The 115,343-nt window shown below is 63.8% G+C and carries 97 protein-coding genes, 1 tRNA gene and 1 pseudogene (2 of these 99 only partly in view); 32 read left to right on the forward strand and 67 right to left on the reverse strand.

Going from position 1 to position 115,343, the window contains the following annotated elements; all coding sequences use genetic code 11:
* On the reverse strand, positions 1 to 678 hold the start of the coding sequence (gene cysS / locus BX591_RS02030; RefSeq protein ID WP_111929059.1) for a cysteine--tRNA ligase. Its footprint begins 720 nt before the window's first position; only the first 678 of its 1,398 coding nucleotides appear in the window; its start codon is at positions 676 to 678; its stop codon lies beyond the left edge, outside the window.
* A gap of 231 nt (positions 679 to 909) precedes the next feature.
* Here cysS and BX591_RS02035 point away from each other — a divergent pair, with 231 nt between their 5' ends.
* The 4 genes from BX591_RS02035 (at position 910) to BX591_RS02050 (ending at position 3,824) form a co-directional block, all read left to right on the forward strand.
* Positions 910 to 1,713: a tetratricopeptide repeat protein gene (locus BX591_RS02035; protein ID WP_111929060.1), complete on the forward strand. Its 804-nt coding sequence runs from the start codon at positions 910 to 912 to the stop codon at positions 1,711 to 1,713.
* 48 nt (positions 1,714 to 1,761) lie between these two features.
* On the forward strand, positions 1,762 to 2,343 hold the full coding sequence (locus BX591_RS02040; RefSeq protein ID WP_111929061.1) for a peptidylprolyl isomerase: 582 nt from the start codon (positions 1,762 to 1,764) through the stop codon (positions 2,341 to 2,343).
* A gap of 119 nt (positions 2,344 to 2,462) precedes the next feature.
* Positions 2,463 to 2,957, forward strand: a complete 495-nt coding sequence (locus tag BX591_RS02045) for a peptidylprolyl isomerase (protein WP_111929062.1) — start codon at positions 2,463 to 2,465, stop codon at positions 2,955 to 2,957.
* A 69-nt stretch (positions 2,958 to 3,026) separates the two neighbouring features.
* The gene (locus tag BX591_RS02050; RefSeq protein WP_111929063.1) at positions 3,027 to 3,824 is read left to right on the forward strand and encodes a UDP-2,3-diacylglucosamine diphosphatase; all 798 of its coding nucleotides are present in this window, start codon (positions 3,027 to 3,029) and stop codon (positions 3,822 to 3,824) included.
* Between the two features lie 145 nt (positions 3,825 to 3,969).
* Here the strand turns inward: BX591_RS02050 and cysE are convergent, their stop codons facing one another.
* Complete coding sequence (gene cysE / locus BX591_RS02055) at positions 3,970 to 4,827, reverse strand: serine O-acetyltransferase (RefSeq protein WP_111929064.1); 858 nt, start codon at positions 4,825 to 4,827, stop codon at positions 3,970 to 3,972.
* Between the two features lie 179 nt (positions 4,828 to 5,006).
* Positions 5,007 to 5,846: an RNA methyltransferase gene (locus tag BX591_RS02060; protein ID WP_111929353.1), complete on the reverse strand. Its 840-nt coding sequence runs from the start codon at positions 5,844 to 5,846 to the stop codon at positions 5,007 to 5,009.
* A 343-nt stretch (positions 5,847 to 6,189) separates the two neighbouring features.
* Here BX591_RS02060 and BX591_RS02065 point away from each other — a divergent pair, with 343 nt between their 5' ends.
* Both BX591_RS02065 and lplT read left to right on the forward strand, forming a co-directional pair.
* Positions 6,190 to 6,993, forward strand: coding sequence for an inositol monophosphatase family protein (locus BX591_RS02065; protein WP_111929065.1), 804 nt, complete (start codon positions 6,190 to 6,192; stop codon positions 6,991 to 6,993).
* 303 nt (positions 6,994 to 7,296) lie between these two features.
* Entirely contained in the window at positions 7,297 to 8,595 is a 1,299-nt protein-coding gene (lplT, locus tag BX591_RS02070) for a lysophospholipid transporter LplT (protein ID WP_111929354.1), read from the forward strand.
* A gap of 91 nt (positions 8,596 to 8,686) precedes the next feature.
* Here lplT and BX591_RS02075 read toward each other — a convergent pair whose 3' ends face one another.
* A complete protein-coding gene (locus BX591_RS02075; protein WP_111929066.1) occupies positions 8,687 to 9,094 on the reverse strand; it encodes a RidA family protein in 408 nt (135 codons plus the stop codon).
* A 630-nt stretch (positions 9,095 to 9,724) separates the two neighbouring features.
* Between BX591_RS02075 and mutS the strand changes: the two genes are divergently transcribed.
* Together mutS and BX591_RS02085 are read left to right on the forward strand one after the other, a co-directional pair.
* Positions 9,725 to 12,424, forward strand: a complete 2,700-nt coding sequence (gene mutS / locus BX591_RS02080) for a DNA mismatch repair protein MutS (protein ID WP_111929067.1) — start codon at positions 9,725 to 9,727, stop codon at positions 12,422 to 12,424.
* Entirely contained in the window at positions 12,411 to 13,790 is a 1,380-nt protein-coding gene (locus tag BX591_RS02085; protein WP_111929068.1) for a hypothetical protein, read from the forward strand. Before mutS ends, BX591_RS02085 begins: the two co-directional genes overlap by 14 nt.
* Here BX591_RS02085 and BX591_RS02090 read toward each other — a convergent pair.
* Complete coding sequence (locus BX591_RS02090) at positions 13,770 to 14,309, reverse strand: FKBP-type peptidyl-prolyl cis-trans isomerase (protein WP_035546403.1); 540 nt, start codon at positions 14,307 to 14,309, stop codon at positions 13,770 to 13,772. The two genes, BX591_RS02085 and BX591_RS02090, sit on opposite strands and share 21 nt — an antisense overlap.
* A 32-nt stretch (positions 14,310 to 14,341) precedes the next feature.
* Here BX591_RS02090 and BX591_RS02095 point away from each other — a divergent pair, with 32 nt between their 5' ends.
* Together BX591_RS02095 and BX591_RS36840 are read left to right on the forward strand one after the other, a co-directional pair.
* The gene (locus BX591_RS02095; protein ID WP_111929069.1) at positions 14,342 to 15,583 is read left to right on the forward strand and encodes a cupin domain-containing protein; all 1,242 of its coding nucleotides are present in this window, start codon (positions 14,342 to 14,344) and stop codon (positions 15,581 to 15,583) included.
* Positions 15,584 to 15,828: 245 nt separating this feature from the next.
* A complete protein-coding gene (locus tag BX591_RS36840; protein ID WP_111929070.1) occupies positions 15,829 to 16,104 on the forward strand; it encodes a hypothetical protein in 276 nt (91 codons plus the stop codon).
* A 159-nt stretch (positions 16,105 to 16,263) separates the two neighbouring features.
* On the opposite strand, the gene BX591_RS02110 is transcribed toward BX591_RS36840, so the two are convergent.
* The 3 genes from BX591_RS02110 to BX591_RS02120 form a co-directional block, all read right to left on the reverse strand.
* Positions 16,264 to 18,528, reverse strand: coding sequence for a DNA repair helicase YoaA (locus BX591_RS02110; protein ID WP_111929071.1), 2,265 nt, complete (start codon positions 18,526 to 18,528; stop codon positions 16,264 to 16,266).
* A 66-nt stretch (positions 18,529 to 18,594) separates the two neighbouring features.
* Positions 18,595 to 18,813, reverse strand: coding sequence for a DUF465 domain-containing protein (locus tag BX591_RS02115; RefSeq protein WP_035546409.1), 219 nt, complete (start codon positions 18,811 to 18,813; stop codon positions 18,595 to 18,597).
* A 167-nt stretch (positions 18,814 to 18,980) separates the two neighbouring features.
* Positions 18,981 to 19,934: a hypothetical protein gene (locus BX591_RS02120; protein ID WP_420849318.1), complete on the reverse strand. Its 954-nt coding sequence runs from the start codon at positions 19,932 to 19,934 to the stop codon at positions 18,981 to 18,983.
* Between the two features lie 370 nt (positions 19,935 to 20,304).
* Between BX591_RS02120 and BX591_RS02125 the strand changes: the two genes are divergently transcribed.
* Entirely contained in the window at positions 20,305 to 22,653 is a 2,349-nt protein-coding gene (locus tag BX591_RS02125; protein ID WP_111929072.1) for a Tex family protein, read from the forward strand.
* 132 nt (positions 22,654 to 22,785) lie between these two features.
* Here the strand turns inward: BX591_RS02125 and BX591_RS02130 are convergent, their stop codons facing one another.
* The 17 genes from BX591_RS02130 to ndk all read right to left on the reverse strand — a co-directional run bounded on the left by BX591_RS02130 (position 22,786) and on the right by ndk (position 42,369).
* On the reverse strand, positions 22,786 to 24,672 hold the full coding sequence (locus tag BX591_RS02130) for a potassium transporter Kup (protein WP_111929356.1): 1,887 nt from the start codon (positions 24,670 to 24,672) through the stop codon (positions 22,786 to 22,788).
* A gap of 318 nt (positions 24,673 to 24,990) precedes the next feature.
* A complete protein-coding gene (locus tag BX591_RS02135) occupies positions 24,991 to 25,581 on the reverse strand; it encodes a phosphoribosyltransferase (protein ID WP_111929073.1) in 591 nt (196 codons plus the stop codon).
* A gap of 3 nt (positions 25,582 to 25,584) precedes the next feature.
* Positions 25,585 to 26,931, reverse strand: coding sequence for an adenylosuccinate synthase (locus BX591_RS02140; protein WP_111929074.1), 1,347 nt, complete (start codon positions 26,929 to 26,931; stop codon positions 25,585 to 25,587).
* A 225-nt stretch (positions 26,932 to 27,156) separates the two neighbouring features.
* On the reverse strand, positions 27,157 to 28,308 hold the full coding sequence (locus tag BX591_RS02145; RefSeq protein WP_111929075.1) for an ATP phosphoribosyltransferase regulatory subunit: 1,152 nt from the start codon (positions 28,306 to 28,308) through the stop codon (positions 27,157 to 27,159).
* A 243-nt stretch (positions 28,309 to 28,551) separates the two neighbouring features.
* Positions 28,552 to 28,743 (reverse strand): DUF2065 domain-containing protein, encoded by a 192-nt coding sequence (locus tag BX591_RS02150; protein ID WP_035546416.1) that lies wholly within the window; start codon positions 28,741 to 28,743, stop codon positions 28,552 to 28,554.
* A gap of 44 nt (positions 28,744 to 28,787) precedes the next feature.
* Positions 28,788 to 29,690 (reverse strand): protease modulator HflC, encoded by a 903-nt coding sequence (gene hflC, locus BX591_RS02155; protein ID WP_111929076.1) that lies wholly within the window; start codon positions 29,688 to 29,690, stop codon positions 28,788 to 28,790.
* 12 nt (positions 29,691 to 29,702) lie between these two features.
* A complete protein-coding gene (gene hflK / locus BX591_RS02160) occupies positions 29,703 to 31,118 on the reverse strand; it encodes an FtsH protease activity modulator HflK (RefSeq protein ID WP_111929077.1) in 1,416 nt (471 codons plus the stop codon).
* Positions 31,119 to 31,167: 49 nt separating this feature from the next.
* The gene (hflX, locus tag BX591_RS02165) at positions 31,168 to 32,340 is read right to left on the reverse strand and encodes a GTPase HflX (RefSeq protein ID WP_111929078.1); all 1,173 of its coding nucleotides are present in this window, start codon (positions 32,338 to 32,340) and stop codon (positions 31,168 to 31,170) included.
* 75 nt (positions 32,341 to 32,415) lie between these two features.
* Complete coding sequence (hfq, locus tag BX591_RS02170) at positions 32,416 to 32,652, reverse strand: RNA chaperone Hfq (RefSeq protein ID WP_006051315.1); 237 nt, start codon at positions 32,650 to 32,652, stop codon at positions 32,416 to 32,418.
* A gap of 153 nt (positions 32,653 to 32,805) precedes the next feature.
* Positions 32,806 to 34,143, reverse strand: coding sequence for a ribosome biogenesis GTPase Der (gene der, locus BX591_RS02175; protein WP_111929079.1), 1,338 nt, complete (start codon positions 34,141 to 34,143; stop codon positions 32,806 to 32,808).
* Between the two features lie 475 nt (positions 34,144 to 34,618).
* Positions 34,619 to 35,764, reverse strand: coding sequence for an outer membrane protein assembly factor BamB (gene bamB / locus BX591_RS02180; protein WP_111929080.1), 1,146 nt, complete (start codon positions 35,762 to 35,764; stop codon positions 34,619 to 34,621).
* A gap of 63 nt (positions 35,765 to 35,827) precedes the next feature.
* Positions 35,828 to 36,457, reverse strand: a complete 630-nt coding sequence (locus BX591_RS02185) for a YfgM family protein (RefSeq protein WP_111929081.1) — start codon at positions 36,455 to 36,457, stop codon at positions 35,828 to 35,830.
* 77 nt (positions 36,458 to 36,534) lie between these two features.
* Positions 36,535 to 37,884, reverse strand: coding sequence for a histidine--tRNA ligase (gene hisS / locus BX591_RS02190; protein WP_111929082.1), 1,350 nt, complete (start codon positions 37,882 to 37,884; stop codon positions 36,535 to 36,537).
* A 21-nt stretch (positions 37,885 to 37,905) separates the two neighbouring features.
* On the reverse strand, positions 37,906 to 39,237 hold the full coding sequence (ispG, locus tag BX591_RS02195) for a flavodoxin-dependent (E)-4-hydroxy-3-methylbut-2-enyl-diphosphate synthase (protein ID WP_111929083.1): 1,332 nt from the start codon (positions 39,235 to 39,237) through the stop codon (positions 37,906 to 37,908).
* A gap of 86 nt (positions 39,238 to 39,323) precedes the next feature.
* Positions 39,324 to 40,412 (reverse strand): helix-turn-helix domain-containing protein, encoded by a 1,089-nt coding sequence (locus BX591_RS02200; RefSeq protein ID WP_111929084.1) that lies wholly within the window; start codon positions 40,410 to 40,412, stop codon positions 39,324 to 39,326.
* A 218-nt stretch (positions 40,413 to 40,630) separates the two neighbouring features.
* Positions 40,631 to 41,782: a dual-specificity RNA methyltransferase RlmN gene (rlmN, locus tag BX591_RS02205; RefSeq protein WP_035546434.1), complete on the reverse strand. Its 1,152-nt coding sequence runs from the start codon at positions 41,780 to 41,782 to the stop codon at positions 40,631 to 40,633.
* Positions 41,783 to 41,943: 161 nt separating this feature from the next.
* Positions 41,944 to 42,369 carry a nucleoside-diphosphate kinase gene (ndk, locus tag BX591_RS02210; RefSeq protein WP_111929085.1) on the reverse strand — a complete coding sequence of 142 codons (426 nt, stop codon included), beginning with the start codon at positions 42,367 to 42,369 and terminating at the stop codon, positions 41,944 to 41,946.
* A gap of 315 nt (positions 42,370 to 42,684) precedes the next feature.
* On the opposite strand from ndk, the gene BX591_RS02215 reads away from it, so the two are divergent.
* Entirely contained in the window at positions 42,685 to 43,383 is a 699-nt protein-coding gene (locus BX591_RS02215; RefSeq protein WP_011488947.1) for a Bax inhibitor-1/YccA family protein, read from the forward strand.
* Between the two features lie 122 nt (positions 43,384 to 43,505).
* On the opposite strand, the gene BX591_RS02220 is transcribed toward BX591_RS02215, so the two are convergent.
* The 10 genes and pseudogenes from BX591_RS02220 to BX591_RS02265 form a co-directional block, all read right to left on the reverse strand.
* The gene (locus BX591_RS02220; protein WP_111929086.1) at positions 43,506 to 44,279 is read right to left on the reverse strand and encodes an MBL fold metallo-hydrolase; all 774 of its coding nucleotides are present in this window, start codon (positions 44,277 to 44,279) and stop codon (positions 43,506 to 43,508) included.
* 7 nt (positions 44,280 to 44,286) lie between these two features.
* Positions 44,287 to 45,426, reverse strand: coding sequence for an outer membrane protein assembly factor BamC (gene bamC, locus BX591_RS02225; RefSeq protein WP_111929087.1), 1,140 nt, complete (start codon positions 45,424 to 45,426; stop codon positions 44,287 to 44,289).
* A 129-nt stretch (positions 45,427 to 45,555) separates the two neighbouring features.
* A complete protein-coding gene (dapA, locus tag BX591_RS02230; RefSeq protein WP_035546441.1) occupies positions 45,556 to 46,482 on the reverse strand; it encodes a 4-hydroxy-tetrahydrodipicolinate synthase in 927 nt (308 codons plus the stop codon).
* A gap of 43 nt (positions 46,483 to 46,525) precedes the next feature.
* A complete protein-coding gene (locus BX591_RS02235; RefSeq protein WP_111929088.1) occupies positions 46,526 to 47,125 on the reverse strand; it encodes a class I SAM-dependent methyltransferase in 600 nt (199 codons plus the stop codon).
* A gap of 15 nt (positions 47,126 to 47,140) precedes the next feature.
* Positions 47,141 to 48,343 (reverse strand): tryptophan--tRNA ligase, encoded by a 1,203-nt coding sequence (locus BX591_RS02240; RefSeq protein WP_111929089.1) that lies wholly within the window; start codon positions 48,341 to 48,343, stop codon positions 47,141 to 47,143.
* A 6-nt stretch (positions 48,344 to 48,349) separates the two neighbouring features.
* Entirely contained in the window at positions 48,350 to 49,012 is a 663-nt protein-coding gene (locus tag BX591_RS02245; RefSeq protein WP_111929090.1) for a site-2 protease family protein, read from the reverse strand.
* A 47-nt stretch (positions 49,013 to 49,059) separates the two neighbouring features.
* Complete coding sequence (locus BX591_RS02250) at positions 49,060 to 49,695, reverse strand: L-threonylcarbamoyladenylate synthase (protein ID WP_111929091.1); 636 nt, start codon at positions 49,693 to 49,695, stop codon at positions 49,060 to 49,062.
* Between the two features lie 232 nt (positions 49,696 to 49,927).
* The gene (locus tag BX591_RS02255; RefSeq protein WP_111929092.1) at positions 49,928 to 50,758 is read right to left on the reverse strand and encodes a 3',5'-nucleoside bisphosphate phosphatase; all 831 of its coding nucleotides are present in this window, start codon (positions 50,756 to 50,758) and stop codon (positions 49,928 to 49,930) included.
* A gap of 148 nt (positions 50,759 to 50,906) precedes the next feature.
* Complete coding sequence (locus tag BX591_RS02260) at positions 50,907 to 51,791, reverse strand: alpha/beta fold hydrolase (RefSeq protein WP_111929093.1); 885 nt, start codon at positions 51,789 to 51,791, stop codon at positions 50,907 to 50,909.
* A 207-nt stretch (positions 51,792 to 51,998) separates the two neighbouring features.
* Positions 51,999 to 53,018: pseudogene (locus BX591_RS02265) on the reverse strand (ferritin-like domain-containing protein).
* 297 nt (positions 53,019 to 53,315) lie between these two features.
* Here BX591_RS02265 and BX591_RS02270 point away from each other — a divergent pair.
* From BX591_RS02270 to BX591_RS02280, 3 genes are all read left to right on the forward strand, one after another.
* A complete protein-coding gene (locus tag BX591_RS02270) occupies positions 53,316 to 53,840 on the forward strand; it encodes a gamma carbonic anhydrase family protein (protein ID WP_111929094.1) in 525 nt (174 codons plus the stop codon).
* A 64-nt stretch (positions 53,841 to 53,904) separates the two neighbouring features.
* Entirely contained in the window at positions 53,905 to 54,855 is a 951-nt protein-coding gene (gene hslO, locus BX591_RS02275; protein ID WP_111929095.1) for an Hsp33 family molecular chaperone HslO, read from the forward strand.
* Positions 54,856 to 55,059: 204 nt separating this feature from the next.
* The gene (locus tag BX591_RS02280) at positions 55,060 to 55,446 is read left to right on the forward strand and encodes a hypothetical protein (protein ID WP_111929096.1); all 387 of its coding nucleotides are present in this window, start codon (positions 55,060 to 55,062) and stop codon (positions 55,444 to 55,446) included.
* A 127-nt stretch (positions 55,447 to 55,573) separates the two neighbouring features.
* Here BX591_RS02280 and ftsB read toward each other — a convergent pair whose 3' ends face one another.
* The 10 genes from ftsB to BX591_RS02330 form a co-directional block, all read right to left on the reverse strand.
* A complete protein-coding gene (gene ftsB / locus BX591_RS02285) occupies positions 55,574 to 56,008 on the reverse strand; it encodes a cell division protein FtsB (RefSeq protein ID WP_111929097.1) in 435 nt (144 codons plus the stop codon).
* A 108-nt stretch (positions 56,009 to 56,116) separates the two neighbouring features.
* Entirely contained in the window at positions 56,117 to 57,400 is a 1,284-nt protein-coding gene (eno, locus tag BX591_RS02290; protein ID WP_105506912.1) for a phosphopyruvate hydratase, read from the reverse strand.
* Between the two features lie 182 nt (positions 57,401 to 57,582).
* Positions 57,583 to 58,437, reverse strand: a complete 855-nt coding sequence (kdsA, locus tag BX591_RS02295; RefSeq protein ID WP_111929098.1) for a 3-deoxy-8-phosphooctulonate synthase — start codon at positions 58,435 to 58,437, stop codon at positions 57,583 to 57,585.
* Positions 58,434 to 60,107: a CTP synthase gene (locus tag BX591_RS02300; protein WP_111929099.1), complete on the reverse strand. Its 1,674-nt coding sequence runs from the start codon at positions 60,105 to 60,107 to the stop codon at positions 58,434 to 58,436. The genes kdsA and BX591_RS02300 overlap by 4 nt, the downstream gene beginning before the upstream one ends.
* 171 nt (positions 60,108 to 60,278) lie before the next feature.
* Positions 60,279 to 61,076, reverse strand: coding sequence for an alpha/beta fold hydrolase (locus BX591_RS02305; RefSeq protein ID WP_111929100.1), 798 nt, complete (start codon positions 61,074 to 61,076; stop codon positions 60,279 to 60,281).
* A gap of 88 nt (positions 61,077 to 61,164) precedes the next feature.
* On the reverse strand, positions 61,165 to 64,035 hold the full coding sequence (locus BX591_RS02310; RefSeq protein ID WP_111929101.1) for a ComEC/Rec2 family competence protein: 2,871 nt from the start codon (positions 64,033 to 64,035) through the stop codon (positions 61,165 to 61,167).
* Between the two features lie 124 nt (positions 64,036 to 64,159).
* Positions 64,160 to 64,948 (reverse strand): TatD family hydrolase, encoded by a 789-nt coding sequence (locus BX591_RS02315; RefSeq protein ID WP_111929102.1) that lies wholly within the window; start codon positions 64,946 to 64,948, stop codon positions 64,160 to 64,162.
* 75 nt (positions 64,949 to 65,023) lie between these two features.
* The gene (gene lolD / locus BX591_RS02320) at positions 65,024 to 65,767 is read right to left on the reverse strand and encodes a lipoprotein-releasing ABC transporter ATP-binding protein LolD (RefSeq protein ID WP_176343035.1); all 744 of its coding nucleotides are present in this window, start codon (positions 65,765 to 65,767) and stop codon (positions 65,024 to 65,026) included.
* Positions 65,760 to 67,013 (reverse strand): lipoprotein-releasing ABC transporter permease subunit, encoded by a 1,254-nt coding sequence (locus tag BX591_RS02325; protein ID WP_111929357.1) that lies wholly within the window; start codon positions 67,011 to 67,013, stop codon positions 65,760 to 65,762. Before BX591_RS02325 ends, lolD begins: the two co-directional genes overlap by 8 nt.
* A gap of 280 nt (positions 67,014 to 67,293) precedes the next feature.
* Complete coding sequence (locus tag BX591_RS02330) at positions 67,294 to 67,557, reverse strand: hypothetical protein (protein WP_167444486.1); 264 nt, start codon at positions 67,555 to 67,557, stop codon at positions 67,294 to 67,296.
* Between the two features lie 146 nt (positions 67,558 to 67,703).
* Here BX591_RS02330 and BX591_RS02335 point away from each other — a divergent pair, with 146 nt between their 5' ends.
* The 5 genes from BX591_RS02335 (at position 67,704) to BX591_RS02355 (ending at position 74,680) form a co-directional block, all read left to right on the forward strand.
* A complete protein-coding gene (locus tag BX591_RS02335; RefSeq protein ID WP_111929105.1) occupies positions 67,704 to 68,918 on the forward strand; it encodes a regulator in 1,215 nt (404 codons plus the stop codon).
* A 42-nt stretch (positions 68,919 to 68,960) separates the two neighbouring features.
* On the forward strand, positions 68,961 to 70,667 hold the full coding sequence (gene recJ, locus BX591_RS02340) for a single-stranded-DNA-specific exonuclease RecJ (RefSeq protein ID WP_111929106.1): 1,707 nt from the start codon (positions 68,961 to 68,963) through the stop codon (positions 70,665 to 70,667).
* Between the two features lie 163 nt (positions 70,668 to 70,830).
* Positions 70,831 to 71,935, forward strand: a protein-coding gene (gene prfB, locus BX591_RS02345; protein WP_111929107.1) for a peptide chain release factor 2 whose coding sequence is annotated in 2 segments (ribosomal slippage) — positions 70,831 to 70,911 and positions 70,913 to 71,935 — 1,104 coding nt in all. Because the reading frame shifts where the segments join, the coding sequence is not laid out codon by codon here.
* Between the two features lie 135 nt (positions 71,936 to 72,070).
* Positions 72,071 to 73,597, forward strand: coding sequence for a lysine--tRNA ligase (gene lysS, locus BX591_RS02350; RefSeq protein WP_111929108.1), 1,527 nt, complete (start codon positions 72,071 to 72,073; stop codon positions 73,595 to 73,597).
* A gap of 363 nt (positions 73,598 to 73,960) precedes the next feature.
* Entirely contained in the window at positions 73,961 to 74,680 is a 720-nt protein-coding gene (locus tag BX591_RS02355; RefSeq protein ID WP_111929109.1) for a glycine zipper 2TM domain-containing protein, read from the forward strand.
* A 117-nt stretch (positions 74,681 to 74,797) separates the two neighbouring features.
* Here the strand turns inward: BX591_RS02355 and iscX are convergent, their stop codons facing one another.
* The 10 genes from iscX to BX591_RS02405 form a co-directional block, all read right to left on the reverse strand.
* Positions 74,798 to 74,995, reverse strand: a complete 198-nt coding sequence (iscX, locus tag BX591_RS02360) for a Fe-S cluster assembly protein IscX (protein WP_035546481.1) — start codon at positions 74,993 to 74,995, stop codon at positions 74,798 to 74,800.
* Positions 74,996 to 75,010: 15 nt separating this feature from the next.
* Entirely contained in the window at positions 75,011 to 75,352 is a 342-nt protein-coding gene (gene fdx, locus BX591_RS02365; protein ID WP_097389705.1) for an ISC system 2Fe-2S type ferredoxin, read from the reverse strand.
* A gap of 152 nt (positions 75,353 to 75,504) precedes the next feature.
* A complete protein-coding gene (gene hscA, locus BX591_RS02370) occupies positions 75,505 to 77,376 on the reverse strand; it encodes a Fe-S protein assembly chaperone HscA (protein WP_111929110.1) in 1,872 nt (623 codons plus the stop codon).
* 145 nt (positions 77,377 to 77,521) lie between these two features.
* Complete coding sequence (hscB, locus tag BX591_RS02375) at positions 77,522 to 78,049, reverse strand: Fe-S protein assembly co-chaperone HscB (RefSeq protein ID WP_111929111.1); 528 nt, start codon at positions 78,047 to 78,049, stop codon at positions 77,522 to 77,524.
* Positions 78,050 to 78,216: 167 nt separating this feature from the next.
* Complete coding sequence (gene iscA, locus BX591_RS02380) at positions 78,217 to 78,540, reverse strand: iron-sulfur cluster assembly protein IscA (protein WP_028199494.1); 324 nt, start codon at positions 78,538 to 78,540, stop codon at positions 78,217 to 78,219.
* Between the two features lie 192 nt (positions 78,541 to 78,732).
* Complete coding sequence (iscU, locus tag BX591_RS02385) at positions 78,733 to 79,146, reverse strand: Fe-S cluster assembly scaffold IscU (RefSeq protein WP_035546491.1); 414 nt, start codon at positions 79,144 to 79,146, stop codon at positions 78,733 to 78,735.
* A 72-nt stretch (positions 79,147 to 79,218) separates the two neighbouring features.
* Complete coding sequence (locus BX591_RS02390) at positions 79,219 to 80,442, reverse strand: IscS subfamily cysteine desulfurase (RefSeq protein WP_111929112.1); 1,224 nt, start codon at positions 80,440 to 80,442, stop codon at positions 79,219 to 79,221.
* An 86-nt stretch (positions 80,443 to 80,528) separates the two neighbouring features.
* On the reverse strand, positions 80,529 to 81,059 hold the full coding sequence (iscR, locus tag BX591_RS02395; protein WP_094783140.1) for a Fe-S cluster assembly transcriptional regulator IscR: 531 nt from the start codon (positions 81,057 to 81,059) through the stop codon (positions 80,529 to 80,531).
* A gap of 154 nt (positions 81,060 to 81,213) precedes the next feature.
* Entirely contained in the window at positions 81,214 to 81,711 is a 498-nt protein-coding gene (locus BX591_RS02400) for a low molecular weight protein-tyrosine-phosphatase (RefSeq protein WP_111929113.1), read from the reverse strand.
* Between the two features lie 186 nt (positions 81,712 to 81,897).
* Entirely contained in the window at positions 81,898 to 82,137 is a 240-nt protein-coding gene (locus BX591_RS02405; protein ID WP_111929114.1) for a hypothetical protein, read from the reverse strand.
* 267 nt (positions 82,138 to 82,404) lie between these two features.
* Between BX591_RS02405 and BX591_RS02410 the strand changes: the two genes are divergently transcribed.
* Positions 82,405 to 82,968 carry a hypothetical protein gene (locus BX591_RS02410; protein WP_244146896.1) on the forward strand — a complete coding sequence of 188 codons (564 nt, stop codon included), beginning with the start codon at positions 82,405 to 82,407 and terminating at the stop codon, positions 82,966 to 82,968.
* Positions 82,969 to 83,101: 133 nt separating this feature from the next.
* On the opposite strand, the gene BX591_RS02415 is transcribed toward BX591_RS02410, so the two are convergent.
* A complete protein-coding gene (locus tag BX591_RS02415) occupies positions 83,102 to 84,517 on the reverse strand; it encodes a lactate utilization protein B (protein ID WP_111929115.1) in 1,416 nt (471 codons plus the stop codon).
* Between the two features lie 141 nt (positions 84,518 to 84,658).
* Complete coding sequence (locus tag BX591_RS02420) at positions 84,659 to 85,381, reverse strand: (Fe-S)-binding protein (RefSeq protein WP_111929116.1); 723 nt, start codon at positions 85,379 to 85,381, stop codon at positions 84,659 to 84,661.
* A 179-nt stretch (positions 85,382 to 85,560) separates the two neighbouring features.
* Here BX591_RS02420 and BX591_RS02425 point away from each other — a divergent pair, with 179 nt between their 5' ends.
* Positions 85,561 to 86,367 carry an IclR family transcriptional regulator gene (locus BX591_RS02425; protein ID WP_111929117.1) on the forward strand — a complete coding sequence of 269 codons (807 nt, stop codon included), beginning with the start codon at positions 85,561 to 85,563 and terminating at the stop codon, positions 86,365 to 86,367.
* A 119-nt stretch (positions 86,368 to 86,486) separates the two neighbouring features.
* Here the strand turns inward: BX591_RS02425 and pbpG are convergent, their stop codons facing one another.
* Positions 86,487 to 87,674: a D-alanyl-D-alanine endopeptidase gene (gene pbpG, locus BX591_RS02430; RefSeq protein ID WP_111929118.1), complete on the reverse strand. Its 1,188-nt coding sequence runs from the start codon at positions 87,672 to 87,674 to the stop codon at positions 86,487 to 86,489.
* 778 nt (positions 87,675 to 88,452) lie between these two features.
* On the opposite strand from pbpG, the gene BX591_RS02435 reads away from it, so the two are divergent.
* Positions 88,453 to 89,025, forward strand: a complete 573-nt coding sequence (locus BX591_RS02435) for a phasin family protein (RefSeq protein ID WP_105506890.1) — start codon at positions 88,453 to 88,455, stop codon at positions 89,023 to 89,025.
* 366 nt (positions 89,026 to 89,391) lie between these two features.
* On the opposite strand, the gene lpdA is transcribed toward BX591_RS02435, so the two are convergent.
* The 3 genes from lpdA to aceE form a co-directional block, all read right to left on the reverse strand.
* The gene (gene lpdA, locus BX591_RS02440) at positions 89,392 to 91,194 is read right to left on the reverse strand and encodes a dihydrolipoyl dehydrogenase (RefSeq protein WP_111929119.1); all 1,803 of its coding nucleotides are present in this window, start codon (positions 91,192 to 91,194) and stop codon (positions 89,392 to 89,394) included.
* Positions 91,195 to 91,503: 309 nt separating this feature from the next.
* On the reverse strand, positions 91,504 to 93,147 hold the full coding sequence (gene aceF, locus BX591_RS02445; protein ID WP_111929120.1) for a dihydrolipoyllysine-residue acetyltransferase: 1,644 nt from the start codon (positions 93,145 to 93,147) through the stop codon (positions 91,504 to 91,506).
* Between the two features lie 86 nt (positions 93,148 to 93,233).
* Positions 93,234 to 95,930 (reverse strand): pyruvate dehydrogenase (acetyl-transferring), homodimeric type, encoded by a 2,697-nt coding sequence (aceE, locus tag BX591_RS02450; RefSeq protein ID WP_111929121.1) that lies wholly within the window; start codon positions 95,928 to 95,930, stop codon positions 93,234 to 93,236.
* A gap of 275 nt (positions 95,931 to 96,205) precedes the next feature.
* Between aceE and fixL the strand changes: the two genes are divergently transcribed.
* The 5 genes from fixL (at position 96,206) to folD (ending at position 103,446) form a co-directional block, all read left to right on the forward strand.
* Positions 96,206 to 98,722 carry an oxygen sensor histidine kinase FixL gene (fixL, locus tag BX591_RS02455; protein ID WP_111929122.1) on the forward strand — a complete coding sequence of 839 codons (2,517 nt, stop codon included), beginning with the start codon at positions 96,206 to 96,208 and terminating at the stop codon, positions 98,720 to 98,722.
* The gene (fixJ, locus tag BX591_RS02460; protein ID WP_111929123.1) at positions 98,719 to 99,363 is read left to right on the forward strand and encodes an oxygen response regulator transcription factor FixJ; all 645 of its coding nucleotides are present in this window, start codon (positions 98,719 to 98,721) and stop codon (positions 99,361 to 99,363) included. The genes fixL and fixJ overlap by 4 nt, the downstream gene beginning before the upstream one ends.
* Positions 99,364 to 100,021: 658 nt before the next feature.
* A complete protein-coding gene (locus BX591_RS02465; protein WP_111929124.1) occupies positions 100,022 to 101,335 on the forward strand; it encodes a DUF3300 domain-containing protein in 1,314 nt (437 codons plus the stop codon).
* Between the two features lie 20 nt (positions 101,336 to 101,355).
* Positions 101,356 to 102,300, forward strand: coding sequence for a DUF2950 domain-containing protein (locus BX591_RS02470; RefSeq protein ID WP_111929125.1), 945 nt, complete (start codon positions 101,356 to 101,358; stop codon positions 102,298 to 102,300).
* Between the two features lie 285 nt (positions 102,301 to 102,585).
* Positions 102,586 to 103,446 carry a bifunctional methylenetetrahydrofolate dehydrogenase/methenyltetrahydrofolate cyclohydrolase FolD gene (folD, locus tag BX591_RS02475; protein WP_111929126.1) on the forward strand — a complete coding sequence of 287 codons (861 nt, stop codon included), beginning with the start codon at positions 102,586 to 102,588 and terminating at the stop codon, positions 103,444 to 103,446.
* 221 nt (positions 103,447 to 103,667) lie between these two features.
* Here the strand turns inward: folD and BX591_RS02480 are convergent, their stop codons facing one another.
* Complete coding sequence (locus BX591_RS02480) at positions 103,668 to 104,780, reverse strand: acyltransferase family protein (RefSeq protein ID WP_111929127.1); 1,113 nt, start codon at positions 104,778 to 104,780, stop codon at positions 103,668 to 103,670.
* A 295-nt stretch (positions 104,781 to 105,075) separates the two neighbouring features.
* Between BX591_RS02480 and BX591_RS02485 the strand changes: the two genes are divergently transcribed.
* Positions 105,076 to 107,184 carry a M3 family metallopeptidase gene (locus BX591_RS02485; protein WP_111929128.1) on the forward strand — a complete coding sequence of 703 codons (2,109 nt, stop codon included), beginning with the start codon at positions 105,076 to 105,078 and terminating at the stop codon, positions 107,182 to 107,184.
* A gap of 149 nt (positions 107,185 to 107,333) precedes the next feature.
* Here BX591_RS02485 and BX591_RS02490 read toward each other — a convergent pair whose 3' ends face one another.
* Positions 107,334 to 108,626, reverse strand: coding sequence for an amidohydrolase family protein (locus BX591_RS02490; RefSeq protein WP_111929129.1), 1,293 nt, complete (start codon positions 108,624 to 108,626; stop codon positions 107,334 to 107,336).
* A gap of 419 nt (positions 108,627 to 109,045) precedes the next feature.
* Between BX591_RS02490 and BX591_RS02495 the strand changes: the two genes are divergently transcribed.
* Complete coding sequence (locus BX591_RS02495; RefSeq protein WP_111929130.1) at positions 109,046 to 109,744, forward strand: aspartate/glutamate racemase family protein; 699 nt, start codon at positions 109,046 to 109,048, stop codon at positions 109,742 to 109,744.
* 136 nt (positions 109,745 to 109,880) lie between these two features.
* Here the strand turns inward: BX591_RS02495 and BX591_RS02500 are convergent.
* Both BX591_RS02500 and BX591_RS02505 read right to left on the reverse strand, forming a co-directional pair.
* Positions 109,881 to 109,957, reverse strand: a tRNA-Met gene (locus BX591_RS02500).
* 103 nt (positions 109,958 to 110,060) lie between these two features.
* The gene (locus BX591_RS02505) at positions 110,061 to 110,348 is read right to left on the reverse strand and encodes a hypothetical protein (protein ID WP_111929131.1); all 288 of its coding nucleotides are present in this window, start codon (positions 110,346 to 110,348) and stop codon (positions 110,061 to 110,063) included.
* A 184-nt stretch (positions 110,349 to 110,532) separates the two neighbouring features.
* On the opposite strand from BX591_RS02505, the gene xth reads away from it, so the two are divergent.
* Positions 110,533 to 111,309: an exodeoxyribonuclease III gene (gene xth / locus BX591_RS02510; RefSeq protein WP_111929132.1), complete on the forward strand. Its 777-nt coding sequence runs from the start codon at positions 110,533 to 110,535 to the stop codon at positions 111,307 to 111,309.
* Between the two features lie 118 nt (positions 111,310 to 111,427).
* Here xth and BX591_RS02515 read toward each other — a convergent pair whose 3' ends face one another.
* A complete protein-coding gene (locus BX591_RS02515; RefSeq protein WP_111929133.1) occupies positions 111,428 to 113,536 on the reverse strand; it encodes a prolyl oligopeptidase family serine peptidase in 2,109 nt (702 codons plus the stop codon).
* Positions 113,537 to 113,703: 167 nt separating this feature from the next.
* Between BX591_RS02515 and BX591_RS02520 the strand changes: the two genes are divergently transcribed.
* Positions 113,704 to 114,177: a hypothetical protein gene (locus BX591_RS02520; protein ID WP_146749715.1), complete on the forward strand. Its 474-nt coding sequence runs from the start codon at positions 113,704 to 113,706 to the stop codon at positions 114,175 to 114,177.
* Between the two features lie 69 nt (positions 114,178 to 114,246).
* Here the strand turns inward: BX591_RS02520 and ntrC are convergent, their stop codons facing one another.
* Positions 114,247 to 115,343, reverse strand: the 3' portion of a protein-coding gene (ntrC, locus tag BX591_RS02525) for a nitrogen regulation protein NR(I) (RefSeq protein ID WP_111929135.1). Its footprint extends 418 nt past the window's final position; 1,097 of the gene's 1,515 nt are visible here — the last part of the coding sequence; the start codon falls outside the window, past its right edge; the stop codon is at positions 114,247 to 114,249.

Raw genomic sequence — 115,343 nt, forward strand, 5'->3', positions numbered from 1 at the left:
GAAACGATCGCCGAGCAACGAGCAGCCCATCGCAGAGCATTCGATATGCCAGCCCGGACGGCCGCGGCCGAATGTCGAGTCCCAGCCGGTGTCGGCCGGCTCTTCCGGTTTCGCTTTTTTCCACAGCACGAAGTCGAGCGGGTCCTGCTTCGCGTCGTTCGCTGCGACGCGTTCGCCCGCGCGCAGATCTTCGATCGATTTACCCGACAGCTTGCCGTAGCCCGCGAACTTGCGCACCGCGTAGTTCACGTCGCCGTCGCTCGCCTGATAGGCGCAACCGTTCGACTGGAGCTTCTCGATCATGCCGAGCATCTGCGGAATGAAATCGGTGGCGCGCGGCTCGATGTCGGGCCGTGCGATGCCGAGCGCGTCCGCGTCTTCGTGCAACGCGGCGATGAAGCGGTCGGTCAACGACTTGATCGTCTCGCCGTTCTCGACCGCGCGCCGGATGATCTTGTCGTCGATATCCGTGATGTTGCGCACGTAGGTCACCTCGTAACCGAGCGTGCGCAGCCAGCGCTGCACGATGTCGAACACGACCATGACCCGCGCATGACCGACGTGACAATAGTCGTACACGGTCATCCCGCAGACATACATCCGCACGACGCCGGGCTGCAGCGGCACGAAGTTTTGCTTGTCACGCGCGAGCGTGTTGTAGATGCGCAGTGATTCCATAGAGAACGGTGCGTGGGCCGAAAGAAATCCGCAATGTGTTTCATGCGCGCCGTGCCCCGCGAACTGACGGCGGGTGCGTCGCGTACAGCAAAACCGGTGCAGCGGATGCGGCGGTCAGGCTGCGATCAAGGCGGAGACGACCACGAGTGGCGAAAAGACAGTTTGCGGTTCGACGGAACGCGCAGACCTTTTGTTAGAATGGGTCGGAGTATAACATCCAGACCTGAGCCTATGAAACCTTCCAGCGGCCGCGCGCGCAGCGCTGCGACCCACGCCGCGACAGCCTTTGATGGCGTCGTGCGCGGCGTGTCCCGTGGCGTTGTTCGTGACTCCACGCGTGCCCTCGCCTTGCGCGTCGCCCTCGCTGCCGCGCTCGCGGTTGCGCCCGGCGCAGCCGCGTTTGCGCAGAAGGCGTCGACCTTGCCGCAAGGCCCCGCGGTGCGCGACAACACGCCGGAAATCGACACCACGATCGCGCAGAAAAACTGGCAGGCCGCGCTGACCCAGCTCGACGCGCGCATCGCGTCGAACCCGCGCGACGCCCAGGCCAAATTCAAGCGCGCCACCGTGCTGGCGCACCTGAATCGCGACGACGAGGCGATCACCGCCTTCACCGAACTCACGCAGTTGTACCCCGAGCTGCCCGAGCCGTATAACAACCTGGCGGCGCTCTACGCGAAAGAAGGCCGTTATACGGAAGCACGCGGCGCGCTCGAAACGGCAACCAAGGTGAATCCCGGCTACGGTCTCGCCTACGAGAACCTCGGCGACCTCTATCTGCGCATGGCCAATGAGGCCTACCGTCGCGCGCAAAGCCTGGGCAAGGCCAGCGCCACGACCACGCAGCGCCTCGCGGACATTCAGAAGATCGTCTCGCCGCCGCAGACCAAAACGCCGGCCGTGAAAAAGGCGGCCGTCGCGCCGGACGATTACACGGCCCGCGCCACCTCGAACATGACCGACTCGTCCAGCTTCCAGTTCGGCGGCTCGAACGGCTCGCTCGCCATGCCGCCCTACATGGCGCCGTCGAAGTAACGCCGCGCTGTTTCCGGCACATCGTTTTTTCCAACCCTGAGGATCTTCATGAAATGGTTGATGTTGGCGCTCGGCAGCGCCGCCCTGATCGCAAACGCTCCCGCCTTTGCCCAGTCCGGTTCGCAAGCCACGCATCCGTCCGTCCTCTTCAAGACGTCGGAAGGCGACATCCGCGTCGAGTTGTATCCTGAGAAAGCACAGAAGACGGTCGCCAACTTCCTCGACTACGTGAAGTCCGGCCAGTACAGCGGCACGATTTTCCACCGCGTGATTCGCGGCTTCATGATTCAGGGTGGCGGCTACACGCAGAGCTTCGCCGAGAAGCCGACCCGCGCGCCGATTCCGCTCGAAAGCCGTAACGGTCTGAAGAACGCCGCCGGCACGCTCGCCATGGCGCGCACCAGCGACCCGAATTCGGCCACCGCGCAATTCTTCATCAACACGGTGGACAACGCCGGCCTCGACTATCCGAATCCGGACGGCAACGGCTACGCGGTGTTCGGCAAGGTCACGAGCGGCATGGACGTCGTGAAGAAGATCGAAGGCACACCCACCACCACGCGCGGCCCGATGAGCGACGTGCCGGCCAAGGCCGTCGTGATCGAGTCGGCTACGGTGGTCGGCAAGTAACAGACAGACAGCAGCAAGCGGCAGGCGCTCAATCCACGCCCCGGCGCGGACCGCCGTCATCGCTTCATATGAGGGGCGGCCGCGCTTTTTACCCACCTCGTTCATCAAAGGATTCCATCATGGTTGAACTGCATACGAACCACGGCGTCATCAAACTCGAACTGGACGCTGAGAAGGCGCCGAAGTCGGTTGAGAATTTCCTCAACTACGTGAAGGCCGGTCACTACGACAACACGGTGTTCCACCGCGTGATCGACGGCTTCATGATCCAGGGTGGCGGTTTCGAACCCGGCATGAAGCAGAAGCCGACGGCTGAAGCGATCGACAACGAAGCCAACAACGGTCTGAAGAACGTCAACGGCTCGGTCGCAATGGCACGCACAAACGACCCGCACTCGGCGACCGCGCAATTCTTCATCAACGTGAACGACAACGACTTCCTGAATCACTCGTCGCCGACGCCGCAGGGCTGGGGCTACGCCGTGTTCGGCAAGGTCGTCGACGGTCTGGACATCGTCGAGAAGATCAAGAAGGTCAAGACGGGTTCGAAGGGCTTCCATCAGGACGTGCCGGTCGACGACGTCGTGATCGAAAAGGCCGTGATCGTCGATTAAGCGGCAACGGCGCGCCCAACGCGCGCCCTGCACGCGTCGACTCGTTCGAACTGATATCAGGCACCTTCAATGCTGCAAGAAACGCCGCTGCGAAGCGTCGCCGCGGGCGTGCCTGGCGAGGGCAAACGCCCGCACGCCGCACGCCCGTTTTTTTTCCTCTCCGACATTCACTTGAGCGAGGCGATTCCGCACACGGTCGCCGCGTTCGAGCATTTCATTCGCGTCACCGCCGAGCAGGCGGATTCGGTTTTCATTCTCGGCGACCTGTTCGAGTACTGGATCGGCGACGACATGCTGGTCGAGCCGTTTGCCGGCCGTATCGCGGCGCTGCTGCACACGTTGTCGGAGCGCGGCATCGCGCTCTACATCATGCATGGCAATCGCGATTTTTTGCTGGGCAAGCGCTTCATGAAAGCGGCCGGCGCGATCTGGCTGCCCGATCCGTTCGTGATCACCGCGTTCGGCACGCGTGTGGTGCTGGCACATGGCGACGGGCTGTGTACCGCCGACCGTGGTTATCAGGCGTTCCGCCGCTTTGCGCGCAGCCGCTTCGCGCAGTTGCTGTTTCTGGCGTGGCCGTTCCGCTGGCGTCAGTCGCTCGCGGAGAACATGCGCACGAAGAGCGAGCAAGGGCGCGCACGGCCCGTCTCGCCGAAGTACGACGTGACCTCGAAAGCCGTTGCCGCATTGTTCAAAGCGTCGAACACCGCAACCCTCATTCATGGTCATACGCACCGGCCGGCGCGGCACCGCGAGCCCGCGGGCACGCGCTGGGTGCTGCCGGATTGGGATCTCGACCACGGCGAGCGCCGTGGCGGTTATCTGCGGATCGATGCCGAAGGAATTCGGGCGTTACCGCTGGATTGACGTCGGCGTGGCCGAGCGTACCGAGCGTGGTGTACGGCCGTCATACGACGCAAGGCCAGCACCGGCACGCTAATCGATGCCAGCCGGATTCGATGGCGCAACGACGGGCTCGCATCGGCCCTTGCCTGTCGCTCGCTATCGCGGACTAACGCTCCGCTGCCACGTCTTCCACTTTTCCTGCGATCGCGGCTGACAAACGTCGTAAATCGAGCAACGCCGCATCGGCGCCTTGCAGCCCTTCCAGACTCGTGCCCAGCCGCTCCAGCGCGCCGACGATTTCGTCGATGCGCCGTGACTGCGTGGCCGCGTGATCGATCAGCCCGTGAATGGCGAGCGACACAGGATCGTCCGCATTCGGCGTGATGCCGTAGGCACAGAACGCACTGCTCGCGCCGGCGCGTTTCGCTTGCCGCGCCGCGTCGGCGGTCGCTTCGCCTTGCGGCGCGCCTGCCGCAACTGCGGCGCCTGCCGAAGCCACCGCCGAAGCCGCCGGCACGATGATCCGCGCCGGATTGCCCACCGCCGTGCCGCCGGCGGGCACCGGCTTGGTAACCACCGCGTTCGAACCGATCTTCGCTTCCGCGCCGATCGTGAAGCCGCCCAGCACCTTCGCGCCCGCGCCGACGATCACGCCGCGCTCGAGCGTCGGATGCCGTTTCGCGCCGCGCGTGAGCGAGGTTCCGCCGAGCGTCACGCCCTGGTAAATCGTGCAGTCGTCGCCGATCTGCGCGGTTTCGCCGATCACCACGCCCATGCCGTGATCAATGAACACACGCCGCCCCACCGTCGCGCCCGGATGGATTTCGATGCCGGTCATGAAACGCGCCATCTGCGACACGAAGCGCGCAAGCCAACGGCGCTCTGCCCGCCAGCACGCATGCGCAAGCCGGTGCAGCACGAGTGCGTGCAGGCCCGGATAACACGTGATGACTTCCCAGGCGCTGCGGGCGGCGGGATCGCGCTCGCGGATCGTGGCAATGTCTTCGCGAAGTCTCGTGAACATGGCAGGAATGGTGTCGTGGGAGAAGGAACGCCGGTGCGAAATACCGCACCCGACGGCATGCTTGCCGCATAGCAGCCCGGCAGCTTTGCTTAGAACGTTTCGAGCGATTGTAGGGGGATTGCGCGGAACCTGCCGGAAGCCCACGCTGCCGGCAAGGTCGTCGATGGCGACGCGGGGCGTCAGGCGCCGTCGCCGTCCGGGTGGCGGGTTTTCAGCAGAATGTGCTTGGCGATGCCGCGCACGATATTCACTTCCTCGCGCTCCAGACCGGAACGCGCGAATAGCCGCCGCAAGCGCGACATCAGCTTCTTCGGATTGGCCGGATCGAGAAATTCGAGCGCGACCAGCGCGCTTTCCAGATGCGTGAACATGCTTTCGATTTCGTCGCTGGCCGCGCGGGGTTCGGCGGTGTCGCCCTGCGCCGTGGACGCTTGCCCGGCCGCCTGCATGACCGAGGACGCCGCGCTGTCGGTCGACAGAAACGAGGTGCGTAATTCATACGCCAGCACCTGCACCGCCTGCGCGAGATTGAGCGAGCTGTAGGCCGGATTGGCCGGAATATGCACCAGCGCGCCGCACCGTTCGACATCTTCGTTCGACAGGCCGGTGCGCTCGTTGCCGAACACCAGCGCGATCTCGCCGTGCGCCGCCTGGTCACGCGCGACGCCGGCCGCGACGCGCGGCGTGCCTTGCGGCGGTCCGTATTCGCGCAGCCGCGCCGTCAACGCGACCGACCAGTGCACCCCGCTCAGCGCGTCGGCGAGCGTATGCACGACGTGCACGGACGCCAGCACGTCGTCCGCGCCGGCCGCCATGGCGATCGCTTCCGGATCGTTTTGCACGTTCGGCACGCGCGGCGAGACCAGCACGAGGCGCGAGAAGCCCATGGTCTTCAGCGCGCGCGCCGCCGCGCCGACGTTACCGGGATGACTCGGCTCGACGAGCACGAAACGGGTCGAGGTGAAGCCGCCGCGAAACTCGGCCACGGCGGGATCGGAGGAATGGTGGGTGTGGTCCACGATGGCGTTCTGCAAGACTAAAGACGCGTATGGTAGCGCCAAGCCTCTAAGCGGTCCGGTTTTCCTGTAAATACGGGCAAACCATGCCTTGGCGACCGGACTCGAGGAAAACTCAGGTAAAATATTGAGATTCGCGTCCGGTTTTCGTCTGTCCACGAAAGACACCGAAAGGTCCGGCGCCTCGTTCTTATCCAATTCGTCTCCGTCGGCGGAATGCGCACCGGGCCTGTACCGGGCGAGCGTTCCGTGCTGTTTTCGCGCCTCGCAGGCGCCCTGTCAGCGCAGGTTTAGCGCTTATTTACCGGCCAGCAGCCGTGCTGCCCCGGCACAAGGATCCAGTCTCATGCATCCCATGCTCAACATCGCCGTGAAGGCCGCGCGCCGCGCCGCCCAGATCATCACCCGCGCGTCGCTCGACCTCGATCTGATCCAAGTCAGCAAGAAACAGCACAACGATTTCGTCACGGAGGTCGACAAAGCGTCTGAAGCGGCGATCATCGACACGCTGAAGACCGCCTACCCCGATCACGCCATCCTCGCCGAAGAATCCGGCAAGTCGGATAACGAATCCGAATATCAGTGGATCATCGATCCGCTCGACGGCACCACCAATTTCATTCACGGCTTCCCGTACTACTGCGTATCGATCGCGCTTGCTCACAAGGGCATCGTGACCCAGGCCGTGGTCTACGATCCGACCCGCAACGACCTGTTCACCGCCTCGCGCGGCCGTGGCGCGTTCCTGAACGACCGCCGTATCCGCGTCGCCAAGCGCGACCGTCTGGCCGACGGCCTGATCGGCACGGGCTTCCCGTTCCGTGAAACCGACGGCCTCGCCGCCTACGGCCGCCAGTTCGCCGAAATGACCGAGGCCTGTGCCGGCCTGCGCCGTCCGGGTGCGGCTGCGCTCGATCTGGCGAACGTCGCCGCCGGCCGCATGGACGGTTTCTTCGAGCAAGGCCTGAATCCGTGGGACGTCGCCGCGGGCAGCCTGCTGATCACGGAAGCGGGCGGTCTGGTGGGCAATTACACCGGCGACTCGGACTTCCTGCACATCGGTGAAATCGTCGCGGGCAACCCGAAGATTTACGCGCAGATGATCCCGATCCTGTCGCGCTACAGCCGGACCCGCCAGCAAGCGGATTAAGCGGCACACGGCTGCGATTCTGGTGGAACGGTTCAAACCGGAACCGCCAGATTCACGAGATTCACAAGCCAGGTCCGCGTCATTGCGCGACCGACCGGTCTTGAGTGTCAGCTCAGGCCACGCCCACAGAAACACCACAAGCGGCTTCGGCCGCTTTTTCGTTTGGCTCGCCTGCATCGCGCAAGCGTTCGTGCTACAAAGCGGGATGCCGCACCGGCCCGCCCGATCGCCGGTTGCGTTTTGCGCGTCTTTCGCTGCGCCCTGCCGTGCGCCAACTTCGGCGCACCGCTTTCGATCCGCTTCATGAAAAAAGGCTTCTACACAATCATTGCGGCGCAGTTTATTTCGTCGCTCGCGGACAATGCCCTGCTGATCGCCGCCATCGCGCTGCTCTCCGTGATTCGCTCGGCCGCCTGGGTCACTCCGCTGCTGCAAATTTTCTTCACCGTCTCGTACGTGTTGCTCGCGCCGTTCGTCGGCGCCTTCGCCGACGCGATGCAGAAGCGGCACGTGATGTTCGCCTCCAACGCGCTGAAGGCGAGCGGTTGCCTGATGATGATCGCCGGCGTGCATCCGATGATCGCCTATGGCGTGGTCGGCTTCGGCGCCGCCGCGTATTCGCCCGCCAAATACGGCATCCTCACCGAGCTGCTGCCCGCCGACCGACTCGTCAAGGCGAACGCATGGCTCGAATCGGCGACGGTACTGTCGACCATTGTCGGCACGATGGTCGGCGGCGCGCTGATCAGCACGGTCGCCGACAAATTCGTCGCGCACGCGCATTGGCCGCTGATCCGCTCGTCCGCCGATCTGGCGATGTTCGCGACCATGGTCACCTACGCGATCGCCGCCGCGATCAACATTTTCATTCCCGACACCGGCGCGCGCTATCCGAACCGCCTCACCGAACCGAAGAAGCTGGTGGGCGATTTCTATCACTGCTTCAACGTGCTGTGGGCCGACAAGCTCGCGCAGATCGCGCTGTGGGTCACGACCTTGATGTGGGGCGGCGCGGTGACGTTGCAATTGCTGGTGCTCAAATGGGCCAACGTCAATCTCGGGCTGTCGCTGTCGAAGGCGGCGGTCATGCAAGGGGTCACGGGGCTCGGCATCGCGGTCGGCGCGGCGGCCGCGGCGGCGCTGATTCCATTGCGCCAGTCGTTGCGGGTGCTACCAGTGGGGATTCTCACCGGCGCGGTGGCGATCGCGGTGGCGTTCTACAACAAGGATCTGTTCCCGGCGGGCTCGGGCATCCGGATCGGCACGTACGTGCTGCCGTTTTACATTCTGTTCGCCTATCCGCTAATGATCCTGCTCGGCGCCTTGTCGGGCTTTTTCATCGTGCCGATGAACGCGATTCTGCAGCACCGCGGCGCCACGCTGCTGTCGGCGGGGCATTCGATCGCGGTGCAGAACTTCAATCAGAATCTGGCCGTGCTGCTGATGCTCGGGGTCTATGCGTTACTGCTGACCGCGAAGCTGCCGGCGCAGTGGATCATCGTCGTGTTCGGCAGCTTCATCACGTTCATGATGTGGCTCGCGAAACGGCGCAGCGCGGTGAATGAGCGCAAGGTGGATATGCGGGCGATGGTGGAGGAGTGAGTGTGCGTGGGCGTTTGTGTGGCGGTTTGAGCCGTGGCACGTTACCGGCTCAGCGCGACGCGCCGCCGCGCTCAATCCCTTCGCGCAGGGCTCAAGCCTTGACCGCGTTCCGTTGTACCGCCACGCACCTGATTTCGGCCAGCAAGCCCGGATGCGCGAGTTCCGATACGCCAATCGCCGTCCACGCACATGTACCGCGCGGAAAAACCCGGTTCTTCACTTCGCGGAAGACTGCCATGTGTACGCTCATCTGGACGTGGTAAGTCGTCATCTCGACGACGTCTTCAAACGTGCAGCCTGCCGCCTCGAGAAGTATCTTCAGATTTTCCCAGCACGCGAGGAACTGCGCCTCGGGATCGTGGATGACTTCGAGCTCACGTGTACGCCCGACTTGTCCGGCGCAAAATACCGTTGTTCCTACCTTGACGGCGGGCGCATAGCCCGCGCGCTCAACGATCTGTTCCATTCCATCGGGAACGATGATTTCTCGGTCGGTCATGCAGGGATTCCTTCGCGATGGTGAGAGGCGTTAGTGAGTAGCGATAGCGGGTTCGGATCGACGCAACTATATCGCCGGCTGCGTCGAATTCGAACCAACGCGGCCATCGGTCGCATCCGATAGTTAGCCGATCGTTACCCTAGTCCGGGAGCGCAACGAACACCTTGCACCGGCCGCCAGACGCAAAAACGACCTTCTGGCGATGCTCGGCCATGCTGGAAGTGCAACGAGGAGTTCGGCATGCCGAAGAAAATTAACTCTGGCGTCGCGATGACACCGGGCCACGCGACGTAGGCACTGCGCGCCGTTCTTACGTTCGGCAACCGGAGCCTGTTCGACATGCCCCTCGACCGAATGGCGGCACCGGATTCCCACTGCGTAATTCGACTGCTGCGGTACCATATCGCCGTTTGGTGCGTTAGTCGGTTACCGCTTGTGCGTGACCGGCTCTTGCCCCTCTTCGCGCGCGCATCAAGTACATAAAATTCAGCGTAGGTTTTGCCGGCAAATAGAGATGTTCCGGCCAGAAACCTGCGCTAACCGCTCAAGCTTTGCACTGTGAAAGCATGCACGAGCATGCCTGGACAGAAACATGCAAAAAGGCCATGCGCCTTGCTGGATATAGGATAGATGGAAGAAACGACCGCAAAACCTGACGTGAAAAGCATCGACTTAAGCAATCACACGCCCATGATGCAGCAATACCTGCGCATCAAAGCGGATCATCCGGGCACGCTGGTGTTCTACCGGATGGGCGATTTCTACGAACTCTTTTTCGACGACGCCGAAAAGGCCGCCCGTCTGCTCGATCTGACGCTCACGCAGCGCGGCGCGTCAGGCGGCAATCCGATCAAAATGGCCGGCGTGCCGCATCACGCGGTCGAACAATATCTGGCCAAGCTGGTGAAGCTCGGCGAATCCGTCGCGATCTGCGAACAGATCGGCGACCCGGCGACGTCGAAGGGCCCCGTCGAACGTAAAGTGGTACGCGTGGTGACGCCAGGCACCCTCACGGACGCCGCGTTGTTGTCGGACAAGAACGACGTCTATCTCATGGCGCTGTGCGTCGCGCACAACCGCCGCGGCGTCGCGACCAGCGTCGGGCTGGCGTGGCTGAATCTGGCGAGCGGCGCGTTGCGCCTCGCGGAAGTCGCGCCCGACCAGGTGGCGGCCGCGCTCGAACGCATTCGTCCCGCGGAAATTCTGGTGGCCGATTCCACCGCGGATTCCGCTAGCTGGACGCCGCCCGTCAATGCCGGCGCCCTCACCCGCGTGCCGGTGTGGCACTTCGATATCGCGTCGGGCACGCAGCGTCTCTGCGATCAACTGGAAGTGGCGGGCCTCGACGGCTTCGGCGCCCATTCGCTGACGGCCGCATGCGGCGCGGCCGGCGCGTTGCTGCTGTACGCGGCGGCCACGCAAGGCCAGCAATTGCGCCACGTGCGCAGCCTGAAGGTGGAATACGAGTCCGAATATATCGGCCTCGACCCGGCCACCCGCCGCAACCTCGAACTCACCGAAACGCTACGCGGTACCGAGTCGCCCACGCTGTGCTCGCTGCTCGACACCTGCTGCACGACCATGGGTAGCCGGCTGCTGCGTCACTGGCTGCATCACCCGCCGCGCGAAGCCGCGGTGGCGCAGGCACGGCAGCAAGCCATCGGCGCGCTGCTCGACGCGCCGTTCGGCACGAGCGTCGACTCGCTGCGCGGCGCGCTGCGGCAAATCTCGGATATCGAACGGATCACCGGGCGTCTCGCGCTGTTGTCCGCGCGGCCTCGCGATCTGTCGAGCCTGCGCGACACGTTCATCGCGTTGCCCGACCTGCGCATGCAGCTCGCGGCGGTGTCGTCCAACGCGGATTCGCTCGCGCGTATCGACGCGTCGCTCGTGCCGCCGCAAGACTGCGTCGAACTGCTCAGGCGCGCGGTCGCGCAGGAGCCGTCGGCGATGGTGCGCGACGGCGGCGTGATCGCACGCGGTTATGACGCGGACCTCGACGAGTTGCGCGATATTTCGGAGAACTGCGGGCAGTTCCTGATCGACCTCGAAACACGCGAGCGCGCCCGCACGGGCATCGGCAATCTGCGCGTCGAGTACAACAAGGTGCACGGCTTCTATATCGAAGTCACACGCGGTCAGACCGACAAGGTACCCGACGACTATCGGCGCCGCCAGACCCTGAAGAACGCCGAGCGCTACATCACACCGGAGCTGAAAACTTTCGAGGACAAAGCGCTGTCGGCGCAGGAACGCGCACTGGCACGCGAACGCGCGCTATACGATGCGCTGCTGCAGGCGCTGCTGCCCTTCATCCCCGACTGCCAGCGGGTCGCTTCGGCGCTCGCCGAACTCGATCTGCTGGCGGCCTTCGCCGAACGCGCCCGCGCGCTCGACTGGGTCGCGCCGAGCTTCTCGCCGAATACCGGTATCGAAATCGAACAGGGGCGTCACCCGGTGGTCGAGGCGCAGGTCGAGCAGTTCATCGCCAACGACTGCACGCTGACACCCGAGCGCAAACTGCTGCTGATCACCGGCCCGAACATGGGCGGTAAATCGACCTTCATGCGGCAGACCGCGCTGATCGCGCTGCTGGCTTACGTGGGCAGCTACGTGCCGGCCCGGCGCGCGGCGTTCGGGCCGATCGACCGCATCTTCACGCGGATCGGCGCGGCCGACGACCTGGCCGGCGGCCGCTCGACCTTCATGGTGGAAATGACCGAAGCCGCCGCGATCCTTAACGACGCGACACCGCAAAGTCTCGTGCTGATGGATGAAATCGGCCGCGGCACGTCGACCTTCGACGGGCTCGCGCTGGCCTGGGCGATCGCACGACATCTGCTGTCGCACAACGGCTGCCATACGCTGTTTGCCACGCATTACTTTGAACTCACTCAGTTGCCGGCCGAGTTTCCGCACGCGGCCAACGTGCATCTGTCGGCGGTCGAGCATGGGCACGGCATCGTGTTCCTGCACGCGGTCAACGAAGGGCCGGCGAATCAGAGCTACGGTCTGCAGGTCGCGCAGCTCGCGGGCGTGCCGAACGCGGTGATTCGCGCGGCGCGCAAGCATCTCGCGCATCTCGAGCAGCAATCGGCGGCGCAACCCGCGCCGCAACTCGATCTGTTCGCCGCCCCCATGCCGATGCAGCTCGAAGACACGGACGACGAACGCTACGACGAGCCGCAGGCCGCCGCATTGCCGCCCGCCATGCAGGCGCTCGCCGAACGTCTGCGCGCAATCGACCCGAACGACTTGCGCCCGCGCGAAGCGCTCGACCTGCTGTACGAACTGCACGAGCTGGCTACCGCGCCAGATGCGGATCATTGACGCTCCCAGACCCCGGCAGCGACCGCGCACGTTTCGCGCGGCGCTGAACTTCGCCCCGCTTCTCACGGGCGGCTTTGTGCCGCTCGTGGGTCTGCTCATGGGTCTACTCACCGGCCTGCTCATATGCGCCCAGTCGGCGCACGCCGAGGCGCAGCGCTACGCGTTCGCGGTCATCGCCAACACGCTGCAAAACACCGCCGACGAAGCCGCCACGCAGCGCCTGATCGACGCGATCGGGCGGGAGCGAGACATCGCGTTCGTCGTCTATAACGGCAATCTGAAGGGTGCGAAAGAAGCCTGCCGCGACGCGCTCTACGAGCGCCGTCACGCGTTGCTCGAAACCTCGCGGCCCGCGCTGTTCTTCATTCCGGGCCAGCATGACTGGGCCGATTGCGGCACCGCCGAAGCCGGCGGCTTCGACCCGACCGAACGGCTTGACCAGTTACGCCAGACCCTGTTCGCCGATTCGACGTCGATGGGCCAGAACCCCATCGCGCTGACGCGCGAAAGCGAAGTCTCGCGCTTTCGTCCGTTTCGCGAAAACGTGCGCTGGCAAGTGGGCGACACCGTGTTCATCGGTCTGAACGCGCCGGGCCCGAACAATCACTATCTGAGCGCGGGCGGCCGCAACGGTGAATTCGAAGACCGGGCAATCGCCAATGCATTCTGGCTCGAGCATGCCGGTGAATATGCGAAACGCCGCGATGCGCGTGCGATCGTCGTGTTCATTCAAGGCGACCCCGACCCGGAGCGTTATGAACGGCCCGACCGTTTCGCCTGGCTGCGTTTTGCACGCACCACGCGCCGCGACGGTTTTCTGGAATTCAAGCGCAGTATGGTCAAACTCGCGCAGACGTTCCGCGGACCGGTGCTGGTGATTCATTGCGACGACGAACGCGCGAGCGGCGGCTTCCTGATCGATCAGCCGTTACGCAATGACAAGGGCGCGCTCGTGACGAATCTCACGCGGATCGCGCTGGCGCCGCATGATCGTCTTAACCAATGGATTCGAATTGAAGCGGACCCCGGCAGGAAACCGCCCTTCCGCGTGAGTGTGCGCGACGTACCTAAGCAGATGCCTTTGCCCGTGCCGCCCCCTTTGCCGCCGCACGAAGAGCCCGCCGCGTCGATGCCGGCAGTGCCCTCGCTCGGTCCCGCTTCGGAATTGCCACCGCTGTTGCCGACGCCCGGGGAGTCGCAACTGGATCAGCAGCCGCGCATTCCGGCCGACCAGGGTGGCGGCGGCTACGGGCCGGCGACCTCGGTGCCACCCGCCTCCGCTACCTCGACGCACATGCCGGGCGCCGCTTCAGGTACGAACCTGAACGGCGGCGTGCCGGCCAGCTCAGTGCAGCGTGGGCCCTGACTTGTCGTCGTCAGCTTCGTCGTCTTCGTCGAGAACTTCGAGGCCGTCGGCGCCATGCGCGTGTTCGTGCTGAATTTCGTCTTCAGTCGCGGGACGCACGTCCTTGACCGTCAACGCGAAACGCAGCGCCATGCCGGCGAGCGGATGGTTGCCGTCGAGCACGACTTTGTCTTCCGCGACGTCCGTGACCACGTAGACGAGCGAATCGAGATCTTCGTCGCCCTCTTCCGGCGTGCCTTCGAATTGCATGCCGACTTCGAGCGGTTCGGGAAAACGATCGCGCGGCTCGATCTTCACCAGGTCGGGGTCGTACTCACCGAACGCGTCGGCCGGTTCAAGCTGGATCTGGGCCTCGAAGCCGGCCTCGTGGCCGTCGAGCTCTTCCTCGATCTTGGGGAACGTGCCATCATAGCCGCCGTGCAGATAGACCATCGGCTCGTCGCTTTCTTCAATCAGATTGCCCTGCGCATCCGACAGCTTGTAAGCGACCGACACGACGGTGTTCTTTGCGATTTTCATTCGACTCTCCAGAATACAACTCACATTATACGATGCCCAAGCGGCCCACTGACCACCCGGCCGACCTCGCTTCGGCACGAAATTCTTCATCGGCGGCGAAGCCGGTTCTGCCACCCTCGCCCGACACGCCGACACCGCTGCTCGGCGGTCTGACGCCCTCGCAATTCATGCGCCGCTACTGGCAAAAAAAGCCGCTGCTGATCCGTCAGGCGATCCCGAACGTCGAGGCGCCGCTCTCGCGCGAGGAATTTTTCGAGCTGGCCGATCAGGACGAAGTCGAAGCCCGTCTGATCACCCATTTTCGCAACAAGTGGCAACTCGAGCACGGCCCCTTTGCGCCTGACGAACTGCCGTCGGCGAAGCAGCGCGCATGGACTTTACTCGTGCAAGGCGTCGACCTTCATAACGACCGTGCGCGCGCCTTGCTGGACCGCTTCCGTTTCGTGCCGGACGCGCGGCTCGACGACCTGATGATCTCGTACGCAAGTGACGGCGGCGGTGTCGGCCCGCACTTCGATTCCTACGACGTGTTTCTTTTGCAAGTAAAAGGCAAGCGGCGCTGGCGCATCAGCGCGCAGAAAGACCTCACCTTGCAGGACGGCCTGCCTTTGAAAGTTTTACAGAATTTCCAGGCCGAAGAGGAATGGGTGCTCGAGCCGGGCGACATGCTCTACCTGCCGCCGCATATCGCCCATGACGGCATCGCCGAAGGCGAATGCATGACCTGTTCGATCGGTTTCCGCGCGCCCTCGGCGAGCGAGTTGACTGCGCAATTCCTCTACCATCTGGCCGAGCGCGGCGAGTCGGCGACCCAACCGGGCGCGTTGTATCGCGACCCGCAGCAACCCGCTGTCGAACGTCCGGCCGAGTTGCCGGCAGCGCTGGTCGAAAGGGTTGGATCGATCCTTGCTGGCATCAAGTGGAAAGAGCAGGATATTGCGTCGTTCCTTGGCACGTACCTCAGCGAACCTAAGCCGAGTGTCGTGTTTGATCCGCCGCAAAGGCCGCTTAATGAAGCCCGTTTCATCAGTCGCGCATCAAAGTCAGGCATTCGGCTGAACCGCAAGACTAATTTGTTGTACAACCGCCGTTTTTTCTTCGTAAATGGAGAGGAAACGTCATTTGATGGCGCAAAAAAGTGGTTGATTGATCTCGCTGACCACCGGTGTATGAGTGCGAAACGCTTTGTAACACTCTCACACGATTCGTCGGTGACAGCATTGCTGCACGAGTGGTATTGTGCGGGCTGGATAGAAGTGGGCGAGCTCGCGTAACAGTTTGCGCAATGCTTGCTCACCTGCTATACCGTACTTTCAAATTTTGTATGAGAAAGACAACGTATTGACCCCGGATTTATGGATTGTCAGTACGAAAGTGCATATAATTTCCGCCCAAGCCGTAGGGAAGATTCCAGCTCGTTCAAAGAGCTTCTCCACCAACGGCCCAGGTCGGTGTTGGAGCACATTACCGGTTTTATTTTGCGCTGTTGCTTACCTTTAAACCATAAAAGGACGTGATCATGAAGAAATCCCTCCTCGTAGCATCCCTGTTGGCAGCTGTGGCACTGGCTGCATGCAACAAGAGCAACGATCAAGCCGCTGCCCCGGCTAGCGACGCAGCTGCTGCTTCGGCACCGGCTGCTGCAGCTTCGGATTCGGCTATGGCTGCTTCGGGTGCTGCTGCTGCTGCGAGCGACGCTGCTGCTTCGGCTACGGCGGCTGCTTCGGACGCAACCGCTGCTGCTTCGGACGCTGCTGCTTCGGCTGCTGCTCCGGCTTCGGGCGCAAGCCAGTAAGCTGTCGCGTAGGGTTCGCCTCTGGGCGAAAACTGCCTCGGGAAGTCCCCTCGATTTCCCGGGCAGTAAAGCAAAACGCCACGGATTCACATCCGTGGCGTTTTGTCGTTTGGGCGGCGCTTTTTACAACAGCGCCGACTTAATACCAACTTGCGTGTGTTATTCGGCGGATGTCGCGCTCTCTTCAAAAAACTCACGCACCACTTCGATTTCACGTGTGCGCTTGAAGGGCGGCAGGCTCTGCCATATACGGCGCCCATACGGTTTGTCGACGAGACGTGTGTCGCAGATCATCAGTACGCCGCGATCGGTCTCGGCGCGAATCAGACGGCCTGCACCCTGCTTCAACGTGATCACTGCCTGCGGCAATTGATGCACGGCAAACGGGCTCAAGCCTTTCTTCGTCAACGCGTCGAGACGCGCGGACAATACCGGGTCGTCAGGCGGCGCGAACGGCAGCTTGTCGATCACCACCAGCGACAGCGCATCGCCGCGCACATCGACACCTTCCCAGAAACTCTGACTGCCCACCAGGATCGCATTACCGTATGAGCGGAAACGGTCCAGCAATTCAGTACGGCTCGCGTCGCCCTGCACCAGCAGCGGGTAGTCCCAGCCACGCGTTTCGATCGTGTCGCGCAATTTGGTCGAAATGCGGTCCACTGCGCGCAATGTCGTACACAACATGAAGACGCCGCCGCCCGACGCTTCGATCGCCGGCAACGCGGCGTCGAACACGGCGTCGGTGAACGCCTGCGAGGAAGGCTGCGGCAGATTGCGCGGCACGTACAGCAGCCCTTGCGTCGGATAGTCGAAAGGACTGGGCAGCGTCATTGAGCGTTTGGCGTTCAGGCCCATTTGCGCGGCGTAGTGCGTGAAGTCGCCGCGCACAGACAACGTGGCCGACGTGAAAATCCACGCGCGCGGCACGCCGGCGCGCTGCTTCGCGAAGATCGGCGCGACCGACAGAGGCGTTTCATGCAACTGCACGGTATGCGAGAAGACCTCGATCCAGCGCACCTTTTCGTTGGGGTCGGCGCGCTCGTTTTTACCGTCGGCCGAAGCGCCTTGAGCCGCGCTGTCAGCCGCTGCCCGTTCGGTTTCGGTAGGCGGCGTGGTCCAGCCGGCGAGCACGCCTTGCAGCTCGCGTGCGCGGCGCAGACACGCACCGATCGACTCGGCGCGCTCGGCCTGGCTCGCGAGCGCCGACGCCAATGCATCGAGTTCGGTCTCGAGCGTTTCGAGCGCGGCAAACAGCGGATGATCGTCGGGCAATTGCCCGATCGACAGACGCACCGAGTCTTCCTTGAACGCGAGCCGTACGTCACGCGCCGCACGTTCGAGCGTCGAGCCGAGCTTCACCCAATCGACGGTTTCACGCGCGTGCCCCAGGCCTTCGGCGACCGAGTCGCGGGCCAGCTCGAGAAACTGCGTGGTGGACAGCGTCTCGCCGAAAAACAGCGTGGCGGTTTCCGGCAACTGATGCGCTTCGTCGAAGATGACCGTGTTGGCGGTGGGCAGCAACTCAGCCATGCCGGTATCGCGCAACATGATGTCGGCAAAAAACAGATGGTGATTCACCACCACGATATCCGCCTGCTGCGCCTCGCGGCGCGCCTGCATGACGAAGCAATCCTTGTAGTGCGGACACTCCTGGCCGAGACAGTTTTCGCGCGTCGACGTCACCATCGACCACACCGCCGCCGTTTCCGGCACGCTCGCGAGTTCGGCCTTGTCGCCGGTCCGCGTGATCTTCGCGAAGCGCACGATGTCCTGCAGATACGAGGTTTCCTGGCGCGACGGCAGACGGCCGTTGTCCGCGGTGCGCTGCAGATAGTAATGGCACAGGTAGTTCGCGCGCCCCTTCAGCATGGCGACCGACACCGGCACCGCGAGCGCGTCGCGCACGGTCGGAATGTCGCGCTGGAACAGCTGGTCCTGCAAGTGCTTGGTGCCGGTGGAGACGATCACCTTGCCGCCCCACAGCATGGCCGGCACGAGGTAAGCATAGGTCTTGCCGGTGCCGGTGCCCGCTTCGACGATCAGCGTGTTTTCGCTGCCGTCGAGGCTGTTCGCTGCGTCGCTTTCGACCGTGGCCGCCTCGGTGCCCGAGGGCGCGCCGAGCCGCCGCGCTGGGCGCTTCTGCGCTTCGAACATGGCGGGTTCGGGCATGGCGCGACCGGATGCTTCCATCGCGGCGGCCACCGCACGCGACATCTCGATCTGCGACGCACGCGACCGATAGCCGTCGATCTGCCGGGCCAGCAGACCGTTGTCGGCGAAAATCTCGTCCAGTTCAGCGGCCCGGCGCGGATTCAGCGACGCGCTCAGTGCGGACGCGGCCGCCCGCGGCGCCGGTGTGCCGGCGCCCGATGCGGCGTCGCCCGAGGCGGCGCGGGGTGATGGTTCAAGCGATGAATTCAAGGCAAGCGTTCCTGCAAAGTCCGGCTCGCGCGGCGCGCGCCCGGCGCTTCTTGCCAGGCCGCGAACTCAGGCGCGTGTGTCCGGTTCGAGCTGCAATTGCAGCAAGATGATGGTGTCCTTGACTTTGAGTTTGCGCTTTTTCAGGCGCTGCAACTCGAAGTCGTCGATGCCGGGCTCATCCGACATTCGGTCGATCAAACGATCGAGCCCACTGTGCTCCGATTCCAGTTGCAGAATACGGTCGCGAAGTGTGTTCGCGTCGATGACGTGATGTTGATCGCGCATGCTCGCCTCCTCTCGTCGACGGCACGAACCGCTGTGCGGCCCGATGCCTGAGGTTGCTGTCCGGCTTAAAACGCGTTACGGCGACTGCGGGGCCGGCTTCGGTCAGCGACTGCGAACCGGCCCGCGCCCATTACAGCAAGCAAACGCTGCGCTCAACTACAGCACACTTACTGTTGCTCCTGTTGCAGTTTCTGCTGTTGTTCGAGTTCCTGCTGCTGCTTCAACTGATCCTGACGTTTCTGCTCGGCTTTGTCGGCCGCCTGCTTCTGGCGCGACTCGACGTCGGCTTTGTGCTGCGCCGCGTCAGCCTGCTTCTTCTCGAAGCTCTGCTGTTTCTCGACGCGCTCCTGCGCCTTTTGCGCGCCTTGCGCACGGGCCTGCTCGAGCTTGCGCTGGAAGTCGCTTTGCTTCTGATCGTACGCCTGCTGATTAGCGGCTGCCTGCGACGGACTCACCCCGCGCTGCGCCTGATCCAGTGCGTGCTGGCGCTGCTTGTCCTGATACGCCTGCGCATTGGCGCTGCGCTGCGGCGCCTCGGCCGTGCGCTGCGCCTGGTCGAGCTGATGCTGACGCTGCTTGTCTTCGTACGCCTGGGTATTGCGTGCGTCGTCGGCGGCGCGCTGCGGGGCGCTCGCTTCGTCTTGCGCGCGTTTGATCGCGGCCTGCTCGTCACGCTCGCGGGCGCGCTGGGCGCGCTGCTCGCCGTCGAGCGCCAACTGTTCCTTGCGGATATCGGCCTGCACGACGCGCATGCTGTCGCGCGCCTTGTTCAGGCAATAGTTGACGAAGAACCTGCTGTAGCAGTCGTGCTCGGCAACCCCGTAGCGGTAGTTGTTTTCGTCGCTGCGCTGATCCAGCACCTTCTGGCGCGCGTCGAACGCATTGTCTTGCGCCGCGTTGCCGGCGGTGGTGTCTGCGTTGCCGGTGTTCATGGCGCCGCGGGTATCCACCGACCGGGCATCCGACCCAGCCGCCTTCGCGCTGCTGCCCATCATGGGCGCCGTAGCCTGCCCGGCGGTCTGCGCCATGACCGGCGCGGACAGCCCCAACGCAACGGCCAGCACACCCGCTGCGCACGACGCGGCGAACACTCCGTTGGGAACGGGCACGGACTTGAACACGGAGCGCGTTACCCGCGTGAACGACACGCGCGGCGAACGCGAAAACAGCGGCGATTGTGGCAAGCGAGAGACCAAGCGGGAGCCCAGGCAGTTGAGGAACAAGGAGATCGGCAACGTCGTAGGAGGTCAACGGAACATGCCCGAAATTCTATCACCCTGCGGTTGAGCCCTTTGGCATTTATGGCAAAATGCCCCGCTCTAGCAACCTGGTCGCAGCGCGCACGCCCGGCGTGCTTCATAGCGTGCTACACGGCATGCTTCGCGGCGTGCCCCACCACCGTGCAGCACGTGCCCGAGGTGGCTCACCCCGTGCCCCAACGGGTCATCAGCGCGCGGCCTTAGACTGAGTCCGCAGGAACACCAAGACCTTATGACGGAAAACGTAGCACTCAAGATCGTACAGCGCATCGCCGCCGAACTGTCCGTCCAGCCGCGCCAGGTCGCGGCCGCGGTGGAACTTCTCGACGAAGGAGCGACTGTTCCGTTCATCGCCCGCTACCGTAAGGAAGTGACCGACAATCTCGACGACACGCAACTGCGCAATCTCGAGGAACGTCTGCTGTATCTGCGCGAGCTGGAAGACCGGCGCGCGGCGATCATCGCCAGCATCGACGAACAGGGCAAGCTCACCGACGAGCTGCGTGGCGCGATCGAAGGCGCGGACAGCAAGCAGGTGCTGGAAGACCTGTATCTCCCGTATAAGCCCAAGCGCCGCACGCGCGCGCAGATCGCTCGCGAAGCCGGCTTGCAGCCGCTCGCCGACGCGCTGCTGGCCAATCCCCTGCTCGACCCGCAAACCGAAGCCGCGGGCTACGTGGACGCCGAGAAAGGCGTCGCGGACGTCAAGGCCGCGCTCGACGGCGCGCGCGACATTCTGTCGGAGCAGTTCGGCGAAACCGCCGATCTGCTCGGCAAGCTGCGCGACTACCTGTTCAACCAGGGCGTGGTGTCGTCGAAAGTGGTCGAGGGCAAGGAAAACGCGGAGGAAGAAAAATTCCGCGATTACTACGACTACGCGGAAACCCTCCGGACCGTGCCGTCGCATCGCGCGCTGGCGCTGTTCCGCGGCCGCAATGCGGGCGTGCTGATGGTCAAGCTGGGCCTCGGCGAAGAACTCGACGCGCAGGTGCCGCATCCGGGCGAAGCGCTGGTCGCGCGCCACTTCGGCATTGCCAATCAGAACCGGCCGGCCGACAAGTGGCTCTCCGACGTGTGCCGCTGGTGCTGGCGCGTGAAGGTGCAACCGCACATCGAAAACGAACTGCTGACCAACCTGCGCGACGAAGCCGAACACGAAGCGATCCGCGTGTTCGCGCGCAATCTGAAGGACCTGCTGCTGGCCGCGCCCGCGGGCCCGAAGGCCGTGATCGGTCTCGATCCGGGCATGCGCACCGGCGTGAAGGTGGCCGTGGTCGACCGGACCGGCAAGGTGCTCGCCACCGACGTGATCTATCCGCACGAGCCGCGCCGCGACTGGGACGGCTCGATCGCCAAACTCGCGCGTCTGTGCGCCCAGACGCAGGCCGAGCTGATCAGTATCGGCAACGGCACGGCGTCGCGTGAAACGGACAAGCTCGCGAGCGAACTGATCGCGCGGCATCCGGAGTTCAAGCTGCAGAAGATCGTCGTGTCGGAAGCCGGCGCGTCGGTGTACTCGGCGTCCGAGATCGCGGCGAAGGAATTCCCGGACATGGACGTGACGCTGCGCGGCGCGGTATCGATTGCGCGCCGTCTGCAGGATCCGCTCGCGGAACTCGTGAAGATCGAGCCGAAGGCGATCGGCGTCGGCCAGTATCAGCACGACGTGAATCAGCGCGAGCTGGCGCGTTCGCTGGACGCGGTCGTCGAAGACTGCGTGAACGCGGTCGGCGTGGACGCGAATACGGCGTCGGTCGCGCTGCTCGCGCGCGTGTCGGGATTGAACGCCACGCTGGCGCGCAATATCGTCGACTACCGCGATGCGAACGGTCCGTTCCCGTCGCGCGAACATCTGCGCAAGGTGCCGCGTCTGGGCGACAAGACGTTCGAGCAGGCCGCCGGCTTCCTGCGTATCAACAACGGTGAGAATCCGCTCGATCGCTCGTCGGTTCACCCGGAAGCGTATCCGGTCGTCGAACGGATACTGGCGAAGATCAGCAAGCATGTCGGCGATGTGCTGGGTAATCGCGACGCGTTGCGCGGCCTGTCGCCGGCTGAATTCGTCGACGATCGTTTCGGCTTGCCGACCGTGCGCGACATTCTGCTCGAACTCGAAAAACCGGGCCGCGATCCGCGTCCGGAGTTCAAGACCGCGACGTTCCGCGAAGGCGTCGAGAAGGTCAGCGATCTGCTGCCGGGCATGGTGCTCGAAGGCGTCGTGACGAACGTGGCGGCGTTCGGCGCGTTCATCGACGTCGGCGTGCATCAGGACGGTCTGGTGCACGTGTCGGCCCTGTCGACGAAGTTCATCAAGGACCCGCATGAAGTCGTCAAGGCCGGCCAGATCGTCAAGGTGAAGGTGCTGGAAGTGGACGTGAAGCGTCAGCGTATCGCGCTGACCATGCGTCTCGACGACGAGTTCGGTGCAGCAGCGGCGCGTAGCGGCGGCGGTGCGCAGCAGGATCGCGGTGGCGCGGCGCGCTCGGGCGGTGGTGGACGCGGCGCGCAGCAGCAGCGCTCGCGTGAACCGGAAGCCGGCGGCGCAATGGCTGCGGCGTTCGCGAAGCTGAAGCAGAAGTAACACCGACATTGAAACACCCGCCGCGCAATCCGCGGCGCCCAACAAAAAGCCCACGCAAAATTGCGTGGGCTTTTTGTTTTCCCGCGTGCCCCGCTCATTCGGGCGAAGCACGCGACAACGCACGGGGCGTTGTCAAATCTCGATCTTGGTCCCCAACTCCACCACCCGGTTGGCTGGAATGCTGAAGAAGTCCGTCGGCTTCGCGGCGTTCTGATGCATCCACGCGAAGACCCGTTCGCGCCACACCGACATGCCCGGCAATTGCGTCGGCACCACCGTCTCGCGCGCGAGGAAGAACGACGTGTCCATCAGTTCGAACGTCATGTCGTTGGTACGACCGACCTCATGCAGCACCGCCTTCACGTCCGGCGTTTCATTGAACCCGTAGGCCGCCTTGACGAGATACAGACCGCCGTCGATATCCTTGACCGTCACACGTTCCGCTTCGTTCACGTACGGAATGTCGCGCGTCACGAAGGTCAGGAAGATGGTGCGCTCATGCAGCACCTTGTTGTGCTTCAGGTTGTGCAGCAGGCTCACCGGCACCAGCGAATCGCTGCCGGTCAGATAGATCGCCGTACCCGACACGCGATGCGGCGGATGCGCGAGCAGTCCCTGCAGGAACGGCATCAGCGGAATACCGTCGGCAGCCGTGCGCTCCTTGACGATCATTCTGCCCTTGAACCAGGTCATCAGCAGGAAAAACAGCAGCGCGCCGATGCCGAGCGGCAACCAGCCGCCCTCCGCGACCTTCAGCAGATTCGCGCCGAAAAAGCCCAGATCGACCGCCATGAATACGCCGATGATCATGGCCACCAGTAGCTTGTTCCAGTTCCACACCTTGACCATCACGACGCAGGCGAGGATGGTGGTGATCACCATCGTGGCCGTCACCGCGATACCGTACGCGGCGGCGAGATTGTCCGAGCTCTTGAAGGCGATCACGATGCACAGAATGATGAACAGCAGCATCCAGTTCACCACCGGCACGTAGATCTGGCCGATCGCCAGGTCCGACGTGTGCAGGATCTTCATGCGCGGCACATAGCCCAGCTGGATCGCCTGGCTCGTCAACGAATAGGCGCCCGAAATCACGGCCTGCGAAGCGATCACGGTCGCGACCGTCGACAGCACGACGAGCGGCAACAGCGCCCAGTCCGGCGCGAGCAGGAAGAACGGATTTTCGATCGCTTTCGGGTCGTGCATCAGCAGCGCGCCCTGCCCGAAGTAGTTCAACACGAGCGACGGCATCACCAGTACGTACCACGCCATGCGGATCGGCTTGGCACCGAAGTGGCCCATGTCGGCGTACAGCGCCTCGGCGCCAGTCAGCACCAGCACGACCGAGCCGAGCACCACGTAGGCCTGCAGCACGTGCGCGGCCATGAAGGTGTACGCGTAGTACGGGTTGAGCGCGCGAATCACGTTCGGCGATTGCACGATGTGCCACAGGCCGAGGGCGGCGAGCACCAGAAACCACAACACCATGATCGGCCCGAACAGGCGGCCGACCGTGGCGGTGCCGTGCCGCTGAATCCAGAACAGCAGCACCAGAATCACTATGGTGAGCGGCAGCACCAGATGCGACAGATTGGGCGCGGCGATCTCCAGACCTTCGACCGCCGAGATCACCGAGATGGCCGGAGTGATCACCGCGTCGCCATAAAACATGCAGGCGCCGAAGATGCCGAGCATCATCAGTACGCCGGCCATTTTCGACTTTTGATCGATAGAGCGCAGCGCCAGCGCCATCAGCGCGAGCACGCCGCCTTCGCCGTTATTGTCCGCGCGCATCACGAACAAAACGTACTTGATGCCGACCACGATCACGATCGCCCAGAACAGCAGCGAGATCACACCGAGGATGGATTGGTCGGTCAGCGGAATGCCATGCGAGGGGCTGAAAGCCTCTTTCAGCGAGTACAACGGGCTCGTGCCGATATCACCGAACACCACCCCGATCGCGGCAATGGCGAGGGACGGCAGAGGCTGTTTGTGCACGTGATTGTTATCTGTCATAAACGCGAGGAAATCCGTTCCCTGAGCGGAAAAAACGACCGCCATTCTAAACTGCCGGCATGGCGCCACCCGGCTTGTTGTGGATACACCACGTGGCGGGTCCGCGCAGTGTAGCACTGCGGTATGGGCGCGTCTGCGGTGCAAGGTGTTTCGTTCGAAGCGCGAGTTCGCGCTTCGCCGGACGCCGGGCCGACGGTGCGATCGGGGTCGCGTAAACGAAAAAACGGAGTCCGTTGGGACTCCGTTTTGCGGTATTACATGGCACTGCACAGGACAAAGCGCCGGCTCCGACGCCTCTGCCCGGCGCCGAAGCGGGCATCACTGCTCCGACGATTCCTGCGCTTGCGCCATGCCGCGTTTGATCCACGCACCGAGGTTATGCGGACGCACCGTGTCCCATTCCTCGAACGGCTGATGAATCCACGGATTGGTCGGCAGGTACTGCACGCTGTAATCGGGTTTCACCTTCGAGCAGCCCTTGTACCAGAGCACCGCCGAGCGCACCGCAGTGATCGCCGGATAGCGTTCCTTCAGATGCTGCTGAACCCGCGCCAGCGTCACGCCCGAGTCGACCAGGTCGTCGACCAGCAGCACGTTGCCATGCAACTCGCCGCGCGTCATGGTGATGTATTGCGCGATGTCGAGATCGCCCTGCTCCGTGCCGGCCGCTTCGCGATACGAACTCGTGGCGAGAATCGCCAGCGGCAGATCGTAAATGCGCGAGAGTTGGTCGCCCACGCGCAAACCGCCGCGTGCAAGGCACAGGATCTTGTCGAATTTCCAGCCCGACTCATGCACCTGCAGCGCGAGCAATTCGATCAGCCGGTGATATTCGTCCCAGCCGACCCACAGGTTTTTGTCGTCGTTGCGCGGGTCTTTCATCGCAATCATGGGCACACCTTGAACCATGGCTTAAACCTTGAACGGATGACGCAACAGAATGGTCTCGTCGCGATCCGGACCGGTCGACACCATGTCGATCGGAATACCCGCGACTTCCTGCACACGCGACAGATACGCGCGCGCATTCGCCGGCAGCTTGTCCCATTCCTTGATGCCAACCGTGCTTTCCTTCCAGCCCGCGAAGGTTTCGTACACCGGCTCGCAACGCGCGACTTCCGACGCACCGCGCGGCAGCAGGTCGACCGACTGACCGTCGACCGTGTAGCCGACGCACAGCTTCACTTCGTCGAGACCGTCGAGCACGTCGAGCTTGGTCATGCACAGACCCGACACGCCGTTGATCTGGATCGAGCGGCGCAGCGCGGCGACGTCGAGCCAGCCGGTGCGGCGCGGTCGGCCGGTGACCGAGCCGAATTCCTTGCCGACCGTGGCCAGTTCGAGGCCGATCGCTTCCTGGCGGGCGGCGTTGTCGGCGTCGTACAGTTCGCTCGGGAACGGGCCCGAACCGACGCGCGTGCAATACGCCTTGGTGATGCCGAGAATGTAGTTCAGCTTTTGCGGACCCACACCGGCGCCCGCCGTGGCCGCACCCGCCACGCAGTTGCTCGACGTGACGTACGGATACGTGCCGTGGTCGATGTCGAGCAGCGTGCCTTGCGCGCCTTCGAACAGCAGATTGCTGCCGGCGGCGTTCGCGTCGTACAGACGGCGCGAGACATCCGTGACCATCGGCTTCAGACGGTCTGCATAGCTCAGCATCGTGTCGAGCGTTTGCTGGAAGTCGACCGCGGCAACACCCAGGTATTGCGTCAACACGAAGTTGTGATAATCGAGGTTTTCGCGCAGACGTTCGGCGAAGATTTCCGGCTCGAACAGGTCCTGCACGCGCAAGCCGCGACGTGCCACCTTGTCTTCGTAAGCCGGGCCGATGCCGCGGCCGGTGGTGCCGATCTTGCTCGCGCCACGGCGCGCTTCGCGGCCCTGGTCGATGGCAATGTGGTACGGCAGGATCAGGGTGGTGGCTTCGGAAATGAAGAGGCGATTCTGAACGTCGACCCCGGCGGCTTCGAGCTCGCCGATTTCCTTGAACAGAGCTTCCGGCGACAACACGACGCCATTGCCGATGTAGCACGCGACGCCGGGATGCATGATGCCCGACGGAATCAGACGCAAGATGGTTTTCTTGCCGCCGATGATAAGCGTGTGACCGGCATTGTGACCGCCCTGGAAGCGAACGACGCCTTGAGCGTGGTCCGTCAGCCAGTCGACGATCTTGCCCTTGCCTTCATCACCCCATTGGGTTCCCACGACGACGACGTTACGCCCGGGGTTCACATTCACTGCGCTGGCAGACATGTTGTTTCGTAAGCTGGTTAAAAACGTATTCTACCTATGTTCGCGGAACCTTCCGAATTTTTCCGTTTCCGCTCAACGGTATGCACGTTATGGTGGGTATATCGAAAACAGCGCGGCGGACGGCCGCGCCGGGGGGCCGGCGACACTTTGGACGCCTTCTGAGTTGCGCTGAGGGGAGACCTCAGGCGGGTCCGGCGAAGCGCGCGTAAGCGCGCCGCAATGCGCTCACGCGCGCGGTTCGACGACCCATGCGCCGTTGCGCTCGACCAACACGCGGTCGAAAGCGAATTCGTCCAGATCGTGTTCATGACCCGGCAGCGCCTGGATCACGACTTCGCCGGCATCGCGCAACGCGGCGACGCTCACGCGCAGCGCGTCGTCGTGCTGCCACGGCGCGAGGATCGCGCTGCTGCGTGCTTCGACCGGCGAGATCCGTGCCACTTCGCGCAAATCGAGCGAGAAGCCGGTTGCCGCGCGCGCGCGGCCGTAGGCCTGGCCGACGTGGTCGTAACGGCCGCCGCGCGCCACCGCGTTCGGGACGCCGTCCACGTACGCGGAGAACATCACGCCGCTGTGGTACGCATAGCCGCGCAGATCCGCCAGATCGATCATGACTTCGGCGCCCTCGACCTGGCTCGCAAGGAACGCGAGGTCGTCGAGCGCGCGCGAAATAGCCGGCGCGTTCGGCAGACGCGCGCGCGCTTCCGCGAGCACCGACGCGTCGCCGTACAGCGCGGGCAGCGCACGCAACGCGTCGCGTGTAACCGGTGTGAGATTCGCGGTCAGCTCGACGAGGCGCGGCACGTCTTTGCCGGCGAGCGCGTCGTAGAGCGACTGGCCCAACTCCGCCGCGGCCGGTTCCGCTTCGATCAGCGCGGCCAGCACGCCGGCGTGGCAAAGGTCGAGCCGCACTTTCGCGAGGCCGGCCAGACGCAGCGCGTCGAGCATCAGCTGCTGGATTTCGAGGTCGGCTTCGAGACCGGCGTGACCATAGATTTCCGCGCCGATCTGGATCTGCTCACGCGTTGCGTGCAGGCCGCGCGGCCGCGTATGCGCGACGTTGCCCGCATAGCACAGACGCGTCACGCCCTGCCGGTTCAGCAAGTGCGCGTCGATACGCGCGACCTGCGGCGTGATGTCGGCGCGCAGACCGAGCGTGCGCCCGGACAACTGATCGACCAGCTTGAAGGTGCGCAGATTCAGATCTTGCCCGCCGCCGGTCAGCAGCGACTCGATGTATTCGAGCAGCGGCGGCATGACCATCTCGTAGCCGTACGAGCGGAAACGGTCCAGCAGACGGCGCCGCAGTTCTTCGATCTTGCGGGCTTCCGACGGCAGCACGTCGGCAATATTCTCGGGAAGTAACCAGGTCGACATCGATACAGTCCTACGACGTTGAACACGGCGGCTGGGTGCGCCGGTAAGTGAATGTGAATGGCGGGCGGCGGCTCGATTCTGGCGGCTGTCGCAGGCGTGGGTGCAGCCCGAGACAGGCGTTTTCGGCCAGCGTACCGACTGATCGAGTCGGCAGACCCGCGTCCGCGAGGCAAAGGCGCGGTCACGACACGGCGAGCGCACAGCGGCCTAAGTTTCTGCGCCCGCTTCGCCGGACGGACCGTTTCAGGTCACGATAAACAGCAGGATCAGCCCAAGCGCCATCACGATCAGCCCGCCGACGCGAATCTGATGCGGCGGGCGTTCCGCTATTTTACGGAACGTGTCACGCCAGGCGCTCGGAAAAACGAAGGGAAACATGCCCTCGATAATCAGCATCAACGCAATCGCGAGCAGTAACGAGCCGGCTATATCCATGCGAATCAAGAGGCCGCGATGCGGATGCCGCGGCCTTCCGGTTATCAGTGTTTGCGCGGGACCGCGGGAGCGTCCGGGGCGGTGCCGCCGGTCGGGCTACGCATGAAGCGGAAGAACTCGCTGCTCGGGTCGACCACGATCACGTCGCCCGGTTTGAAGGTGTTCTTGTACGCCTGCATGCTTTGATAGAACTGGTAGAACTGCGGGTCGGCGCCATACGCTTCGGCAGCGATTTCCGCAGCCTTCGCATCGCCCTCGCCCTTGATGGTCTGGGCCTGACGGTAGCCGTCCGCGAGAATCGCCTGCTGCTGGCCCACCGCATCCACCTTGATCTGGTCTGCTTCGGCGGCGCCCCTGGCGCGCTCGTCGGCGGCGATCTGCTCGCGGGCCGCGATCATCCGCTTGTAGATCGAGTCGGCCATGGCCGCCGGGAAATCGACGCGCGTGAGTTGAACATCGACGACCGACACGCCCAGCGATGCCGCGGCCTTGTCCATCGCGCCACGGGCTTCGTCGGCGATGGCCTGCTGTTTGGCCAGCGCATCCGGCAGCGCGACCTTGCCGAACGCGTCGCCGAGCGCGCTGCGCGACAGCAGTGCCAGACGGTCCGGCAGGCTTTGCACGTCGCCCCTGGTTTCGGCGATCAGCTTCAGCGGATCGGTGATCCGGTATTTGACGACAGGGTTGGCCAGCAGATCGGTTTTGTCGGACGTGACGTAGCGGTCTTCGTCCGGCGCGTCGAGCGACTGGATGCGGTTATCGACCAGCGTGACGGTTTGCAGCGGCGGCGGCAGTTTGACGTGCAGGCCTGGGCCAAGCAGCGTCGGCGCAGAGTCGCCATGCGACGACAACACCGCCATATGCCGCTGATCGACGACGAATACGGTTGACGACGCCGCGAACAGCACGATGACGACGGCCACGACGAGCGCAATGATCTTGTTCATGTTGTGCGCTCCTTATTGAACGTCGTCTTCGCGCATACGGCTGCGGAAGGCGTCGCGTGAACGCAGCGCGTCGCTGCTGGCCGCGGCCTGGCTAGCGGGCGTTGCGGCGGCTGCGGCGGGTGCGGCGGGTGCGGAGGCTACGCTGCCCGGCGTGGCCGCCGACGGAGCAACCGCCGGCGCCACCGACGACGAAGCGGCACTGCCCGCCCCTTGCGATGCGGCAGCAGCCGAAACGCCCGACGCAGCGACTGCGGCGTCGGCTACACGCTGGCGGGTCTGCTCGACCAGCTTGTCGAGCGGCAGATACAGCACGTTGTTGCCGCTCTTGCTGTCCACAAACACCTTGGTCGTATTCGAATAGATCTGCTGCATGGTTTCCAGGTACATGCGCTCGCGAATCACGGCGGGCGCTTTCGAGTACTGCGCGTAGACCTGCTTGAAGCGCTCGGCGTCGCCTTGCGCCTGGGCGACGGTTTTGTCGCTATAGGCCTTCGCCTCGTCGATCTGACGCGCCACATCGGCTTGCGCGCGCGGCAGCAGGTCTGCGGCCGCGGCCTGCGCATCGCGTTTGGCGCGATCGTTTTCCTGACGCACCTTGGCGGCGTCGTCGAAGGCGGCCTGCACCTGGTCGGGCACCTGCACGCCCTGAATCGTCACGCCGGTCACCGCGAGGCCTGACTGATATTCATCCAGGGATTGCTGGATCGACGCCATCAGCTGCTGGCGAATCGTTTCGCGATCCTGATCGAGAATCTCGCTGGTGCTGCGCGCACCGACGATGCTGCGCACCGCCGCCTGGGCGGCCTGCATCACGCTCTGATCGGGATCGGCGCTGCGGAACAGATAGTCGGTCGGCTTGCGCACCTGGTACTGGACCGCGAAGCGCACGTCGACGATATCCGCGTCGTGCGTGAGCATCGAAGCATCTTTCACGTTGGCGAGACGCACCACGTTGTTGCGACCGATTTCCACCTGACGGATCTGGCCGATATTGACGAGCTCATGCGCTTCGAACGGATACGGCAGACGCCAATGCACACCCTGCCCGGCGGTATAGCGATACTTGCCGAACTGCATCACGACGCCGGCCTGTCCGTCCTGCACGACGAATACGCCGCTGCCGAGATAAACGGCCACCAGCACACCGATCACGATGCCCACGCCGATACGCGCGCCACGTCCGTTATCCGGCCGGCCGCCACCCGTACCGCCGCCCTTGCGCCCAAACACGCGGCTCAGGCGACGGTTGAAATCACGCCACATTTCGTCGAGATCGGGCGGACCTTCACCGTCTTTGGTCGGAGGACGTTTCGGTTCATTCGGGCGTTGCCGGTCGCCATTGCCGTCGCCCCGGCCCCAGCGCGGATCGTTCAGTGAAAGCATGGCGCGCATGCGCAGCCAGATACTCCGCTCGTTGTAATCGTTCACCTGTGTTCGTTCACCAGAGTAGACAGCGGGTCAGTGCAATTGGAACGGGTCAGTGCCCGAGTTCTGGGACCTTGCGGTCGTCGCGTGGAGCTGCCGACCGGTCTTCTTCCGACAGATCGACATGAGCATCGTGAAGAGGTTCGGCAGTAGCGATCTCAGCGATAGCAGCGCGCAATGTATCCAGGCCTTGCCCCGTGCGCGCGCTCAAAAAGACGCGCGAAATATTACCATACTCATCCCGCTCAACCGCGTCGCCACGAGCCGCCAACTCCGGCACCGCGTCGATCTTGTTGAACACCAGCACCTGACGGATGTTATCGGCGCCGATCGCGTGCAACACCTCGTTCACCTGATCGATCTGATCGAGCCGCACCGCGCTCGACGCGTCGACCACGTGCAACAGCAGGTCGGCGTGAATGGTTTCCTCGAGCGTGGCGCGGAACGCTGCCACCAGCTGGTGGGGCAATTCGCGGATGAAACCGACCGTATCGGACACCACCACCTGCCCCGCTTCATCGCCCAGATAGACGCGCCGCGAGGTGGTATCCAAGGTGGCGAACAACTGGTCGGCGGCGTAGGCCTGAGCCTTCGTCAATGCGTTGAACAGCGTGGATTTGCCGGCATTCGTATAGCCGACCAGCGACACCGACATGGTCTGATTACGGCTACGCGCGCGGCGCTGCGTGCCATGCTGACGCCGCAGTTTTTCAAGCCGGGTCTTGAGCGCCTTGATGCGCTCGCCGATCAGACGGCGGTCGGTTTCGAGCTGGGTTTCACCGGGACCGCGCAAACCGATACCGCCTTTTTGCCGCTCGAGGTGGGTCCATGCGCGGATTAGCCGCGTCGACAGATACTGCAACTGCGCGAGCTCCACCTGCAGCTTGCCTTCGTGGCTGCGGGCGCGTTGCGCAAAAATGTCGAGGATCAGGCTGGTGCGATCGACCACGCGCCGATTAAGCGCTTGCTCCAGATTGCGCTGCTGCGCAGGCGCCAGAGCGTGATTGAAAATGACGAGTTCGATGTCGTTCGCCTCACACGCGAGACGCAGTTCTTCGGCTTTGCCGCTACCGACGAACATCTTCGCGTCCGGACTGGACCGGCGCCCGGTGAGGGTGACTAAGGGATTCGCGCCCGCGCTTTGCGCGAGCAGGCTGAGTTCTTCCAGGCTGGCTTCGAAATCGATCTTACCGAAGTCGATGCCGACAAGCGCTGCATTGATCAAATTGGAGGGTATCAAAATTGAGGCGGCCGGGGAGTGATCGCCAACGGGCGACGCTACGCCGGCCGCGACGAGGGGTTAGGACTGTTCGGAATCCGGGTGGAAATTCACCGGACGGGCTGGCACGACCGTGGAAATTGCGTGCTTGTAGACCATCTGGGTGACCGTATTCCGGAGCAACACGACGTACTGGTCGAACGATTCGATGTTCCCTTGAAGCTTGATGCCGTTGACCAGGTAGATCGACACCGGCACATGCTCTTTACGCAGTGCGTTCAAAAACGGGTCTTGTAACAATTGCCCTTTGTTGCTCATAGCAAACTCCGTATTTTTTTGCAGGTTGACTGAATTGACGCCGAAGAAAAAGAGATCCGACGTCAACCGCTACACTATAGCCGATTTTCATTTTTGCGCGACGGGCCTGGCCAAGCGGCCAAACCCAGCACACACGCGGGTTTCAGCCTAAGTTCAGCCTTTGTCCGCGTAAGGGTTCGTCGACGATCTGAACTCTATGCGCAATGGAGTCCCAGTCAGCTTGAAAGTTTCCCGGAAGCGGTTTTCGAGGTAGCGTTTATACGTGTCGGTGATCGCGTCGAGCGCGTTGCCGTGAATCACGATCAGCGGCGGGTTCTGTCCGCCCTGGTGCGCATAGCGCAGTTTCGGACGCACCGGACCACGACGGCGCGGTTGCTGGAACTCCACGGCCTCGATCAACGCGCGCGTGAGCTTCGGCGTCGGCAGCTTGGCCATCGCGGCCTTGTACGCATCGTCCACCGAGCGCATCAGCGGGCCGATCCCCGTGTTTTCCGTCGCGGAAATGAAGTGGAATTTCGCAAAGTCGAGGAATTTGAGTTTGCGCTCGAGGTCCGCCTTGGTGCGCTCGCGCACATGCGAATCGAGCCCGTCCCACTTGTTCACGCCCACCACCAACGCGCGGCCCTGCTCGACCACGAAACCGGCAATGTGCGCGTCCTGTTCGGAGATGTCCTGGCGCGCGTCGAGCAGCAGGATCACGACGTTCGCGTCGGAGATCGACTGCAGCGTTTTCACCACCGAGAACTTCTCGATCGCTTCGAACACTTTGCCGCGACGGCGCAAACCAGCCGTGTCGATCAGCGTGTACGGCTTGCCCTGGCGTTCGAAGTCCACGTAGATCGAATCGCGCGTAGTGCCTGGCATGTCGAACGCGATCACGCGTTCTTCGCCGACCAGCGAATTGATCAGCGTCGACTTGCCCACGTTCGGGCGGCCAACAATCGCGATCTTCACGCCGTGCGCCGCTTTCTCTTCGTCGCTCTCGTCCGGCTGGCCGGCATAGGCGACCGCGAGCGCGTCGTTGATCATTTCAGTCACGCCGTCGCCGTGCGCGGACGAAATGGCGCGCGGATCGCCGAGCCCGAGCTCGTAGAAGTCGGCGGCGACATTGCTGTACTTCATCCCCTCCGCCTTGTTGACGACGAGGAAAATCGGCCGGCCGACCTTGCGCAGGTAATCGGCGATGGTCTTGTCCTGCGGCGCGAGGCCGTTCCGGCCGTCGCAGATGAACACGACGATGTCCGATTCCTCGACCGCCTGGCGGGTTTGACGCGCCATTTCGTGCAGGATGCCTTCTTTCGCGACCGGCTCGAAGCCGCCGGTATCGACGACCAGATACGGCCGGTCGCCGGCGCGCCCTTCGCCATAGTGGCGATCGCGGGTAAGACCGGGCAGGTCGGCAACCAGCGCGTCACGCGAACGCGTGAGCCGGTTGAACAGCGTGGATTTCCCCACATTGGGGCGCCCGACGAGGGCAATAACGGGTTTCATCAGATGTTGTTCACGGTGAAACGCGGGATCGAAATCGACCGCCCGCGTAGCGACGCCATGCGGCCGCTACACGGCAGCGTTTGACGAAAATTATCACGAATTCGACCGGCCCCGGATACGCTGTCAATTTGCGCACCCGGGCGGACGGGAGTTTGGCTGGTTGGGGCGGCGCCAGTGGGCCACCGAGTTCAGTCTTTCCTGCTAGACGGCTCGCACGCCTGCGAGATGACGGTGCTCTGCGAAATCTTTGACGACCTGCCGAGCGACCGCCAACGGTGGCGCCGCAAGCAGCCACCGATGGCCACGCGCGCGATGCCTCTGCGGCGCGTTGACCATTTCCTGATCCGACTTGCCGGACCAGCCAGTCCGGCGCGATTCTTCTACTTGCTCTACGACTCGAGTCCTACAGAAACGCGCACGGCCGGCAAAGCCGGCCTGCGCGCTAAACGGCAACTTCGCCGACTTGCCTGCGCGCTTAGCGCGGGCGATAGCCGTACAGATCGCCGTCGTGCGTCAACACGACCAGCGTGTCGCCAGCCAACACCGGCGCCGCGGTGATCGGGCTGCCGTCGGTCTTCACACGGGCGACGAGCGTACCGTCGTCGCGCGACAGGAAGTGCACGTACCCCTGATAGTCGCCCAGCACAGCAGCACGGCCCAGCAGGTACGGCACACCGAGTTCGCGGTTCTTCAGCTTGTCGTTCTTCCACAGCGGCGCGCCGCTGGTGACGTCGAACGCCGAGACGACCGACCAGTCGTCGGCCGCGACGACGGCGCGGTCATCCTGCGCCAGACCGCTCGTGCTCGAGAATGCCCTCTCCCACAGCGCGCGGCCCGAGTTCGCGTCGAAACAACCAATCTGGCCCTGGAACGTCACCGCGCAGGTTTCCGAACCGACCAGCGTGGGCGGACCGGTCACGTCGTTGATGCGCTCGACTTCCGTCACGCCCTTCGGATACGACACCGGTGTCTGCCAGTAGTTGTCGCCGGTCTGCAGATTGATCGCCGCGAATGAGCCGCCCGGGAAACCGGCCAGCACCGCCGCGTCGCCCGCGAACGTCATACCCGACGATACGCGCAGGTTCAGCGGCACCGCGCGATTGCGATAGTTCCACTTCTGCTCGCCGGTCTGCGCGTTGAACGCGACGATCTGACCGTCGACCGTACGCACCACTACGAGGCCATTACCGACCAGCGGCGGCGAGATGATCTCGCCCGGCGCCTTGGCAGTCCACAGTTGCTTACCGTCCGCGCCGAGCACGTAGACGTCGCCCTTCAGGCCGCCGACCGCAGCCAGCGTGCCGTCGCTGCCGACGCCCGCCGACAGGTCGTCGTGCAGCTTCACACGCCAGATGTCCTTGCCGGTTTGCGCGTCGATCTTCGCGACCGAACCGTTCGCGCCCGCCGCGTAAACCGCGTTACCGACCGCGACCGGCGAGAACAGATAACGGCCCGCCTTGCCCACACTCGCCTTCCAGGCCTGCTGCACGTCGAGCACGGGTTTGAACTCGGTCAGCGGCGTCGGCACGCGGCGTTCGTCTTTCGTGGATGAGCAAGCCGCCAGGGTGAGCACGGTCATCGCACAGGCAACGGGCACAGCGTAACGTTTCAGCAGATTCATCGGTGGACGAAGCATTCAGGAAATGGATTAAAGGAAACCGGTTGGTCGTGGCACGCGGCGCGCTTAGCCGCCCAGTGCGTCCAGCTTGAACTGGATCAACTGACGTGCCGAGCTATCGGTTTTCGACAGCGAGTCGAGCGCGAGCTTGTAGGCCGTGCGTGCATCGTCACGCTTGCCCTGGGCGGCCAGCAGGTCGCCCCGGCCATTCGCCACGAGACCCTTGAAGGCGTCGGACTGCGGTTCGGCGAGCAGCGCCAGGCCCTGGTCGTAAGCCTTGTCGTCGAGCAATAGCGAAGCGAGGCGCAACTTGGCGATCTGCTTGAACTCGTCGTCTTTCGCGTGATCGATGGTCCATTGCAACTGGGTCTTCGCACCAGCTTCGTCGCCCGCTGTGTAGAGCGCCTTGGCCGCGCCCAGTGCGGTCATCTGCGCGTAAGCGGTGCCGCTGAACTTGTCTTCCATGTCGGTGGCAACGCGCGTGACCTTCGCCTTGTCGCCCGAGGCCACGGCTTGCTGGACCTGGTCATACAGCACGGCGGCTTCCGCCGCCTGACGCCGTTGCCAGAAATTCCAGCCGTTCCAGCCGGCGGCCGCAACCAGGACCACCAGCACGATCCACGTGGTTGCATTGCCCCATTGCGTCCACCATGCCTTCAGACTTTCTATCGATTCTTGTTCGTCGTGGTAACTCATTGCCCGGCGATTTCCTCTTTCTTGATACGTGTACTTGTCGAGCCAGACAGCAGCCAATGGGCTCGACGACATCGCGATCAGTCGTCGCCGTCTTCGGCGGTTGCAACCATCGCATTGATTAGAAATTCGGTCAAGTCTTCGGCAGGCACGTTCTGTTGCTCGCTCTTACCGCCGTTACCCGCGCCGTTGCTGGTATCGCGCAACGCTTTGACGCCGACCGTGCCGTTCGCGATCTCGTCTTCGCCGAGCACCACCGCGAAGGCGGCGCCGCTCGCATCCGCGCGCTTCATCTGCGATTTGAAGCTGGCGGTTTGACCGTCGGCGCTGCAATGCAGAATGACGTCGAGGCCCGTGTCACGCAGACGCTCGGCGATGATGAAGGCCTGCTCGCGCGCCGCGTCGCCCTGATGGACCACGTAGACGTCGCAACCTTCGTCTTCCGGCACGAGCTTGTCTTCTTTCAACAACTCGAGAATCCGTTCGACGCCCATCGCCCAGCCGCACGCGCCGGTCGGCTTGCCGCCCAGCTGTTCGATCAGTGGATCGTAACGGCCGCCCGCAGCGACGGTGCCCTGCGCGCCCAGCTTGTCGGTCACCCATTCGAACACGGTCAGATTGTAATAATCGAGACCGCGCACCAGACGCGGATTGATCGTGAACGGAATGTTGTTCGCTTTCAGAATGCGCTGCAAACCCTCGAAGTGCGCGAGCGATTCCTCGCCGAGAAAATCGATCAGTTTGGGTGCGTTCTGGGCGACTTCCTGCATGGCCGGATTCTTCGTATCCAGCACGCGCAGCGGGTTCGTATAGAGACGGCGTTTCGCTTCTTCGTCGAGCACGTCCATGTGCTTTTCGAGGTAGGCGATCAGTTCGACGCGATGCGCCGCACGTTCGTGCGACAGACCCAGCGAGTTGAGTTCGAGCTTGATGCCCATCAGCCCGAGGTCGTCCCACAGACGCTGGCACATCATGATGATTTCAGCGTCGGCATCCGGGCCGGCGAAACCCAGCGCCTCCACACCCACCTGATGAAACTGGCGGTAACGGCCGCGTTGCGGACGCTCGTGGCGGAACATCGGACCGACGTACCACAGGCGCTTCGGGCCGTCGTACAGCATGTTGTGTTCGATCGCCGCGCGCACCACGGCCGCGGTGTTTTCCGGACGCATGGTCAGGTTCTCGCCGTTCAGCGCGTCGGTAAAGCTATACATCTCTTTTTCAACGATGTCGGTTACTTCACCGATACCGCGCTTGAACAACTGCGTATGCTCGACGATCGGCGTACGGATATTCTGGTATCCGTACGAACGCAGCATCGACTTGACGGTCATTTCGAAAAATTCCCACAGCCCGGCTTCCTGCGGAAGGATGTCGTTCATGCCCTTCACGCCGGACAACTTTTCGAGCTTTTTCTTCTGTTCAGTCATCTGTCTTTCGATAGCCGATATTTAGTTGAGTGCTTCGGCGCGGCCGGCTTCGGCGCGGCCATAGCGGCGCTCGACGTAGTCACTCACGATTTGCTGAAATTCTTGCGCAATGTGTTCGCCACGCAGCGTCTTGACCTTCTCGCCGTCGATGAACACCGGCGCAGCCGGGTTCTCGCCCGAGCCCGGCAAGCTGATGCCGATATTGGCCTGCTTCGACTCACCCGGACCATTGACGATGCAGCCCATCACCGCGACGTGCATCTTCTCGACGCCAGGATACTGATCGCGCCACACCGGCATCTGCGTGCGCAGATAGGTCTGGATTTGCGACGCCAGTTCCTGGAACAGCGTGCTGGTGGTACGGCCGCAGCCCGGGCAAGCGATCACCATCGGCGTGAACGAGCGCAGACCCATGGTTTGCAGAATTTCCTGGCCGACGATCACTTCGCCGGTACGCGGGCCGCCCGGTTCCGGTGTCAGCGAGATTCGGATCGTGTCGCCGATACCTTGCTGCAACAGCACCGACAGCGCCGCTGTCGACGCGACGATACCCTTCGAGCCCATGCCGGCTTCCGTCAAGCCGAGATGCAGTGCGAAGTCGCAACGGCGCGCGAGTTCGCGATACACCGCGATCAGATCCTGCACACCGCTGACCTTGCACGAGAGAATGATCTTGTTGCGCGGCAGGCCGATTTCGACGGCGCGCTCGGCCGAGCCGATCGCCGACTGGATCAGGGCTTCGTACATCACGCTTTGCGCTTCCCACGGCGTGGAGCGCGCTGCGTTTTCGTCCATCATTTTGGCGAGCAGGTCCTGGTCGAGACTGCCCCAGTTGACGCCGATACGCACCGGCTTGTCGTACTTCACCGCCGCTTCGATCATTTGCGCGAACTGCGTGTCGCGCTTCGCGCCATGGCCGACGTTGCCCGGATTGATCCGGTACTTGGACAGCGACTCCGCGCATTCGGGATAGTCGCGCAACAGTAAATGGCCGTTGTAGTGGAAATCGCCGACCAACGGCACCGACACGCCCATGCGGTCGAGCTGCTCGCGCACGGCCGGCACGGCCGCGGCCGCTTCCGGCGTGTTCACCGTGATACGCACCAGCTCCGAGCCGGCTTGCGCCAGTTCCTTGATCTGGATCGCGGTGCCGATTGCGTCCGCGGTGTCCGTGTTGGTCATCGACTGGACGCGCACGGGTGCGTCGCCACCGATCGTGACGAGCTGGCCGCCCCAGCGGACGTCGACCGCGTGCGACTTGCGCCGCGCCGCGTGGCCGCCGAATACCGGCTCGTTGGAAACGATCTTGCTATTGGATTGGGATTGAGCTTCGGATTGCATCGAAAAACCCATTTACGCCGCATGCGCCACACAAAGACGTAGCGCCTGAATTGAAAAAGCGCCGCAGGCCGGTTTGGCCGCGGCGCATACCGTATCTATCAAGGCAACGCGAAGCGCGCCACGTTACCTTTAGCTGCCGAATATTTGGCCGGGTCGACTGGTTGGCCGTCGAGCGTCAACGACTCGAGACCGGCCTTGTTGCCGAGCGTGACCTTCAACGGCGCCAAGCCCGTCACTTCCTTGGTGTCGCCCGCGTGGACGAGACCGGAGAAGACTTCCTTGCCGTCCTTGCCGCGCACGCTGAACCAGCTGTCTTGCGTCACGCGCAGCGCGACGACCGCCTCGCCACCGCCCGCCGTGTCAACTGCCGCCGCCGGCGCGCTCGCGGCCGGTGCCGCAGCTTGCGCTTGCGAAACCGCCCTGGGCGCAGCCGCGGTTGCCGTCACAGCCGGAGCCGATGAAGGCGCATTACCCGTAGCCAGCGGCGCGGGCATCGGCGTACCGGATGCTGCGCTGTCCGCTGCGGTTTGCGCGTCCGGCGCGGACGCTGCCTCTTCGGTCGTGGCATCGGAACCTGCCGCCTGACCCTGCGCCACCGCGCCCGATGCTCCGGTCGCGCCACCCGTGGCGCCATTCGCGCTGGCCTTCAACCGCGCAAGCCATGCCGACGAATCGCCGCCGTTGGTATGCCACATGCCCAACGCGATCACCGCGACGATCACCGCTGCCACGCCCCACAACCACGAGCGGCTCTTTTGACCGCTCCCACCGAGAGACAACGACACCTTGCCACGCGGCAAATCCTTGCCCGACGAAGCCGGCATCGACAGATCCGGCGCAGGCACACCTTTCTCGCGACGCAAGGCCTGCGTGAACGGCGTGGGATCGGCGCCCAGCATCTTCGCATAGCTGCGCACGACGCCGAGCGCGAAGGTCGTATCCGGCAAGTGGCTGATGTCGCCAGATTCGAGCGCACGCAACTTGACTGCCGAAACTTTCAGACGCGCCGACACGTCCTCGATCGTCCAGCCTTTCGACTCACGCAACTGGGTCAAGCGCGCGCCAACTGCCGCCAACGAATCCATGCCCGGCTGCACGACGGGCTGCACCAGCGCCCGTGCGACCGGCGCCGGATGGCCTTCGTTCGTGTCTGTGTCCTGCGGCTGCGGGTGCTGCGGCTCACTCATCCCAAATCCTTTCGCGTCGATTCTTTTTAACTCGTGCCACCCGGGCGGGCTCACGCCTCACGCCCAAATCGCAGACCGTTTATAACAAAATGTGCGGCCTTGTGTGCCGCTTCCGATCGCTTCTGCAAACTTTCTTTTCAATCGTGGGCGGCAAGGTCGCTATTTGCACGCTCGGAGAGGTATTCCACCGAACGCCTGCGCCCAGGCCGCCAGAACGATTACACGGCCCGAACCTCGATAATCTTCGCCGCCTTCCCGGTGCGCTCAGCGAGGCGCGTGCGGTCTTGCACCGCACCGGCCAGCTGACCGCAGGCTGCGTCGATATCATCGCCGCGTGTTTTACGCACCGTGGTGACGACGCCCGCGTCCATCAACACTTGTGCAAACCGCTTGATCTGTTCCGGTTTCGAGCGGAAAAGGCCCGATTCGGGGAACGGATTGAACGGAATCAGGTTGAACTTGCATGGGACGTCGCGCGTGACGGCCAGCAATTCGCGCGCTTGCGCCTCGCTGTCGTTCACGCCGTCGAGCATGCAATATTCGAACGTAATGAAATCGCGCGGCGCGACTTTCAGATAACGCTGGCAAGCGGCCATCAGTTCGCGCAGTGGGTACTTCTTGTTCAGCGGCACCAGCATGTCGCGCAGCGGATCGCTCGGCGCGTGCAACGATACCGCGAGCGCCACCGGCAGGTCGGCGCCGAGCCGGTCCATCATCGGCACAACGCCGGACGTGGACAGCGTGACGCGCCGGCGCGACAGGCCGTAGGCGTTGTCGTCGAGCATCAGGCGCATGGCCGGCACGACCGCGTCGTAATTCAGCAGCGGCTCGCCCATGCCCATCATCACGACGTTCGTGACGACGCGATCGCCCTTGCCGTCGCCACCCGTGGCGCGGCCGCCGTCGCCGCCGCGCGTGGCACGCAGCGCGAATTCGGCCATGCGCAACTGGCCGATGATTTCAGCGGTGGAGAGATTGCGGGAGAAACCCTGCTTGCCGGTCGAACAGAAACGACAATTGACCGCACACCCGGCCTGCGACGACACGCACAACGTGCCGCGCGTTTCTTCCGGGATATAGACGGTTTCGACCGCGTTGCTGTTGCCGACGTCGATCAGCCACTTGCGTGTGCCGTCGGTTGAAATATGGTCGCTGACGATGCCCGGCATCGAGATCGTGGCGCGCCCTTTGAGCTTTTCGCGCAAGGACTTCGCGAGATCGGTCATGCCGTCGAAGTCGGCAGCGTTGTACTGGTGAATCCAGCGCTGCAATTGCTTGGCGCGAAACGGCTTCTCGCCCAGGCTGTCGCAGTAAGCGACGAGCCCTTGGGCGTCGAGGTCGAGAAGGTTGACGGTGGAACTGCTCGTCATATCGAATCCTGCCATTTCAGTGCGAGACTACGTTCATGCAACAAGCTGCATGAACGCAATGCCGTTCGCGCCCATTCCTGCTGCTTTTACCTTACTACTTTGCCGGACGATTCGTGCGATAAATCAGCTTCGGCTGCACGGACCGCCCACAACGGCAGGTCTTAACGCGAGTAAACGTTCACTTGCGGGAAGAAGAATGCGATTTCAACTGCTGCCGTTTCCGGAGCGTCCGAACCGTGCACCGCGTTAGCGTCGATGCTGTCGGCGAAATCCGCGCGGATCGTGCCCTTTTCCGCCTTCTTCGGGTCCGTTGCGCCCATCAGGTCACGATGCGTCAGGATCGCGTTTTCGCCTTCCAGCGCTTGCACGACCACCGGGCCCGAGATCATGAATTCGACGAGGTCCTTGAAGAACGGGCGTGCAGCGTGCACAGCGTAGAACTTCTCAGCGTCGGCGCGCGACAGATGAACCATGCGCGAAGCCACGATCTTCAGACCAGCGTTTTCGAAACGGCTGTAGATCTGGCCGATCACGTTCTTGGCCACTGCGTCCGGCTTGATAATCGACAGGGTGCGTTCGATCGCCATAAAAACTCCAAAAAATTAAGAGGTTACAGATTCAAATGAATCCGCTATTGTAGCATGTTCCCGTGTATGATTGCGATTGAACCCTTACAGCACTGAAAGACTCCAAGCAGGAGTTTTCGAATGCTGGTAGCGTAGGTCGCGCGGGTATTTTCTGGGCATTGAAACTCCCTGCCACCGCGCCAATCTTAGGATTGGGTACTTCGCGAACGACGGCAAAAATCCCCGGCTTCGCTGCACGACCGGCTGCAACCGCTGCACCGCCGTCACCACTGCTTAACAACCACACGCAACACGCTTCTGAGGTAAGGAGAGACCATGAACGATCATCCGTATAGCTTTGGCCGCAATGGCGCAGTCAGCACGGTCGAAACGCGTAACCGCGTGCTACGGAACACCTACTGGCTGCTGGCGTTGTCCATGATTCCGACGGTGCTCGGCGCATGGGTCGGCCTCGCCACCGGCTTCTCGCTGTTTGCGGCCACCAGCCCGGCCATGAGCATGCTGGCGTTCTTCGCGATCGCTTTCGGCTTCATGTTCGCGATCCAGAAGACCAAAGACAGCGCCGCGGGCGTCTTCGTGCTCCTCGGCTTCACGTTCTTCATGGGCCTGATGCTGTCGCGCATCCTCAGCTTCGTGCTCGGTTTTTCCAACGGCCCGTCGCTGATCATGCTCGCCTTTGGTGGCACGGGTGTGATCTTCGCGTCGATGGCAACCATCGCCACGGTCAGCAAGCGCGACTTTTCGGGTCTCGGCAAGTGGCTGTTCATGGGCGTGATCGTGCTGTTGCTGGCGTCGGTGGCGAACGTGTTCCTGCATCTGCCGGCGTTGATGCTCACCGTGTCCGTGATGGCCATCGTGATCTTCTCGGCCTACATGCTGTTCGACGTCCAGCGCGTCGTGAATGGCGGTGAAACGAACTACATCACCGCCACGCTCGCGATCTACCTGGATCTGTACAACGTGTTCGTCAATCTGCTCGCGCTGCTCGGCATTTTCGGCGGCAACCGCAACTAAGTTCGAACCCGAAGACGGGGCGCATCAGGCGCCCGTCTTGAAGAAAAAGCCCATAACGAGCGATCGTCATGGGCTTTTTCTTTACCTGTGCCGGTTGCAGCGCCATCTGACTCTGACGAGCGCTACAGGCTCAGCCACGCAAAGCCATCTTCCTGGGTAGCGACCACCACCTCCGTCGGCGCCGCACCCAGTACACCGGCCATGGCTGCCTGCGCGAGTTCCGGCGAGTTGTTCTGCTGACTCAGATGCGCCGCAACCAGATGCCGCAAGCGCGAGCGGTCAAGCGACGCCAAAATTTCAGCGGCCGCCTCGTTGTTCAAATGCCCATGATTACCGCCGATCCGCGCCTTCAACGACTGCGGATAGCGGCTACCCGCGAGCATCTGCACGTCGTGATTGCATTCGAGCACCAGCGCGTCGCAACCGCTCAACACGGAACTGATATGCGGCGTGGACGTGCCGACATCGGTCAACACACCGAGCCGGCTCGCGCCGTTCGAGAGCACGTATTGCAACGGCTCGCGGGCGTCGTGAGGAACGGTATAGGGAAGAATGCTGAGGTCGCCGATCGCCACCGCCTCGTCGCCCCACAGCACCTGCAGGTCGATATCGGCTTCGTCGGCACCCACCGCACGGGCAGTACCCCAGCTCATGTACAACGGAATCGACCACTTACGTGCCAGCGTCAGCGCGCCGCCGATGTGATCGCTGTGCTCATGCGTAATCAGAATGGCGTCGAGACCTTCGGCGCTCGCGCCAAGCCGGTTCAGACGCCGCTCGACTTCCTTGGCTGAAAAGCCGCAGTCGAGCAGCACGCGCGTGGTGGTCGCGCCGCTGTGCGCTTCCACCAGCAACGCATTCCCTTCACTACCGCTGCCGAGACTCGCGAACCTCACGGCCCGCTTAGTTCAACTGCGCGTGGAGCAGCGTCACGATACGCTGCGCGTCGGACGAATTGTCCACCTGGCCGTTCGCATCCAGCACCGCCACCTGCGTCACCGCGTCGCCCTTCGAGCGCACGTTGACGAGGAATTCCTGACCCGGCTTCCTGGCCGTATTGCCGCTGTAGAACAGCTTGCCGAACAGGCCTTCTTTCTTCAGTTCCTGCATCGAGTCGGCGTAGCGCACGTAGTAGATGCCCTTCGCGCGATCGCGGTTGTCGACGGCGAAGTTGGTGCGGTCGAGCGCCAGGCCCACACGCAGCCAGGCACGGTCGAACGACTCCGGCAGGTCGAGCGTCGACGTGCCCGCGCTCTGATCGATCGTGGCCGGCGCGACAGCCGGACGCGCGTCGGTCAGCAGTTGCTTCGACTGCGCTTCGGTCAGGCCGAACTTCTGCATCAGCTTGGTGAGGAACAGCGCTTCGAGCGCCGGGTCACGCGGACGCTCTTCCCAACGCGACGACGTCTTGTCCTGCCCCGTCAGCACTTCTTCCATCGCGCTGTGCGTGATCGAGATGTCCGTGGTGTTTCCGGGTGCGCGCGACACGAGCGTGCGGAAGCTGTCGCGAGTGCCCGACGAATAGGCGAAGTCGATCACCTTGCCGACCGTACGACGGAACCAGTCGTCCGGAATATTGGCGCGGTTTTCAGCCCAGTCGGTCGTCATGATGCCGGTGGCCGGCGCATCGGTTTTCAGCGCGAAGCCATTTTCCTGCCAGAACTCCTGCAGTTGCGGCCACAGTTGTTCCGGCGAGCGGCCGTCGACCACCAGCCAGCGGCGATCGCCGTCGCGTTCGATATGCATGCCGAGCGGATCCTGCGCGCTCGGCTGACCTTCGGTGGCATTGCCTGCCGCCGTGATCGCACGCGTCGGCGCGCCGCCCAGGGCCAGATTGGTCGGCGGCGCGACGTAGCGCTCGTCGGTCTTGGTGGTGCTCAGATCGTTCGGAACGGCGAGCGGCGGCGCGCTGCCGGCGCCCTTATAGTTGACGCGGTCGGAAGCGAACCAGTCGTTCAGCGTGTCACAGCCGGCGAGCGTCACCAGGGCAAGCGCCAGCGCCGCCATGCGGGTTGCGTGGAGGGAAAGTGCGGAACGTTTCATGAGGTCCTTCGTGATGCTGGAACGCGGTGCCTGGTTCTGTGTGCAGGGAACGTGGCTGGATCGACGTCGGTTAAGGGAGTGCCGGTAGCAGGCTTTCGTTGGCGCTGGTGGGTGCCGCGGTCGATCCGCTTAGCCCAACAGACCCGCTTCGCGCAGCGCGCCACGCACCACTTCGTGGTATTGCGCGTCGAGCGGCGTGAGCGGCAGGCGGATTCCGCCCTGCACACGACCCAGTTGCTGCAACGCCCATTTCGCAGGAATCGGATTCGATTCGATGAACAGGTTCTTATGCAGCGACAGGAGTTTCAGATGAATCTCGCGCGCGGTCTTCGCGTCCGCCGCGAGCGCGGCCTTGCACAGTTCGCTCATGGCGCGCGGTGCGACGTTCGCGGTGACCGAAATATTGCCGTGACCGCCGAGCAGCATTAGCGCGATCGCGGTGGGATCGTCGCCGCTGTAGATGCCGAAGTGCGCGGGCGCCGACTTGATCAGATGCGCGGCGCGGTCGATGTTGCCGGTCGCTTCCTTCACACCGATGATGCCCGGCACCTGCGCGCAACGCAGGATCGTTTCGTTGCTCATGTCGGCGACGGTGCGGCCGGGCACGTTGTACAGGATCACCGGCAGGTCGACGGTTTCGGCGATCTTCGCGAAATGGCGATAGATGCCTTCCTGGGTCGGCTTGTTGTAGTACGGCACGACCTGCAGCGTGGCGTCCGCGCCGACGTCCTTGGCCTGCTGCGTGAGTTCGATGGCTTCAGTGGTGGAGTTGCCGCCCGAGCCCGCGATCACCGGAATCCGGCCCGCCGTGTGCTCGACCGCGGTTTTGACCATCAGCACGTGTTCTTCGACCGACAAGGTAGCCGACTCACCGCTCGTGCCGACCACGACGAGCGCATTGGTGCCCTCCGCGACGTGCCAATCGATCAGCTTGCGAAACGCCGGCAGATCGAGGCCGCCGTCTTCGAGCATCGGGGTAATGATGGCAGGAATGCTGCCGCGAATCTGCACGCTGTCGTTGCTGCCGTGGGTGCCGCTGTGGTTGCCGTTAGTCATGAAACGCCATGAATTTGATCAGGTAAACCGCGATTGTAGCGGATTAGCCAGCCAACTCGTAACAAGGCGGGGGTGCCGCCTGCGCGGGGTCGGCTGAACGCTCCGCCTCCAGAATTGCGCAGATGCGCTGGACGTAAGCCGGGCGCGGCTGCGCGAGAAAACCGTCTTGAAACGCAACGACCCGGAGCCGGCCGCGCACGATCTCGAGCAGCTCGCCGGGCGCGAGTAGAAACGCCGGATTAGAGGGCTTGCCGACGCTTTCGTTTCCCTGCGCGAAGGTCTCGTAAACCAGTACGCCGCCCGGCGCGAGCGAATTCAACAACTGAGGAAATAGCGCGCGATGCAGATAGTTCGTCACGACCACCGCGGCGAATTTCGCGTCGCCGGGTAACGGCCAGGCAGCGCCTTCGAGGTCGGCCGCGAGCGGCGTGATCAGCGGCGCGTCGCGCAGCGTATCGAGCGCGGCCGCGTCACGATCGACGGCGGTCACCGGATGCCCCAGCGACGCAAAAAACCGCGCGTGCCGCCCTGCCCCCGACGCCACGTCGAGCACCGCGCCGCCCGCCGCGACCAGATGCGCCCAATGGCGAACCCAGCGCGACGGCTCGCCCAGCCCATGCATCGCCGCGACGGAAGTGCTCATCGGTTCGAGATCCGCTCAGTTGTACGACAAACCCATTGCCTCGCGGACATCGCGCATCGTTTCCGTGGCGAATCGGCGGGCCTTGTCGCAGCCGTCGGCGACGATCGCGCGCAGCAGCGACGGGTCGTCCATATACTTCTGCGCCCGCTCGAGCATGGGCTGCTGTTCGCGCAGAATCCCTTCGATCACCGGCTGCTTGCACTCGAGGCAGCCAATCCCCGCCGTCCGGCAGCCCTGCTCAACCCACTCGTGCGTCGTCTCGTTCGTATAGACCTGGTGCAGTTGCCAGACCGGGCACTTGTCCGGATTGCCCGGATCGGTGCGGCGCACGCGGGCCGGATCGGTCGGCATGGTGCGTACTTTCTTCGTGATGGTTTCCGCGTCTTCGCGCAAACCGATCGTGTTGCCGTAGGACTTCGACATTTTCTGGCCGTCGAGGCCCGGCATGCGCGATGCCTCGGTCAGCATGGCCTGCGGCTCGACGAGGATGATCTTGCGGGAACCTTCGAGATAGCCGAACAGGCGCTCGCGATCACTCATCGACAGGCTTTGCGATTCCTGCAGCATGGCGCGCGCCTGTTCGAGCGCCTCGTCGTCGCCTTCCTGCTGGTATGCGTTGCGCAATTCGTGATAGAGCTTGGCGCGCTTGCCGCCGAGCTTTTTCGCGGCCTCGTTGGCCTTTACTTCAAAGCCCGGCTCGCGGCCGTACAGATAGTTGAAACGGCGGGCGATTTCCCGCGTCATTTCGACATGCGGCACCTGATCCTCGCCGACCGGCACCAGCGAGCCGCGGTACAGCAGAATGTCCGCCGCCATCAGCACCGGATAGCCGAGAAAGCCGTAAGTGGACAGGTCCTTGTCCTTCAGCTTCTCCTGCTGCTCCTTGTAGGTCGGCACGCGTTCGAGCCAGCCGAGCGGCGTACTCATACCCAGCAGCAGCGCAAGCTCCGCGTGCTCGGGCACCTTGCTCTGAATGAACAGCGTGGCCTGCGCCGGATCGATGCCCGACGCGAGCCAGTCGATCAGTACGTCCCACACGTTCTTCTCGATGACCTCCGGCGTTTCGTAGTGCGTGGTCAGCGCATGCCAATCGACCACGCAGAAAAAACACGGGTACTCGGATTGCAGCCGTACCCAGTTCTTCAGCACGCCGTGATAGTGGCCAAGGTGCAGCGAGCCGGTAGGCCGCATGCCGGAAAAGATACGGTCTGGAAACATGGTGGTTTAGAAAAGCGAAACGAGTGGGGACATGATGGCCGTAATCGCGCCGTAGCCAATATTCACGAGCGGATTCAGCCAGTAGCGCGATAGCGTGCCCGTCATCACCAATGCCATGACGATGAAGAAACCGTACGGCTCGATGCGCGACAACGCGATGGACTGGCGCGGCGGCAACAGCGCCAGCAGCACGCGGCCGCCGTCGAGCGGCGGTAGCGGAAACAGGTTCAGCACGCCGAGTACGAGGTTGAAATAGACGCCGGCTTTCGCCATGCCGATGAAAAACGCCTCGTCGACATTCAGGCCGAGCAGCGTCACGAACAAGATGTACCACACCAGCGCCTGCACGAAATTACACGCAGGCCCCGCCGCCGCGACCCACAAACTGCCCCAGCGCGGATTGCGCAGATTGCCGAAGGCGACCGGCACCGGCTTCGCGTAGCCGAACATGAACGCGCCGCTGGTGGCGAAATACAGCAGCAACGGAATCGCGATCGTGCCGAGCGGGTCGATGTGCCGCATCGGATTGATGGAGACGCGGCCGAGCACGTAGGCGGTGTTGTCGCCGAGCCAGCGCGCGACGTAACCATGCGCGGCCTCATGCAGCGTGATGGCGAAAATCACCGGCAGCGCGTACACCGCAATGGTTTGTATCAGGGAAGAATCCATAACTCGCTATTGTAACAACGCGCTGGCGGGCGTCTGTCCGCTTTCCATCATGCCGTTTCCTCGAGCCCGAACGGCGCGAGCGAGCCGCGCCCCGGCCGCACCAGCACCGGTGCCGGACCGGTCAGATCGATCACGGTCGACGGCTCGCAAATGCAGGGACCGCCGTCGATCACCAGGTCCAGCTGTTTTTCCAGCCGTTCGCGGATTTCTTCCGGGTCGTTCAGCGGTTGGGTCTCGCCCGGCATGATCAGCGTGGAGCCGAGCAGCGGCTGGCCGAGTTCCTCGAGAATTGCCAGCGTGATCGCGTGATCCGGCACCCGCAGGCCAATGGTCTTGCGCGACGGATGAGACAGGCGCCGCGGCACCTCTTTGGTGGCCTGCAGCACGAACACGTAAGGGCCCGGCGTCACCGATCTGATCAGCCGGTACTGGCGGTTGTCCACCATCGCGAAGTTCGCCAGCTCCGACAGATCGCGCACCAGCAGCGACAGCAACTGCTTCTCGTCGAGCCCGCGAATGCGGCGCAGACGCTCGACCGCGTCCTTGTCGTCGAGATGACAGGCGAGCGCGTAGCTCGAGTCGGTCGGCAACGCGACCACACCGCCATCGTTGATGATCTGCACGGCCTGTTTGACAAGGCGCGGCTGGGGATTGTCAGGATGAAGCCGGAAGTATTGGGACATGATCGCTAACGGTGGCTACTTGGGGACACGCGGCACCCACGTGAACACGACGAGGAAACCGCGCCGGAAAGCGCGGCTGCGTGGCGAAACGCGAGTGGCAAGCGAAGGGCGGACCGAGAATCGACTGACCGCACCGGAGACAGGAGCGAACGACAAGGCGAACGACAGAAGCGGACGCCACCGCGCCCGGCCGGCTCTCGCGTACGACGTGCCGCCGGGGCACGGCGCGCGATCACAGCCAGCGTTCCCAGACGGGCTTGAGGTCGGAAGGCAGCGGCGGCAGCGTGCCGAGGTCGACGCGGCCTTCGCCTGGTGCGTGGAAGTCGGACCCGCGCGAGGCCTCGAAACCGAAGCGGCGCGCGACATCCGCATATTCGCGGTACTGGTCTGGCGTGTGGCTGCCGGTGACCACTTCGATCGCCTTGCCGCCGAGATCGATGAATTCGGCGAAAAACGCGTCGAATTCGACCGGCGAGTACTCGTAGCGCCCCGGATGCGCGATCACGGCCTCGCCGCCGGCGGCCTGGATCCAGCCGACCGCGTGGCTGAGTTTGGCCCAGCGATGCGGCACGTAACCCGCCTTGCCGTCGCCGAGGTAACGGGTGAAGACGTCTTGCGTGGAGCTGCAATAGCCGCTTTCGACCATGAAACGCGCGAAATGGGTGCGCGAAATCATGTCCGGATTCGATACGTATTTGAGCGCGCCTTCGTAGGCATTCGGCACGCCGAGGGTGGCGAGCTGTTCGCCGATCGCTTCGGCGCGCGCGGCGCGGCCGCTGCGGGTGCGCGCGAGGCCGTCGATCAGGATCGAGCTGGTCGGATCGATACCCAGCCCGACGATGTGTACCGTGCGCGACGCCCACGTGACCGAAATCTCGACGCCGCTCAGGTACCGCATGCCGAGCGCCTCGGCCGTGCTGCGCGCTTCGTGCTGGCCGCCCAGTTCGTCGTGATCGGTCAGCGCCCACAGCGTCACGCCGCCCGCGTGCGCGCGGCGCGCGACGTCGGCCGGCGCGAATTGGCCGTCGGAAACGGTGGAGTGACAGTGGAGGTCGGCGTTCATCGTCGTTTGGAAAGGGATCTACGCCCATTTTACTGCAACGCAGTAAGCGGGCGCAGCGCTATCTCGCGGGCGGGGGCGTCGCCGGCTCACGCCGTTTCGTGAGCCGGAGACCTGCCTCGCCGCCTTACGCCCTTAAGCCAATACGTCCCTACGCGCAAAACCCCTCGATCAGCGCCGCGACCTGCTCCGGCTGGTCGTGGTGCACCATGTGCCCCGCTTCGTCGATGATCTTTTCGCGCCAGTCCGGGAACGCCTGGAAACGCGCCTTGAATTCGTCGAGCGGGATCTCGCCGGCAATCTGCGCGAGCGTCGGCGAACCGGCCGCTTCGACGTGCAACACCTTCGCGCTCACCTTGCGCCAGACCGCCATCACCTCGTCGAGGCGGTACAGCGTCGGGCCGCGCAGCTTGTGTGCCGGATCGGCGAGCAACATGAAGCGCCCTTCGCCATCCGCTTTCGACCAGTGCTGGGCGAGAAACCGGGCGCGCTGCGGTGCGAGCCGCGGATTGGTCTTGATCAGGCGCGCGGCGACGTCGTCGAGCGACGCGTAGCGCTTCAGTTGCGGCGGATCGCGCAATTCGTCGAGCCAGTTGCGCAAGCGCTTCGGCGCCTGCGCCGCGTGCGACGGCGCGAGCCCGAAACCCTCCAGGTCGACCACCCGCCGCACCCGCTCCGGCCGAATGCCCGCGTACAGGCTCACGATGTTGGCGCCCATGCTGTGGCCGACCAGATTCACCTCGCCGCTCGGGGCGTAGTGATCGAGCAGCGCATCGAGATCGGCAAGATAGTCCTGTACCCAGTAATTGCCGCTGCCGTGCGCCGCGACCGGCCAGTCCGACAGCCCGAATCCGCGCATGTCGGGCGCGATCACCTGCCACTCGCCGCCCAGCGCGTCGACGACGAACTGGAACGACGCCGCCACGTCCATCCAGCCGTGCAGCATGAACAGGATCGGCGCGTCCGGGTTGCCCCAGCGGCGCACATGCAGACGGATGCCGCGCACGGCGACGAATTCAGACTGGGAGGTGTTCATGAGCAGTTCGGCCGAAAAAAGAATGGTCGTTCGATTATAACGAGATAGCAGGATGATGCGCGGCGGGTTGAGGTTGAAGAGCGCTTCGGGTCAGGGAGGGTGGCGCGGTTTGCGGGCGGTGGCGTGGGAACGGGTTGGTTGCCGTGGTTGCCGTGGCTACCGCCGTGGTCGCTGGCGTGGTTGCCTATGAACCCACCGCCTATGCCATCACAACTCCACCTCAGGCCGCTCCGCCACCGCCGTCGGTCCGGTCGATGCCACCGGCCCCTCATCAAGCCCCGCCAGCTTAGTCAGCGCGGCCAGTTCCGCCTCGTCGAAGCCGGCCTCGCGGCGCGCTTCGAAATTGAACGGACCGCGTAATTTCGGTGCGTGATACTGGTCGGCAAGACGCGCGTAGGTCGCATGCGGATCGAGCTTTCCGCCCTCGCACAAATGACGGAACCAGCGGTTGCCGATCAACACGTGGCCGATCTAGTCGCGCAGGATCACATCGAGAATCGCGGCCGACGCCTGATCGCCCGCCTGCTGCAGTCGCGCGCGGATCGGCGGCGACGCGTCGAGGCCGCGCGCCTCGAGCGTGCGCGGCACCAGCGCCATACGCGCCAGCACGTCGCCGCGCGTGCGCTCGCACATGTCCCACAGACCGTCGTGTGCGGGAAAATCGCCGTAGGCGTGACCGTATTCCGCCAGACGCACGCTCAGCAGCGAGAAGTGATAGGCCTCTTCGGCCGCGACTTTGAGCCAGTCGACGTAAAACGCGGCCGGCATGCCGGAAAAGCGCCAGACGGCGTCGAGCGCGAGATTGATGGCGTTGAATTCGATGTGCGCGAGAGCATGCAGCAAAACCGCGCGACCTTGCGGCGACTGCATGCTGCGCCGCTTCAACTGACGCGGATCGACCAGCTCGGGCCGCGCCGGACGACCTGGCAAATCCGCCGGCTCGACCAGTTCCAGGTGCGCGGCGCAGCTGGCGCGGCCCTCGCGCACAGCGTCGTAAAGCCCGCGGGCGGCGGCGGCCTTGATGACGGGATCGGCTTCGCGCAGCGCGGCAAGGGCAGCGGTGCGCGCACACTGCACTGAGGCGTCGATCGGTGCCGCACCGTCGGGTGCCGCATCCTCGGACACCGCGGACGGCGCGCCGGACGATCGGGCAGGCAACAAACCCGGTGAAACGAGCGGAACGGATAAAGCGGACGAAACGGACGAAACGGACGAAGGGGCAAACATCATGGCAAGCGGATCGGCGGACGCACAGGTGAGCGGAAAGACAGACGACGACGGCACGGCAACAGCCCAGGCGCGCTTCGACGCACTCAGGCACCCGAACCACACAACCATTTACAATACTCGATTCGACCATCCAGCGCGCCCACCGCGCTGGCGATGCGGCACGAGCCGGGGCAACCCGGTGTGCCGGACCGCTTGCGGCCCATCCAGCGCGCGCAGCGACCGATCAACAGCAACCATGTTGCATGGGACCGGAGTCGGCGCAAAAGCGCCAACGCCGTCCTGACAGGAGACACTGTGACCATTTACAAGCTCGGCGACGCCGCCCCGACCATCCACGAAAGCGTGTTCGTCGCGGATTCGGCGAACATTATCGGCAATGTGACGCTCGGGGCCAACGCCAGCGTCTGGTTCGGCGCGACGCTGCGGGGCGACAACGAGCCCATCTCGATCGGCGCCGGCAGCAACGTGCAGGAAAACGCGGTGCTGCACACCGACCCCGGCTTTCCGCTGACCATCGAGCCGAACGTCACGATCGGCCACCAGGTCATGCTGCACGGCTGCACGATCAAGGAAGGCTCGTTGATCGGAATTCAGGCGGTGGTCTTGAATGGTGCGGTGATCGGCCGCAACTGTCTGGTCGGAGCGGGCGCCATCGTCACCGAGGGCAAAGTGTTTCCCGACAATTCGCTGATTCTCGGCGCACCCGCCAAAGTGGTGCGCGAACTGAACGAAACGGATATCGCCAATATGCAGCGCGGCTCGGCCGGTTATGCCGAACGCCGCGAGTATTTCAAGGCGCAGCTCGTGCGTATCGGCTAACCAGCCGGAGCGCACGGCGCGCACGGCGCGGCATCAGGCCGCGTCATTCGACCGAGGAAAAGTTGTGAGCGACCAGTTGCAAAAATTCATGTTCAGCGCGGCGCCGGTGCGCGGCGAGATCGTTTCGCTGCGCAATACCTGGCAGGAAGTGCTGACGCGCCGCGATTACCCGGCGCCCGTGCGGACAATCCTGGGCGAAATGATGGCCGCGTGCGCGCTGCTGTCGGCGAACCTCAAGTTCAACGGCACCCTCATCATGCAGATTTTCGGCGACGGTCCGGTGAAGATGCTGGTGGTCCAGTGCGGCTCCGATCTGTCCATGCGCGCCACCGCCAAGCTGTCGGGCGAGTCGGCCGAAACGATCGACGAAGCCACCAGCATGATCGATCTGCTCAACGCGAGCGGCCACGGCCGCTGCGTGATCACGCTCGACCCGGCGGACAAACAGCCGGGCCAGCAGCCGTATCAAAGTATCGTGCCGCTGTCGGGCGTGGACGGCCCGCTCAAGTCGATGGCGGAAGTACTCGAACACTACATGCACCACTCGGAGCAGCTCGACACGCGCCTGTGGCTCGCGGCGAACACGGAGCGCGCGGTCGGCATGCTGCTGCAAAAGCTGCCTGGCGACGGCGGCATCGTCCCGCATCCCGGCGAACTGGACGCCGATACGTGGGAGCGCGTCTGCACGCTCGGCGGCACGCTGTCGCAAGACGAGTTGCTGAAGGAAGAACCGGAAACCGTGTTCCGCCGTCTGTTCTGGCAGGAAAACGTCCAGCACTTCGAGCCGGCTCAGGCACGTTTCGAATGCGGCTGCTCGCGTGAAAAAGTCGGCTCGATGCTGAAAATGCTGGGCCGCGAAGAAGTGGACAGCGTGATCGAAGAGCGAGGTCACGTAGAGATTCATTGCGAGTTCTGCAACCAGCGCTATGAATTCGATCCGGTCGACGTGGCGCAACTTTTTGTCGCCAATGCGCTCTCACAAGGAGTGTCGCCGGCGGCCGACCAGCGGCACTGAAACGGCTGACCGACGCAGGCTTTCACGCTCTGTCGAGCGAGGGTCGGCAGCCGGTTTATCACCGGTGTTTCACGACAGTAAAATAGCGCGCCGCTGGTTGCCTTTGCGAGGTTCCGGGGCGCGCTTTTTTGATCATTGTGTTGAAGCATTGGCTGGCCATGCTGCAAATCATTTGCCCACGCGTCCGGCCGATGGAGATCGAACATGAATAAAACCGTTTTGTTGACCCGCCACACGCGCCTATTCGCGTTGCTGACCGTCGTCGCCGTCAGCGCCGCATTGACCGGCTGCGTGATGGACCCACCGGGGCCGTCGCCGATTTATAGCCGTCTGCCGGCCGACCAGTCGGGCGTAGCCGCCACTGCCCAGCCGCTCACGCCTGAAGAGCGTCAGCGCTACGACGCGATCGACCAACAGGTCATGACCGAGCAGAATCAGGCCATTGCCGCCGAAAATGCGGCGCAGGCGTGGTCGCGTTACTACTCGCCGCAACCGGTCTCCGTGTACGGCAGCTATTACGGCGGTGGTGGTTGGGGACGTGGCTGGGGTACGGGCGTCGGCGTCGGGTACTCGCCGTACTGGGGTTGGTGAACGCTTTGCCTGACGGCGCCCACGTGCAGATGCATCGCCCAAAGAAAAAGCCGCGTTTAAGCGGCTTTTTTCATGCTCATGACGAATCGCACTCAGCGGGCATTGATCGCGCGCTGCGCGACCAAACTCAATGCGCGGGCTTCTTATCTTTCGCCGCGCTCTTCGCACCGTGCTTGCGATCCGGCTTCGCGCGCGACTCCGGATTCGGCACCACATGCAGCGGCGCAGCCGAGACCTCGCCACGCGTCGACGTGGTTGCCGACGGCGTGTTCGCGGCCGGCAACGGCGCGTTCGGCGACACGAACTGCACGAACACCTCGCCGTCTTTGACCATGCCCATTTCGTAGCGCGCCCGCTCTTCCACCGCGGCCGTGCCGTTCTGCAGATCCTGCACTTCGCCCTGAATACGCTCGTTACGCACTTTCGAATCGGCGTTCTTCTGCAGTTGCTGCGCCAGTTGCTGTTGCAACTCGTGCACGCGCAACCAGCCGCCGTGTCCCCACCAGAGCGGGTACTGGATCAGCGCCAGCAGAACGATCAGGACAGCAGTGACAAGCCGCATGAAGTAAGCACAATAAATACGCGCCGCCCTGCGCTATACGCAGGGCGGCGAGGTCAATCAGAAACGAAGGGTAACCGGCGCATCGGTCAGCGCTAGCGAGCGATGCATTTAGCGCAGATTGTAGAACGCCGACTTGCCCGGGTAGCTTGCGATATCGCCGAGGTCTTCTTCGATACGCAGCAACTGGTTGTACTTCGAGATGCGGTCGGAACGCGACAGCGAACCCGTCTTGATCTGACCGGCATTCAGGCCGACCGCGATATCCGCGATCGTCGAATCTTCGGTTTCGCCCGAACGGTGCGAGATCACGGCCGTGTAGCCGGCGCGCTTGGCCATTTCGATGGCGGCGAACGTTTCCGTCAGCGTACCGATCTGGTTGATCTTGATCAGGATCGAGTTGGCGATGCCCTTCTCGATGCCTTCCTTCAGGATGCGCGTATTGGTCACGAACAGATCGTCGCCGACCAGCTGGACCTTCTTGCCGAGTTTCTCGGTCAGCGTCTTCCAGCCTGCCCAGTCGCTTTCGTGCATGCCGTCTTCGATCGAGACGATCGGGAACTTGTCGGCGAGGTTCGCCAGGTAATCCGCGAATTCCGTCGACGACAGTTGCAGGCCTTCGCCGGCCAACTGGTACTTGCCGTCGTGGTAGAACTCGCTCGCTGCGCAGTCGAGCGCCAGCAGCACGTCTTCACCCGCGCGGTAGCCCGCTTTTTCGATCGCTTGCAGGATGGTCGACAGGCATTCGTCGTTGCTGCCGAAGTTCGGCGCGAAACCGCCTTCGTCGCCCACCGCCGTGCTCATGCCACGGTCCGACAGGATCTTCTTCAGCGCGTGGAACACTTCGGCGCCGCAGCGCAGCGCTTCGCGGAAGGTCGGCTGGCTGACCGGCACGATCATGAATTCCTGGATGTCCAGGCTGTTGTTCGCGTGCGCGCCGCCGTTGACGATGTTCATCATCGGCACCGGCAGTTGCATGGCGCCCGAGCCGCCGAAGTAGCGGTACAGCGGCAGGCCGGCTTCTTCAGCGGCCGCCTTCGCGACGGCCATCGAGACAGCCAGCATCGCGTTCGCGCCGAGGCGCGACTTGTTGTCGGTGCCGTCGAGTTCCAGCAAGGTCTTGTCGAGGAAAGCCTGCTCGGAAGCGTCGAGGCCCATGATCGCTTCGGAGATTTCGGTGTTGATGTGCTCGACAGCCTTCAGCACGCCCTTGCCGCCGTAACGGCCGGTTTCGCCGTCGCGCAGTTCGATCGCTTCACGCGAACCGGTCGACGCGCCCGACGGCACCGCAGCGCGGCCCATCGTGCCCGACTCGAGCAGCACGTCGCATTCGACGGTGGGGTTGCCTCGCGAATCGAGAATCTCTCGACCGATGATATCTACGATAGCACTCATGGTTTCCTCAAGAAATGACGTTGAATTCTTTACTGTGACACTGTACCAGGCGCATATCGCGATGCAGAAAACCGGTCTCCCCGGCCACCTGCTTGCGCGCCGATACGTTCGACGACCATTACGTGCGTTCGCCTCGTATCACGATTATCCGTACCGATCGTGACACCCGCCGAACGCCTGAATCAGTTGAAATTGCTTTCGAGGAACGGCGCGCGCTTGACGGCCTGATCGAGCGTAACCAGCGTCTCGAGCAGATCGGCCATGCGATGCAGCGGCACGGCGTTCGGACCGTCCGATTTGGCTTCGGCCGGATTCGGGTGCGTCTCCATGAAGAGCCCCGACACACCGACCGCGACCGCGGCACGCGCCAGCACCGGCACGAACTCGCGCTGGCCGCCCGAACTGGTGCCCTGCCCGCCCGGCAACTGCACCGAGTGGGTCGCGTCGAACACGATCGGCGCGTGGGTTTCGCGCATGATCGCCAGCGACCGCATGTCCGACACCAGGTTGTTATAGCCGAACGACACGCCACGTTCGCACGCCATGAAGCGGTCTTCCGACAGACCGGCTTCACGCGCGGCATCGCGCGCCTTGTCGATCACGTTCTTCATGTCGCCCGGTGCGAGAAACTGGCCTTTCTTGATGTTGACCGGTTTGCCCGAACGCGCGCAAGCGTGAATGAAGTCCGTTTGACGGCACAGGAAAGCGGGCGTTTGCAGCACGTCGACCACCGACGCGACCTGCTCGATCTCGTGCTCGGCGTGAACGTCGGTCAGCACCGGCAGACCGAGCTGGCGCTTCACTTCCGACAGAATCCGCAAACCTTCGTCCATGCCCAGACCGCGGAACGACTTGCCGCTGCTGCGATTGGCTTTGTCATACGACGATTTGTAGATGAACGGAATGTTCAGCTTCGCGCAGATTTCCTTCAGCCGGCCCGCCGTGTCGATCGTCATCTGTTCGGATTCGACGACACAGGTGCCTGCGATCAGGAAAAACGGCTTGTCGAGCCCGATTTCGAAATCGCCCAGTTTCATGCTTTCTCCCCGACTTCGGCCGCCGCGCGGGATTGCTGACCCGCGAGCGCCGCTTCGACGAACGACTTGAACAGCGGATGGCCGTCACGCGGCGTGGACGTGAATTCCGGGTGGAACTGCACGCCGACGAACCACGGGTGCATGCTGCGCGGCAGTTCCATCATTTCCGGCAGATCTTCACTCGGGGTACGGGCGCTGATGATAAGGCCGCCGCCTTCGAGTTGGGGCACGAAGCGGTTATTGACTTCATAACGGTGGCGATGGCGCTCGTTCACATCCTTGCCATAGATCTCTTCGGCCATCGTGCCGGGCTTGATCGGGCAACGCTGAGAACCGAGGCGCATGGTGCCGCCCAGATCGGATTCTTCGGTACGCTTTTCGACCTTGCCTTCGCGGTCGTACCACTCGGTGATCAACGCGACCACGCGGTTCTCCGTTTCCGGATCGAACTCGGTGCTGTTCGCGTTCTTCAGGCCGACCACGTCGCGGGCGAATTCGATCACGGCCAGTTGCATGCCGAGGCAGATGCCGAGGTACGGCACCTTTGCTTCGCGCGCATAGCGGATCGCGGCGATCTTGCCTTCGGTGCCGCGACGGCCGAAACCACCCGGCACGAGCACGGCATCGAGATGCTTGAGGCTATCGACGCCGTGCGTCTCGACTTCTTCCGAATCGATGTACTCGATGTTGACCTTGGTCGACGTGTGCATCGACGCATGGCGCAGCGCTTCGATCAGCGACTTGTACGACTCGGTCAGATCGACGTACTTGCCGACCATGCCGATCGTGACTTCGTGCTTCGGATGCTCGAGCTTGTCGACCAGACCGGACCACATGGACAGGTCCGCCGCCTTCGGCGAGAGCTTGAGCTCTTCGCAGATGATCGCGTCCAGGCCCTGGTCGTGCAGCATTTGCGGAATCTTGTAGATGCTGTCGGCGTCCCACACGGAGATCACCGCGTCTTCCGGCACGTTCGAGAACATCGAGATCTTGGCGCGCTCGTCGTCCGGAATGCGGCGGTCGGCGCGGCACAGCAGCACGTGCGGCGAAATGCCGATTTCGCGCAGCTTCTGCACGCTGTGCTGGGTGGGCTTGGTCTTCAGTTCGCCGGCCGTGGCAACCCACGGCACCAGCGTGAGGTGCACGAAGCACGCGCTGTTGCGGCCCATGCGCAGGCTCATCTGACGGGCGGCCTCGAGGAACGGCAGCGATTCGATATCGCCCACGGTGCCGCCCACTTCGACGATCGCGACGTCAGGCTCGCCGCAGGTGGCCGATGCCGCGCCACGTTCGACGAACGCCTGGATTTCATTCGTGATGTGCGGAATGACCTGCACCGTCTTGCCAAGATAATCGCCCCGGCGTTCCTTGCGGATTACCGATTCGTAAATCTGGCCAGTCGTGAAGTTGTTGGCCTTGCGCATCTTCGTGCTGATGAAGCGCTCATAGTGGCCAAGGTCGAGGTCAGTCTCTGCTCCGTCTTCCGTAACGAACACTTCGCCGTGTTGAAACGGACTCATCGTGCCGGGGTCGACGTTGATGTACGGATCGAGCTTGAGGAGGGTGACTTTAAGACCGCGCGATTCGAGGATCGCGGCGAGGGAAGCGGCGGCAATACCCTTGCCGAGGGAAGATACTACGCCGCCGGTGACGAAAACATATTTGGTCATCGCTGGATGCTCGCGGGAAAAACGGATTATACCGTAAAGCAGGGTCTCAACCCAGCAAAATCCGAGCGACATCTGTACGTGACTGTGTCATGACGGCGGCACTTGCGCCGCGCCGATCATGCACCGTTTTTCCGTCATGGCGTTATCGAGGCCTACCGCCTCCGGTCGAACTCACCGCTCCAGCTCGCGCAACATCCGCTGCACGGCGCGGGCGGTTTCGAGCGGTTTTTCCATCGGATACAGATGGCTACCCTCGATCCACTCGACATGACCGCCGGTCGCGCGTCGGGTCGCGTCGAGCCCGGCCTGGCGGATTTCCTTCGAGCGCGTGCCGGCGATGAAGCCCACCGGCACCGGCGCGCCCCGGGCGAGCCGCGAGCCGAGCGTATGCGGCAAGGTCTTGTAGATCTGATATTCGGTACGGCGGTCGAACGCCAGTGCCCGCGCACCGTCCACGGACGTTTGCGGGATGCCGAAGTCGATGTAATCGGACAGCATGCGTTCGTCCCAGCGCGCGAACGCCGGCTTCGAATGAAAGTGCCGCCACGCCTCCTCGCGGCTCGCCCACTGGGTGCGCCGCGTGCGGGTGGCGGCTGCGGGCGACAGGCGCTCGTCGAGACCGGTCCATTGCGACACGCGCAGCATGCTGCTGCGCCAGCCGGCGATCACCGGCGAATCGAGCATGACCACGCCCCTCACCCACTGCGGCTTTTTCAGCGCGGCCATCAGCGACAGATAACCGCCGAGCGAATGGCCCACCAGCCACACCGGCCGCTCGTACGCGCGACCGACGTCATCGAGCAGTTGCTCGACCAGATGCGGCCAGTCCTGCGTCACCGGATAACGCGCGTCGTGACCGATACGCTCGATGGAGCGCAGCTCGTAGTCGTCGGCGAGTTCGGCGAAGATCGTCCGGTAGGTCGACGCCGGGAAACCGTTCGCGTGCGAGAAGTGAATGATGTTTTTCAACTGCGGCTATCTCCGTTCTGTTTTTTCGTGCGGGCCAGTGGCCGGCCGCTGTTCGACGCTCCGGCCAACGCTCCCGCCGACGATCACGTTAGCGATCCATCCAGTAGCGGTGCCGCACCTCGCGATAACGCTCGAGCGTCAAGGTGGCGCCTTGCGTACCCGAGCCGGTTGGCGCTTCACGGCCGGGATCCACATCGACTTCGACGCGCACCGCGCCGTCCGCGTCGCTGCGCCCAAGCTCGATCCGCCTTGCCCGGTAGCGCTCGAACACACCCGCGTCCGGATGATGAAAACGGTTGCGATAGCCTACCTGAAATAGCGCGACGAGCGGCTCGATAGAGTCGAGGAACGGCTCGGTCGAGGAGGTCTTGCTGCCGTGATGCGGCACGACCAGCACCTGCGCGTGCAATGCGTCGCGGGCGCGGGCGAGCAGCACGCGTTCGACCGGCGCCTCGATGTCCGCCGTCAGCAAGGCCGAGATGCGCGGAGCCGGCGTTTGAACGGGCGCGGTGGAAAGGCTTGCCGAAGCGTGGACCGACGCGCCGTCCGGTGCAACCAGCGACGCGGCAGATCGCGGGGCCGCGCCTGAAGCGCCCAACGAATCCGATCTTGGCTCGTCCGACGCTCCGAGCGTACTCACCCGCAGCACACAACTATGCGCGTTCGGCTTGCCTTGCAACGGCCCGGCGTCCGGCCACAACATCGCGAACTCGATGCCGTCCCACTGCCAGCGCTGCCCCGCCCCGCAAGGCAGCGTGTCGGCGCCGTGCTGCTTCGCGTTCGACCACAGCGCGTTCTCCGGCGCCAGCGCCGCCACCATTTGACTCACCTCGATGGCGTCGAGCACCGCGGGCGCGCCACCAGAATGGTCGGAATCGGCGTGGCTGACGATCAACGTATCGAGCGCGTTCACGCCACGCGCCTGCAAAAACGGCACCACCACGCGCTCGCCCGCGTGCGTCGATTCCGGTCCCGGACCGGCGTCGAACAGCAAGGTGTGATGCGCCGTTTCGATCAGCACCGAGGTGCCTTGACCGACATCGAGCGCGGTCAGACGAAAACCACCCGGCGCAGGTCCATTGGCCGGCGGCAACAGCAGCGGCAACCAGGTGAGCGGCGCGGCCCAGCGCAACGGCCAGCCGCGCGGCGCGAGACACCAGAGCACACCGACCGCCGCCGCGCCGAGCGTCCAGGCGTCCGGCTGCGGCAGCCGCCACAGCGCCCAGGCTGGACCGGACAGCACCTGCAACCCCGACGCCAGCCAATCGAGCAACGTGTGCGCGCCCTGGAACGCGTAGCCATCGAACGGCGCCGGCAGCGCGACGCCGGCCAGCACCGCCGGCGTGACGAACAGGCTCACCCACGGAATCGCAAACGCGTTCGCCAGCGGGCCGATCAGCGGAATCTGCGCGAACCAGTAGACCGTCAGCGGTGCGAGCGCGACGGTCACTGCGAACTGCACGTGCGCGGCGCTGCGCAGGCGTTGCGCGAAAGCCCGGGCACGGCGGCGCAGATCGGCGCGCAGGCTCGACCAACGGCTCGACGCGGTGTCGGTGTCGGTGTCGGTGTCGGCGTTGGCTTCGTCGCCCTCTTCCGCACGACGCTGTTCGTGATCCTGCATACGCGGCCGCCCCGACACCGCGAACAGAATCGCCGCCACGGCGCAGAAGGACAGCCAGAATCCCGCCGACGACACCGCCCACGGATCGATCAGCAGCACCAGTCCCAGCGCCCACGCCAGCACCATCGAACGGGCGACATGACGGCCAGTGACAAACGCCAGCGCGAGCACGCCGGCCATCCATAGCGCGCGTTGCGCCGGCACGTTGAAACCGGCCAGCGCGGCATGCAAGCCTGCGAACAGCGCGCCTGCCGCCGCCGCAACGATCTGCGCGGGCAGCCACAACGGCCCGTGGCAGCCGAGCCAACCCGAGCGGCGCCACAGCACCCCTGCCAACCACCCGGCGAGACCCGCGGCGAAGCCGATGTGCAGACCCGAAATCGCCACCAGGTGACTCGTGCCGGTGCCGCGCATCAGCAGCCAGTCCGCCTTGCTGACCTCGTCCTGGGCGCCGATCGCCAGTGCCACGACGATGCCGCGATGCGGCGCGTCGGCGAGCACGGCGCCGATCCGTGCGCGCAAGGCCGCGCGCCAGCGATCCACGGTGACGCTCACACCGTGCGCCGCGCCCGGCAAGCGCAAGGCCGACGCCGGTGTGCTCACGTAGCCGGTCGCTCGCACGTTGCGGGCGAGCAGGCTGGCCTCGGCGTCGCGCACGCCGAAGTTCGCGTTGCCGTGCGGACGTTTGAGGTGCACCGTCAAACGCCAGCGCTGACCCGGTTCGAGCGCAGGCGGCGGCGCTTCCTGAGCGATCCATGACAATTGAATCACGCGTGGGAAGGGGGCGATCGGTGCGTCGGCCGCCTCGACCTCGAATAGAAAGCGGGCGCCCTTTTCGTCGCGCGACGGCAGGCCCTTGATGCTGCCGGTCACGGCGATGTCGCGGCCCTCCCACTCGCTCGGCAAGCTCACCGCGAGCCGGACTTCGGCGCGCCATGCGGCATAGCCGAAGCCTGTGCAGATTGCCGCGCACCAGATACCGGTCCAGATGACAAAGGTCCGTAGGCGGGCGTTGCAACGCGTGACGCGTAAGTGGAGGTTCCATGCGCGAGTCCGCATCGCGGACCATGTTGAGGTCCGCTTCGAAGTGCTGGACTTGGCCGCGGCAGTAGCCGAATCCGTGGCCGCAGTCGTGGCCGTGGCAGTCGCTAAAGCCGGAGCGGCGGCCCTGGCCCTAGCCCCAACCGACGCCCCACCCCCACGCCATCCCCAAACCGCAACGCCCAACCCCACGCTGCACATTACCGCCAGCCCAAGCCAAACCCACCACCCCGGCAACGTCGACTGCCGCTGCAACCCGATCACGCCCAACGCAAATCCGCACCACCACGCCCGCATACCCCCTCCGCCCAGCCGTCGCCGGACGACTCAACATCAACACTCAACGCCCGACGAACAGGCATCGGCAAGCCCGCCGGACGGGGATGTCGCCCAGCGCGAACCCTTCGAATCAACGCGTTAATTATGCAGAGGAAAGTGCCAGCCGCGGCAACGCGGCGAGCGCGTTAGCCGTTGTGCCTAGGGCGGCTTCGTCGGCGCTCATGCCGCGCAGTTGCGCGAGGCCCGCGCCGATCGCGGGAATCTGGTCCGGCGAGTTGCGCTGTTTATAGATCCACGAGGGCGCAATGTCCGGCGCATCGGTTTCGACGACCAACGCATCGAACGGCAATTGCTCCGCGAGACGGCGAATCTGCCGAGCGCGCTCGAACGTCAGATTGCCGCCGAAGCCGAGATGCATGCCCTGATCGAGATAGGCTTGCGCCTGCTGAAAACTGCCGTTGAACGCGTGCGCGATGCCGCGATGAATCTGCTGCCGCCGCAGCCCCGCGATCACCTGATCCTGCGATTTGCGCACATGGCAAATCACCGGCAGATCGAATTCGCGCGCGAGTTGCAGCTGTCCGTTGTAGAAAAACTGCTGGCGCGCATCGTCGAGACCGTCGACGAAATAATCGAGCCCAATCTCGCCGATGCCGACGAACAAAGGATCGGCGAGACTCGCCTCGATCTCCATGCGCAGCAGATCGAGGTCGCTGTCCTGCGCGCTCGGCGTGAACAGCGGATGAATGCCGAGCGCGTAAGCGCCGCCTGCGACGCGATGCGCCAGCTCGCGCACCGCCGCGAAATTCTGCCGGCCGATCGCGGGAATCACGATCCGCCCGACGCCCGCCGCGCGCGCCGCCGCCGCGACGGCATCGCGGTCGGCGTCGAATTCGGATGCGTCGAGATGACAGTGGGTATCGATCCACATGGCGTATCGGACTATGCGCGCAGCGTTAGACGATCAAACGATCAAACGATCAGATGGCCGGTATGCCGAGGCCGCTCAAACCGGCACCGGCGGCTCTTCATACAGCACGCCTTCGCGCAGCCGCATGATGCGGTCGCAACGTCCGGCCAGTTCGGGATCGTGCGTGACGATCACGAAGCTGGTCTCCATGGTTTGCGACAGTTCGAGCATCAGGTTGAACACGGTATCGGCCGTGCCGCCGTCGAGGTTGCCGGTCGGTTCATCGGCGAGCACGCAGGCGGGTTGGGTCACCAGCGCTCGCGCAATCGCGACCCGCTGACGCTCGCCGCCCGACAACTCGCCCGGCCGATGTTTCGCGCGATGCCCCATGCCGACCCGCTCCAGCACCGCGAGCGCTTCGCGGCGCGCGACTTCGGTCGTCACGCGGCGAATCCGCAGCGGCATGGCGACGTTGTCGAGCGCGGTGAATTCCGGCAGCAAATGGTGGAACTGATAGACAAAACCCAGCGCGCGATTGCGCAGGTCGTTGCGTTCGCGCTCGGAGAGTTTCGTGAATGGCTTGCCCATCACGGACACCTGACCCGCGCTCGGATCGTCGAGCCCGCCGAGCACGTGCAGCAACGTGCTCTTGCCCGAACCCGACGCGCCGACGATTGCCAGTTTCTCGCCGCGCCGTACGCTCAGTTGCGTGTTGTTGAGCACCTGCACGTTCAAGCCGCCCTGCACGAACGCTTTGGAAATACCGGTTGCTTCGAGCACGTACGGATACGGCGCGTTGTCCTGAGAAGTCATGGGTAAAGTGGCGGTTCGGTCATTCATAGCGCAGCGCCTCCGCCGGGCGGACTTTCGCACCGCGCCAGCTCGGGTAAAGCGTTGCCAGCGCCGACATTGCGAAGGCGATGACGCCGATCCGCGCGACGTCGGCCGGAATCAGTTCGGACGGCAATTCGTTGATGAAGTACACCGACGGCGGCAGGAATTGCACGCCTAGCAGATGCTCGATCATCGGCACGAGCCATGGAATGCTCCACGCGATCAGGCAGCCGAGCGCGACGCCCGTGGCCGTGCCGATAAAGCCGATCGTCACGCCCTGCACCACGAAGATCTTCATGATCGAGCGAGGCTGCGCGCCGAGCGTGCGCAGAATCGCGATGTCGGCCTGCTTGTTGGTCACGGTCATGACCAGCGACGAAACAAGATTGAACGCCGCCACCGCGATGATCAGCGTGAGGATGATGAACATCATGCGTTTTTCGATCTGCACCGCCGAGAACCAGGTCTTGTTCTGCTGCGTCCAGTCGCGAATGTACAGGTCGCCGGACAAGGTCCGGGCGAGCTGGTGCGCCACTTCCGGCGCGCGCTGCATGTCGGTCAGGCGCAAGCGCACCCCGGTCGGCGCGGGCAGCCGGAACAGCGCCTGCGCGTCCTTGATGTTGATCAGCGCGAGCGTGCTGTCGTACTCGTAATGCCCGGACTCGAAGATGCCCACCACGGTGAACTGCTTCAGCCGCGGCAGCATGCCGGCGGGCGTGATGGTGCCTTCGGGCGCCACCAGCGTGATCTTGTCGTTCACCTGCACGCCGAGATTGGTGGCGAGATCGGCGCCCAGCACGATGCCGAAGTCGCCCGGCACCAGCGCGTTCAGACTGCCGCCTTTCATCTCCTTACCGATGTCGGACACCTGCGGCTCCAGCGACGGCTCGACGCCACGCAGCGCCACGCCGCTCACGGCGTCCTGGCGCGTGAGCAGCGCCTGCGCCTCGACGTACGGCGCCGCGCCGATCACTTCCTTGTTCTGGCGCGCTTCCTGCGCGGTCAGTTGCCAGTTGGGCATCGACCCGGTCGGCGAAAAAATTTCGACGTGCGCCAGCACCGACAACATGCGGTCGCGCACCTCTTTCTGGAAACCGTTCATGACCGACAACACGACGATCAGCGCCGCGACGCCGAGCGCGATGCCGGACATCGACACCAGCGCGATGAAGGAGATGAAGCCGTTACCGGTCGTGCGTTTGCCGGCGCGGGTGTAGCGCCAGCCAATCTGCCATTCGTAGGGAAATTTCAAGCGAATCCTTTTCTGCGTTCTTCGGCTTTGTGCCGCGCACGCGGGCGTGAAGCGCCTGTCGTGCGGCCCGAGCGTCGTGATCATTGGTGTCGCGGCGACGCGGATGGTTCCGGTACGGCGCGCCGGCTTGTAGCAATGCGCGCGCCACGGCTCACCGCCGCCGCTGCGTGCCGCCTCCCGTGTTGCCTGAAAGCCGGCCGCAGCGGTCGTCGCCGCCGATCAAGCGCGAAGTTTGCCATACAATCCCGCGGACTCGCCGACTCCGGCCTCGCGGCCGCCGCTAAAGCAGGTTATAGCGCCCGCGCAGCCCGTTGATAATGTCCGCGGCGGCTTTGCTGGCGACGCCGCGCGCATCGGCGTCGCGGCGGTCGCGGTGCAGATGGCTGATGTCCCAGTTGCAGCCCGCGTCGTCTTCCACGGTTTCGTGAAAGCCGGTCGGAATCCAGCCTGCGGTGGCCGGGTCCGCATCGAGCGCCTTGACGACCAGCGCGAGCAGTTCCTGCTCGCTTTTGAGTTCACGCGGCATACCCGTCTCCCTCTTCATGGGCGCGGTTCCGCCGCGCGCGGCTGTTGCGACGCCTGGGCAGCGGCGCAACGGTCGACCGCTCGTCGCGATCCGTCGAACGGCAAGGTAATGGTCCGCGATGCAGGGTCGGCGATGGTCTGAATACTCGCACTCTTTGCCCTACAATGCGCAGCATCATGCACGCCAACCGTCTCCATCTTCTTCTCCCCTTCGCGCTGCCCGCCGCAGCGGACGCCGCCACCGCGCTCCACGACATCCAGAGTCCCGCTCTCGACCGGCTGATCGCCCGCGCGACGCTGGTGGAACGCGTGGTCGGCGAAGACTTTCAGCGCACGCTGCCGCACGAGCGTTGGGTGGCGCGGCAATTCGGCGCGCTGCCCAGCGGCGCTGCCGCCGCCGACGAAGCGCCGCTCGCCCCGTACATGCTGCGCGCCGACGGCGGCGACCCCGGCACGGCGACATGGGCCTGCGTGCAACCGGTGCATGTTCGCATCGCGCATGACCATCTGGTGCTGATCGATCCCGCCTCGCTCGATTTGTCCGACGACGAAGCCGCCGCGCTGCTCGCGGTCGCACGGCCTTTGATCGAAGAACTCGGCGTGCGCATCGAAGCACCGCGACCGGCGCGCTGGTATCTGTCCGGCGAGGGTTTCGGCACCTTGGCGGGCGCCTCGCCGCTGCGCGCAAGCGGCCGCAACATCGAAATCTGGCTGCCGCACGAGGCGCATTCCGGCGAACGGTCGCGCGCGTGGATGAAACTGCAAAACGAAGTGCAGATGGCCTGGTTCGAGCATCCGGTCAACGAAGCGCGCGAGGCGCGCGGCCTGCCGGCAGTGAACTCGATCTGGTTTCACGCGCAAGGCGCGGTGCAGCCGGTGCGCAGTCCGTTTGCGCGGGTTCTTTCGAACGCGGTGGCCACGCGCGGTCTGGCGATGACGGCGGGCGTGGAAACCGGCGCGCCGCCGGCTTCGTTCGGCGCGCTGCGAAGCGCGGCTTCAACTGGCGAGTCAGCCCTAACGGCCGCTGCGACGAATGCATCGGGTGCGCCCGACAAGGCCGGCGCCGCGCCGACCGTATCGCGACCTCAAGCGCACGCCGCGGCGAACCCGGATGGCGCGGCCGTCGGCATCACGCTCGTCGAACTCGATCCCTTCTCCGCGCCCTACATCGAGCAGGACTGGGCACGCTGGAACGACGCTTTCGCCGCGCTGCAAACCGACTGGTTCGACCCCGCGCTTGCGGCGCTGCAATCCGGCGAACTCAGCGAACTCGGCCTGACCCTGTGCGGCGACACCGGCTCGGTGACGCTCACGGTCACGCGCGGCGACCTGCGCAAATTCTGGCGGCGGCGGGTGCTCGCGTCGCTCTTCATCGAATGATTGAATGCATCGAACTGATCGCATGACCCACGGCCTCTCCGAATGACTCGAATCGTTACGCGCACCTGCTCCCCCGTGGACGCCGAAGTGCTTACCCGCCACGGCCTGCACCCGGTGCTCGCGCGTCTCTACGCGGCGCGCGGCGTGTGCATGCCGGATGAAATCGAAATCGGCCTCGCACGGCTCATCCCGCCCGCCGGCCTCAAAGGCTGCGAAGACGCCGCCGCGCTGCTCGCCGACGCGATCCAGCAGAAGCGCCGCATGCTGGTGGTCGCCGACTACGATTGCGACGGCGCCACCGCCTGCGCGGTTGCGGTGCGCGGCCTGCGCATGTTCGGCGGACAGATCGACTATCTGGTGCCGAACCGCTTCGAATACGGCTACGGCCTGACGCCGGAGATCGTCGCGCTGGCCGCGCGCAACCCGTCAGGCAAACCGGAACTGCTGATTACCGTCGACAACGGCATCGCCAGCGTCGACGGCGTGGCAGCGGCCAACGCGCTCGGCATCGACGTGCTGGTCACCGACCACCATCTGCCCGGCGACGAATTGCCGGCCGCCCGCGCGATCGTCAATCCGAACCAGCCGGGCTGCACGTTCCCGAGCAAGTGCATTGCCGGGGTCGGCGTGATGTTTTACGTGCTGCTGGCGTTGCGCGCGGAATTGCGGCGGCGCGGCGCGTTCGGCGACGACTTTCCGGAGCCGCGTCTGGACGGTCTGCTCGATCTGGTCGCGCTCGGCACGGTCGCCGACGTCGTCAAGCTCGACGGCAATAACCGCGTGCTGGTCGCGCAGGGCCTGCAGCGCATCCGCAAAGGCAAGATGCAGCCGGGCATCGCCGCGCTGTTTCGCGCCGCCGCGCGCGAGGCGCGCAGCGCGTCGGGCTTCGACCTCGGCTTCGCGCTCGGGCCCCGGCTGAATGCGGCGGGCCGCTTGTCGGACATGTCGCTCGGGATCGAATGCCTGACCACCGACGACATCGGCCGCGCATGGGATCTCGCGCAACAACTCGACACGATGAACCGCGAGCGCCGCGAAATCGAAGCCGGCATGCAGCAGCAGGCGCTCGAGGATCTCTCGGCCATCGACCCGGAAGGCGCGACCACCATCACGCTGTTTAATCCGTCGTGGCATCAGGGCGTGATCGGCATCGTCGCGGGTCGTCTGAAGGAAAAATTCCACCGCCCTTCGTTCACCTTCGCGCTCGCCGACGACAGCGGCCAGACCGTCAAAGGCTCGGGCCGCTCGATTTCGGGCTTCCACCTGCGCGACGCGCTCGATCTGATCTCGAAGCGCGAGCCGGGCCTGATCGCCAAATTCGGCGGCCACGCCATGGCGGCGGGCCTGACGCTCGCCGCCGCCGACGTCCCGCGCTTCACCGCCGCGTTCGAGGCGGTCGGCCGCGAATGGCTGTCCGCGGAGGCGCTGTCGCGCACCGTGGAAACCGACGGCGAACTCGAAGACGCCTACTTCACGCCGCAATTCGTCGACATGCTCGACGCCGCCGTGTGGGGCCAAGGCTTCCCGGCGCCGGTGTTTTCGGGCGAATTCGACGTCGCGTCGCAGGCGCTGGTGAAGGACAAGCATCTGAAGCTGCAACTCGTGCGCGGCCGCCAGCGCTTCAACGCGATCTGGTTCAACCACACCGACACGCTGCCCGCGCGCACCACCGTCGCTTACCGGCTGGCGAGCGATACGTGGAACGGCGTGTCGCGCGTGCAGTTGATCGTCGAGCACGCGGCGAGCTGAACAGGCCGATCGAGCCGTGGGCACGCCGCTCGCGGTCCCGCTCGAAAGCGCGAAATACTCCGCAAAATCAACCCCAAACCCGCGCCGGATCGCTCAAGAGTGATCGGCGCGGCACGCCGATCGGCTATAATTTCCCCTTTTTACGAAGCTATAAAAGATCGACATGGAAGCGGAACGTCTCAACGCGATCGAAGCCTCTCTGGTGGACCTGCGCACGCGCGCGGCCGACCTACGGGGGTATCTTTGACTACGACGACAAAGCACTGCGTCTAATCGAAGTCAACCGGGAACTCGAAGACCCGAACGTCTGGAACGACTCGAAACACGCCCAGGCCCTCGGCCGGGAAAAAAAGCTGCTGGACGACACGGTCGGCAAACTCACGTCGCTGCACGACGACCTGCGCGACGCGCTCGACCTGTTCGAAATGGCCCGTGAAGAAGCCGACGACGAAACGCTGATCGCCTGCGAAACCGACGCGCAAGCGCTCGAGGCACGCGTCGGCGACATGGAATTCCGCCGCATGTTCGCGAATCCGGCGGATCCGAACAACGCGTTCCTGGACATCCAGGCCGGCGCCGGTGGCACCGAGGCGTGCGACTGGGCCTCCATGCTGCTGCGCCAGTACCTGCGCTACTGCGAGCGCAAGGGCTTCAAGACCGAAGTGCTGGAACAGACCGAGGGCGACGTCGCGGGCATCAAGAACGCCACGATCAAGATCGAAGGCGAATACGCGTACGGCTTCCTGCGCACCGAAACCGGCGTGCACCGCCTCGTGCGCAAGTCGCCGTTCGACTCGTCGGGCGGCCGTCATACGTCGTTTTCGTCGGTGTTCGTGTACCCGGAAATCGACGACTCGATCGAAGTGGACATCAACCCGGCCGATCTGCGCATCGACACGTACCGCGCGTCCGGCGCGGGCGGTCAGCACATCAACAAGACCGACTCCGCCGTGCGTATCACGCACATGCCGTCGGGCATCGTCGTGCAGTGCCAGAACGACCGTTCGCAGCACCGCAACCGCGCCGAAGCCATGGCCATGCTGAAATCGCGCCTGTACGAAGCGGAAATCCGCAAGCGTCAGGAAGAGCAGGACAAGCTCGAGGCCGGCAAGACCGACGTGGGCTGGGGTCATCAGATCCGTTCGTACGTGCTGGACAACAGCCGTATCAAGGATTTGCGCACCAACGTCGAAATCAGCAATACCAAGAGCGTGCTCGACGGCGACCTCGATCCGTTCATCAGCGCAAGCCTGAAACAGGGTGTTTAAGCGCACGCGGCGCGGCAGTGCGTTGGGTCATGCCCTGCACTGCCGCGCCGCATCTTTTTACCGCCTGAGGTTTTTACACTGACTGGCCACCCGCATGTGGGGCGTTCCCCGCGGGTCACCGAACTCCAAATCATCATGACCGAACCGACCCAGCCGAATGCGGCGCCCGAAGGCGACGACAACAAGATCATGACCGAGCGCCGCGAAAAGCTGCGCGAGTTGCGTGAGCAGGGCGTCGCCTATCCGAACGATTTCCGCCCCACCCATCACGCCGCCGATCTGCAAACGCAGTACGCCGAGACCGACAAGGAAACGCTCGACGCGAATCCGCTCGAAGTCGCGATCGCCGGCCGCATGATGCTCAAGCGCGTGATGGGCAAGGCCAGTTTTGCGACCGTGCGCGACGGTTCGGGTCAGATCCAGTTCTTCATCACGCCGGCCGACATCGGCCAGGAAACCTACGACGCATTCAAGAAGTGGGACATGGGCGACATCGTCGCCGCGCGCGGCGTGCTGTTCCGCACCAACAAGGGCGAGTTGTCGGTGCGCTGCACCGAACTGCGTCTGCTGTCGAAGTCGCTGCGCCCGCTGCCGGACAAGTTCCACGGTCTCGCCGACCAGGAAATGAAGTACCGCCAGCGCTACGTCGACCTGATCGTCACGCCGGAAACGCGCGCCACCTTCGTCGCGCGCACCAAGGCGATTGCGTCGATCCGCAAGTTCATGTCCGAGGCCGACTTCATGGAAGTCGAAACGCCGATGCTGCACCCGATCCCGGGCGGCGCCGCGGCCAAGCCGTTCACCACGCACCACAACGCGCTGGATATGCAGATGTTCCTGCGCATCGCGCCGGAACTGTATCTGAAGCGCCTCGTGGTCGGCGGCTTCGAGCGTGTGTTCGAGATCAACCGTAATTTCCGCAACGAGGGCGTCTCCGTGCGCCACAATCCGGAATTCACGATGATCGAGTTCTACGCGGCGTACACCGATTACAAGTGGCTGATGGACTTCGTCGAGCAACTGATCCGCCAGGCGGCGATCGACTCCCTCGGCACCGCCACGATCACCTATCAGGGTCGCGAACTCGATCTGGCCAAGCCGTTCCATCGCCTCACGATCACCCAGGCGATCCAGAAGTACGCGCCGCAGTACACGAACGAGCAACTGGCCGACAGCGACTTCCTGCGTACCGAACTGAAGAAGTTCGGCGTGGACGCGTCGAAGCCGCAATTCCTGAACGCGGGCGTCGGTTCGCTGCAACTGGCGCTGTTCGAGGAAACCGCCGAGTCGCAATTGTGGGAGCCCACCTACATCATCGACTACCCGGTCGAAGTGTCGCCGCTCGCGCGCGCGTCGGACGCGGCACCCGGCATTACCGAGCGTTTCGAGCTGTTCATCACCGGCCGCGAAATCGCCAACGGCTTCTCGGAGCTGAACGATCCGGAAGACCAGGCCGCCCGCTTCAAGAAGCAGGTCGACCAGAAAGACGCCGGCGACGAAGAAGCCATGTTCTACGACGCGGACTACATTCGTGCGCTGGAATACGGCATGCCGCCGGCCGGCGGTTGCGGGATCGGCATCGACCGTCTGGTGATGATGCTGACCGACAGCCCGAGCATCCGCGACGTGATTCTGTTCCCGCATCTGCGTCGCGAAGACTGAGCGTCGCGCGCCTGCGGGCGCCGATGCCCGCGTCTGGCAAGCAGCAAAGAAACGCCCGGTCAAAACACCGGGCGTTTTTTATGCCGCAGCGCAAACCCACGGAAAACTCGCTGAAAGCGGCTGCCGCAACGGCTGACGGTTTGTAACCGTCGGTAAAATCTGCCCATGGCGCGCTATGCGCGCCGCCCGCGCGATCCCGGCAAACGCCGAAGAATCAAGGCGCCTGGCAGGTGGCACGCGCCTTTGACGCCGTTTGGGTACGATGATTGCGTGGTGTTCGTTACAAATTGAAACCCTCGCGGAATCGATTTGCCCGACACTGAGTCTCAATAACAGTCGACTCTGCTAGAGACGGAGGCCAACATGGACAACCCGAACCAAACCACGCAGCAACGCCGTATCCACCCCCTCGTCGCCACGGCGGCGGGCGCAGTCATCATCGCGAGTCTCGTCGCCACCGCGGCCGTCACGGGCGTGTTCCCGAAAGCGTCCAGCAACGGTTCGCAGAGCGACCAGACTCAGGCTGCGCAGATCACGACCCAACCGGGCGTGGTCGACTCGGCGGCACCGGCTAGCCCGTCGGCGCAGGCACAGCAAGCACAACAGTCCGCCCAGCCTGTGCAGCAGGCTCAGCAACCGGCGCCGAGCGCGCCCGTGCCCTCGCCCGCGCAGCAGCAACAATATGCTCAACAGCAGCAGGGCCAAGCCGCTCCGCAATACGCGCAGCAGCAGACGGCACAACCGGCGTACTGCTCCAACTGCGGCACGGTCGTGGCGATTTCGGCGGTACGTCAGGAAGGTCACGGCACCGGTATCGGTGCGGTCGGTGGCGCAGTGGCCGGCGGCCTCGTCGGCAATCAGTTCGGCGCCGGCGGCGGACGTACCGCGATGACGGTGCTCGGCGCACTCGGCGGCGGTTTCGCGGGTAATTCGGTCGAGAAGCACATTCGCAGCACCACCGCGTATTCGGTGCGCGTGCATATGGAAAGCGGCAAGACGCGTTACTTCACGTACCACGAAGCGCCGCCGTTCCAGCAAGGCCAACGCGTGCGGATCGAGAACGGTACGCTGGTGGCAAGCTAGCCGTAGACAACAGCCCAAGCTTTTGCCAGGTTTTTCAGACTTTCCGGCAAGCGCAAAAAAAGGCGATTCCAGATGGAATCGCCTTTTTCTATTTACCGCCAGTAAGGTGAAACGCGATCAATAATCCGCGTCTTCAATCCATGCAGCCTGAATTGCCTCGAGGATCTTTTCGTTCGACCGGTCAGGATCGTCGTCGAATCCTTCCAGCTCCATGACCCAGCGGTGCAAATCGGTGAAGCGCACCTGCTGCGGATCGATGTCCTGGTGCTTGTCAGTCAGGGCCATCGCGATGTCTTGCGTATCGGTCCACTTCATGGCTGCAACCTCCTGTTAGTGGTTTTCCTTCGCGTGATTGATCGAGTAGCGCGGGATCTCGACGACCAGATCCTGCTCGGCCGGCACCATCGCCTGGCACGACAGACGCGAGGCCGGTTCGAGCCCCCACGCCTTGTCCAGCAGATCGTCCTCGTCTTCCTCGGACGGCGTCAAGGCGGCGAAACCCTCACGCACGATCACGTGGCAGGTCGTGCAGGCGCACGACTTCTCGCACGCGTGCTCGATTTCAATGCCGTGTTCGAGCAGGCTGTCGCAGATGCTCTTGCCGGGCACGGCATCGATCACCGCGCCTTCCGGGCACAGTTCGACATGGGGCAGCACAACGATTTGAGGCATACATTTTCCGTTTGGGTCTGAGGCACGGCGGCGGCCAGCAGGCTCCGCACCATTTTACTGGCGTCGCGCGGCGTTTTTAAGTCCGCGCGACGCGCTTCGGTTGTGACGTGCACGTGCCGGCGGCGTGCGAGCCGGCCGACCTGCGCGTTGGTTCAGATCTCGTCGAGCTTACGGCCGGCCAGCGCGCGGCGAATGCCCTTGTTCATGCGGCGCGCGGCGAATTCGTCGGTACCTTCGGCGAGCGTTCTGGTGGCGGCTTCGATCGCGCCGGCGTCGTCGCTGCCGGCAATGTCACGCAGCGTGGCCAGCAACGCGTCGAGCTCGGCGCGTTCGCTGTCGTCGAGCAACTCGGCGTCGGCGACCAGCGCCGCGTCGGTCGCTTCGACCAGCCGGCGCGCCTCGACCTGCGCCTCGCGCAGCGCGCGGGCGCGCATGTCGACTTCGGCGGTCGAGAAGCTGTCCTCGAGCATTCTGGCGACGTCGTCGTCGGCCAGACCGTAGGACGGCTTGACCACCACCGACGCTTCCACGCCCGAACCCTGCTCACGCGCGAACACCGACAGCAAACCGTCCGCGTCCACCTGATACGTGACGCGAATCCGCGCCGCGCCGGCCGCCATCGGCGGAATGCCGCGCAGTTCGAAGCGCGCGAGCGAACGGCAGTCGCTGACGAGCTCGCGCTCGCCTTGCACGACGTGGATCGCCATCGCCGTCTGGCCGTCCTTGAAGGTCGTGAAATCCTGCGCGCGCGCGACCGGAATGGTCGAATTGCGCGGAATGATCTTCTCGGTCAAGCCACCCATGGTTTCGACGCCGAGCGACAGTGGAATCACGTCGAGCAACAGCCAGTCGTCGCCGTCCGCGCCGCGATTGCCGGCCAGCAGGTCGGCCTGAATCGCCGCGCCGAGCGCGACGACCTGATCCGGGTCGAGATTGGTGAGCGGCGGCTGGCCGAACAGCGACTCGACCGCGCGACGCACCACCGGCATGCGCGTCGCGCCACCGACCAGCACCACGCCGTTGATCTCTTTCGTGGTGACCCTGGCGTCGCGCAGCGCTTTTTTCGTCGGACCGAGCGTGCGTTGCACCAGCGCCTGGGTGATCGACTCGAAAGTAGCTTCGTCGATCGTCAGATCGAGGCTGGTGCCGTTCGAGAGCGTCGCCGCCAGGGTTGCATAGGGCGCGCTCGACAACGCCTCCTTGGTCACGCGTACGCTGTCCAGCAGCAGACGCACGTCTTCGGGTGCGAGCGTTTGCGGGGCGATGCCCGCCTGCTCCAGCACGTGGCGATACAACGCGTGGTCGAAATCGTCGCCGCCGAGCGCGGAATCGCCGCCGGCCGCGAGCACTTCGAACACGCCCTTGGTGAGTTTGAGGATCGACAGATCGAAGGTGCCGCCGCCGAGGTCGTACACCGCGAACAGGCCTTCGGAACCGTTATCCAGCCCGTAAGCGATCGCAGCCGCGGTCGGCTCGTTCAGCAGACGCAGCACATTCAGGCCGGCCAGACGCGCGGCGTCCTTGGTGGCCTGGCGCTGCGCTTCGTCGAAGTAAGCGGGCACCGTGATGACCGCGCCGACCAGCTCGTCGCCGAGCGTGTCTTCGGCGCGCTGGCGCAGCGTCGCGAGAATTTCCGCCGACACTTCGACCGGGCTCTTCACACCGTCGACGGTGCGGATCTGCACCATGCCGGGAGCGTCGACGAAATCGTACGGCGCGTTTTCGGCGCCCTCCACTTCCGCCTTGCCGCGGCCCATGAAGCGCTTGACCGACACGATCGTGTTGCGCGGATCGGTGGCCGCTTCGGCCTTGGCCGTGCGGCCGATTCGTCGGCCGCCCTTCTCCAGGTAGCGCACCACCGACGGCAGCAGCGCGTGGCCGTCTTCGTCGGGCAGCACGTCGGGCACGCCGCTGCGCACGGCGGCAACGAGGGAATTGGTGGTGCCGAGATCGATACCGACCGCCAGACGCCGCTGATGGGGCGCCGGCGCCATGCCGGGTTCGGAGATTTGCAGTAGGGCCATCTGGATCTTCTCGGGGCCGTTTCGCCCCGTCCTGAATTTTCGCGTTGCTGGATGTTGTGCTACGACTGCATGTCTGGTTGCGCACGGGCTACGTGCTGTTTCCGCGCGGGCGTTGGAGCGCCCTGCCGCCCGCGACGCTGCGCGGCTAGTTCTCGAGCCGCTCGATCTGTGTGCCGATTTCCGAGGCTACCCGCTCGATGAACATCAACTGCCGCACCGCCTCGCCCGCCGCCTGATTTGCGCCGCTATCGAGCAACGCGCCGAGCCTGGCAAAGCGTACGCGCTCTTCGTCGCGCAGTTCGGTGAGCAACGCGTCGAGCGCGTCGACGTTCTTCGCCGCGGCCGCGTCTTCGATGCCTTCGCGCCATTCCATCTGCTGCATCAGGAACGCCGGTTCCATCGCCGTATTGTTCTCCGCGCCGACGTCGACGTCGCGCAGCGACAGCAGGTAGGTGGCGCGCTTCAACGGATCGCGCAGCGTCTGGTACGCCTCGTTGGTGCGCGTCGCCCATTGCATCGCGATGCGCTTTTGCGCGTCGCCGGCCGCCGCGAAGCGGTCCGGATGCACTTGCGCCTGCACCGTGCGATACGCATGGTCGAGCGCCGCGGCATCGAGCGCGAATTGCGCCGGAAGATCGAACAGGTCGAAGTGGCTGTCGTTCAGCGAGGCCATCGGATAGAAGGAGTCCGTTCAGGAAAGCGCACCGGGGTGCAGTCTAAAAACGCCGCTCGAAGGCGCGGTAAGTGGTGATCGGCGCTCGGCCCAAGGCGAATGCGCGGATCAAACTAAAAAGGCGGCACGCGCCGCCTTTGATCCGCTGCACGCGGCAACGCCCCGATTTACACCCGGAACGACTCGCCGCAGCCGCATTCGTCCTTCACGTTCGGATTGTTGAACTTGAAGCCTTCATTCAACCCTTCGCGTGCGAAGTCGAGTTCCGTACCGTCGATGTACGCCAGGCTCTTCGGGTCGACAATGATCTTCACGCCGTTGCAGTCGAACACTTCGTCTTCGGGCGCGAGTTCGTCCACGTACTCGAGCTTGTAGGCCAAGCCGGAGCAACCGGTGGTGCGCACGCCCACGCGCAAACCGACGCCTTTACCGCGACGGGTCAAATACTTCTGGACGTGCTGTGCTGCCTTTTCGGTCAACGTAATTGCCATAGCGTTTCTCATTGCGCGACGCCTCTCTGTCTGCCTGCGTGGACGTTTGTTCGTCCACCCGGCAGTTCAGGCGCTGCGACCCTGCCTGCATCAAATATCGCTCATACCGGACGGTGCGTTCCAACTGCGCCGCCCGCTTCGATTCACTCAGGCGCGACTCGGGTGCAAAACCCGGCTCGCGCCACAACCGCGTCAAGCGTGTTGCTTGTCGCCGGCGACGACCGCTTCGCCATGCCGCTGCTTGTAGTCGGCGACCGCTGCCTTGATCGCGTCTTCCGCGAGAATCGAGCAGTGGATCTTGACCGGCGGCAGCGCCAGTTCTTCGGCGATCTGCGTGTTCTTGATCGACATGGCCTGGTCGAGCGTCTTGCCCTTCACCCATTCGGTGACGAGCGAACTCGACGCGATGGCCGAACCGCAGCCGTACGTCTTGAACTTCGCGTCTTCGATGATGCCGTCCGCGCCCACGCGGATCTGCAGCTTCATCACGTCGCCGCAAGCCGGCGCGCCGACCATGCCGGTGCCGACCGCGTCGTCGTCTTTCGCGAAGGAACCGACGTTGCGCGGGTTCTCGTAATGATCCAGCACCTTTTCGCTATAAGCCATGATTACACTCCTTGATCCGTTTCAACCTGCAATTTGCAATTCGATAAAGTCGACGTCGTCCAACCCGGCGCGTCAGTGCGCAGCCCACTGGATGGTCGAAATATCGATCCCGTCCTTGTGCATTTCCCACAGCGGCGACAGATCGCGCAGCTTCGAAATCTTGGTCTTCAGCAGGTTGATCACGTAATCGACGTCCTGCTCGGTCGTGAAACGGCCCACCGTGAAGCGGATCGAGCTATGCGCGAGTTCGTCGTTGCGACCCAGCGCGCGCAGCACGTACGACGGCTCCAGCGAAGCCGACGTGCACGCCGAACCCGACGACACCGCCACGTCCTTCACCGCCATGATCAGCGATTCGCCTTCGACGAAATTGAAGCTGATGTTCAGGTTGTGCGGCACCCGCTTTTCCATATCGCCGTTCACATACGTTTCTTCCATTTCCGACAGGCCGCGCAGCAGACGATCGCGCAGCATGCGGATGCGCTCGTTTTCCGTTGCCATTTCTTCATGCGCGATACGGAACGCTTCGCCCATGCCGACGATCTGGTGCGTGGCCAGCGTGCCCGAACGCATGCCGCGCTCGTGACCGCCGCCGTGCATTTGCGCTTCGATGCGGATACGCGGCTTGCGACGCACGTACAAAGCGCCGATGCCCTTCGGACCGTAGGTCTTGTGCGCCGAGAACGACATCAGGTCGACCTTCAGCTTTTGCAGATCGATCTCGATCTTGCCGGTGGCTTGCGCCGCATCGACGTGAAAAATGATGCCCTTTTCACGCGTGATCTCGCCGATCGCCTCGATGTCCTGGATCACGCCGATTTCGTTGTTCACCGACATGATCGACACCAGAATCGTGTCCGGGCGAATCGCCGCCTTCAGCTGGTCGAGGTCGATCAGACCGTCGTCTTTCACATCCAGATACGTGACTTCGAAGCCTTCGCGCTCGAGTTCGCGGCAGGTGTCGAGCACGGCCTTGTGTTCGGTCTTGACCGTGATGACGTGCTTGCCCTTGCTCTTGTAGAAGTGCGCGGCGCCCTTGATGGCCAGGTTGTCCGACTCCGTCGCGCCCGAGGTCCAGATGATTTCGCGCGGATCGGCATTCACCAGCTTCGCCACGTTCTCACGCGCTTCTTCGACCGCGCGCTCCGCGTCCCAGCCATACGAGTGACTGCGCGAAGCGGGGTTGCCGAACTGCTCGCGCAGGTACGGAATCATCTTGTCCACCACGCGCGGATCGATCGGCGTCGTCGCGCTGTAGTCCATATAGATGGGCAGATGGAGAGAGTCGTTATTCATCAATTGCTCCGGGGACGTCATATGCTCTGGCTTTCTGGGTTCTTTTATCTCGCTGCGATGCTTCGCTCTACTGCAAGCACCGCGCGCTAGGAACCGGCCATGTTGAAAACTGAGTTGGGCCCTTTCGGCGCCACGCGCACCGGCTCGACCGCCGGCGCTTCGTTGCGCCGGTCGCGCAGTACCGCCGGCGCGCCTTCGCGCGAACGCTGCTGGTCGACCAGGTCTTTCAGCGACACCGAATCCAGGTACTCGACCATTTTCTGATTCAGCGTGGACCAGAGTTCATGCGTCATGCAGTGGCCGTCGTGCTGCTTGGTGCCCTCGCACGAGCCCTTGCCGCCGCACTGGGTGGCGTCGAGCGGCTCGTCGACCGCGATGATGATGTCGGCCACGGTCACGTCTTCGGCGCGGCGCGCCAGATTGTAGCCGCCGCCCGGTCCGCGCACGGACTCGACGATTTCATGACGACGCAACTTGCCAAACAGCTGCTCGAGGTACGACAGGGAGATGTGTTGGCGCTGGCTGATACCAGCAAGCGTCACCGGGCCCTGCTCCTGGCGCAGTGCCAGGTCAATCATCGCCGTGACGGCGAAACGGCCTTTCGTGGTGAGTCTCATAGGGTGTGGGGACCGCAATTCTCGACAAGTTTGGTCAAGTATAAATACATGAGCGATTTAGTCAAGTATCCCTACCGTGATTTGGGTCATTTGCTTAATTGCTGGATACGCTTGGACGTACTGTCGGGCGCCCCAAGCGCGAGCGCTTCCTGAGCTACGTGAGCAACTGCGGACGCAACGCCGCGATCAGCCCGCGGCACGCGGCTTCACATTGGTCCAGCACCTGCTCGAAACCCTCCGCACCGCCGAAATACGGATCGACGACTTCGCGGGCGCCGCCCCAGCGCGTGTCCGTTTCCGGCACGAATTCCATCAGCAGACGAATTTTCTCGCGCTGCGCGGGCGCGCTGACCTGGCGCAGCGCGGCGACATTTTTGTCGTCCATCGCGATCAGCAGGTCGAAACGTTCGAAATCCGCGGGGGCGATCTGGCGGCCGCGCAATGCGGCCAGTTCGTAGCCTCGCCGGCCGGCGGCCTGCTGCGCGCGCTCGTCCGGCGCCTGACCGATGTGCCAGTCGCCCGTGCCGGCCGAATCGATCAAGATGCGCTCAGAGAGCTTCGCCTCGTCGACCAGACGCCGCATCACGCCCTCCGCGGTCGGCGAACGACAGATGTTCCCGAGGCAGACGAAGCAGATGGACACGGTTTTCATCAGAGGTTTGAGGCGCTTTACGGCGCGGTAATCAACGTGTGGAACGGCTGCTGGAAAACGGTGGCGCGATTATACAAAGCAGGGAGAAATCTTGCCGGAGGCGGCTCAGTCGCGCCTTAGTTCAGGCAGCCGGGTCATGGCGACTGCGTCCGCGCCTCGTTGGCATTAATCCGGCAGGCCTTGTGACTACGACGCCTCGGCCATCGGCATCGTCACGACCGCACGCAGCGGTTTTGCCGGCAGCGTCGAGCTGTCGTCGATCATGCCGTACGAAACGGCGCGCGCGAGTTCAGCGGTCAATTGGTCGGCCGCGAGCGGCGCCTGCTTTGCGCGCGAGACGGCGTCGCCGCAAATATGCAAATAAGCCGCCACGGCGAGGGCTGCAACGAGGGCGAGGGGCCAGTACACCGATATTGTCTTTTTCATGATGTCGTTTCTTCCGATTAGGGGCGGATGAGCTTGTGACTCACTATGCCCAGTCGAAATCCTATAGGAATACGCAATCGGGAAAAACCCAGTGAACCGAGATACAGCGTTGCTTCAAATGGAACAGTGCAGGGTGCCGCCGGCCCCACCGGCTTCGGCGCATGGCAAGCGGCCGGAAATATTCCTTACAAACACATACAAAGCTTTGGCGACGACTGGCGATAATGACGGTCTTACAAACATGACAACCTCGCGCCGGCTCATTACATGAAACGCATTGCTCCACTCATCGGACTCGCGGCCGCGGCCTTGCTCGGCGGCTGCGCGGTCTATCCAGACGGTACGCCGATGGTCGGCAACGGCTACGGCGGCGGTTATAGCGGCTACAACGGCTATGACGACGGCTACGCGCCCGGCGTGCCGGTCGTGCCGCAGAGCAACATCTATCTCGGCTATGGCAGCTATTCGGGGCCGGGATACTACGACGGCCCGGGGCGTTATTACGGCCCGGGACCGGGTTATCGCGGTTACCCGGGAAACCGGGGCGATTGGCCGAACAATGGCAACGGAAATCGCGGTCAGGGTGGCGGCTGGCATGGCCAGCCCAATAATGGCGGACAAGGTGGACCGCCGCCGCGCGGCGCGGTGAGCGGCCCCGGCGGGCCGGGTGGCTCTAGCGGGCCGCGACCGGGTGCCGGCGGTCCACCGCCGTCACCGCCACAAGCAGGCAACGGGAACGGCGGTGGACGAGGTAACGGAGGCGGCGTCGGCAACCAGAGCCGGCCTCGTGGCGACGAAGGCCGAAACCCGTCCGGGATGACGAATCATTGAGGCGGACGGTGCCCGGTCAGCAACGAGTGCAGGTCGCCCCTGATTTTCGACCGGCACCCTATCCTCAGACTCGGCGCCTGAAGGCCAAACAGCTCAAAAGTTGCAAGCGCGGTTGCGGGCTATGGAGTCCGTCTCACCCAATATGACTGCGCTGCGCCGCGTACAACTCCCTGAACGTACGCCCCACCGGCGCTGGCATATCTCGCGTGTTGGTCCAGCCGGCGCCGCCCAGCGGCAGCTTCGCGATCGAACGATTCCTGCCACCCATCCGCTCCAGCACCCGCACCGCCAGCTTGGTGAAAAGCGCATAAGCATCCGGATGCAGCGCCAGAAAACCCCACACCGCCAGCCCCGCCCGCTCCTTCCAGGGCCGCAGCCGCCGTTCCACCTGTTTCTCGCGCAATTTGCGCAGCAGATCCGACAACGGAATGCCCACCGGACACACGCTATTGCACTCGCCGCATAAGGTCGCGGCCTGCGGCAAATCGAGCGCCTTGTCGATGCCGACATAACTCGGCGTCAGCACCGAGCCCATCGGGCCGGGATAAACCCAGCCGTAAGCGTGTCCGCCCACCTTCTGATAAACCGGGCAGTGGTTCATGCACGCGCCGCAGCGGATACAGCGCAGCATCTCCTGAAAGTCGCCGCCGATCAGCCCCGTGCGGCCGCCATCCACCAGCACCACATACATATGCTCGGGGCCGTCCTGGTCGCCCTCGCCGCGCGGTCCGGTCAGCACGGAAAAATAGTTCGATGTGGCCTGCCCGGTCGCCGAGCGAGGCAGCAGACGCATGGCGGTGGCCAGATCTTCCAGCGTCGGCAACACTTTTTCGATCCCCGTGACGGCGACGTGCACGCGCGGCATCACCGTACACATGCCCTCGTTGCCCTCGTTCGTGACAAGCACGACCGAGCCGGTTTCCGCCACCACGAAGTTGCCGCCCGTCACGCCCATGTCCGCCGTCATGAAATGCGGACGCAGGACTTCGCGCGCTTCCCGCGTCATGTCGGTCACTTCGGTCAGGCGCGGCCGGCCGTGTGTTTTTGCAAACAGGTCGGCGATCTCTTCCTTATCCTTGTGGACGACCGGCGCGATGATGTGGCTCGGCGGCTCGTTGCCGTTGATCTGCAGTATGTACTCGCCGAGATCGGTTTCGATCGACTCCACGCCCATCTGGCCGAGCACCTCGTTCAGGCGCATTTCCTCGGTCACCATGGACTTCGTCTTGATCACTTTCTTCACGTCGTGCCGGCGCGCGATATCGCCGACCAGCCGCGCGGCCTCCTGCGTCGTCTCGGCGAACAGCACCGTCACGCCACGCCGGCTGGCCTCGCGCTCGAACGTTTCGAGCCACACGCCTAGGTTTTCCAGTGCGCGGTTGCGGCGCTCCTTGAGCGCGGCGCGCGTGGCCGGAAAGTCGATCGCGTTCATGGACGCGGCGCGTGCCGAGACGAACTTGCTCGACAGCTTGGTCAGGTTCTGCTGCAGACGCTGGTCGGCGAGTTTCTGTCCCGCGCGCGCCTTGAATTGCATCGATTGAACTTGCATGGCCGCCTTATGCTTAATCGAATCGGAACGCGGATCGGAACGCGCGCACCGACAAGCGTGAAACGAGGTGCATGGAAAGAAAGTGATGCGAAACGGCGTGTTGCCCAGCGCGATGGATCGCGCGCCGCGCCGCAGACGCCTTTACACGTCGCCGGCCAACACCTGCGCGATGTGCAGCACCCGTGTCGCGGAATCGCCGGTGCGCCGCAAACGGCCTTCTATGTTGAGCATGCAGCCGAGGTCGCCGAGCACCACCGTGCCCGCGCCGCTCGCGCCGATGTTGGCGCATTTTTCGTCGACGATCGCCGTGGAAATGTCGCCGTACTTGACCGCGAACGTGCCGCCGAAGCCGCAGCAGTGCTCGCAATCCTTCATTTCCGTCACGGCCACGCCCACCTGCTTCAGCAACGCGCGCGGCTGGGCCTTCACGCCCAGTTCGCGTAAGCCGGAACAGGAATCGTGATAGGTCACCTGCCCCGTGAATTCGCCCGGCTGCAACTGCACCTTAGCCACGTTGACGAGGAAATCCGTAAGTTCGAACACCTTGGCACGCAGTCGGCCGAAGCGGTTCATCATCTCGGGGTCGTCGGCGAAGAGGTCGCCGTAGTGCGCGCGGATCATGCCGCCGCACGATCCGGACGGCACCACCACGTAGTCGAACTGCTCGAACTCGCGCAGCGTTTTCTCGGCCAGATCGCGCGCGATACGCCGCTCCCCCGAGTTGTACGCCGGCTGCCCGCAGCAGGTTTGCGCGGGCGGCACGATCACCTCGAAACCGGCGCCTTCGATCAGCTTGATCACTGAAAAACCGATTTCGGGCCGCATCAGGTCGATCAGGCAGGTGACGAACAATCCGACTCGCATGAGCCCTCCTTCGGGAAAACGTGCCTGATTATCCGCTGTTTGGCGGACAATACCAACGGCCGGAAGCCATAAGACGAACGACGCGTTAAATTGGAATAGGTTTTCCAACCGCGTTCGCTTTTTTCACGATACGAGATACAATCAATTTCCGCTGTTTGACGCGTCAACCGATTCCTCCCATGAGCGACACGAACCCGGATCCCAAAACTTCGATCCAGGTGATCGAACGCATGATGCGCTTGCTCGACGCCCTCGCCGCGCATAGCGACCCGGTCAGCCTGAAAGAACTCGCCATCCGTACGGAACTGCATCCGTCCACCGCGCACCGCATCCTGAACGATATGGTGATGTGCCGGCTGGTCGACCGTTCGGACCCCGGCACGTACCGGCTCGGCATGCGTCTGCTCGAATTGGGCAATCTGGTGAAGGCGCGCCTGTCGGTACGCGACGCAGCGCTCACGCCGATGCGCGAACTGCATCGCCAGACGGGGCAAACGGTGAATCTGTCGGTGCGCCAGGGCGACGAGATCGTGTACATCGAGCGCGCCTATTCCGAGCGCTCGGGCATGCAGGTAGTCCGGGCTATCGGCGGGCGGGCACCGCTGCATCTGACCTCGGTGGGCAAGCTGTTCCTCGCGGCCGACGAATCGACCCGCGTGCGCGCTTACGCCACCCGCACCGGTCTGTCAGGCCACACGCAGAACAGCATTACGGATCTGACGAAACTCGAACGTGAGCTGTCGATCGTGCGCCAGCAAGCCTCCGCGCGCGATAACGAGGAGCTGGAACTGGGCGTGCGCTGTATCGCGGCTGGTATTTACGACGACACCGGCAAGCTGGTCGCCGGGCTGTCGCTGTCCGCGCCGGCGGATCGCCTGCAGGACTCCTGGCTCGGCCAGCTCAGCCAGACCGCGCTGCTGATTTCCGCGTCGCTCGGGTATCGCCCGCAGATCCCGCAGGACCATTCGCACAGCCATCACGCGTGACTCTCAGGTAACCGGCTCGCGCGCGCATCGCGGAATAGAAAAAGCCTCGCAGCACATGCATGCTGCGAGGCTTTTTTCATGGTGCGGCCGGTTCACGACGAACCGGCCGCTGAACCGCTTCAGGTGCCCGGACCGCCGGCATCCGCGCTGGTAATGCGCGCCTGATCGCCGCCATTGTCCAGCCATGTGCGCAGACGCGTCGCGTCCGCGAAACGCGAGTACTTACCCGACGAATCGAGCAGCACCATGATCATCGGACGGCCGTGGATGGTCGCCTGCATCACCAGACACTCGCCTGCTTCGTTGATGAAGCCGGTCTTCTGCAGACCGATGTCCCACGTCGGGTTACGCACCAGCGCATTGGTGCTGTTGTACGCCAGCGAACGCTTGCCGGTGTACACCTCGTAGCTGTGATCGGTCGAGAACTTGCGGATCAGCGGATATTGATACGCCGCGTTCACCATCTTCACGAGGTCGCGCGCGCTCGACACGTTCTGGCTCGTCAAACCCGTGGGGTTTTCAAAGTGCGTGTCGGTCATGCCCAGTTGTTTGGCCTTCGCGTTCATCGCCGCGAGGAACGCCGGGCGGCCGCCCGGGAAGTAACGCGACAGCGCGGCGGCGGCACGGTTTTCCGACGCCATCAGCGCGATATGCAGCATGTCTTCACGCGACAGCACCGAGCCCACCGACAGGCGCGAGCCGGTGTTTTTTTCGTAGTCGCGGTCTTCGTCGGTGACTTCGATCTGGTCGGTCATCGGCTCTTTCGAATCGAGCACGACCATCGAGGTCATCAGCTTGGTGATCGACGCGATCGGCACCACGGCGCGCGAGTTCTTGTCGAACAGCGACTCGCCGGAATTCTGATCGATCACGTACGCCACGCTCGAACGCAGCATCAGCGCGTCCGGCGTTTCGTGCAGGCCGAATGCCTGGCCGACGGTCGGCTGGCGCGGTTCGTACGCGACGCGACGCACCACCGTGTGACGGCGGCCGTTCGACGTGTAGGTCACGCGCTTGCGCTTGACGCTCGCACGGGGGGCGTCGTCGTCCGCGGCGACGGCCTTCACGGCCACGCTTTTACCGGCCTTGGCCGACTTGCTCGCCACCTTGGCGGTCGCGGCGGCCGGCTTTTTGGCGGTCTTAACGTGTTTGGAAGTTTTTGCGGGTGCTGCGGCGGGTGTGGCGGCAAAAGCGCTCACGGGCGTGGCGAACGCCGCTGCGATGACCATGGAGGCGGCCACCGACAGAGCGGTGCTGCGGGCCGCGCCATGGATCACTTTTAGCGACGAAAACATGTCGGTTTTCATGGGTGTTCGGTAGGGAGCGGCGAGAGGTTTCCGCAAGTGTAGTAAAACAACGAAAAATTAGCAATTTTAAGCACTTATACGCGCTCCTTAAACCGGCTTGTAAGCTCCGATCGCAAAAACACAAATAAGTGCCTCCGGTCGATCGAAAAAAACAATCGCTACCGGGCATCGCCCCGTCGTCGCCGTCATGCCCTCGAATCGAGATGATTCTTTCAGCATAACGGCAATATCGAGACAACCTTGATCAGGGGAAATACGGTCCGAGCACAGGCGGGTGACGCATTGCCCGTGCCATGAAACGTCGCGGGGTCTCGCTGCGGTGCTGTTAAACGCCTGCTGGAAACCGCCAACGCGCTTTCGACACGCATAGCGCATTAACGTTCCGTGACAGTTTCCGGTTTACATCGAATTGTCGTTCGGCGATTTTTTGTCGCGCGCCAGATGTTACCGCTTCGCAGCATCCCTCGCTCCGAACGGTCAAAACACCTCGTGAAATCGGTAACAAATGCGGATATTTCGCGCACCAGCTCGGTGCGACGGTCAATTTAACTTGCGTCATACGGTCGTCATGCTCTCTGCATAAGGTATTGTTTTATCAACACTTTCTTAATATTGTGCGGCGCACAAAAAGCACTTGACATTCGTAGTAGTCATCCTAAAATGGGAACCATTGCTGCGATGCACCATACATCGCGGTTCGGGGGGACGAGCTTCAAGGCGTCTCGCCACTTACCCAAAGCGGTCCGCACAGACAGACCGCAATCCAGGAGCGTAAACCATGACTCTGCTGACCCCTGAGCAATTCGCCGCAGCCCAGAAAGCCAACTTTGAAACGCTGTTCGGCCTGACGACCAAAGCATTTGAAGGCGTCGAAAAGCTGGTTGAGCTGAACCTGCAAGTCGTGAAGTCGACAATTGCGGAAAGCCAGGAAAATGCCCAACGCGCGCTGTCGGTGAAGGACGGCCAGGAATTGCTGGCACTGCAAGCCAGCCTGGCACAACCGGTTGCCGAAAAGGCGCTGTCGTACGGCCGTCACGTGTATGAAATCGTCTCGGCAACGCAAGGTGAATTCACCCGCGTCGCTGAAGCGCAATTCGAAGAGCAAAACCGCAAGGTTCAGTCGCTCGTCGAAAACGTCGCGAAGAACGCACCGGCTGGTTCGGAAACGGCTGTCGCCGTGATCAAGTCGGCGATCACCGCCGCTAACACGACGTACGAAACGGTTCACAAGGCAACGAAGCAAGCGGTTGAAATCGCCGAAAGCAACTTCAATGCAGCCGCCACGGCCGCTTCGAAGGCAGCTTCGCAAGCCGCTGCTCAAGCATCGCGCTCGGCCAAGAAGACGGTTTAAGTTTCAGACAGCATTCGTAGCACTACACGCCGGCCCCGCTCTTTCGCGGCGCCGGCGTTATCTTAAGCAACAGCGTCGCGCCGTTGCCGCTCACACGGTGTTAATTGGCTGGACGCTCCGATACGTTGAACGACGTATCGTTTGCCCGGCGAATGGCCGGGATTTTTTTGGGCGATTGCCTGACGCGTCCGGCGTGGCAGGTGTCACGGCGATAAGACGGCAACGCGGTGCTGGTGTGAGACGGGTTGTGAATACGTGCCTTGCCAGAAAGAAAACGGCGCGCCCTTTTGCGGGGCGCGCCGTTTTTTCATGGGCTTGAGCTTTGTCGAGCCCACCTGCATGAAGCAGGCGGGCCGAACCGCCCTACTACTTCTTTTTCACCGGCGGCAGATCCGTACAGACGCCTTCGTACAATTCGGCGGCCATGCCGACCGATTCGCCGAGCGTCGGATGCGGGTGGATCGTCTTACCGATATCCGTTGCATCCGCACCCATTTCGATCGCGAGACAAACTTCGCTGATCAGGTCGCCCGCATTCAGACCGACGATACCGCCGCCGATCACGCGATGCGTTTCCTCGTCGAACAGCAGCTTCGTGAAGCCTTCGTCGCGGCCGTTGGCGATCGCGCGGCCCGAAGCGGCCCACGGGAACACCGCTTTGCCGAACTTGACGCCGGCGGCCTTCAGCTGGTCTTCCGTCTTGCCGGCCCACGCCACTTCCGGATCGGTGTAGGCCACCGACGGAATCTGCAGCGCGTCGAAATACGCCTTTTCGCCATGAGCGGCTTCGGCGGCAACGTGACCTTCGTGCACGGCCTTGTGCGCGAGCATCGGCTGACCGACGATATCGCCGATCGCGAAGATGTGCGGCACGTTGGTGCGCATCTGCTTGTCGACATCGATAAAGCCGCGATCCGTCACCGCGACACCGGCCTTGTCCGCGCCGATCTTCTTGCCATTCGGCGTACGACCGACGGCGACCAGCACGAGGTCATAGCGTTGCGCTTCGGCCGGGGCTTTTTCGCCCTCGAACGACACGTAGATGCCGTCGTCTTTCGCTTGCGCCGCGGTGGTTTTGGTCTTCAGCATGACGTTGGCGAAACGCTTGCTGTTGTATTTTTCCCAGACCTTAACCAGATCGCGATCCGCGCCGGCCATCAAACCGTCGAGCATTTCGACCACGTCGATTTTCGCACCGAGGGTCGCGTACACCGTGGCCATTTCCAGCCCGATGATGCCGCCGCCGATCACCAGCATGCGTTGCGGAATCTGACGCAGTTCGAGCGCGCCGGTCGAGTCGACCACGCGCGGATCTTCCGGAATGAACGGCAGCTTCACCGCTTCCGAGCCCGCCGCGATAATCGCCTGCTTGAACTTGACGACCTTCTTGCCCGCTTCCGTCTGCACTTCCATGTGATTCGGATCGACGAACGCGCCGGTGCCCGTCACGACTTCGACCTTGCGCGCCTTGGCCATGCCGGCGAGACCGCCGGTGAGCTTCTTGACGACGCCTGACTTGAAGTCACGGAGTTTGTCGAGATCGATCTGCGGCTTGGCGAACGTGATGCCGTGTGCGCCGAGCGCTTCGGCTTCGTCGATAACGAGCGCGGTGTGCAACAGCGCCTTCGACGGAATACAGCCGACATTCAGACAGACGCCGCCGAGCGTCGAATAACGTTCGACGAGCACCGTCTTCATACCTAGATCGGCCGAGCGGAACGCGGCCGAATAACCGCCGGGGCCTGAACCGAGCACGAGCATGTCGCATTCGATATCGGCGCTACCGGAGAAGCTCCCAGCCTGCGGCGCGGGCGCAGCGGCCTTCGGTGCAGCAGCTTGCGCTGCCTGCGGCTTCGCTTCGGCTTGAGCCGGAGCCTTTTCGGGTTCTTTGGCGGGCGCCTTGGGCGCATATTTCGCGGGCGCCGCATCGGCCGAGGATTCGACCAGGGCAATCACGGTCCCTTGTGAGACTTTGTCACCCGCTTTGACGCGAACTTCCTTGACGGTGCCGGCCGTATCGCTCGGCACTTCGATGGAAGCCTTGTCGGACTCGAGCGTCATGAGAGCTTGTTCGTTCTCGATGACATCGCCCGGTTTGATATTGACTTCGATGACATCGACGTCTTTGAAGTCACCGATATCCGGCACTTTAACTTCGACGAGACTCATAGTGTCCCCTTCTCTTATTGATCGATGATGAAGAAAGAACCGAAACAGCGGCCCAAAAACAGCCCAAAAGCTGGCAGCGAGGCGAACAGCAACATCCTTTGCTGTCCGCCCAAGGACGCGCCTTTCTTTTGCCTACTTTTCTTTGGAAGACGACCCGAAGGTAGTCCCCGTGGGACAAAGAAAAGTAGGTGCCGCCCCGCACAGGGGCAACGCTAATAGACCACTAACAAATCAGGTTCTACAGAGAGACGCGAGATAACAGACAGCAACAACACCATCAACCCGCGCCCCCGCAAAAACATCACCCAATCAAAGAATCACACGCCGAAAATCGGCAAGAATCGCACCCAGATACGCATTAAACCGAGCCGCCGCCGCCCCATCAATAACCCGATGGTCATACGACAAGGAAAGCGGCAAGACCAAACGCGGAACGAACTGTTTCCCATCCCAAACCGGCTTCATCGCACCACGCGACAGACCGAGAATCGCGACTTCAGGCGCATTGATAATCGGCGTGAAGTGAGTGCCGCCGATACCGCCCAACGACGAGATCGAGAAGCATCCACCCTGCATCTGATCCGGCTTCAACTTGCCGTCACGAGCCGCCTTGGACAACTCGGTCATTTCCTTGGCGATCTCGACCAGGCCCTTCTTGTCCGCATCGCGAATAACCGGCACGACCAGGCCATTCGGCGTATCGGCAGCAAACCCGATATGGAAGTACTGCTTGAACACCAGGTTATCGCCATCGAGGCTGGCATTGAACGTCGGGAACTGCTTCAAGGCGGAAACCACCGCCTTGATAACAAAAGCCAGCATCGTGATCTTGACGCCCGACTTTTCGTTTTCCTTGTTCAACTGCACGCGCAGCGCTTCGAGCTCGGTGATATCCGCTTCGTCGTTATTGGTGACGTGCGGAATCATGACCCAGTTGCGATGCAGGTTCGCGCCCGAGATCTTCTTGATGCGCGACAGCGGCTTCGGATCGACCGGACCGAACTTCGTGAAGTCGACCTTCGGCCACGGCAGCAGATTCAGCTCGCCGCCACCTGCGGCAGCCGGTGCAGCCGCACCCGCCGGCGCAGCACGCTGCCCGGTCATCACACCCTTGATGAAGGCGGTGACGTCGGCTTGCGTAATACGACCCTTCGGCCCCGTGCCTTGCACCTGAGCGACATCCACGCCGAGTTCGCGCGAGAACTTGCGCACCGACGGCGACGCATGGCTCGCGTGACGCGAACCTTCGCCAGCCTGAATGACCGGTGCCTGAGCCAGCGCCGACGGTTGCGCCGGGGCGGGCGACGGCGTGGCCGGCGCGTCGGACGGCTTCTCGACGGCCTGCTTCGGCGCGGGCGCCGCAGCCGGAGCGGCAGCGCCGCCTTCGGCTTCGACCACCACAATCACCGAGCCTTCCGACACATTGTCACCGACCTTGACCTTCACTTCCTTGACGACGCCGGCGACCGAGCTCGGCACGTCCATGGTCGCCTTGTCGGATTCGAGCGTCACCAGCGACTGCTCTTTCTCGACGCGATCGCCGACCTTCACCGAGACTTCGATCACGGGAATGTCTTTGTAGTCGCCGATATCCGGCACCTTCACGTCCTGCAGACCGCCACCGCTCGCAGCGGGTGCGGCGGCCGGCGCAGCAGCGGGTGCGGCGGCCGGTGCGGGCGCCGGAGCCGGAGCCGGCGCAGCCGCACCACCTTCGGCCGCTTCCAGCACGACGATCAGCACGCCTTCCGACACGTTGTCGCCGACCTTGACCTTCACTTCCTTGACGACGCCGGCGGCCGAGCTTGGCACGTCCATCGTCGCCTTATCGGATTCCAGCGTAACGAGCGATTGCTCTTTCTCGACGGTATCACCCGCCTTCACCAGCACCTCGATCACAGGAATGTCCTTGTAATCGCCGATGTCCGGCACCTTGACTTCGATCGCTTGACTCATTGTTAGTGTCTCCTGGGCCGCGCACGCAGCCGGCCCCTGGCAATCAGGGGCCGGCGCGCACGCCGTGGCACACGGGGAATGATGCCTTAGACGGTCATCGGGTTGGGTTTGGCGGGATCAAGGTTGTACTTCTTGAGCGCCTCGGCGACGACCTTGCGTTCGATCGTGCCTTCATCTGCCAGTGCATTCAACGCGGCAACCGTGACCCAGTAGCGGTCGACTTCGAAGAAGTGACGCAGCTTTTCACGCGTGTCCGAACGGCCGTAGCCGTCCGTCCCCAGCACGACGAATTTCTGCGGCACGAACGCGCGGATCTGTTCGGTCAGCGCGCGCACGTAGTCGGTCGATGCGATGACCGGGCCTTGTGCGTCCTTGAGCAGCTTCTCGACGTGCGAGAGCTTCTTTTCTTCGTTCGGGTGCAGCAGGTTGTAACGCTGCACTTCGTGGCCTTCGCGCGCGAGTTCGGTGAAGCTCGGCACGCTCCACAGGTCGGCGGCGACGCCCCAATCGTTCTTCAGCAGGTCGGCGGCGGCGATCACTTCGTTGAAGATCGTGCCCGCGCCCATCAGCTGAACGCGCGGCGCCTTCGCGTCGGCTTGCGCCTTGCTGAACGCGTACATGCCCTTGATGATGTCGGCCGCTACAGCGTCGCCCTGCGGAATCGCCGGGTGCTCGTAGTTTTCGTTCATCACCGTGATGTAGTAGTACACGTCTTCCTGATCCGCGACCATGCGGCGCAGGCCGTCCTGCACGATGACGGCGAGTTCGTAACCGAACGTCGGGTCATAGCTGATGCAGTTCGGCACCGACGCGGCCCACAGCAGCGAGTGGCCGTCTTCGTGTTGCAGACCTTCGCCGTTCAGCGTCGTGCGGCCCGCCGTGCCACCCAGCAGGAAGCCGCGCGAACGCATGTCGCCCGCCGCCCAGCACAGGTCGCCGATACGCTGGAAGCCGAACATCGAGTAGAAGATGTAGAACGGGATCATGGTCTCGCCGTGCGTCGAGTACGACGTCGCGGCAGCGATCCAGTCCGCCATACCACCGGCTTCGTTGATGCCTTCCTGCAGAATCTGACCGGTTTCCGACTCGCGGTAGAACATCAGCTGGTCGGAATCTTCCGGCACGTACTTCTGGCCTTCCTGATTCCAGATACCGATCTGGCGGAACAGGCCTTCCATACCGAAGGTACGCGACTCGTCCGGCACGATCGGCACGATGCGCTTGCCGAGGGCCTTGTCCTTCAGCAGGATGTTCAGGATCCGCACGAACGCCATCGTCGTGGAGATCTCGCGGCCTTCGCCCGTGCCCTTGAGCAGCGGCTCGAATGCCGTCAGTTCCGGCACCGGCAGCGACTCGGCCTTCTGCCGGCGCGCCGGCAGATAGCCGCCCAGCTCCTGGCGGCGGGCGCGCATGTACTCGAGTTCCTTCGACCCTTCTTCGAACTTGAGGTACGGCACGTTGACGAGGTCTTCGTCGGTGATCGGCAGACGGAACTGATCGCGGAATTTCTTCAGCTGATCGACATGCAGCTTCTTCTGCTGGTGGGTGATGTTCATCGCCTGGCCGGCTTCGCCCATGCCGTAGCCCTTGATCGTCTTCGCGAGAATGACGGTCGGCTGGCCTTGCGAATTCGACGCTTCGGCGAACGCCGCGTAGATCTTGTGCGGATCGTGGCCGCCGCGGTTCAGGTTCCAGATGTCCTCGTCGGACCATTCGGCGACCAGCGCCTTCAGTTCCGGCGTGTTGAAGAAGTGTTCGCGCACATACGCGCCCGACTCCGACTTGTACGTCTGATATTCGCCGTCGACCACTTCCATCATGCGGCGCATCAGCGCGCCCGACTTGTCGCGCTGGAACAGCGCGTCCCAGCGGCTACCCCAGACGACCTTGATGACGTTCCAGCCGGCACCGCGGAATTCGCTTTCGAGTTCCTGGATGATCTTGCCGTTACCGCGCACCGGGCCATCCAGGCGCTGCAGATTACAGTTGATCACGAACACCAGGTTGTCGAGACGTTCGCGGCCGGCCATGCCGATCGCGCCGAGCGATTCCGGTTCGTCCGTTTCGCCGTCGCCGAGGAAGGCCCAGACCTTTCGGCCCGTGGTCTTCGCGATGCCGCGCGCGTGCATGTACTTCATGAAGCGCGCCTGGTAGATCGCCATGATCGGGCCGAGGCCCATCGACACGGTCGGGAACTGCCAGAAGTCAGGCATCAGCCACGGATGCGGATACGACGAGATGCCCTCGCCGCCCACTTCCTGACGGAAGTTGTCGAGCTGGTTTTCGGTCAGACGGCCGAGCAGGAACGCGCGCGAGTACACACCCGGCGACGAATGGCCCTGCACGAAAATCAGATCGCCGCCATGTTCGGCCGACGGCGCGTGCCAGAAATGGTTGTAGCCGACGTCGTACAGCGTGGCTGCCGACGCGAACGAAGCGATGTGGCCACCGACGTTGGTGTCCTTGCCGGCTCGCAGCACCATGGCAATGGCGTTCCAGCGGGTGTACGAACGGATACGGTGCTCGATGTCCTGGTCGCCGGGGATCTTCGCCTGGCGCGCAACCGGAATCGTGTTGATGTACGGGGTGTTAGCCGAGAACGGCAGATGTTCGCCATGCACGCGGGCGAATTCGATCTGTTTCTCAATTAGGTAGTGGGCACGATCGGGGCCCACTGCAGAAATCACGCCATCCAGCGCTTCCAGCCATTCGCCGGTTTCCTGGGGATCGTCGTCTTTTTCGGCGGCGACATATTTCATGACTTCGTCGGGTACAGCGGACATGCTCGTCTCCTGGATTTAGAGGAACGCTCTTTGAACAGACGACGCGGACGAAGCACGGCCGCGGCAGCTTCGGCCGATTGTAAAAGGGGTCCCGACGTCCGCGCAACAAAATTTTCGAATAGCGAGATCACTTCTCATAATGCGGAAAATTGCTGCGGCGCAACCTGGATTGACTGCCGTTGGACGGATACGTCGGCTAGTTTGCGCCGATTAATGACACTTTCAGCGCTTTTTTGCGCCATTTGCTAGCGACCTGCTGCGCTACAATGCCACGCATGTTGACCGAACGGCTTTTCGCTCGCTCGGCGCGCACCGCCGGTTCGCCGGCGGATTCGACGCCGTCCTCCCGCTGGCACCATGGACCATGGTGGTCGAATTCCTATTTGCTGACGCCGCTCCTGTCGATCCTGGTGTTTCTGGTCGTCATGAGTCTGATTTTGTGGAGCCTGAATCGGCGCGAACAGCAACAGCAGGAAGACACGCTTTACCGTAATGTCGCGTGGGCGCAGCAGCAGATCCGCCTGTCCATGACCGGCGCGCAGGAACAGATTCAGGCGCTCGCCCGCGATCTGGTCGCCGGCCACGCCGATCCGCATTCGTTCCAGGTGTCCACCACGGACATCATGCAGGGGCATCCCGAGATCCTCTACATGAACTGGTACACCAGCCAGCAGCAGCCGCGCTGGCCCAATACCGCCCTGCCCGTGTTCGGCCAGCGCCTCGCCAAACCGAACGACACGCAAATGGACGAGGCGGTCAAGGCCGCCTTCGCCGAGGCGCGCAACACGCGCCGCCAGGTCTACTCTCCGCTGATCTACGACGACGTCGGCAACGGCTACATCACGCTGCAAACGCCGGTGTTCCGCGACCGCGACTTTCTCGGCACGATTGCCGCCGTGTTCTCGGTGGAAGGCATCCTGAAGCACGACATTCCGCCCGAGTTGTCGGCTAAATACAAAATCTCGATCATCGACGTGAACAACCGCGAGTTGACCACCACGTCGACCCGCCCGCGCCTGCCGCGCGACATGTTCTACGACCTGCCGCTCGACCCGCCGGGTCAGGGCGTCTCGGTACGCGTCTACGCGTTCCCGCAGATGACCAACTTCACCAACAACACGCTCGTCTGGCTGGTGGCCGGCCTGTCGTGCTTCGTGTTGTGGAGTCTGTGGAGTTTGTGGAAGCACACCCGGCAACGTTTCGAAGCGCAGCAGGCGCTGTACGCCGAAGCGTTCTTCCGCCGCGCGATGGAAAACTCCGTGCTGATCGGTATGCGCGTGCTCGACATGCACGGCCGCATCACCCACGTGAATCCGGCGTTCTGCCGCATGACCGGCTGGGACGAAAGCGATCTGGTCGGCAAGAACGCGCCGTTCGCCTACTGGCCGCGCGATTCGTACCCGGAAATGCAGCGCCAGCTCGACATGACGCTGCGCGGCAAGGCGCCGTCGTCGGGCTTCGAACTGCGGGTGCGCCGCAAGGACGGTTCGACCTTCCACGCCCGTCTCTACGTGTCGCCGCTGATCGACAGCTCGGGCCGCCAGACCGGCTGGATGTCGTCCATGACCGACATCACCGAACCGAAACGCGCGCGCGAAGAACTCGCCGCCGCGCACGAGCGCTTCACCACGGTGCTCGAAAGCCTCGACGCCGCCGTGTCCGTGCTGGCCGCCGACGAAGCCGAGCTGCTGTTCGCCAACCGCTACTACCGCCATCTGTTCGGGATTCGTCCGGACGGCCATCTGGAACTCGCGGGCGGCGGGTTCGATAGCGCACAGGCCTCGTCCGATTCGATCGATATGGTCGATACCTACGCGGGCCTGCCCGCCGCGGCGCTGACCGAAAGCACCGCCGACGCCCAGGAAATCTACGTGCAAAGCGCCCAGAAATGGTTCGAAGTGCGCCGCCAGTACATTCAGTGGGTGGACGGCCACCTCGCGCAGATGCAGATCGCGACCGACATCACCACCCGCAAGCAGGCGCAGGAACTGTCGCGCCAGCAGGACGAAAAACTGCAGTTCACCAGCCGCCTGATGACGATGGGCGAAATGGCCTCGTCGCTCGCGCACGAGCTGAACCAGCCGCTCGCCGCCATCAATAACTATTGCTCCGGCACCGTGGCGCTGGTTAAATCCGGTCGAACCACGCCCGACAATCTGCTGCCGGTGCTCGAAAAGACTGCCCAGCAGGCGGTGCGGGCAGGCATGATCATCCGGCGCATTCGCGAGTTCGTGAAACGCAGCGAGCCGAAGCGGCAAGCCACGCGCGTCGCCGATATCGTCGCGGACGCGGTGGGTCTCGCCGAGATCGAAGTGCGCAAACGGCGCATTCGCATCGTCACCGATCTGCGTTCGCGTCTGCCGGTGATCTACGTCGACCCGGTGCTGATCGAGCAGGTGCTGGTCAACCTGCTGAAGAACGGCGCCGAAGCCATGGCCGAAGCGCGCCCGAATGCGGTGGATCCGGTGATCCGCGTGGTCGTGCGGCTGGAGAGCGGGTTTGTCTGCATCAGTGTCGTCGACCAGGGTCCGGGCGTCGACGAAGCGACAGCCGAGCGGCTGTTCGAACCGTTTTACAGCACCAAGTCCGATGGTATGGGCATGGGGCTGAACATTTGCCGTTCGATTATCGAATCGCACCGCGGTCGTCTGTGGGTGGTCAACAACGTCGAGTCCGACGGTCACATCACAGGCGCCACGTTCCATTGCAGTCTGCCTATTGGAGAGCCTGACGGCCCGAGCAACGGCGGGTCAGAGGCGCCGACACCACAAACCGTTACGGGAGAGCTATGAACAGCCCAGTCACCACACAGGAAACCGTCTTTGTCGTCGACGACGATGAGGCCGTACGAGATTCGCTGCGCTGGCTACTGGAGGCGAACGGCTACCGCGTGCAGTGCTTCTCCGGTGCCGAGCAGTTCCTCGACGCCTGGCACCCGCATCAGCAACCGGGCCAGATCGCGTGTCTGATTCTCGATGTACGGATGTCCGGCATGAGCGGACTCGAATTGCAGGAACGCCTGATCGCCGACAACGCAGTGTTGCCGATCATCTTCGTGACGGGTCACGGCGACGTGCCGATGGCGGTGTCGACGATGAAAAAAGGCGCGATGGACTTCATCGAAAAACCGTTCGACGAAGCCGAATTGCGCAAGCTGGTCGAGCGCATGCTCGACAAGGCGCGCAGCGAAAGCACCAGCGTTCAGCAACAACGCGCCGCCGCCGAACGTCTGGGCAAGCTGACCGCGCGTGAGCACCAGGTGCTGGAGCGCATCATCGCCGGCCGCCTGAACAAGCAGATCGCCGACGACCTCGGCATCAGCATCAAGACGGTCGAAGCGCATCGCGCGAACATCATGGAAAAGCTCAACGTCAACACGGTCGCCGATCTGCTGCGACTGGCGCTGTCGAACAAGCCGCAACAGGCGCAGTAAGACCGGCAGCGGCGCTCGCCGCTACACGCCGAGCTGAAATCTGAATGGTGGAACACGGCCGGACTCGCGACATGGTCCGGCCCGAGGCGCCCTCGCTCGCCAGGCATGTGCGCCGGCATGCTTCTCCGCGTCTGCGCCTTCCCATGCTGCTATGCTTCTCACGTTCCCGCCGCCCTGCTTCTCGCCTTCCCGCCGCCCCGCTTCTTGTCCTCTCCCGCACCGCAGTAAAAATTCAGCGTCTCGCGTCGATACGCCACCTCGTGCGAATCGTTACGCATGACTCAGCAATCGCTTACACCCGTCTGAAACTACGTTTTCCTCTGACTTGATTGACAAGCCTCTCTGCGCGCCCTAATTTAAACAGAGCACCTTAACGGGAATGGCTGATGCACGATCAACACGGAATGACGTGCCGCGAACGCCGCATGCAGGGTCGACCGACCGTGCAAAGCAACGGCCATCGCACATCCGGCCGATTCGTTCCCGTCCCGCGTCTCACCCGCCTTGCCGTCGCAACGCTAAACGCGTGCCGTCCCGCCTCGCCGCTGCCTGTTTTTACACAGTCGTTTGCTGCGCCGTCCGCTTCATTGCCGTGAACCGGCGCAGCTTTAGCTGCGCATCGACGTCTCGCGTCTCATCCAACCGGGAGGATTTCATCGTGAAACGATCCGGAGCACACCGCTCGCGTGTGATGCTGGTTTGCGCCGCTCTGGCCGGGGCGCCGCTCTTCGTCGGACTGCTCGCGCCGAGCGCGGTCCACGCGCAAAGCGCGCCGAAGATGTCGAACCAGCAACTCGACTCGCTGACCGCGCCGATTGCCCTCTATCCCGACGCGCTGCTCGCCCAGGTGCTGATGGCCTCGACCTTTCCGCAGGACGTGCAGGCCGCGGCCGCGTGGTCCAAATCGAACTCGAAGCTGCAAGGCGACGACGCCGTCAAGGCGGTCGCCTCCGAACCGTGGGATCCGAGCGTGCAGTCGCTGGTCGCGTTTCCGCAGGTGCTCGCCACGATGGCCTCGAAACCCGACTGGGTCGCGCAACTGGGCACCGCCTTTCTCGGCCAGTCCAACGACGTGATGGACTCCGTGCAACGCTTGCGCAAGCAGGCGCAGGCTGCCGGCAATCTGAAGACGAGCTCGCAGCAGAAGGTCGTGGTCGAGCAGAGCACGATTCAGATCGTGCCGGCCAATCCGCAGGTGGTCTACGTGCCGACCTATAACCCGACCGTGGTGTACGGCACCTGGCCCTACCCCGCGTATCCACCGGTGTATGTACCGCCGCCGCCCGGCTATGCGATCGCGAGCGGTTTCGCCGCGGGGCTCGCGTTCGGCGCCGGCGTCGCCGTGGCCAATTCGCTGTGGGGCGGCTTCAACTGGAATACCCATGACGTCAACATCAACGTCAATCGCTACAACAACGTCAACGTGAACAACCGGCTCAACGTCAACAGCAACACGACGAACTGGAACCGCAACGCCAACGTCAACCGCAACGTCAACAACGCGAATCTGAATCGCAACGGCAATAACAACCTCGGCAGTGCGCAGCGCGATGCTTATCGTGGCCGCGACGACGCCCGCGCAGAGGCGCAGCAGACCCTGCAGAATCGCACCGGACAAAATCTGGGCGGCAGTGCGAGCCAACGCGTGCAAGGGATTCACCAGGGCGGTACGGCGAACGCCGACTTGCAGAATCGCGCGCAAAACGTCAATCGCGATAACGCGCTGCGCGGCGCCGGCGACGGCAACAACGCCCGCCAGGACATGCAGCGCGGCCAGGCGAGCCGCGATTCGCTCGCGAATCGCGGCGGTGAGCAACGCACGGGCGGCGGGCTCGGCGCCAATGGCGGCGGTCAACAGCGCACGGGCGGCGGGTTCGGCGCGAATGGCGGCGGCGGCCAGCGCGGCGGGGGCGGTGGCGGCAGGCTCGGTGGCGGGGGCGGCGGCGAACGCCATTTCGGCCGCGGCCGTTGAACGATCAAGAGGAGTCTCTGATGATGCGCTTATCCCCACGCGGCGCGTTGCGCGCCCACCTTGCGACACGCGCCGCCGAGTTCGGCACGGCGGCCACGCTGCTGATAGCCTCGGCCTTGCTGATGGGCGCGCCGGCCGCGCACGCTCAAGCGGTCTACCCCAGTGCCGACGACGCCGCCAACGCGTTCGTCGACGCCCTCTCGCGTAACGACGAAGGGGCGCTCAAACACGTGCTCGGCAGCGACTACCATCGCTTCATTCCCACCGAAGGCATTGGCCAGGACGATATCTACGCGTTCCTCGGCGCCTGGTCGAAGGGTCACCAGATCGTCGATGACCCGGCCACCGGCAACGGCCACGCGAGCGCCCATCTGGCTGTGGGCGACAGCGGCTGGACCCTGCCGATTCCGCTCGTGCAGGCCGCGCACGGCTGGCGCTTCGACCCGCCCGCGGCGCGCAACGAGATGCTGACGCGCCGGATCGGCCGTAACGAGCGCGCGGCGATCATGACTTCGCTCGCCTACCTCGATGCGCAAAACGATTATCACAACCTGACGCAGCGCTACGCCGAACGCTTCGTCAGCACGCCGGGACAGCACGACGGCCTGTACTGGGCGACGGCGCCCGGCGAAACGGAAAGCCCGCTCGGCCCGCTCGCCGCGACGATGCCGAACGGCACGCTGCCCAAGGAGGCCTATCACGGCTATCACTACCGGATCCTGACCGCGCAGGGTGCGCACGCGAAGGGCGGCGCGCAGAACTACCGGGTGAACGGATCGATGACCGGCGGGTTCGGGCTGATCGCGTCGCCGGCCGACTATGGCAAGACCGGCGTGATGAGCTTTATCGTCAACCGGGACGGGCAGGTGTATCAGAAGAATCTCGGTCCGCAGACCGCGCGGGCGGCGGCCGCGATCCGGGCGTTCGATCCGGACGATAGCTGGCAGGCGGTGCAGCAGCCTTAGCGGCCCCAACGTGTGGCCGCGTCGAAGCAGGCGTCGCAAACGCGTCGCGCGGCCCGAATCGCTGCGTTGTCCAACGCATGATCTACCTCGCTCGCGACCGGGAATCCGTACGCGGCGCGTCATGTTGCGCCGGTATAATGGCGGACTTCGCAGTGGCGCCTATCTCCGATTCGCGCCGCGCGCTTTTCAGGCGGCGACCCGCTCCCGTCGAAAAGCGCCATCGCGTGGTGCGCTTGCGTGCCCGTGCCCTGCCCCGCTTTTCAAACTGCCCATCTCGACCCGACCATGACAGCCAAACTGATCGACGGCCTCGCCCTTTCCCAGACCCTGCGCGCCGAGGTCGCCACGCGCGCCGCCGCGTTGACCGCCCGCGGCCATCAGCCTGGCCTCGCCGTGGTGCTGGTCGGCGACAACCCGGCTAGCGAAGTTTATGTGCGCAACAAGGTCAAGGCCTGCCACGACAACGGCCTGGGTTCGTCGTTCGACCGTTATCCGGCCGATCTGCCGGAAGCCGAACTGCTCGCGCGCATCGACGAACTGAACCGCGATCCGCGCATTCACGGCATTCTGGTGCAACTGCCGCTGCCTAAGCATATCGACAGCCACAAGGTGATCGAGGCGATCGCGCCCGAGAAGGACGTGGACGGCTTTCACGTCGCCAACGCCGGCGCGTTGATGACCGGCCGCCCGCTGTTCCGTCCGTGCACGCCGTATGGCGTGATGAAAATGCTCGCCGCCTACGATATCCCGCTGCAAGGCGCCAACGCGGTGGTCATCGGCCGCTCGAACATCGTCGGCAAGCCGATGGCGCTGCTGTTGCTCGAAGCCGGCGCAACGGTCACGATCTGCCATAGCAAGACGCGCGATCTGGCCGCCCATACGCGCAATGCCGACGTGGTGGTCGCCGCCACCGGCCTGCGCAACATCCTGACGGCGGACATGGTCAAGCCGGGCGCGGCGGTGATCGACGTCGGCATGAATCGCGACGAAAACGGGAAACTTTGCGGCGACGTCGATTTCGCGGGCGTCAAGGAAGTGGCCGGCTACATCACGCCGGTGCCGGGCGGCGTCGGCCCGATGACCATCACGATGCTGCTGGTCAATACGATCGAAGCCGCCGAGCGCGAAGCGGCCGCGCACGCATAAAGGCTGAAGGGGAAAGCCGGCGGCGTGGATTCGCCCGCCGGCAAGCGGTCGAAGCGGCTGCCGCGAGTGCCGATTTCAAGATCCGCGCCATGGGCTCGGTGTCGGTACTGGAGCTTCACGGCACGGATCCTTCAGCGTCACGCTCAGACCGGCCAATGTCGCGGTACTGCCGGAGTGTCGGCTACGGGGTCCATTCCGGGCACCCTGCCACCACCCTCGCCTCACCCCGCCTGATCCCCCGCCGCCATGCCCGTGGCAAGCGGCGTCTCACGGCGCGCCAGCCGCGCGCGGCACCACTTCAGCACCGGCCGCTCCACGCAGTGCCACGACAGCGCCGCGCACAGCAGGATCAACGGCGCGGCGATTAGCACCGCCGTCACATGACTCAGCTGCGGCGCGATATTCGCAATGCATTGCTGCACCATGAAGCCGTACAGATAGATCCCATACGAGTAATCGTGGCGCGGCACGAAGCGCCGCAGCAGCGGCGTCGTGCCGACCCACAGCACGCCGTACACGAAGGCCAGATAGAACAGCGGCTGCGCGCCGGCGGTATCGCGGAACACGAGGAACACCATCGTCAGCCCGAGCGCCGTCAGGCCGCTCAGGTCGATCCGTTCGCGCCATCCGTAGAGCACCATGCCCAGCATGAAGAAGGGCTCCGGCCAGAACGAGTACCCGCCGGGCGTTTCGCTGAAATCGCGCAAGCCGATCTGGAAATGCGGCACATGCACACGTAGCACGAAGGCCGCGCCACCCAGCGCCGCCGCCAGCACCACGCCGCGCGCACTGGACAGCAACCCCAGCAGGCCGGTCACGAGCACGATCAGATAGCAGCGCACTTCGAGCGGCAGCGTCCACAGCGGGCCGCAGATGTCGACCGGAAAGCGGTTGTGCTCGAACACACCGGGCAGCGCCCAGCCGGTTTTCAGCACGATGGTCGAGAAGTTGTCGAGGTTGGCCCACGTCATGCCGGACGCGAAATAGTCGCGCAGCGGCAGCGTGGTGAACAACGGTCCAATGACGAACACCGTCACCAGCGAGCCCATCGCCACCGCCGGCCACAAACGCGCGATGCGCAACGCCGCGAAGCGCGGCACCGAGCGTTGCCGGTCGAAGCTCGCGGTCACCAGCATGCCGCTCAGCAGGAAGAACGCGTACACGCCGAGCGCGCCGAAACCGTCGAAACCGAGCGCGTTCTGGACCCAGTCCGTGGTGCCGTCGGGCGCCTGCAGCAGATACGAGTGGCCATACACGACGGCCACGGCGGCCAGAAGCCGCACGAGGTCGAAGTTGTTGCCGTTGCGCGATAGAGCGTGCGAAAGCGGGTTCATCGATACCTCTCAGGCAAAAAACGTTGCCGGCCGGTGATCGAGGACCGGCAGCGACACGTCACTTTGCGGCACGGCAGCAATCAGCACCGTTCGCTGTCGCACAAACGCGCGGCGGCGCAGGTCCGCGCGCGTGGGACAGCGTGAGACGAGCCGATCTGATAATTTGTGTGCCGACGGATTGGAATCGGCGTGCCCTGCCCCAATAATGTCGATATCGGGTGTTTATCGCCGTCTCCTTGAGGGACGCCCGCCGACCCACCGACTACCCGTTCACTCGCGTCAGACAGGAAGCCTTATGTCCACTACCCCCTCGAATCACGACAATCCGCTCCTCGATTTCTCCGACCTGCCGCGTTTTGGCGACATCCGCCCCGAACACGTCACGCCCGCGCTCGACGTACTGCTCGCCGACGCGGCCGCCGCCGTCGAACGCGCCGCGCAGCCCATCACCCCCGCTTCGTGGGCCGACGTGGTCGAACCGGTCGAGCGCGCCACCGAACCGCTGGCGCGCGCCTGGGGCGTGGTTGGCCATCTGAATGCCGTCGCCGACACGCCCGAGTTGCGCGCCGCCTACGGCGAGAACCTGCCGCGCGTCACCGAATTCTGGTCGAGCGTCGGTCAGAACCTGGCGCTGTATGAAAAGTACAAGACCTTGCACGCCAGCAGCGACTTCGCGTCGCTGACCGGCGAGCGCAAGAAAATTCTCGGCAATGCGCTGCGCGATTTCCGTCTGTCCGGCGCGGAACTGCCGGAAGACCAGAAGCCGCATTTCGCCGAATTGCAGGAACGCCAGGCCGGGCTGTCGAAAGCGTTCTCCGACCATGTGCTCGACGCGACCAACGCTTACGCGTATCTCGTCGAGGAAGGCGCCACCGAGCAACTGGCCGGTCTGCCCGAAGACGTGATCGAAGCAGCGAAGGAAGCCGCCGAACGCGACGGCAAAACCGGCTACAAATTCACGCTGCACTTCCCGTCGTATTTCCCGGTAATGCAGTACTCGGAAAATCGTCCCATGCGCGAGACGATGTATCGCGCCTACGTGACGCGCGCGTCCGAACTCGGGCCGCAATACGGCGGCGGCAAAGCGGAATGGGACAACACCGCCGTGCTCGCCGACCAGTTGAAGCTGCGCGCGGAAGAAGCGCATATGCTCGGCTACAACAACTTCGCCGAAGTCTCGCTCGCGCCGAAAATGGCCGAGTCGCCCGCCCAGGTCATGACCTTCCTCGAAGACCTCGCCACGCGCGCGCGTCCGCATGCCGAGCAGGACTGGAAAGAGTTGCGCGAATTCGCCGCGAACGAACTCGGCATGAGCGAGTTGCAGCCGTGGGACATGACCTTCGCCGCCGAAAGGCTGCGCCAGAAGCGCTATTCGTTCTCCGAGAACGAGGTCAAGCAGTACTTCCCGGAAGACACCGTGTTCAAGGGTCTCTTCAAGGTGACCGAGACGCTGTTCGGCGTGCGCATCCGTCGGGACGAAGCCGCGGTGTGGCATCCCGACGTCCGCTTTTTCCGCGTCGAGAATCAGGACGGCGGTCTGGTCGCGCAGTTCTACCTCGATCTGTATGCACGCGAAGGCAAACGCGGCGGCGCCTGGATGGATGACGCGCGCGGCCGTCACAAGCACGCGCAAGGCGGCTTGCAGACGCCGGTCGCGTATCTGACCTGCAACTTCTCGGCGCCGGTCGGCGGTAAGCCCGCCTGCTTCACGCACGACGAAGTCATCACGCTGTTCCACGAGTTCGGCCACGGTTTGCATCACATGCTCACGCGCGTCGACGAACTGGGCGTGTCGGGCATCAACGGCGTGGAGTGGGACGCGGTCGAACTGCCGTCGCAATTCATGGAGAACTTCTGCTGGGAGTGGGACGTGTTGAGCGACATGACCTCGCACGTGGACACCGCCAAGCCGCTGCCGCGCGATCTGTTCGACAAGATGCTGGCCGCGAAGAACTTCCAGAGCGGCCTGGGCACGCTGCGCCAGATCGTGTTCTCGATGTTCGACATGCAACTGCATACCGGCTTCGACGCGGCCGGCACGCAGAACGCCACCGAACTCGCGAGCGAGATCAACGAGCGTTTCCACGTCGTGCCGCAGGCCGCGTTCTCGCGTTGGCCGAATACGTTCAGCCATATTTTCGCGGGCGGTTACGCGGCGGGTTACTACAGCTACAAATGGGCCGAAGTGCTGTCGGCGGATGCGTACGCCGCGTTCGAGGAAGCGGCGCAAGGCGCGAGCGGCAGCGTGCTCGATCAGGCAACCGGCATGCGTTATCGCAAGGAGATTCTGGAGGTGGGCGGCAGCCGTCCGGCGATGGAATCGTTCAAGGCGTTCCGCGGCCGCGAGCCGAATATCGACGCGTTGCTGCGTCACAGCGGGATGGCGCCTGGCGCGCAGCATTGATGTCGCGGTTGACGCGGGCGGGCGTTCACCCGGTAAGTTGAGCGCTGGCCTGCCTGATCGCCGCTAATAAAAAGCCGGTGATTTGCTCACGCAAATCACCGGCTTTTCTTTTTCCGCATGCCGAACGCAGCGCTCGCAACAAGCACCTGCTAGTCGCGGTGCAGCTTGAAATCCACCTGCGAAGGCCGCCCTTCGAGCGACAACGCCGCGCGCGCGGCCGGCGCACGGCTCACCACCTTGCCGCGGCTCACCACCGCGAGCCGCGCGGCACGCAAACGGATCGCCTCGACCGGATCGCGCGCGTCGAGCAGCACGAGGTTCGCCGCGCAGCCCGGCGCGATTCCGTAGCCCTCCAGACCGAGAATGCGCGCCGCATTTACCGTGACCGCGTCGAAGCACTTCCGCATGCCGTCGACGCCCGTCATCTGCGCGACGTGCAGGCCCATGTGCGCGACTTCGAGCATGTCGCCCGAACCGAGGCTATACCACGGGTCCATCACGCAGTCGTGGCCGAAGGCGACCGTGATGCCGGCGGTCATCATCTCGGGCACCCGCGTCATGCCGCGGCGTTTCGGGTACGAGTCGCTGCGGCCTTGCAGCGTGATGTTGATCAGCGGATTCGCGATCGCGGCGACACCCGCTTCGCGCATCAGCGGTAGCAGCTTGCTGACGTAGTAGTTGTCCATCGAATGCATCGACGTCAGATGCGAGCCGGTCACGCGCCCTTGCATGCCGAGCCGGTGGGTTTCGGCGGCGAGCGTTTCGATGTGGCGCGACATCGGGTCGTCCGATTCGTCGCAATGCATGTCGACGCGCAGACCCTGCTCCGCCGCGAACTCGCACAGCAGCCGCACGGACTGCGCGCCGTCGGCCATGGTGCGCTCGAAATGCGGAATGCCGCCGACCACGTCGACGCCCATCGCGATGGCCCGCTTCAGGTTCTCGAAGGCACCCGCGCTGCGCAGCACGCCGTCTTGCGGAAACGCCACCAGTTGCAGGTCGAGATATGGCGCGACCCGGCGCTTCACTTCGACCAGCGCCTCGACCGCGAGCAGGCGCGGATCGCAGACGTCGACGTGACTGCGGATCGCCAGCAGCCCGCGTGCGACGGCCCAATCGCAGTATTGCAAGGCGCGCTCGATCAAGGCTTCCTGCGTCAGGTCCGGCTTCAGTTCGCCCCACAGCGCGATGCCTTCGAGCAAGGTGCCCGACGCGTTCACGCGCGGCAAACCGTACGACAGCGTCGCGTCCATGTGGAAATGCGGATCGACGAATGGCGGCGTGACGAGCGAGCCGGCCGCGTCGATTTCCTCGGCGGCGCTGGCGGCCAGATTCGGCTCGACGGCGACGATGCGGCCCGCTTCGATGCCGATGTCGACCGTGTGCTTGTGCTGCGGCGCGGCGCCCGGCGCTAGGGTCGCGCGTCGGATGATCAGATCCATGTGTCGCTCCTGTCGGCCCGAGTTAGCGCTTTAGCGCTTACTCGGGCCCCATGCAACCTGTTGCGGTCGACCAGAGTTAGCGCTTTAGCGCTTACTCGGGCCCCATGCAACCTGTTGCGGTCGGCCGCAGTTAGCGCTTTAGCGCTGACTCGGGCCCCATGCAACCTGTTGCGGTCGACCAGAGTAAGCGCTTCAGCGCTTACTCGAGTCCCATACAACCTGTTGCGTCGTGCTTCAATAAAAGCCCATTCTATCGGCGTCAGAAACCCCATGCCGACATTCCATCGCGTGGCCGTACCGGCGAGCAGCAGCCAATGCGTACCGGCATTCCCCACTCTCTGCCGCCTATACTCGGCCATTCAAACGGCGCGCGCGGCCTTCGCGCTCCCGCATGCATCATCCACTCGCGGAGCAGGTCCATGAAAACGATCGGTGTGATCGGTGGGATGAGTTGGGAATCGTCCGCCGAGTACTACAAGCTTATCAACCGCCACACGAAAGCGCGCCTGGGCGGCCACCATAACGCACGCAGCCTGATGGTCACGGTCGACTTCGCACCGATCGAGGCACTTCAGCGCGCGGGCGACTGGGCCGCGCTCGGCGAGCAGCTGGCCGATGCCGCACGGCAACTCGAACGCGGCGGCGCCGAACTCGTGATCCTTGCGACCAACACGATGCATCGCGTGTACGAAGCGATCGAGCAGGCGATCGACGTGCCGTTCCTGCACATCGCCGATCCGACCGGCGACGCATTGCGCGCCGCGGGCATCGAGCGGGTCGGCCTGCTCGGCACCCGTTATACGATGGAACAGACGTTCTATACCGGTCGGCTGCGCGAACGTCACGGCCTCGACACGCTGGTGCCCGACGAGGCCGAACGCGCGGACGTGCATCGCATCATTTACGACGAGCTGTGCCACGGCAACGTCAAGGACGATTCGCGCGCGGCGTATCAGCGCGTCATAGAAACGCTGGCCGCGCGAGGCGCGCAAGCGGTGATTCTCGGCTGCACCGAGATCTCGTTGCTGATCAAACCGGAAGATTCTGTATTGCCCGTGTTCGATACCACGGCGCTGCACGCGCAGGCCGCAGCGGAATGGGCGATTGAGTCGGCGTAGAGCTTGATGACGGGCAGCGGGCGCCGCTTTGCAAATGCCCGTCATGCGCATTCACATCGAGCAACTCGCGCGAAAGATCAAATCAAGAAGTCAAAAAGCCCGCATGACTTTCGTCATGCGGGCTTTCAACAATACTTGGTTGCGGGGGTAGGATTTGAACCTACGACCTTCGGGTTATGAGCCCGACGAGCTGCCAGACTGCTCCACCCCGCGTCAGAGAAAAAGATTATAGCTGGGCGTCATCTAAACGTCAAACAATCGTGCGAATTATTTCACTCGACTACTTCGCGCGACTGCGTACATGTCCGTGCAATGCTCAAAGATCCTGCACCGTGGCGCCTTCCACTTTGCCGTCGATAATATCCGCACCGTACTGGCTCGCGCTGCGTTTGGCGACGCCGAAATCGGAGAAGGTGGACGGCAACACGAGGCGGAACACGCGGCTCGCCGTCGAGCCGCTAATAGCGCCCGGCCGGCACACGCGTACGGCGACGTCGTAGCCTTCGGCATGGCGCTTGTGGCCGTCGAATTTGTCGAAGGCCCGCGAGAACACCAGTGGGTGCACTTCGAAGTCCTTATAAAGCGCTGGATAACGTTCGGCCATGTTGCCTCCCCGATGCGCATGATCGCGCGTATGTGGTGTCTCACTATACGCCGCGCCTCGAGGCCGCCGCGCTTTTATTTTCCGCGGCCCACGCGGCATTTTTTCACGACCCCGCCTTCACCGCCGGTTCTGCCGCACGATAAGATGCGGGACTATCGGAATCCCGCTGGAATGTGAGAGAAACATGAAAATTGCCACCTGGAACGTCAACTCCCTGAAAGTGCGCCAGCAGCACGTGATCGACTGGCTCGAAGCCAGCGGCACCGACGTGCTGTGCCTGCAGGAACTGAAACTGACCGACGACAAATTCCCGCGCGCCGAACTCGAAGAGAAAGGCTATCGCAGCTGGTTCGCCGGCCAGAAGACCTATAACGGCGTCGGCATCGTGGTCCGTGCGGGCCTGAGCGTCGACGAAGGCAGTGTGGTGCGCAACATTCCTGGCTTCGAAGATCCGCAGCAGCGCGTGATTGCCGCGACGATCGAAGGCGTGCGCATCGTCTCCGCATATTTCCCGAACGGCCAGGCGCCGGGCACCGACAAGTTCGCATACAAGCTGCGCTGGCTCGCCGCACTGCACGACTGGGTCGCGAGCGAGATGGCGCTGCATCCCAAGTTCGCGCTGCTCGGCGACTACAACATCGCGCCGGAAGATCGCGACGTGCACGATCCGAAAGCGTGGGAAGGCCAGAATCTGGTGTCGCCCGAAGAGCGCGCCGAGTTCGTGCGGCTGATCGCGCTCGGTCTCACCGACGCGTTCCGACAGTTCGAGCAGCCGGAGAAGATCTACTCGTGGTGGGACTACCGGATGATGGCGTTCCGCCGCAACGCGGGGTTGCGCATCGACCATATTCTGCTGTCGAAAGCGCTCTCGGAGATCTGCACCTCGTGCGAAGTCGACAAGGTGCCGCGCAAGTGGGAGCAGCCGTCGGATCACGCGCCGGTGGTGGCCCAGTTCGCTTGAATCCGCTTGAATCCGGCTGACCATTTGCGGTCAAACGCAAAAACGCCCGGTGCGCTGACTTCGCTAACCAGAAGTCCTGCACCGGGCGTTTTCGCTTGACGACCTTTCTTTCCGGCCTTTATAGCACCGCCGACGCGCCACTCAACGTCCGCCACAAAAACTCGAACACCATCGCGTCATGCTCGGCCTGCTCCAGTTCATCGGAGCCACCGTGGCCGCCCTCCGTATTCTCCCGATACCAGACACGCTCATGGCCCTGCGCCTGCATGCGCGCGGCCATCTTGCGCGCGTGTCCGGGATGCACGCGGTCGTCGGCCGTCGAGGTGGTGAACAGCACCGGCGGATACTCCACTTCCGCCGACACGCGGTGGTACGGCGAATACGCGGCCAGCACGCGTGCTTCGTCGGGCTCGTCGGGATCGCCGTATTCGTCGATCCACGACGCGCCCGCGTGCAGCAGGTGATAGCGGCGCATATCGAGCAACGGCACTTCGCAGACCACCGCGCCGAATAACTCAGGACGCTGCACCATGCACGCCGCCACCAGCAAGCCGCCGTTGCTGCCGCCCTGAATGCCCAGTTGCGCGGCGCTCGTCACGCCGCTGCCGATGAGCGCGTCGGCCACCGCCAGAAAATCGTCGAACGCGCGCTGGCGCTGCACGCCCTGCGCTTCCGTATGCCAGCGCGTGCCGAACTCGCCGCCGCCGCGAATATGCGCGACCACGTACACGCCGCCGCGCGCCAGCCAGCCGATGCCCTGCCCGGTCAGATAGCTCGGCAGCAACGGAATCGCAAAGCCGCCGTAGCCGCTCAACAAACAGGGGCGCGGGGATGCCTGCTCCGCCGCTTGCCCGGCGCGCGGGCCGATCACCGTGTACGGCACGCGTGTGCCATCGGCGGAAACGGCATGTCCGCGCGTCACGGCGTATTGCGTGGCGTCGAATTGCGTCGGCCAGCGGTCGAGCAATTCCCATTCGCCCGGATTCTCGCGCGCGAGGTCGGTGAGCCAGTAGGCCGGCGGTTGCAGATAGTCGTCGGTGTCGACGAAGACTTCGTCGTTGAGCGTCGGCTCGACCGGCGAGACGTCGGCTTGCGTGTCGTCGTGCGAGGGGAACAGGCGTTGTGCCCAATGCCACGTCTGATCGCCGTGCTGCGACGGCGTCCACAACAGCGTCCGGTTCTGCACGTCGTCCAGATACGAGACGATCAGATGGTTGCGCGTATGCGTCCACTCGCAGGCCGACGTGAGCGGCGTCGGCGTGAACAACGGCACGACGCCGCGCTCGCCGCGCAGGAACGCGTCCTCGCGAATCGCCAGCAATGAACCGCCCGGATGACGCACGCCGTCGCAATCCCAATCGAGGCGCGGTTCCAGCAACAGCCAGCCCTGCCAGCCGCCGACCCCGACATGCGACGGCACGTCGAATCGATGCCACACATCGGGCGCCCCGGCACTGTCGAGGTAATACGTGTGCGAGTCGAAGAAATCGACGCTGCTCGCCACCGAGTGGCGCTGTTCGACCGGATCGTAATGCGCTTCCACACCGATATCGCCGAAGGCGGCCTTGAAGACCACGGGCGCATCGGCCAGCGCGGTGCCGCGGGTCCAGCGCCGCACCTCGCGCGGATAGCCGGAGCGCGTCAGCGTCTTGCGACCGTTGTCCCAGCCGACGTAAAGCGTGTCCCGATCGATCCACGACGCCGTGTGCTTGCCGGCCTTCGCGATCGCGAACCCGCCGTCCACGAACCGCTGCGCGTCGATATCGAACTCGCGCACCACCAGCGCGTCCGAGCCGCCCGGCGACAGCGTGATCAACGCGCGATCGCCGTCCGGATAAAGAATGTCCAGTTCCACGCAGACCCAGGGCGTGCCTTCGGCCGCGCCGAGCGCGTCGAAGTCGAGCAGGGTCTGCCAGACAGGCGCACCGCTGCGCCAGGCGGCCCATGTGGTGCGTCGCCAGATGCCTTTAGGGTTGTGCTCGTCCTGCCAGAGGTCGTACGCCCAGTCCTGCCAGCGATCGGGAATCACCGGACGTTCGCGCGGCAGATAGGCGTCGGCGAGGCGTCGTTTGAGCGCTTCGAATTCGGCGCTATCGCACCATGCCGCGCGCGTGCGCGCGTTTTGCCGCTCGACCCAGGCGAGGGCATCGGCATCGTCGAGGTCTTCGAGCGACAGGAAAGGATCGGGGGAAAGCGGCCAGGAGAAAGAAGCGGGGGAAGCGGGCATCGTCGGCTGTCGGAGGAAAACAGCGTTGATTATGCCTTGTGGGATGGGGGAAGGTTTCGGCGGGTGAGATTGCGCGGTCGATGCCTCGCTATGTCAACATGACATCCGCTCACAGGACCGCTTGGACCCAGTGAAATCCTCCCGGAACAACAGCACAGCTCTCAACGATGAAAAAGCTATTCCTCGCTTTATTTATAGTGGCAATGTGCGGCATCGGCCGAACCTTCGCGGACGAAGCTCTGCCCCGCTTCAACGCGTTCCCCGTCGACAGCGTATTCAACGGCCAACCCGCAAAGGTGAAGATTATTTCGGCGCGGGATCGCAGATTCGCCACTCGCCTGCGTCAGTTAAGCGGCCAGAAACCAAACTACGCCGGGCACTACACGCTGGCGAGTTGGGGATGTGGTGCATCCTGCATCATGACTGTCGCGATTGACGCGAAAACCGGCGGTGTTATCTGGCTACCGTTCACGGTCTGTTGCTGGGATGCCGACGTCAACGAGCCGATCGAGTTCAGACACGACAGCAGCCTGATCGTCGTGCACGGTAGTCGGAACGAGACCGGCGGCGGCACCTACTATTACCGGCTGGAAGGTTCGGAATACGTTCTGGTGAAAGCCGTCGAGAAGACCGCGTCGTAGCGGCAGCAGCAAGACTTCAAAAGCCAAGGCGGTGAACATCCCGCCTTGGCCGATCAAACCATTCACGCGTCACGGCTCGAGATTCAACTCCTGAATCTTCCGCGTAATCGTATTGCGCCCGATCCCCAACCGCTCCGCCGCTTCCACCTTACGGCCCCGCGTGAAATCCAGCGCCTCGCGAATCACCGCCGCTTCAAAGCGCCGCGCGAGTTCGTCCATTACGTCGGCGGCGTTTTCACGCAGCATGCGCGCCACTTCGGTACGCAAGCCGCCTTCCCAGGCGCTCACCGTCGACGCCACCACCGGCACGCCGCCACCCGCCACCGGATGCGCTGCCGCGCCGACACCGTTGATCGGCGCCGTGCCCGCCAGCCCCGCTTCACCCGCGCCGATCAGGCCGCCGGCGCTCAGATCGGAGACTCCCGCCTGCGCCGGACCGAGATCGGGCGGCAAATCCTTGATCTCGATGGTCTGCGCGGGCGCCATCACCGTCAGCCAGTTGGCGAGATTCTCCAACTGCCGCACATTGCCCGGAAACGGCAACGACGCCAGATAAGCCAGCGCCTCTTCGGACACGCGCTTCGGCTCGACGCCGAGATCGCGCGCGCTCTTCTGCAGGAAGTGGCGCGTGAGCAGCGGAATGTCCTCGCTGCGCTCGCGCAACGCCGGCAAGCGCAAACGGATCACATTGAGCCGGTGATACAAGTCCTCGCGAAACAGGCCCTGACGCACGCGCGATTCGAGATTCTGGTGCGTCGCCGCGATCACCCGCACATTCGCGCGCAACGGATTGTGCCCGCCGACCCGATAGAACTGACCATCCGACAGCACGCGCAACAAACGCGTTTGCAGATCGAACGGCATGTCGCCGATTTCATCGAGAAACAGCGTGCCGTTTTCGGCCTGCTCGAAACGCCCCTGGCGCATCGCCTGCGCGCCGGTGAACGCGCCGCGCTCGTGGCCGAACAGTTCGGATTCCAACAGATCCTTCGGAATCGCCGCGGTGTTCAGCGCGATGAAGGGGCCATTCGCGCGTGGGCTATGCCGGTGCAACGCACGCGCGACCAGTTCCTTCCCGGTGCCTGATTCGCCGGTAATGAGCACGGTGGCCGCCGAATGGGACAAGCGGCCGATGGCGCGAAACATGTCCTGCATGGCCGGCGCCT

This window comes from Paraburkholderia bryophila, from assembly GCF_003269035.1.
In the GTDB taxonomy this organism is placed as follows: Bacteria; Pseudomonadota; Gammaproteobacteria; order Burkholderiales; family Burkholderiaceae; genus Paraburkholderia; species Paraburkholderia bryophila.

Bases quoted from the DNA above. Each gene is read 5' to 3' on its own strand.
- BX591_RS02520 (WP_146749715.1), top strand. From the start codon at position 113,704: ATGAAAAAGCTATTCCTCGCTTTATTTATAGTGGCAATGTGCGGCATC.
- fixJ (WP_111929123.1), top strand. From the start codon at position 98,719: ATGAACAGCCCAGTCACCACACAGGAAACCGTCTTTGTCGTCGACGAC.
- dapA (WP_035546441.1), bottom strand. From the start codon at position 46,482: ATGACTAACGGCAACCACAGCGGCACCCACGGCAGCAACGACAGCGTG.
- lpdA (WP_111929119.1), bottom strand. From the start codon at position 91,194: ATGAGTCTCGTCGAAGTTAAAGTGCCGGATATCGGTGACTTCAAAGAC.
- BX591_RS02065 (WP_111929065.1), top strand. From the start codon at position 6,190: ATGCATCCCATGCTCAACATCGCCGTGAAGGCCGCGCGCCGCGCCGCC.
- iscU (WP_035546491.1), bottom strand. From the start codon at position 79,146: ATGGCTTATAGCGAAAAGGTGCTGGATCATTACGAGAACCCGCGCAAC.
- fdx (WP_097389705.1), bottom strand. From the start codon at position 75,352: ATGCCTCAAATCGTTGTGCTGCCCCATGTCGAACTGTGCCCGGAAGGC.
- folD (WP_111929126.1), top strand. From the start codon at position 102,586: ATGACAGCCAAACTGATCGACGGCCTCGCCCTTTCCCAGACCCTGCGC.
- BX591_RS02470 (WP_111929125.1), top strand. From the start codon at position 101,356: ATGATGCGCTTATCCCCACGCGGCGCGTTGCGCGCCCACCTTGCGACA.
- BX591_RS02400 (WP_111929113.1), bottom strand. From the start codon at position 81,711: ATGAAAACCGTGTCCATCTGCTTCGTCTGCCTCGGGAACATCTGTCGT.
- BX591_RS02250 (WP_111929091.1), bottom strand. From the start codon at position 49,695: ATGTCCCAATACTTCCGGCTTCATCCTGACAATCCCCAGCCGCGCCTT.
- BX591_RS02050 (WP_111929063.1), top strand. From the start codon at position 3,027: ATGCTGCAAGAAACGCCGCTGCGAAGCGTCGCCGCGGGCGTGCCTGGC.
- BX591_RS02300 (WP_111929099.1), bottom strand. From the start codon at position 60,107: ATGACCAAATATGTTTTCGTCACCGGCGGCGTAGTATCTTCCCTCGGC.
- BX591_RS02280 (WP_111929096.1), top strand. From the start codon at position 55,060: ATGAATAAAACCGTTTTGTTGACCCGCCACACGCGCCTATTCGCGTTG.
- BX591_RS02200 (WP_111929084.1), bottom strand. From the start codon at position 40,412: ATGAGTGAGCCGCAGCACCCGCAGCCGCAGGACACAGACACGAACGAA.
- lplT (WP_111929354.1), top strand. From the start codon at position 7,297: ATGAAAAAAGGCTTCTACACAATCATTGCGGCGCAGTTTATTTCGTCG.
- BX591_RS02480 (WP_111929127.1), bottom strand. From the start codon at position 104,780: ATGAACCCGCTTTCGCACGCTCTATCGCGCAACGGCAACAACTTCGAC.
- BX591_RS02235 (WP_111929088.1), bottom strand. From the start codon at position 47,125: ATGAGCACTTCCGTCGCGGCGATGCATGGGCTGGGCGAGCCGTCGCGC.
- BX591_RS02310 (WP_111929101.1), bottom strand. From the start codon at position 64,035: ATGCGGGCGTGGTGGTGCGGATTTGCGTTGGGCGTGATCGGGTTGCAG.
- BX591_RS02420 (WP_111929116.1), bottom strand. From the start codon at position 85,381: ATGCGAGTCGGATTGTTCGTCACCTGCCTGATCGACCTGATGCGGCCC.
- BX591_RS02135 (WP_111929073.1), bottom strand. From the start codon at position 25,581: ATGGTTCAAGGTGTGCCCATGATTGCGATGAAAGACCCGCGCAACGAC.
- BX591_RS02145 (WP_111929075.1), bottom strand. From the start codon at position 28,308: ATGTCGACCTGGTTACTTCCCGAGAATATTGCCGACGTGCTGCCGTCG.
- BX591_RS02260 (WP_111929093.1), bottom strand. From the start codon at position 51,791: ATGAACACCTCCCAGTCTGAATTCGTCGCCGTGCGCGGCATCCGTCTG.
- BX591_RS02240 (WP_111929089.1), bottom strand. From the start codon at position 48,343: ATGTTTCCAGACCGTATCTTTTCCGGCATGCGGCCTACCGGCTCGCTG.
- xth (WP_111929132.1), top strand. From the start codon at position 110,533: ATGAAAATTGCCACCTGGAACGTCAACTCCCTGAAAGTGCGCCAGCAG.
- ftsB (WP_111929097.1), bottom strand. From the start codon at position 56,008: ATGCGGCTTGTCACTGCTGTCCTGATCGTTCTGCTGGCGCTGATCCAG.
- bamB (WP_111929080.1), bottom strand. From the start codon at position 35,764: ATGAATCTGCTGAAACGTTACGCTGTGCCCGTTGCCTGTGCGATGACC.
- BX591_RS02075 (WP_111929066.1), bottom strand. From the start codon at position 9,094: ATGACCGACCGAGAAATCATCGTTCCCGATGGAATGGAACAGATCGTT.
- BX591_RS02505 (WP_111929131.1), bottom strand. From the start codon at position 110,348: ATGGCCGAACGTTATCCAGCGCTTTATAAGGACTTCGAAGTGCACCCA.
- iscR (WP_094783140.1), bottom strand. From the start codon at position 81,059: ATGAGACTCACCACGAAAGGCCGTTTCGCCGTCACGGCGATGATTGAC.
- BX591_RS02090 (WP_035546403.1), bottom strand. From the start codon at position 14,309: ATGAAAATCGCAAAGAACACCGTCGTGTCGGTCGCTTACAAGCTGTCG.
- iscX (WP_035546481.1), bottom strand. From the start codon at position 74,995: ATGAAGTGGACCGATACGCAAGACATCGCGATGGCCCTGACTGACAAG.
- kdsA (WP_111929098.1), bottom strand. From the start codon at position 58,437: ATGAAACTGGGCGATTTCGAAATCGGGCTCGACAAGCCGTTTTTCCTG.
- BX591_RS02125 (WP_111929072.1), top strand. From the start codon at position 20,305: ATGACGGAAAACGTAGCACTCAAGATCGTACAGCGCATCGCCGCCGAA.
- BX591_RS02485 (WP_111929128.1), top strand. From the start codon at position 105,076: ATGTCCACTACCCCCTCGAATCACGACAATCCGCTCCTCGATTTCTCC.
- BX591_RS02150 (WP_035546416.1), bottom strand. From the start codon at position 28,743: ATGGATATAGCCGGCTCGTTACTGCTCGCGATTGCGTTGATGCTGATT.
- hscB (WP_111929111.1), bottom strand. From the start codon at position 78,049: ATGGCCTCGCTGAACGACAGCCACTTCGACCTGTTCGATCTTCCGGCG.
- ispG (WP_111929083.1), bottom strand. From the start codon at position 39,237: ATGGGTTTTTCGATGCAATCCGAAGCTCAATCCCAATCCAATAGCAAG.
- der (WP_111929079.1), bottom strand. From the start codon at position 34,143: ATGAAACCCGTTATTGCCCTCGTCGGGCGCCCCAATGTGGGGAAATCC.
- BX591_RS02390 (WP_111929112.1), bottom strand. From the start codon at position 80,442: ATGAATAACGACTCTCTCCATCTGCCCATCTATATGGACTACAGCGCG.
- BX591_RS02245 (WP_111929090.1), bottom strand. From the start codon at position 49,012: ATGGATTCTTCCCTGATACAAACCATTGCGGTGTACGCGCTGCCGGTG.
- BX591_RS02215 (WP_011488947.1), top strand. From the start codon at position 42,685: ATGAACGATCATCCGTATAGCTTTGGCCGCAATGGCGCAGTCAGCACG.
- BX591_RS02085 (WP_111929068.1), top strand. From the start codon at position 12,411: ATGCGGATCATTGACGCTCCCAGACCCCGGCAGCGACCGCGCACGTTT.
- ndk (WP_111929085.1), bottom strand. From the start codon at position 42,369: ATGGCGATCGAACGCACCCTGTCGATTATCAAGCCGGACGCAGTGGCC.
- aceE (WP_111929121.1), bottom strand. From the start codon at position 95,930: ATGTCCGCTGTACCCGACGAAGTCATGAAATATGTCGCCGCCGAAAAA.
- BX591_RS02095 (WP_111929069.1), top strand. From the start codon at position 14,342: ATGCCCAAGCGGCCCACTGACCACCCGGCCGACCTCGCTTCGGCACGA.
- iscA (WP_028199494.1), bottom strand. From the start codon at position 78,540: ATGGCAATTACGTTGACCGAAAAGGCAGCACAGCACGTCCAGAAGTAT.
- BX591_RS02355 (WP_111929109.1), top strand. From the start codon at position 73,961: ATGGACAACCCGAACCAAACCACGCAGCAACGCCGTATCCACCCCCTC.
- BX591_RS02335 (WP_111929105.1), top strand. From the start codon at position 67,704: ATGCGCAGCATCATGCACGCCAACCGTCTCCATCTTCTTCTCCCCTTC.
- BX591_RS02410 (WP_244146896.1), top strand. From the start codon at position 82,405: ATGAAACGCATTGCTCCACTCATCGGACTCGCGGCCGCGGCCTTGCTC.
- BX591_RS02490 (WP_111929129.1), bottom strand. From the start codon at position 108,626: ATGGATCTGATCATCCGACGCGCGACCCTAGCGCCGGGCGCCGCGCCG.
- lysS (WP_111929108.1), top strand. From the start codon at position 72,071: ATGACCGAACCGACCCAGCCGAATGCGGCGCCCGAAGGCGACGACAAC.
- aceF (WP_111929120.1), bottom strand. From the start codon at position 93,147: ATGAGTCAAGCGATCGAAGTCAAGGTGCCGGACATCGGCGATTACAAG.
- BX591_RS02315 (WP_111929102.1), bottom strand. From the start codon at position 64,948: ATGTGGATCGATACCCACTGTCATCTCGACGCATCCGAATTCGACGCC.
- BX591_RS02035 (WP_111929060.1), top strand. From the start codon at position 910: ATGAAACCTTCCAGCGGCCGCGCGCGCAGCGCTGCGACCCACGCCGCG.
- hisS (WP_111929082.1), bottom strand. From the start codon at position 37,884: ATGACTGAACAGAAGAAAAAGCTCGAAAAGTTGTCCGGCGTGAAGGGC.
- BX591_RS02435 (WP_105506890.1), top strand. From the start codon at position 88,453: ATGACTCTGCTGACCCCTGAGCAATTCGCCGCAGCCCAGAAAGCCAAC.
- lolD (WP_176343035.1), bottom strand. From the start codon at position 65,767: ATGAATGACCGAACCGCCACTTTACCCATGACTTCTCAGGACAACGCG.
- recJ (WP_111929106.1), top strand. From the start codon at position 68,961: ATGACTCGAATCGTTACGCGCACCTGCTCCCCCGTGGACGCCGAAGTG.
- pbpG (WP_111929118.1), bottom strand. From the start codon at position 87,674: ATGAAAACCGACATGTTTTCGTCGCTAAAAGTGATCCATGGCGCGGCC.
- BX591_RS02330 (WP_167444486.1), bottom strand. From the start codon at position 67,557: ATGAAGAGGGAGACGGGTATGCCGCGTGAACTCAAAAGCGAGCAGGAA.
- mutS (WP_111929067.1), top strand. From the start codon at position 9,725: ATGGAAGAAACGACCGCAAAACCTGACGTGAAAAGCATCGACTTAAGC.
- eno (WP_105506912.1), bottom strand. From the start codon at position 57,400: ATGAGTGCTATCGTAGATATCATCGGTCGAGAGATTCTCGATTCGCGA.
- hscA (WP_111929110.1), bottom strand. From the start codon at position 77,376: ATGGCCCTACTGCAAATCTCCGAACCCGGCATGGCGCCGGCGCCCCAT.
- hfq (WP_006051315.1), bottom strand. From the start codon at position 32,652: ATGAGCAACAAAGGGCAATTGTTACAAGACCCGTTTTTGAACGCACTG.
- bamC (WP_111929087.1), bottom strand. From the start codon at position 45,426: ATGAAACGTTCCGCACTTTCCCTCCACGCAACCCGCATGGCGGCGCTG.
- BX591_RS02140 (WP_111929074.1), bottom strand. From the start codon at position 26,931: ATGTCTGCCAGCGCAGTGAATGTGAACCCCGGGCGTAACGTCGTCGTC.
- BX591_RS02425 (WP_111929117.1), top strand. From the start codon at position 85,561: ATGAGCGACACGAACCCGGATCCCAAAACTTCGATCCAGGTGATCGAA.
- BX591_RS02185 (WP_111929081.1), bottom strand. From the start codon at position 36,457: ATGAGTTACCACGACGAACAAGAATCGATAGAAAGTCTGAAGGCATGG.
- BX591_RS02255 (WP_111929092.1), bottom strand. From the start codon at position 50,758: ATGAACGCCGACCTCCACTGTCACTCCACCGTTTCCGACGGCCAATTC.
- BX591_RS02040 (WP_111929061.1), top strand. From the start codon at position 1,762: ATGAAATGGTTGATGTTGGCGCTCGGCAGCGCCGCCCTGATCGCAAAC.
- hflC (WP_111929076.1), bottom strand. From the start codon at position 29,690: ATGAACAAGATCATTGCGCTCGTCGTGGCCGTCGTCATCGTGCTGTTC.
- BX591_RS02415 (WP_111929115.1), bottom strand. From the start codon at position 84,517: ATGCAAGTTCAATCGATGCAATTCAAGGCGCGCGCGGGACAGAAACTC.
- BX591_RS02495 (WP_111929130.1), top strand. From the start codon at position 109,046: ATGAAAACGATCGGTGTGATCGGTGGGATGAGTTGGGAATCGTCCGCC.
- rlmN (WP_035546434.1), bottom strand. From the start codon at position 41,782: ATGACGAGCAGTTCCACCGTCAACCTTCTCGACCTCGACGCCCAAGGG.
- BX591_RS02405 (WP_111929114.1), bottom strand. From the start codon at position 82,137: ATGAAAAAGACAATATCGGTGTACTGGCCCCTCGCCCTCGTTGCAGCC.
- BX591_RS02515 (WP_111929133.1), bottom strand. From the start codon at position 113,536: ATGCCCGCTTCCCCCGCTTCTTTCTCCTGGCCGCTTTCCCCCGATCCT.
- fixL (WP_111929122.1), top strand. From the start codon at position 96,206: ATGTTGACCGAACGGCTTTTCGCTCGCTCGGCGCGCACCGCCGGTTCG.
- BX591_RS36840 (WP_111929070.1), top strand. From the start codon at position 15,829: ATGAAGAAATCCCTCCTCGTAGCATCCCTGTTGGCAGCTGTGGCACTG.
- BX591_RS02115 (WP_035546409.1), bottom strand. From the start codon at position 18,813: ATGCGCGATCAACATCACGTCATCGACGCGAACACACTTCGCGACCGT.
- BX591_RS02130 (WP_111929356.1), bottom strand. From the start codon at position 24,672: ATGACAGATAACAATCACGTGCACAAACAGCCTCTGCCGTCCCTCGCC.
- BX591_RS02045 (WP_111929062.1), top strand. From the start codon at position 2,463: ATGGTTGAACTGCATACGAACCACGGCGTCATCAAACTCGAACTGGAC.
- cysE (WP_111929064.1), bottom strand. From the start codon at position 4,827: ATGTTCACGAGACTTCGCGAAGACATTGCCACGATCCGCGAGCGCGAT.